This is a genomic window from Ehrlichia ruminantium, assembly GCF_009728835.1.
Classification (GTDB): Bacteria; Pseudomonadota; Alphaproteobacteria; order Rickettsiales; family Anaplasmataceae; genus Ehrlichia; species Ehrlichia ruminantium_B.
In genome coordinates this window covers 930,582-1,045,924 of the sequence record NZ_CP033455.1, presented here as the reverse complement: position 1 = coordinate 1,045,924, position 115,343 = coordinate 930,582, and the positions used below count along the sequence as shown (strand labels likewise).

Below are 115,343 nucleotides of genomic sequence, written 5' to 3'. Positions count from 1 at the left end.
CTGATTAGATATTTATGGTAATGATGTATAATAATAGATTATATTTGGATGCTTGATGTAACAGCAAGTGAAATATTGTAGCTTCTCATATTAAATAAATGTAGGTTGCATTAGATTTAAATTTTGTTTGTGTCTATGACTTAGGTAGTGTGTTTATGGTAATGATATATAAAAATTATTATCATTGAGCTATGTTGTAATATAGTGTTGAAAGTTCTTTGCGTACTTTTATAGTTTTATAACAGAATGTTATGGTTTTCATATTGAATAAGTGTCGTTACATTAGCTTTATTTTTTTATGTTATAACTTGGATTAAGTATTTATAATAATGAATCTAACTATCATTGAGTATTAATGTAGTAGTGAAAGTTTTTTTTACTTAATATAGCTTTATAAGCAAAATGTTATAGCTTCTAATGTTGAATTGTAAGTTTTATTAACTTTAATTTTCTTATGTTGTAATTTAGGTTAAGCGTTTATAGTTTATACAGTATATGGGAAATTAACGTTGATATTATCATATAATGATTAGGGTTTTTTATAAGCTGATAGTACATGTTGGGTTTGTGTTATAAAGGTACAGTATATTATAAATTGTGAGTATCGTATTAGTAGTGGGCACATAAAGCTATAAAGTATATTTTGTTGAGTATTATTGTTATATATGTCAGGTAAAAATAAGCCGGATTCTGTTTATGTAGTTATTCATCTGGGGTAAATATCACTACCTACCTCACGCGACTCACCTAGATACTTGTGAGGGAAAACACATATATCTTTTTTAGTCTTGCTCCTGGTGGTGGTTGCTTAGCTACTGTATGTTGCCATAAGTACGGTGTGCTCTTACCACACCTTTTCACCCTTACCTTATATAAATAAGGCGGTTGTTTTCTGTAGTCCTATACCTAAAGTTTTACCTCCGACAGGGGTTACCTGTCACCATTTTCCCTTGGAGTCCGGACTTTCCTCTGTATTTGTTGTGAAATACAGCAACTACTTTCTTACCTGACGTGCTATTATATGTGATGAATTAGGCATAGTAAATAGATAATTTATTAGTCGAAGAAAACAGCTTGTTTTGTTTTTACTCCGAGCTTTGACAGTAAATTTTTGTCATCATTGCGATCTGCATTAGGAGTTGTAAGCAATTTTTCTCCATGAAATATAGAATTTGCTCCTGCAAATAGACATAGTGCTTGCATCTCATCTGACATACTTGCTCTTCCTGCGGCAAGGCGTACATATGACTCTGGCATTAGAATACGAGCTACAGCAATGGTTCTGATGAAATCAATATTGTCTATTTTGGTATTACTCTCAAAGGGTGTTCCTTTTATTGGAACTAACCTGTTAATAGGTACAGATTTTGGATGTTTTTTTAAATTTGCTAAAGTTAATAACATTTTTGCTCTGTCTTCTATACTTTCTCCAAGTCCTAAAATGCCACCAGAACATATATTAATTTCTGCTTCATTAATGTTGTTTAAACTTGATAATCTGTCGTCATAACTACGTGTGGTAGTGACGTTATGATAAAAATCACGTGAAGTATCAATATTATGGTTATAGAAATCTAAGCCTGCGTCCTTTAATTTTTTTGCTTGTTTTAAAGTGACCATTCCTAGTGAAGCACAACTTTCTAAGTTTTCACTCTTTATTAAATTGATAATACTACAAATATATTCTATATCTCTATCTCTTATTTGACGCCAAGCTGCTGCGAAACAAAATCTGTCAATTCCACTAGCTTTGGCTTTTTTTATTGCTTCCTTTATAGTTTCGATATTGAGTAAATTTTCTTTTTGTAGTGGTGTCTTATAGTGAGCACTTTGTGAACAGTATTTACAATTTTCTGGGCAACCACCGGTCTTAATGTTTAACAAACCAGCAACTTGTAGTTCATTACTACTGAAAAATTGCCTATGTATTAAGTGAGAATTCAGTATTAGATCATTGAATGGAAGGTTAAAAAGCTCCAATACCTCAGGTAATTGCCAGTCATGTCTTATTGAAATACTCATGTTTATTTTTGTGATAATTGTTCTTCGATTTTTTCTTGTTTTAACATTATCTCTTTAATTGAGTTATTCAAAGACTCTAGATCATCATGAGTAACAAAATTGTTGTTTCTTAGATACGTAGATAACCCCTTCTTAAAAGCTTTATTTGTAATACTAAATGTACCTAACGCGATTCCAAGAAGAGATATACTGACTTTTGACATATCATGTAAGAAAAACCTCATAAACAACCTATTGTACTAAAGTAACTTAAGATAAATAGTACCTACCTTGCTCTCATTAGGTAAAGAATGGTATTCAACATTAGCAAAATAGTCAATTAATTTTTTTTTAATATTTATAGTTATCAACTATTGTGTTTTCTAATGTATGGTTGGCAAATTTGTACGAAGGTTTAGTAGTATATTCTTCCTCCTATTACTCCAATGATGTGGGTTATTTTACCATTATTTCCAAGAGGTAGTAGACATTCTCTTATTTTAATATAGTTTCCGTCAGCACCTTCAGTTTCTGATTCATCTATTATTGGTTCTTGATTTTCTAATACTGATTCTAGATAATCAAATAAATTTTCTATAACTTGTGGGAAAAATAGTTTGATATTTTGAGACTCAGCATATACTTTAATGTCTGATTTGTATAGGTCTTTGGCTGCTTCACCTATGTAAGTGCAATGGTATTTTTCTTCACTGTTTTCTCTTACTTCAATAATGAAACAATAAGGCCAAATATCTGTAATCTCTTCAGGATCTATTTCTTCTATGCTAGGAAAAGCTTTATCAGCACGTAGCTCGTTCCAGTAAGAAAATAATATTTTTATTGCTCTTCTTTCTGATACATATTCTGGCATTTGCGACCTTAATCTTGTAATGAATAAGAATTTACAATAAATGTATTGATTTTCTCTTACTTGCTATTAATATTAGTTAGTAATTGATTTGTATATCGATAGTTTAGTTGTGGTATGTTTTTTAATCTTATCAGTTGTGCCATATTAGAATATATACTTGAAGATTATATTGTTTTATGATTTGTTAGGTTATTAATTATATAAATTAATAATCTAATTAGTTTTTTTATTTACATATAAAAAATAAAACTACTATAGTTAAAATTACAAATATCTGTAAATTGTCTGATATTGTTAATATGTATCTTTTAATATAATTGAATATTTACCTTATATATGCAAAGAAACGTGCTAAATTGGCTCATGTGACATTATAGATTTCTAGAGCATATGGTATAGCTGTTAAAGAGTAAACTAACAACTTACTTAAAATACTTAGCTTATAGAAAGATGTTATAGTATTTTAATGGTCTTTTACAGGTAGTCTTAATTTATATAGTTACGCTGTAATAAATATAAGGTAATTGTGTAAATATTGGGATTTAATCAAAGTAGTATAGAAAAATAGTGAAAAAAATGTCGGTAATTAATATTGTGTTACATAATCTTGATATTAAACTGGGTATACGGTAACTGTGATTCTATTTAATAAGTACATATTTATGTTAGAATGTGGGATAATAACTGACAAACTGTAATTTAAGTGTTAGGTACATTATTAAAAATACTTTCTGTGTAATCATTTTATAACAGGCTCAACTTTCAGAATTTATGTCTTCGTAAAATTATTAGGTAAATATCCAAACTAGAGGTTGAGCTGATAAACAGGTATTTTGTATTTATTAACGGTTATAAATAGAGTGACCTATATAGAGGTGGAATACCTATATCCTAATGCGCATTTATAAGTATAATCAATAAAAAATTACTGCAATGGATGGTTCTATATCTTGAAGGGTATAGTAGTCTATACGTCACTTTAATTTGGTTGTTCACTAAGTGAGGGTATTGTATATGGTTATAAAAATGTTCTATATTAGTTTGTTAGGTAATATGTTTAAAACTACTTTATATTTGTGAAAGATAAGCTTTTGTATTTTATGAAGAAACTGTTTAGTAGATATTATGGTTATTTAGTGTGTAATAATTAAATGATGTTTTAACATTAAATGTGAAAAAGTGTGCTTATTTTGCTTTAGTAGTTGTATATATAATTTTAATAGTAATATATTTCAATCAGCTATAATCTATAATGTAAAAATTGCTTGATATAACATACCCTATAATATAGAAGCTAATGTATTAATTAATATATTTTATAGATTGATATGGGTTTTGTGTATTATGGATTATGTTTTGGAAGATAAATAGTAGTTACCATTCTATTGTACATTTTGATTGTATGGCTTGAATTGTTTTACATCTGATGTTGAATTAAGTGTTACTACGTATGTACAGTTACTAATGGTTTTGAGTTAGTTATTTAGGTTAGTATAGATTGTGTATTATGCCTTGGAAAATATGTCATAGTTAAGACTCTATTGTACATTTTGATTGTATGGCTTGAATTGTTTTACATCTGATGTTGAATTAAGTGTTACTACGTATGTACAATTACTAATGGTTTTCAGTTAGTTATTTAGGTTAGTATAGATTGTATATTATGTTTTGGAAAATATGTTATAGTTAAGACTATATTGTACATTTTGATTGTGTGGCTTGAATTGTTTTATATTTAAAGTTGACTGTTTAGTGATACTGAATAGGCAAAATTATTGTAATGACTTACAATTGATATATGATAATGGGTCTACAGATTTGCCATGTTTTCGCATGGAAAAACATAAATAAGCTATGTTATCCTGTGTTATGGTATTGTCGTCTGTTGTGATGGATCCTATAGGTTGTCCTTGTGTGACTCTATCTCCGACTTTGACATGTACAGTACTTAAATAAGAATATATAGTAATTGTGTTTCTATTGTGTTCTATTATTACTACATTACCATGTTGTTTTAATCCATGACCTGTATATAGTATTTTCCCACCAGCTGATGCTTTTACCTGTTGCTCACTGTTTGATTTTATAATTATTCCTTTATTACAATTTTGATCTTGGTTATCTGTGAGAAATTTTGAAGTAATAATTCCTTCGATAGGTGTAATAAAAACACATTCTTGTTTAGTAGATGGTGCTATACTAGTTGTTTTATTAACCTGTGAAGTTTTTTCTGATTTATTAGTTTCCTGGTTTTTGTACTTTACAAGATGATACTCATCAGCTTCTTCTAATTTCCTATTCCCATGAAATTCTTCACCTTTTAGAAAATATGGTGCTGGTTTTTGTGTACAACCAAAACATAATAATATAATTAAAAGTGCTTTCCGTATTGTCACATATACCTACTAAGTTTCAATGTTGATATTTTTTGTAATCTTGTTTACTTAGCAAGTATAGTAGTACACTATCACAGGTTTAGCAATGTAAAATTCTTGTTAACTAATAATTAATAGTTTTGATAAAGTTGGGAATTTCTTTATGCCAATAATAAATAAAAATATATTATAAATTTATGCTGTAGGAGTTGTGTTGTTGTTTATGATGGATTTGTATATCTTATGTCAGCATAGTAATAATTATTTGTTTAATCATCACTAGATATGTCAAATAGTTATTTTTTTAGATTTACGGTTCTTATCATACTACATTGGTACTAATTAACTGATGCTGGAATATGATAATTGTGCTTGATATTAATGGTATAATTATAGTAGTGAAAAATATTATGATAAGTTGCTATAAATGGTATTTATATAATATTATAGTTTTTTTGTTGTTATGCTGTATGAGTTAAATGATGCAAGATTTATGTTTTAAGTTGCTGTCAGTTACTGAAGCTGCTGCTGTAGCTTCTTATAAGTGTTTAGGTATAGGTGATGAGAAAAAAGCAGATGCGGTTGCAGTTGATGCTATGCGTAAATCGTTAAATTCTTTAGATATTAGTGGTACTGTTGTAATAGGAGAGGGTGAGAGAGATAATGCTCCTATGTTGTATATTGGAGAAAAGGTTGGTCTTGGTGGTATTGAACTTGATATTGCACTTGATCCACTTGAAGGAACCACTATATGTGCACATTATAAAGATGGAGCAATGTCTGTTCTTGCAGTGACAGAAAAGGGAGGATTTTTAAATGCTCCTGATGTTTATATGGAAAAAATTGCTGTTGGATCTGATGTCCCTAAGGGAGTAGTGTCATTGCGGTATGATATAAGAACTAATTTATGTAATTTAGCAGAGATAAAAAAATGCAACATTAGTGATTTGGTGGTTGCAGTATTGAATAGAGAAAGACATTTAGAATTAATTAGAAATATTAGGCAATGTGGGGCACGTATAAAACTTATAGATGATGGGGATATTTCAACTGTAGTTTCTTTAGGACAAGGACATCATGATTTATATGTTGGTATTGGTGGTGCTCCGGAGGGTGTGCTTGCAGCGGCTGCATTGTTGTCAACAGGAGGATATATTGAAGGTCGTCTTATTATTAATACAGATCAATTAAAAGCAAGAGCAAAGAAGTTTGGAATTAGTGATATAGATAAAATTTATTGTATAGAGGAGATGGTAAAATCTGATTCAATATTTGTAGCTACAGGTATCACAGATGGTAGTCTAGTTAAAGGAATTAAGTACACCAAAGATTTTTTTGTTATAGAATCTGTTATTATTAAGTCTGCATGTATTATGCGTATCAATAATACTATACCTATTGGTAGTATGATCTAGTATTGATATTTTTTTAATTTGTAAATGTAATATCTGATATAGTGAATTATGTTCTAAGATTTAGGATTAAGGGGGGGTGTATTGTTATAATATTGAGAATGGCATTAAGTATAACGTTTTTATAGTACATTAGTCTGTATATATTATTATATATTCTCAACATTATACATAATTAATTGCATGTGCTAAGTATTAGGGTTTTGATTTTGTGAACATAATATCTAGTGTAGTGAATTATGTTCTAAAATTTAGGATTAGAGGGGGTGTATTGTTATAATATTGAGAGTGGTATTGTGTATAATGTTCTATATATAGTACATGAGTTTGTGTATATCTATTATATATTCTCAACATTATACATAATTAATACATATGTTAAGTATTAGGGTTTTGAGTTTGTGAACATAATATCTAGTGTAGTGAATTATGTTCTAAAATTTAGGATTAAAGGGGGTGTATTGTTATAATATTGAGAGTGGTATTGTGTATAACGTTTTATATATAGTACATTAGTCTGTATATATTATTATATATTCTCAATATTGTACCTAATTAATACATATGTTAAGTATTAGGGTTTTGAGTTTGTGAACATAATATCTAGTGTAGTGAATTATGTTCTAAAATTTAGGATTAGAGGGGGTGTATTGTTATAATATTGAAAGTGGTATTGTGTATAATGTTCTATATATAGTACATTAGTTTGTATATATCTATTATATATTCTCAATATTGTACCTAATTAATACATATGTTAAGTATTAGGGTTTTGAGTTTGTGAACATAATATCTAGTGTAGTGAATTATGTTCTAAGATTTAGGATTAAAGGGGGTGTATTGTTATAATATTGAGAGTGGTATTGTGTATAACGTTTTATATATAGTACATTAGTCTGTATATATTTATTATATATTCTCAACATTGTACCTATTAATATACATGTTACTGAGTATTGATGTTTTTGAATGTGTAAACGTAGTGTCTAGAGATATAGGTGATTTGTGTAGTATGTACTTACATTATACGTATGTGTTAATAGTATATGTGTAGTATACTATAAAAGCTATATTTTTGGTTGCTATAAGTCATATAAATTAGCTGAATCAATAAAATATTTTAGTACTGTAGGAGGTAATTTTACATACACTATATGCATGAATATTTCTAATAACTATACTTAGGAAATCTTTTTATTTTTATAGTAACGTAAATACAAAAGAATATTAGTGATTGCTGCTGGGGTTACACCTGGTATACGTCTTGCAGATCCTATAGAAGGTGGTTTCATATATTGTAGTTTTTCTTGTATTTCTGTTGATAGTCCATGGATTTTTGAAAATTCTATGTCGCAAGGAATATGTGTATTTTCTTCTTCTATAAAAGACTTAATATCTATTTCTTGTTTTATAAAATAAGGAGTATATTTTGCTTCAATTTCTACTTGTTGTGTAATGCTTTTGTCGTAACTTTTTATTGAACTGCATATTCTCGATAAAACTTCCATGTTGATATTTTGATGACTGAGTAGGTCAAAAGCACTCCTTTTGGTACCGTCTTGTGATACATATATGTCGTAATGAATAAGTTGTGTTGGTGAAACGACTGTTTCTTTTAATATATTTGTTAATGTATCTATCTGTTCTTTCTTACGGTTTAGAGTAAGATATCTTTTAGGTGATACAGCTGAGATTTTGTAACCAAGTTCTGTTAATCGTAAGTCTGCATTGTCAGATCGTAACCTCAATCTATATTCTGCTCTTGATGTAAAAAGCCTGTATGGTTCGGATGTTCCTAATGTTACTAAGTCGTCTATCATAACACCAATATATGCATCGCTTCGTTTTAGTATGAATGGTTCATAATTTGAATCAAGAGAAAGCGCTGCGTTAATTCCTGCAATAATGCCTTGACCAGCTGCTTCTTCATATCCAGTAGTGCCGTTTATTTGTCCTGCACAATATAGTCCACTTATTTTTTTTGTTTCTAAAGTATGGAATAATTCTCTTGGATCAATAAAATTGTACTCAACACTGTAGCCACTTCTTACTATCTTTACATTCTCTAAACCTAGTATAGTTTGAAGCATTGCTTGCTGTACATCAAGTGGAGATGAAGTTGTAATACCATTCGGGTATATGAGATCGGAATCTAATCCTTCTGGTTCAAGAAATACTTGATGACTATTGCGTCCCGAGAATCTTCTTACTTTTTCTTCTATAGATGGACAATATCTTGGTGCTTTGATGTCTTTTAATAGGTTATTAGCTGCAGCTTTGTGTAAATTGTTTTTAATAACTTCATGTGTTTTAGTATTAGTTGCAGTTAAGTAACAGGATATTTGTGGTAGATCTATTGATTGTGACATATAAGAAAAAGGTGAGGGTGGTATATCTCCTTTCTGTTCTTGTAATTCTGAGAAATTAATGCTGTTTCTGTCGAGTCGTGGAGGTGTACCAGTACGTAATCTACCTAATTTAAAGTTATATGATGCTAATGTTTTTGCTAATCCAATGGATGACTGTTCATTTAATCTACCTGCTGGAGTATTATAATCTCCTATGTGGATGGTGCCCTGTAAAAATGTACCAGTAGTTAATATTAGTTTCTTAGTATATATAATTTGCTGATCTGCAGTGATAATGGATTCAACAGTAGGACCTCCTTGAGTATTTGTTATGGTAAAATTCTCTACTGATGCTTCTAAAACTGTTAGATTTTTATAATTTAGTATATAACCTTGCATTGCACGTTTATATAGAGCTCTGTCAGCTTGTGCTCTTGGCCCCCATACTGCTGGTCCTTTACTTCTGTTGAGTGTAATAGAATGTATGCTAGCATTATCGATGACTTTGCCCATCAATCCATCTAACGCATCAACTTCTCTTACCACTGTACCTTTTGCAATACCACCGATAGCTGGATTGCAGGACATTTCTCCAATTGTGGATATAGAATGGGTAATAAGTAAAGTTTGTGCCCCAATGCGAGCAGCTGCAGCTGCAGCTTCACATCCAGCATGACCTCCCCCTATTACTACTACATCATACTTCTTCATGAAAAAGATATGTTAAAAAGTGACGAATGGTTAATTATGCTACTACTCTTTTGAAATTGTCAATATAGTTACGTTAATATAAACATTATCTATCTGTGGTTCTGTGTAATTTTCCTTAGTTATATTAGTAGTACAAGATCTACTAAATATGAGTTGTTAATAGTGGCATTTTTATATATAAATCAAATGTTGCACATCTTTATAACGCTAGTATAACTGTTTATGTTAGTAGTGAGGTATGGATTTTTAAAATCAGGATTATGTTAATTTATTGATAAGAATGTTCTTAGTGTGTAGATTAAATTTTATACTATGAATACTAGCAATAACTACGTTGTATTAGTTGAAGATAGGTTTTTTAGATAAATTTGTATTATTAATTAGCCGTAATGTTTTTGTAATAAATGAAGTATTACACATCTTTATAACGCTAGTATAACTGTTTATGTTAGTAGCGAGGTATAGATTTTTAAAATCAGGATTATGTTAATTTATTGATAAGAATGTTCTTAGTGTGTAGATTAAATTTTATACTATGAATATTAGCAATAACTACGTTGTATTAATAGTTGAAGATAAATTTTGGATAAACTTGTTTTATTAGCTGTAATGTTCTTGTATATAAATCAAGTGTTACATCTTTAATGTTTAATAGTGACTGCTTGTTTTAATAGTTGAAGATATAAAGTGAACTTATATTATTATAAATAGGCAATGTGTATACTAAATTAAGATAGTAGTACTGATTCTATAATTTAGCTTAGTGTTATATTGTGTAGTTGTGATAGTACAAAATTATTTGTGTTAATAATAAGTAATATTGGATCAAGGTTTTTTTATCTTAGGGAGTAGATTACTGCCCTTAAAAAGGAGATATGTGAATTTTGTGTATGCATTATGTGACTACTGTGAATGTAATATACATCTTTTATGTTAGATGATGAATAATTTGTGTTTGTTATTTACTAATAGTCATATAATCACAATATAATCTTATGTTATGTTTCAAGTAAAAGATATAAAGTAGGTGTCAAGCCACATAATGGTATTAGGGAACTTACTCAGATAGAGATAGAATTTTTGGTGAAATTGCATGGCAAGATGAATATGAGGCCATACATTTATGAAGTAATGTACTATCTAATCTATGAATGCTAGGGTATTGTTTTAATGAATATTATAGGGTTTCTAATTGAGTGTGCTAGTAAAAAATATTAGTGATTTTGAAGGTATATTTATAGTTCAATACATACTGATTTGTAGTGATATATTCTTAATACAATTATACTGTGCTTGTATATTATCCTATCTTTATTCTATATGTGACTGTTATATCTAATGGTCTAATTTTTTGTATAAAGAAAGTTCAAGAATTTACTTTTTATGTTAATCTAAAGTTTTATATACTTGTTGTAAATTAAGGAATGAATGTAATTGTTTTATCTGGATATGGTTTAAACTGTGAAGAAGAAACCATGTTTGCTTTTTTAAAAGCTGGAGAATTATTGTCATGTAATGTACAAGGCAAGATAGTACATATTAATGAAATTGTGTCAAATCCTAAATTACTGAAAAGTTATAATGTCCTTGTGATTCCTGGTGGTTTTTCTTATGGTGATGATACTGGTGCTGGTAATGCTTTTGCGTTAAGAATATTAAATAATTTGAAAGAAGAAATAGAAGAATTTCTTACTGAAGATAAATTAGTTCTGGGTGTATGTAATGGATGTCAGATATTGATGAGATTAATATCGGATTTTTCATGTGTTACTCTTTTAAATAACTCTATTAAGCAGTATCAATGTAGGTGGGTGAAAGTTAAAATAAATTCGTCAAGTAATTCAATATGGTTGAATGGATTAGATACGTTATACATTCCAATTGCGCATGGAGAGGGAAGATTCTTTTTTGAGGAAAGTGCTGTTAATTTGTCTATTAAAGATAAAATTGCATTACAGTATGTAACAGATAAAGGTGATCTTGCAAATCAAGAATTTCCGGATAATCCAAATGGGTCGATATGTGATATAGCAGCATTATCAGCCAATAATGGAAGAATACTAATAATGATGCCACATCCAGAAAGAGCAGTGTTTTGCTTGCAGCAAGATAATTGGGCTCAAATTAAAGAACAATGCTTACGTGCTAATATACCTTATCCTATTTATGGTGATGGAATGAAAATTTTTTGCAATGCTGTGAAATATTTTCATAGTTTTTAATAAATAGGTTTTTTTGTTACTGTGAGTAATAGCAGTGTTAGTACTGTTTTTATAACCTGTATAGAAGTAAGAGATATGTAATTTTTGGTAGTAGTAAGTTATCTATTTTCTTTAGTAGTATTTCATGTTTCTAATAAATGAAACTTTTGTTACTGTGAGTAATAGCAGTGTTAGTACTGTTTTTATAACCTGTATAGAAGTAAGAGATATGTAATTTTTGGTAGTAGCAAATTATGTATTTTATTTAATAGTATTTCATATTTTCTAATAAATGGAACTTTTTCTGCTGTAAGTAATAACAATGTTAGTACTGTTTTTATAACCTATATAGAAGTAAGAGATATGTAATTTTTGGTAGTAGCAGATTATGTATTTTATTTAATAGTATTTCATGTTTCTAATAAATGAAACTTTTGCTGCTGTAAGTAATAACAGTGTTAGTACTGTTTTTGTAACCTATATAGAAGTGAGAGATATGTAATTTTTGGTAGTAGCAAATTATGTATTTTATTTAATAGTATTTCATGTTTCTAATAAATGGAACTTTTGTTACTGTGAGTAATAACAATGTTAGTACTGTTTTTATAACCTATATAGAAGTAAGAGATATGTAATTTTTGGTAGTAGTAAGTTATCTATTTTCTTTAATAGTATTTCATATTTTCTAATAAATGGAACTTTTGCTGCTGTGAGTAATAACAGTGTTGGTGTTATTTAGTTACCTTAATGTATTAGGGGATATGTAGTTTTTTATATTAATAAGTTATAACTCTTAATTTGTATATTTTATAGTTTCTAGTAAATTAAGCTTTTGTTCCTGTTAAATAATAGTAGTATTAGTCCTACTTATTACTTGTATATAAAAAAAAGGGGGGGGTATATAGTTTTTTTGTTATGATTAAGTAGGTTGTATACTTTGTTTATAATGTTTCATTGGAGATTACAGTTATATAGTCTATTAATGTCATAGTTCTATGTAGAGTTAGTTAGTTATAATTCTAGGGTTTAACATTGTGGTTAGTAAGTGAGCTATGAATGACTATAGTAAGTTATGGGTTTTAAAACTGTAGTGGTTATTTGATGTTACAATTACATGATCTACTAATATGATACCCATATTATTACATGCAGAAGCTAGTTGATTGGTAATTTCAATATCTGCTTTGGAAGGTTTAGCATCACCACTTGGGTGATTGTGTGCAATAATGATAGAAGTTGCACCTAGTAGTAAAGATTTCTTTATTACTTCTCGAATATATATGGGAGTTTGGTTAACAGTACCTACGTCTTGTATTTCATCTGCGATGAGTTTGTATTTTGTATTGAGATATAATATATGAAAGTTTTCTATACTACCATTACCTATTTTTATTCTTAGATATTCTATTAGTTTCTGCCATTGGTTAATAATAATACCATCATTTATCTCTTCACGTAAAATTCTGCCTAATGCTTCTTTAATGCAAAGAATTATAGATGCTGACACTTCTCCTACACCTGGTACTTCTTTTAATTGATTAGGGTCAGCAAAAAATACTTTTCCGAAACTTCCAAAATGTTTAATTAGCCTTTTTGCAAGTGGTTTTACATCTTGTCTTGGATAGGCACAGTATAGAATTACTTCTAATATTTCATAATCTAATAATCCTTTGTTGCCACCAGATAGTATTTTTTTTCTTGTTCTCTTTCTGTGTCCAAGATATTGAGTTTTGTTTTTTGCTTCCGTGCTCATGGACTTTTGTTTAATTCATTGTTTAAATATCAGGATTTTTAGGTTGTGAAGTCAATTAATTTTTTATATATTACCTTAAATAACGTTACCGTGTATAAAAAGCTTACATTCTTAAGTTGTACATGCTTCTCGGTCTTGTAAAAATTTGTATAGTATGTATGATAAAATATATTTGACTGGTACTTGAAATTAGATTTCTTAATATTATATATGGTTTTATTCAGCTAGCATTGCTGATAATTTATTTTTACAGAGGTAGTGTATGAATTTAAGTATGTTACATGATAATGTTTTGATTGAGGCTTTAGAAGAGAGTCTTAGCAATTCTCCTATACAGCTTCCTGATTCTGCAAAAAAGAAACCTACGAAAGGTAAAGTAGTAGCTGTTGGTCCAGGAGCTTGCAATAGTAATGGCAATATTCTTCCTATGACTATAAAAGCAGGTGATGTAGTATTTTACCGTCAGTGGGCTGGTAACGAAATTGAGTTTGCTGATAAGAAATATATAGTCATGAAGGAAAGTGATATAATAGCAAAAGAAGTATAATAAATCGCATTGGATTTAAACCGTAATATACATGTGTTTTTTTGCAATGGCTCAAGTATAAGATGGTTTTAGTTAATTTTTTCATTATAAATGGGGTAAAAACATGGCAAATATGGTTGTAACAGGTGAGCAACTAGATAAATCAATTAGAGAAGTTGTTCGTATTTTAGAAGATGCAGTAGGATGTACGGCTGGTCCTAAGGGATTAACTGTGGCTATTAGTAAACCTTACGGGGCACCAGAAGTCACAAAAGATGGATATAAGGTTATGAAAAGTATAAAGCCAGAAGATCCATTGGCTCTTGCTATTGCTAATATCATTGCTCAAAGTGCTTCTCAATGTAACGATAAAGTTGGTGATGGGACAACTACATGTTCTATTTTAACTGCTAAAGTTATTGAGGAAGTATCTAAGGCTAAAGCTGCTGGTGCGGATATTGTTTGTATTAAAGAAGGTGTACTTAAAGCTAAAGAAGCAGTGTTAGAAGCTTTAATGTCTATGAAGCGTGAAATATTATCTGAAGAAGAAATTGCTCAAGTTGCAACTATCTCTGCTAATGGGGATAAGAATATAGGAACTAAAATTGCACAGTGTGTTCAAGAAGTAGGTAGAGATGGCGTTATTACAGTTGAAGAGAGTAAAGGATTTAAAGAGTTAGATGTTGAGAAAACTGATGGGATGCAATTTGATAGAGGATACCTTTCTCCTTATTTTGTTACTAACTCAGAAAAGATGTTAGTTGAGTTTGAAAATCCTTATATTTTATTAACAGAGAAAAAACTTAATATAATACAGCCTATACTGCCAATCTTAGAAAATATTGCTAGATCAGGTAGACCTCTTTTAATTATTGCAGAGGATGTAGAGGGTGAGGCACTTAGCACACTTGTATTAAATAAATTACGTGGTGGTTTACATGTTGCAGCAGTTAAAGCTCCAGGATTTGGAGATAGAAGAAAAGATATGTTGGGTGATATTGCTATTTTAACTGGAGCTAGACACGTAATAAATGATGAACTTGCTATTAAGATGGAAGATTTGACTTTATGTGACTTAGGAACTGCTAAAAATATACGTATCACAAAAGATACTACAACTATTATTGGTAGCGTAGATAATAGTTCTGCTAATGTTCAAAGTAGAATTTGTCAGATTAAAATGCAAATTGAAAATTCTACTTCAGATTATGATAAAGAAAAACTGAGAGAACGTTTAGCAAAACTTTCTGGTGGTGTTGCTGTATTAAAGGTAGGTGGTTCTAGTGAAGTTGAAGTTAAAGAGCGTAAGGATCGTGTAGAAGATGCTCTTCATGCAACTCGGGCTGCAGTTGAAGAAGGTGTTGTACCAGGTGGTGGTGCTGCATTATTATATACATTGTCGGCTCTTGAAAACTTAAAAAGTAAGAATGATGATGAACAATTAGGTATTAACATTATAAAACGTGCTTTACAAGCTCCTATTAAGCGTATTATTAAAAACTCTGGATCAGAAAATGCACCATGTGTTATTGCTCATTTATTGAAACAAAATGATAAGGAGCTTATCTTTAATGTAGACACAATGAATTTTGCTAATGCATTTACTTCTGGAGTAATTGATCCACTTAAGGTAGTGCGTATAGCATTTGATTTTGCTGTATCTCTTGCTGCAGTATTTATGACTCTTAATGCTATTGTTGTAGATATTCCATCTAAAGATGATGGTAATGCTGGTGGTGCTGGCATGGGAGGCATGGGAGGCATGGGAGGTTTCTAATCTTCATATCTCTTTTATGTTATCATGGAGGAAGTATAAAACTTCCTCCTGTGATTGCATTATATTTGCTCTTTAGAGTTAAGTTCTATATCTTGTTTATGTCTATATTCAATAGGTATTGTTTAGTAGTTATACTGAATATATAGTTATATCAGTATAAGTAGTAGAGGTTTTTGTATTTGACTATTGATAGGTATTTGTAAATATGTGCTTCTTTTAATATTTATAGAGTATGTTTAAATAACATTTATAGGAATACTATCCATACTTTGTAATATCCTTGTTAATATCAAGCTTAATAAGTTTTTTTATTATTATGTGGGTAATCTTAATCTTATAAGCTTATGATTTTGAGGAATGTCATAGTTCTGTATGTATTTAAAATAGTAAAATGTTATGAGTTTTTTATATGCAATATTTCTGTTTATGTAGTGATTGCATAATTTTATATATAGTACTTAGATATTATGTAGAGTACAGTTTCATAAACATATATATGCATGTTTGTTATGATGTAGTAAGTATATATAAATATATTTTTTTGTTAATTGATTGAATTTATTACATATTGTTGTGATATAAATTGCAGGTAAGTTATTTTGTAATTGTAGTTTAATAGAGTTAATTGCACGTACTTATTATGATGTAGTAAGTATATATAAATATATTTTTTTGTTAATTGATTGAATTTATTACATATTGTTGTGATATAAATTGCAGATGAGTTATTTTGTAATTGTAATCTAATAGAGTTAATTGCACGTACTTATTATGATGTGATGAGTATGTGTAAATATATTTCTTTGTTTAATTGGTTGAATTTATTACATATTGTTGTGATATAAATTGCAGATGAGTTATTTTGTAATTGTAGTTTAATAGAGTTAATTGCACGTACTTATTATGATGTGGTAAGTATGTGTAAATATATTTCTTTGTTTAATTGATTGAATTTATTACATATTGTTGTGATATAAATTGCAGGTAAGTTATTTTGTAATTGTAGTCTAATAGAGTTAATTGTGTGTACTTATTGTGATGTGGTGAGTATGTGTAAATATATTTCTTTGTTTAATTGGTTGAATTTATTACATATTGTTGTGATATAAATTGCAGATGAGTTATTTTGTAATTGTAGTTTAATAGAGTTAATTGCACGTACTTATTATGATGTGGTGAGTATGTGTAAATATATTTCTTTGTTTAATTGGTTGAATTTATTACATATTGTTGTGATATAAATTGCAGATGAGTTATTTTGTAATTGTAGTTTAATAGAGTTAATTGCACGTACTTATATGATATAATAAGTATATATGAGTATTATTTCTTTATTAATGGGCCAAATTGTTACATGTTGTTGTCGGTGTAGGTTGTAATTGAATTTATAAGGTATTTCGTATTATTCTTAAGGGTTTTTTGTGATTAGGTAGGCATATACAATTACTTGTAATATCAGAAAGAAACTTTCTATTAAATATGCAAAAGATGTACAACATTCATATATGATATAGGAAATAGCTGTGCCAATTGCAGTTGTTTTAGCTAATATAAAATTATGATAGACTAGGGCCTAATACCAACTGCAGAAGGTAGTTGATAGACCTGTCCTGTTACATTGCATTGACTAGATGATAATTCAACAAATTTATCTGTAAAATCTTCTGGAAGTAGTGATGATGGAGTATCTTTTGTTGGGAAAGCCTTAATATATACTCCACTATCTATCAATGATGGATATACCATATTAATGCATAACTTGCTATGTTTTGTTTCTGTTGCATATATTTTGATCATTGTTTCTAATGCAGCTTTACTTGATGCATATGGACTCCAATATGGATAATTAGAAAGTGATTGTATTACTTCAGAGGTAGTTGCAATTACTCTACCTGCTTGAGAAAGTTTTAATAATGGATCAAAATATTTTATTAAGTACCAATTGGCTGTGAAGTTAATATTCATGATTCTATTCCATGTACTGTATTCATAATCCTGCACTGGACTTAGATTTCCTAATACTGCAGCATTTAATATCAATATATCTATGCTTTTAAACCTGTTTTCTATGGACATAGCAAAATCTTTTATGCCATCAAAATCTTCCAAGTCTACAGGTGCTAATATTGCGTCTCCTCCTTGTTCTTTTATGGAGTCGTATACTGTGTTTAATTTATTAATGTTTTTAGCTACTAAAATAAGTAAAGCACCTTCTTTGGCAAACCTTTGTGCAACAGCTGATCCTATTCTTTCAGATGCACCTGTAATTATTGCTACTTTACCTTCTAATTGTTTCTCCATATGATACCTATATTTTAGTTTATAATATCTTAATCATGAAAACTGTCAATTGACTTCATAAACGATACGTATGCTTGGTTAAGTAGTAATGAATTGTAGTGTAATAGGTATGATTAGAGTGTATGAATTTTTAAGCTTACTATAGTGATCTATAGCAGTGTTGATAATATTTGATGTATTTATTAATAAATTAATATAGATTAGTACAGTACCTTTTATATGTTGTTTATGTAATATGTAGTTACTATTTGTAATTGAGTCTGCCTAGTTATTAATTAGTTTCTAGTTAATGTTATTAATCAAATATTCTTTATTAATATAAAATGATAAACATATCTTTAATTTTTTTTAATAATGCTTATATAATTGGTATAGAGTTGTAAAACGAAGTTAGTTATGGATTTAAATAAATTTACTGATATATCAAAAAATTTCATAGTACAGGCACAAACTTCAGCTGTTGCATTAGGACATCAGTCTTTGTTACCTGAGCATCTACTTAAGGTAATGTTAGATGATAAAGATGAAATTGTTGAAGTGTTACTTACTTCTTGTGGATGTAGTATAGACAAGTTACATAGTGATATTGTGTCAGCCTTAAATAAATTACCTGTTGTGAGTGGTCCTGGTAGTGGTCATATACATTTATCAAAAGAAATGGCTCAAGTTTTACAAGAGGCTGTTAGTCTTGCAAAAAGACATCAAGATTCCTATGTTACTGTAGAGAGATTATTGCAAGCTCTGACAATAGTAAGAGATATTACTGTTTCTAAGATATTAATTGCGCATGGAGTGACTCCTCAAAAGTTAGAATCATTGATAGTGAATATGCGTAATGGTGCGAAAGCTGATACTGTAAATTCTGAGCAAAAATTCAATGCACTTAAAAAATATGCTAAAGATGTTACTGAAGTTGCTAGAGCAGGGAAATTAGACCCGGTTATTGGGAGAGATGAAGAAATTAGACGTACGATACAAGTATTGTTGCGAAGAACAAAAAATAACCCTGTATTAATTGGGGAGCCTGGTGTCGGTAAGACAGCAATTATTGAAGGATTGGCACATAAGATAGTAAAGGGAGATGTTCCAATTGGATTACGAGATATGAAAATAATGTCATTGGATCTTGGAATGCTTGTTGCAGGAACTAAGTATAGAGGGGAATTTGAGGAAAGATTAAAAGCTGTAGTTAATGAAATTATTTCTTCTAATGGTAGTATTATACTGTTTATTGATGAGCTACACACATTAGTTGGTGCTGGAGCAACAGATGGGGCAATGGATGCATCGAATTTATTGAAGCCAGCTTTGGCTAGGGGTGAAATACATTGTATAGGTGCAACAACATTGGATGAGTATAGGAATCATATAGAAAAGGATGTAGCACTTGCTAGGAGGTTTCAACCTATATTTATTGCAGAACCAGGTTGTGATGATACAATTTCTATGTTGCGTGGATTAAAAGAAAGATATGAAGGGCATCATGGTATCCATATTCCTGATAGGTCAATAATTGCTGCTGTAACTTTATCGCAACGTTATATTACAGATAGGTATTTACCAGATAAAGCAATAGACCTTATTGATGAAGCAGCAAGTCGTGCAAGAATGGAGATTGATAGTAAACCTGAGATCATTGATAAATTAGATAGAAAAATCATGCAACTCAAAATTGAAATAGGAGTATTAGAAAAAGAAAGTGATGAATCTTCAAAACAGCGGTTACTGCAATTGAAGGAAGAGCTAGGAAAACTTGATGTTCAGTCAGCAGAGCTAAATAGTAAGTGGCAAGCAGAAAAAATGAAGATGTCAAAGATGAAAGCATGTAAGGAAAGACTTGATACTGCTAGGAGTGATCTAGAAAGAGCACAAAGGTCTGGTGATTTAGCAAAAGCTGGGGAGTTGATGTATGGCGTCATTCCGGAAATTGAAAAGGAGTTGAAGGAGCATGAGAAGTTTACAAGTAGTCTCTTTAAAAAGGAGATTACAGAACATGATATAGCAAGTATTGTATCGAAATGGACAGGTATACCTATTGAAAACATAATGAGTAGCGAACGAGAAAAGTTGCTACGTATGGAGGAAGAAATAGGAAAAACAGTTATTGGGCAAGATAGTGCTGTTAGAGCAGTAAGTAATGCTGTCCGAAGGTCACGTGCAGGAGTACAAGATGCACAAAAACCATTAGGGTCTTTTTTATTCCTTGGGCCAACTGGAGTAGGTAAGACTGAATTAGTTAAGACATTAGCTGAATTTTTATTTTGTGATAAGTCTGCGCTGTTAAGATTTGACATGTCAGAATTTATGGAAAAGCATGCTGTTTCACGGTTAATCGGAGCTCCTCCAGGATATGTAGGATATGATCAAGGAGGTGCGTTGACTGAAGCTGTTAGGAGAAGGCCTTATCAGGTAATATTATTTGATGAAATTGAAAAAGCTCATGGGGATATTTTTAATATTTTATTACAGGTATTGGATGAGGGAAGATTGACTGATAGTCATGGAAAGTTAGTAGATTTTCGTAATACAATACTGGTTTTGACATCAAACTTAGGGCAAGAAATATTAATAGATAATAAGTCTGAGAATATGAGTGAAGAGTCAATGAAACAGTCTATTAACGATGTATTACGTCATCATTTTAGGCCAGAATTTTTAAATAGATTAGATGAGATTATTATATTCCATAGGTTAACTAAGGAACATATTGAGAAGATTATTGATGTCCAGTTTTCTATATTGCAGAAAATTGTTGCTCAAAGGAAATTAGAAATTACTTTATCTTCAAATGCAAAGGTATGGTTAATGAATAATGGATATGATCCTTTATATGGAGCAAGGCCTTTAAAAAGATTAATACAACAGCAAATACAAAATAATTTGGCAAAATTGATTCTTGCTAATCAGGTAACTGAAGGTGATAAATTGATTGTAGATTTATTAGATGATGATCTTGTTATTAATAAGGTTAGTTAATCATATAAGCAGTTTAAAATAGGTTTCATCGTCAATATTGTGCTGGTATTGCCTTATGGTGAATCTTTGTTATTTGTCTTAGGATAAGTATGGCTAATAGTTTTGGGTAATTTTATTTAGAAAGTATATTGTTAATGATAGAGTATGAAAATATTCATATTCTCTCTCAAAAAAAAGTAAAGTTAAATTTTAGAAGCTAGTGTTATTAGTCAATATTATTTTGGAATAAGTGGGCCTTATTTATTTGTGTTCAAATAAGTATGGTTTATGGTCTTAGTCGGGTTTATTTGAACAAAAATATTCCTGGTATTAAGTACAGGAGTAGTGTTATTTTATTCAAGAAAGGAATTAGGATAGGCTTTAGATATCAATGTTATGATCAATATTGTTTTTAGAATAGGTGGATCTTAATTTATTTGTGTTAAAAATAAGTATGGTTTATGGTCTTAGTCGGGTTTATTTGAACAAAAATATTCTTGGTTTGAAATACAGGAGTAGTGTTGTTCTATTCAAGAAAGGGATTAGGATAGGCTTTAGATATCAATGTTATAATCAATATTGTTTTTAGAATAGGTAGACTTTAATTTATTTGTGTTCAAATAAGTATGGTTTATGGTCTTAGTCGGGTTTATTTGAACAAAAATATTCCTGGTTATTAAGTACAGGAGTAGTGTTATTCTATTCAAGAAAGGGATTAGGATAGGTTTTAGATATTAATGTTATGATCAATATTGTTTTTAGAATAGGTGGATCTTATTATTTGTGTTAAAATAGGTATAGCTTTATAATCTTGAGCGGCTTAATTTTGAGATATGGAAACAGTATTATTCTATGTTAGAAAGAGGTGAAAGTAAGTTTTATAGATCAGTATTATTATGTTGATGCTACTAATAATTGAGTCTTATTTTATTTATCTTGGGATCAATCTAACTTATAGTTTTAATCGATTTTAGTTAGAAAAATATTCTTAATTATAGGGGTATGAAGATAGTATTATCCTATGTCAAAAAGGGTGAAATTAAGTTCTAAAAATCAGTGTTATTATTTATGTTCTTAATGTAACGGAATCTTCTTTTATTTATCTTGCGATCAATGTGACTTATAATTTTGATCAATTTTAGTTAGAAAAATATTCTTAATTACAGGGTATGAAAATAGTATTATCCTATGTCAAAAAGGGTGAAATTAAGTTCTAGAGATCAGTGTTATTATTTATGTTCTTAATGTAACGGAATCTTCTTTTATTTATCTTGGGATCAATGTGACTTATAATTTTGATCAATTTTAGTTAGAAAAATATTCTTAATTACAGGGTATGAAAATAGTATTATCCTATGTCAAAAAGAAAAAAATGAATTTTATAGATTAGTCTTACTTTCAAGTAATCTTATCCTAAAATGCATATTTAAAATAGATAGCCTTATGTTATATTTGTACATAGCACTATAACTTATTGCTGTGATAAGGCCTATTATTATAGATACTTTTTAATTAAAATTGACCAAGATCATAAGCTAACACCTATTCCAATACACACAAAAAGCTTTACATATACTACAGTAACATCAACTACAATAACTAATCTATACAACTATACTCTAACTCTTCTTCGAGATAGAATAACATTGTTTTCATATCTTATAATTAAGAACACTCTTTCAATCAAAACCAACTACGATAATAAGTACCATACTTACTCTAATACAAATAAAGAAAAGCTACTCAGCCTAGAATAATATTAACTATAAAACGTGTCTATAATAATAGGCCTTATCACAGCAATAAGTTATAGTGCTATGTACAAATATAACATAAGGCTATCTATTTTAAATATGCATTTTAGGATAAGATTACTTGAAAGATTTATAAGGACTCTTGCCTTCAATTGTGATATTAAAGTGATATGTTTTTATCCCAAGATGATTTGTAGTATATTGAGCTGTTAATAGATCTTGTAATTTTGTATCATTGATTTCTTTAAATTTTGTATATTGATTGTTATCATATTCTGGGAAAAACATTGTTGTATTAAATTCAGGAAATTCTGAATGCTGTAACATAAAGTGTACATGTGGAACTTTATTTTTATTGTTAGTTCCAGGCATAATGGTGATGAAACCATAATTTCCTAAATTATCAGTAACTGATTTTCCAGAACCAATAAACTGGTAATCATACATATCCAATTCTTCTGGAATTAATTCTAACATATTACCATTATCATAGGGATTATGTTGATATATTCCATATGCATTGGTATGCCATATAAAAACATTAGCTCCTCTAATAGGCATACAATTTGTATCAGTAACTTTGCCAACAATATATATAAGCTCTCCTTCAGCTGATATCGGACTGCTTATTTTACGTCTTAGGTTATTTGATAATGAAAATTTACTTGGTTTATTACTAAGGTCATAGATTTCTGGGGTTTTTTTATTACAATTGACTAATACAGGATCGTTTGCTACTGCAATATCTGTGTACATAGTACTTATAAATACGCATAATAATAACTTTGCTAAGTAATTCATTTTATTACCGTAATAAAACTTTTAAGTGATAACAAATTAGTATTCCATGCTGCATTATATAATTCAACTTAATTTGATGCAATGTTGTATTCTATAAATATCTAAAGTGTATTGCTATATTTTTATTATATCAATTATGTAGATATTTGTACTATGGTTAATAAAAAAGATGTTTATAGTTGTTTAATAAACATTTATTTCAATAATAATCTGATAGATTAGTATTAGACTGAGAAATCACTATCAGTCTAATATGTTTTGAGTGGATTTCTAATATTGATTGTTATGAATTTATAAAACAAAAGGCTATTAATTTATAAATTAAACGGTTCTTAATGTATTTATTATGAATGTATTTTGATAGTGATTTTATTAACACAATGAATTTTGTGCATCTGTAGAAAATTTGCATGGATTAAACTAAGGATAAATTATTCACTATAATTAGTAATTGTGAAAATTAGGATTATTTGTACCTAGTATGTAATACTACGAAAGTAATGTTTAATGTAAAGTAGACTGAAAGTGTTAAGAAGAAAACTGATGAGAAATATAAATGTATTGTATTATTATTTTTCAAAATTTAGTAAACACAGGATGTACTGTATATCGGAAAAAATGAGCTTGAGAGGAAAAAGGATCTTCTAGTATGTTACTAATGCAGGAGCTCAGATACAATGTTTATTGATCGTTTTAGAATTAGTATAAACTATGTAGTATTTTATGTGTTGTGTCATAAATTAGACTTAACTTGCTTGATTTTGCTGTTAGCATTATTGGATATAGAGCTATAGAGTGCCAATGTTATGTAGGATATTTTATATATTCAGTACTAGATATTATTGTATGAATCAATGATAATGTAATATTTTCTAATGTATTAGAGTAGGGAAAAATAAACATATATCTTGTGTTAAGTGATTATGATTGATGGTGTAATTTAAAACAATGTTCATTATAGTATTATTGTTAAGTCTATAATTAAGTAATGTATTTTACTACTGTTATTTTGAAATTAAGGGTGTGGTTTTTTTTAATATATATTGTCAGTTTATTAACAATATAACTATTCTATGTTAATAAAAATAACATTAGGGGTTATATATATGATATCTTGTCAAGCAATTTTGTTAACTAATATTAAAACTTTTATTGAATAACTTAAAAAAGAGAATATAGTAATTTCAATTTATATGTTTGAGGGGTATTAAAATGATAGATATAACATTTCTAGATGTATACAGTGGTTTTGCTCAATTGGTAAATACACAAGTAATAGTATTAGGTATTTTTGAAGGAAGTAATCACTTAGAAGATTATGGGTATTTTAGTGATGATAACACACTTCTTGAAAAGATTAGAAATTGTAAGTCTTTTGAGAATGGTAAATTTGGGAGAGTCATCACAATTCCTATACAATTAGGTGATCCAGTTTTTCCTACAGTGATAGTAGTAGGGCTTGGTTTATCTCAAGATTTTGATAACGAAAAGGCTTTAAAGCTTGGTAGTATAATATATTCTGAAATTAGTAAAGCTAAGGCATTAGATAAAAGTATTGTTCCTGACCAAGATTTCAATGAAGATGCATCAGTTATTACTATTAATGATAGTAATATAGCTGCACATATTGCTTACGGTGCATTTTTACGTAGTATGGAAATGAATAAAGACGGTATAGAAAAAGAAGATGATGGCTATGTACATGTGAAGAAGTTGGTTTGCTTTTTAGGACCACGTCAAGTTTCAAAGGCTACTGATTTTTTTAATACTCTAAAAAATGCGGGATAAAATGCTTTATTAAATATTGAGATTTTGCTTGAAAAGCTTTAAAAAAAGACTAGATTATGTATCTGAGTTATACCAATAAAGAGTAGTCATGATAAATATATCATTTTTAAGTTTAATGTCTGGAATATCTGCGTTATTGAAGACAACGGTAATAGTTGTGGGTATTTTTGAAGGGAGTCATCACTTAGAGGATAATGGCGCGTTGGAAGGTTATCATGATAAGATTATGGAAATAATAAATGGATATCAATCTTTTGATGGTAAGTTTGCAGAGGTATTACCAATTATTGGTTTAGAAAAAAATTTTCCTGTTGTAATAGTAGTGGGGTTAGGTAAAGCTGAAGATTTTAATGACAATAAATCCTTAAAAATTGGTGGTGTAATATATTCTGAACTTAATAAGATGAAAGTATCAGAGGCATCGATTATTAGTAGTAATGATAGTAACCTAAGTGCTAATATTGCTTACGGAGCACTTTTGCGTAGTTTTAAATTTGATAAGTATTTTGTGGAGAAAAAAGATAAAAACTCAAGTTATTTGAATAAATTGGTTTTCTTTTTAAAGAGTAACCCGCAAGAATCTACAGCTTTATTTGATGCTTTAAAAGCTGAGGGTGAATCAGTATTCTTGGCTCGTTCTTTTGTTTCAGAACCTCCTAATATTTTATATCCAGAGACATATGCTCAAATGATATATGAAGAGTTAAGTAAAGTTGGTGTTGAAGTTGAAGTATTTGATGAAGATTACATGAAGGCAAATCAGATGATGGCACTTCTTGGAGTAGGTCAGGGTAGCGCTAAAAGGTCTAGGCTTGTAGTAATGAAGTGGAATGGCACTGGAAACTCAGACAGTCCTATAGCATTTGTTGGAAAGGGTGTGACTTTTGATACTGGTGGTGTATCATTAAAGCCTTCTAAAGGTATGTGGGATATGAAGTATGATATGGCAGGATCTGCTTCTGTTGTTGGAATTATGCGCACTCTTGCTGCAAGGAAAGCAAAGGTTAATGCTGTTGGGGTAGTAGGGCTAGTTGAGAATTCAGTAGATGGAAATGCACAAAGACCAAGTGATGTTGTAATTTCGATGTCTGGGCAAACAATTGAGGTTTTAAATACTGATGCAGAGGGAAGGTTGGTTCTGGCTGATGCTTTATGGTATACTCAGGAAATGTTTTCTCCTAAGCTGATGATAGATTTAGCAACATTGACTGGTGCAGTAGTTGTTGCTTTGGGAAATAATCAATATGCTGGACTTTTTTCAAATGATGATAATATTGCAAATCAGTTGATTGTAGCTGGCAATGAATCTGGTGAAAAGTTATGGCGCTTACCTTTAGATGAAGCTTACGATAAGCTTATAGACTCGTCAATTGCTGATATGCAAAATATTTCAACAAAAGGATATGGTGCAGATAGTATTACTGCAGCACAATTTTTACAAAGGTTTGTAAATGGTGTTCCTTGGGTGCATTTGGATATTGCAGGTATGGCGTGGGATTCTGAAGGCACTGAGATATGTCCAAAAGGTGCAACTGGTTTTGGAATAAGGCTACTAAATAGATTTGTGTCTAAATATTATGAAACTCATTAGGATGTCCTTATTAGTATTTGATATTTTATTGAAATAGGCTGTGTTTAACATTTTAGGCATACTTAAGTAAATAAGTAAAAATAATAAATATTAGTTTATGTTTATTATTTTGGTTTTTTATTTGATAGTTTACTATTTTTTTGCAGTATTGTTATTGAGATAAGAGTATGCTCTTGTGGGATTAAAAGTTTACGTTTATAATGCTATTTTGTATGGGTTAATTGATGACTATGAAGCCACTTAGGTTAGGTATTTTAATTTCAGGTAGAGGTTCTAATATGCAAGCACTAATTAATGCTTGCCAGCGGGATGATTTTCCTGCGAATGTGTCCTGTGTTATATCAAATAAACCCAATGCAAATGGTCTAATACTTGCGCAGCAGAGTAATGTTAAAACTTTTGTAGTGCAAGGTCGTCCTGTAGATTTTGATGCTATTGATGCTATACTTGAAGAACATGAAGTAGATTTGATCTGTCTTGCAGGTTTTATGAGTATTGTGCCTGAAAAGTTTATCAATAAGTGGCTGTATAAAGTTATTAATATACATCCTTCTCTTTTACCGTCATTTAAAGGGTTAAGTGCACAAGCTCAAGCGTTAAAGGCTGGGGTAAAGATTGCTGGATGTACAGTTCATTATGTATACCCGGAAGTTGATGGTGGTCCTATTATTGTACAAGCAGCAGTGCCAGTATTTTCATCTGATGATGTGCAAGAACTTGCTAATAGAATATTAAAGATGGAGCATATTTGTTATCCTAAAGCTGTAGAGTTAATTGCTCGCAGCAAGCTACAACTTAATGATAGTTTGGCTTTGTCATCGGAAACACTACATCTATTTTATAATGAAACTTTTGTCTAAATTGCTTTTTGGTTGAGATGATGATGAAAAAGGTATTAATATGACAAAGTACCATGGTGGTATGTTTTTCAAAGTTGTTATGATTACTTTTTTGTCTTTAGTTTTATGTTTTAGTAAACTTTCTATTGGTTTATTATAGTATTATCTCAAAGTGTTGTTAATTGTATGGAGTGGAAGATTGAATCTTTGCCTGTACCTTATGAGCAGGCTGTAAGTTTGATGCAACAAAGAGTAGAGGGTATAGCTAGTAAGTTGCAGGATGAGCTAGTGTGGTTGCTTGAACATTTTCCATTGTATACAGCTGGTACTAGTGCAAAAGGTGAAGAGTTATTAACTGATAGTTTATTTCCTGTATATACTACAGGTAGGGGTGGTAAATATACTTATCATGGTCCTGGTCAAAGAATTGCTTATGTAATGATGGATTTAAAAGTAAGAAATATATGTAATGTTAAATTATATATTGAGAGTTTGGGGAAATGGATTGTTGAAACATTGAAGCATTTTTCAATACAATCATATTTTAATCCTAACTTAATAGGGGTGTGGATAGACCATAATGGAGTTAAAGAAAAAATTGCTGCATTTGGTATTAGAATAAGAAAATGGGTAACATACCATGGAATGTCTATTAACATTTTTACAGATCTTTCTCATTATTCAGGTATAGTGCCATGTGGTATAAAAGAATATGGAGTAACTTCACTTGAAAAATTGGGAGTAAATGTTTCGTATGAAGAGTTTGATGTTATATTAAAGAAAGAGTTTTATAAAATTTTTCCTTGTGATTGTTGATTTAGTTTAGTGATTAATCGACTACTCATTATTAAATGGTAATATTTGTATTAGTATAGAGCATGTGAAAATTCTGAAAGTCAATGTTTTTATAAGCTTCTAATTAAGTTTATAGATAATTTTTTCTAAGAATTATAGGACCATTATTTTGTTATTCATATGTAATGATGTATTTAACTTATGTAGATTACAATGATTTTAATTGGTAATTATTGTGTATAAATAAACAATGTTAGGTATTTTGATATTAAGTAATAGAAAGAGTGTGGTTGCTTAAGAGTTGTATTAGTTTATTATGCCCTTGTAGTAATTTTTTTTTCTTTCTTTCATATTGTTGTAGTACTATTTTATCAGGGAGTTATGGATTAATACATAAATATTTATAAGTAATATAAAATTACTTACTTACACAATAACAACTACAGTAAAGAGATAGTACTCAAACATTATATAGAAGACTATAGAGAAACAACTGTTACATAATTAAAAAAACATTCCCTTAATTATATACACTCCCTATATCATTTAGGAAATTATAAAGCTTGCCAGAAATTCATGTTTTATAATTCATGTGCTTCTAGAGTAAGCCATATTGACGTTAATTAACATAATTGATATTTCTACTTCTTTTTAATGTTATCAGTAAGTTATATTTACACAATTTAGCAGATTTGATTATTAAACACAACTATTCCCAATACATATCTACTAAAAATCTTTTACATAATTCCCTGATAAAATAGTACTACAACAATATGAAAGAAAGAAAAAAAAATTACTACAAGGGCATAATAAATTAATACAACATATAGATTGATATTTATACATTATGTTGATTAAATAACATTGACGTTAAGTAATTTACTAGAATTAGCATAAGAAGTAATAGTAAGTGTAGGTATTATTTCGTAGGTAATGTTTAATGTATTTTTGAAATTGCTAGTTCATTGTAATGATGTCAAGAAAAGTCCTAATAGTTTTAGTGAACGCTTTGTCTAATATAACTTTACTATATGTATATTTAGTATGTATATAGTTTTGTATAAAGGGAAGTACTAATAATGTGATTGATGTTTTATCTCATGTAATTTTGCTGTGTATGTGTTTGGTGGCATCATAGGTCTATGAGGTAATGTAAGTAGATACAGTTTTGTTTTATAAGTAATGTTTTAATGTATGGTTTTGAATGTTGATTAGCTTTATATAAAGGGAAGTACTAATAATTTGATTGATATTTTGTTTAATGTAACTTTGCTGTGTATGTGTTTGGTGGCATCTAGATCTATAAGGTAATGTAAGTAGATACAGTTTTGTTTTATAAGTAATGTTTTAATGTATGGTTTTGAATGTTGATTAGCTTTATATAAAGGGAAGTACTAATAATTTGATTGATATTTTGTTTAATGTAATTTTGCTGTGTATGTGTTTGGTGGCATCTAGATCTATAAGGTAATGTAAGTAGATACAGTTATTGTTTTATAAGTAATGTTTTAATGTATGGTTTTGAATGTTGATTAGCTTTATATAAAGGAAAGTACTAATAATTTGATTGATATTTTGTTTAATGTAACTTTGCTGTGTATGTGTTTGGTGGCATCTAGATCTATAAGGTAATGTAAGTAGATACAGTTTTGTTTTATAAGTAATGTTTTAATGTATGGTTTTGAATGTTGATTAGCTTTATATAAAGGGAAGTACTAATAATGTGATTGATGTTTTATCTCATGTAATTTTGCTATATGTGTGTTTAGTAACATTTTAATCTATAAAGTTTGCCTTTCAAATTTATATGTAGTTTTTCCAGAAACTACTGTTCTTAATACTTTACCTTTTACTTTGCGATTGTGAAAAGGAGAATTTTTTGATTTGCTTGCAAATTTTGATATATCAATAGTCCATTCATGATCAAGATCTAATATAATAAGGTCTGCAGTAAACCCTTTTCTTATGCGTCCTCTTGGTACCTTAATAATATCTGCTGGCTTATATGTCAGCGTTGCAAGTAAATCTATTAAAGGTATAGTGCCATTGTGATACAATTCTAAAGAAATTGGAAGCATTGTTTCTAGTCCAACTATTCCAAAAGCAGCTGTGTCCAAAGGTAATTCTTTAGAACCTGTGTCGTGTGGGGCATGATCTGTTGCTATGCAATCTATAATCCCACTTTTTAATCCTTCGATCATACTAATACGGTCACTTTCAGTACGTAAAGGAGGATTCATTTTTGCAAAAGTACCATGTTGTATGACATCTTGTTCTGTTAAAGTAAGATGGTGAGGAGTTACTTCACAAGTAACTCTTAATCCTTGATTCTTTGCTTGTTTGATTATGTCTAGAGAGTTTTTAGAAGAAATATGTAGAACATGGTAATGTACATTTCTTAGGTTATTCATTAAAGTTATGTCACGATTGACAATGATGGATTCTGAAATATCAGGTATTCCTTTTACTCCTAATTCGTATGACACTTCTCCTTCATTGATACATCCATTGCTTGATAGATTTAAGTCTTCTGCATGTTGGGCAATAACTGTGTCTAACATACTTGAGTAATTTAATGCTTGTCTCATTATAAGGGAATTCATTACTGGCATACCATCATCAGTAAAGCCAACTGCTCCTGCATCTTTCAATAAGGCCATATCGGATAGTGAGTTATCAGATTTTGTTATAGAAGCATAAAACTCTATGTTTACATAAGCAGTTTCTAACGCTCTCATTTTTATGTATTTTGCAATGATGACATTGCTAATAGTAGGTATAGTGTTAGGTTGACAAACTACAGTAGTTATACCACCTGCAGCAGCTGATTTGCTTCCTGTTTCAATAGTTTCTTTGTGTTCCTGACCTGGTTCACGAAAATGTACATGAATATCAATTAGTCCTGGCATTAATATATTATTCTTGCAATCTACTACTTCATTGATTCCAGTGGGTATACCGTTAGCAAATAAGTTACTTCCAAAGTCTACTATTTTATCTCCTTTAGTAAGAAGTGACCCTGTGATGTCTAGCTTGGATTCTGGATCGATAATTCGTGCATTAATGTATGCAACACTATAATCTTTATGTTGTCGATTTCCTAACAACTCCCAAAATTGCTGATACACCTTGAATGCCTAAAAAACTTAAAATTGAGTAATTTGTATAACGCTTATCTACAGTACCTATAAAGGGTTAAATAGTCAATTAATTTGTATGTACGAATTTCTTTTTAATGTATAGATATCTACTTATGATAATGTTTATGTTATAAGTCATACTGTGTTAATGTATGCATATAATTTTTGCTATTTTACTTTATGTGATACTAATGTGATATTAATGTAATAAAAATGGTGCTGTAAAATATATCAAATTTACATGTAAATTTGATATAGATAGGACTATATAGTTATTTATATATTTTATAATTTTTTGTTTTGGATAATTAAAAGCCTTTAATATAGGTTTGTAAGATTTATTATCTTACTGATAGTGTTTATGGAATCAATAATTTTATTATAGTTTATTGTAAATTATACTCTACATGATTCAGTGGTTTATAAGGGTATTAAATTATTTTGATATACTGACCCTACAAGTAATATATCAATAATAAATTTGTTATCAATTTCTTCTTAATTTTAGCAATTTGCATTGTATTGAAAGTATTTAGTAATTGATATTATATGAAAAAGTGATGGTTATATGTTTTCTATGTTTTAATTGGAATAAATTATTTAATATGGTTTCATATATTTGATAGTTAAGTATAATTATTTATTAGGTAGATAATTTTAGATCTTTCAGTAAACTGTTATTGTAATTTCAAAAAAATTTTCTTAGTTTACTAAATTATTATCCAAAAAATCTATGATCTTTTCTGTGATTAATCTAGCAATTTCTTTTTTTGACATTATTGGAAATTCATAATGTTTATCTTGTGTGATAATAGTAATTTGATTATTATCATTTCCCATAACTTCTTTGTTATTAATGTGTAGGGTGTTTGCGATAATCCAGTCGCATTTTTTATTAAGCAATTTTATTTGTGAGTTTTCTATTATATTTTCTGATTCTAATGAGAATCCAATTACTAGTTTAGGTCTTTTTTTATGAGTACTTATTTGATATATAATGTCTGGGTTTGGTGTAACTTGAATGTTTGTAATTTTTTCTTTCTTTATTTTTATGGAGGAATATACAGGACACCAGTCAGTTACTGCTGCTGCAAATATTGCTATGTCTACTGGTAATAGCTTTATACAAGTTTGTAGCATTTCATGTGCAGTGTTTATGTATATAATATTTTCTATATTATCGCATTTAATCTCTACTGGCCCGGATACTAGGTTTACTTTCCATCCAATCTTACTCATGTATTCTGCTATTGCATAACCTTGTTTACCAGAAGAATTGTTACTTATATATCTTATAGGATCTATTTTTTCACGTGTTGGCCCAGCTGTGATTAGCACATTGATCATAAAAACTAATATTATATTTTATTTTGCGCTTTTATTGTAGTACAAAAACTGTAGAATATATAGTATAAAAAATGAATAGTACATGTGAAGAATTAAAGTGTACATGATGTTTTAATTTATGGTATACATGTTTTGTTAGATATATTAATGCAACGAGCTATCAGTGGACATGTATGAGAAACTGGATTATATAGGTTCTGTTGTTGCGAATTAGGGATTAAATAAGTTATGAGAAAAGAAAAAGATAGTTTAGGGGAGGTAGATGTACCAGCATGTCACTATTGGGGAGCTCAGACACAACGTTCTATTGATAATTTTAAAATTGGTTCAGAGAAAATGCCTAAGTCTTTAATAAGGGCGCTTGGACTTGTAAAATTAGCTGCAGCTCGTGTTAATATGAGAAATGGTGACATAGATGAAGTTATAGGTAATGCAATTTGTGAAGCTGCTGCTGAAGTTGTAGATGGCAAATTAGATGATGAATTTCCTTTAGTAATATGGCAGACTGGTTCTGGCACTCAAACTAATATGAATGTTAATGAGGTTATAGCAAACCGTGCTATTGAGATTTTGGGTGGGGAGAAAGGTAGTAAATTTCCAGTTCATCCGAATGATCATGTAAATTATTCGCAATCTTCAAATGATACTTTTCCGACAGCAATGCATATTGCTGCTGTTACTGAAACCGAAAATTTCTTATTGCCAAGTTTGAAGAATTTATATGATGCTTTGCATAGTAAATCTATAGCATTTCAAAATATTGTGAAAGTAGGGCGTACTCATCTCCAAGATGCAACTCCATTAACTTTAGGGCAGGAATTTTCTGGGTATGCATATCAAATTTTACAAGGTATTGGCCGGGTCAAAGTAGCGTTGAGTAACTTGCTTGAATTAGCACAAGGTGGTACTGCAGTGGGTACAGGTATTAATTCTAGAAAACAGTTTGATGTTCATTTTGCAAATGAGATAAAGAAAATGACAGGTTTTAATTTTGTTTCTTCTGTAAATAAGTTTGAAGCTTTGGCTACACATGATGCATTAGTTGAATTTAGTGGTGCTTTAAATGTTATTGCTGTCAGTTTAATGAAAATTGCTAATGATATTAGATTGCTAGGTTCAGGTCCAAGATGTGGTATAGGAGAAATTGTTTTACCTACAAATGAGCCAGGATCATCTATAATGCCAGGTAAGGTTAATCCTACTCAATGTGAGGCGGTAACTATGGTATGTGCTCAAGTTATGGGTAATAATGTAACTGTTAGTATTGCTGGGTCGAATGGTCATTTTGAATTAAATACATTTAAGCCTGTGATAATTTATAATATTTTACAGTCTATTAGGTTATTATCTGATGCTAGCATTAGTTTTGTGCAAAAGTGTGTATATGGAATAAGGGCTAATACAAAACGTATTTCATTTTTACTAGATCAATCTTTAATGTTAGTCACAGCATTAAATAAATATATAGGTTATGATAATGCAGCAAAGATATCAAAAACTGCTTTTGAGCAAGGTATAACATTAAAAGATGCTGCTATGAAGTTAAAGTTGATAAGTGAAGAAGAATTCGATAAAATTATAAAGCCAGAAAATATGGTATATCCTACTAGCTAGCATATTACTAGTGTATTATTGATATTATTAATCTTACATCTAATAATATTGACAACTTGCGTTATGTAGTTATAATAGTTCTAAATGTAGTATTTTATGTAGTAGTTTTATGGCGGATGAAAATTATAAGGATGTAATAAAGCAGTATATAGATACAGTAAAAGAAATTGTGGGCGATAGTAAAACTTTTGAACAAATGTTTGAATCTGTTGTAAAGATTCAAGAAAAGGTTATGACGGCTAGTGCTCAAAGTAATGAAAATGGAGCTTTAACTGAAGGAGAGTCAAAAGTGAAACGTATAGGAGCTAATAGTGATAGTGTAGCTCATACTCAAATTAATGAGGTTTTAGAAGAACTAAAAATGCTCAGGAAACGTGTTGCAAGGCTAGAGCGTCACGTTCTTAAATCTAATAAAAATGATAGTTAAGTATTTTTTTCTAGTATTCTATCGAATTATTTATAAATAGCTGTGTAGGTTTTCAATTATTTTACCTTTACTCATGTAAGATGTTAGCATGTGATTTTAGTGCTTTATAGATGTTTCTGATATAGTTGTTTTATGTGTTTCATATATCTAGAGTAGTGGGGGTTATGTAGTATATGTCTTATTAGGTATATAGAGTCTTTGTTTTGGTTATTGTTAAAAGAGTTGCTTTTGCTACTTGTGGTTATGTAGGCTTTTATTAAATTTAGGTTAGAAGCTAATAAGATTTAAAGTTCCTTTTGATTATCATAATATGTTATTTTGTATGTAATTAGTATTTCTTAGGGCTTATCCTTTATTAGGTGATGATTAAGTTGTTAGTAGGTACTATATATATTTTGAAGAATCATTTGAGAGATATTAATTGCTGTAAGTACTTGAAAATTTGCTCTTTTTATGTATATGTGTTCTTTTCTTTAGATAACATTGTTATTGTATAATATGATTCGTGATGTATTTTTTATAACTATTGTAAAGAATACATATTTGTGTATCTGTTTTTTTATATTACATTTAATGTTAACTTTAATCAGCTTAAGTTATGTAATTATTATATTGCTCATGTTACTAGTAATGTTTATTTATGAAGTTGTTAATTTAATATTATACTATTTGTTAAAAATGGTTATTATCAGTAATAATGATGTCGAAGTATTATAATTAGTGTTCTTTATGATAAAAGGACTGTATATATGTTTTGATCTTGTGTAAGTAATCAAATCTTATTTATGTATCATAATAAAAACTGTATTTATGCATGTATTTTGAAGTTCTGATTTTATCATGATTTACTATATACTATATAATATATGTTTTTTTAATGTTAGTGTTAGTTTTTTTATTTAAAAATCTGGTGTTGAACATGTTTTTAGACCTCAATAAACATTTTTTTCTATATGTGTAATTAAGTCTATGGTTTTCAGTATTGTTATCTACAATATTCTAATTTGTTTCTTAGAATATATTATTATAGTACATCACGTTAACTTGTTTTTATTGTATTTTTAAGTATCTAGTTATTTGTACTGATAAATTATATGTTGTATTTGTTAGTACAACTGTGATGATTAATAAAAAAGATAGCTTTTTGATTATTGTATGATTAATTCTGAATCTTATACAACTATATAATACGTATTAATTTTTTGATAATTACTTGAGATTAGTTGTTTGAGTATTTAGTTATAAGAATTTTATAATATTACAGGTAATGCTGCTTATATTGTTATTTATTACTCATGTATTTTGTTTTTTTATAATGAGTAATAGTTAAATTTATTACTTATTTAATGAATTTAATATAAACCATTGTGTTATTATTGTACTGTATATTCCTGCATAGACATTACTTGGATTCCTTGTTTTCTTGAAGTTCTGATTGCTAGTACTATAGCTTTTGCTCCAGGTATTGTTGTACTATATGGGATTTTTTTTACCAGTGCAGTTTTTCTTATGCTGCTGCTTTCTGAAAATGATTTTATCCCTTCGGATGTGTTAATCACTAAGTTTATTTTTCCATCTTGTAATAAATCTAGTATGTGTGGTCTTCCTTCTCTAACTTTGTTGACGTGTTGTGTCATTACTCCAGCTTTGTTCAAATATGTAGATGTGCCCGTAGTAGAAAAAATAGTAAAACCAATTTCTTTTAATATTTTTGCTGTTTCAAGAATTAGTGGTTTGTCTGAATCTTTAACAGATATAAAGGCTGCTCCTTCTGTTGGAAGTTCATATCCTGCAGCCATTTGTGCTTTTGCAAAAGCGATTTCAAATGACTGATCAATTCCCATAACTTCCCCGGTGGATTTCATTTCGGGTCCTAGTAATACATCTATATTAGGAAATCTTGAAAAAGAGAAGACTGCTTCCTTGACAGCAACATACTTAAACTTATGCTCAAGATTTTTAGGAAGTTTTTTACCTAATACTACTTCAGTTGCAATTTTAGCAATAGGAACACCTGTTGCCTTTGCAATAAAGGGTACAGTTCTACTGGCTCTGGGGTTAACTTCCAGTATGTAAATTTCACTATTATATATTGCGTATTGTATGTTGATAAAACCTTGTACTTTTAATGTTAATGCGATTTTCTTGGTATAATCAGCTATAGTTTCTATTATGTCTTTTGTTAAGGTATATGCAGGTAAAGAACATGCTGAATCACCTGAGTGTACACCAGCTTCTTCTATGTGTTCCATTATACCAGCTATATATACATCTTCTCTATCACAAATAGCGTCTACATCAACTTCAACTGCATTGGTTAAAAATTGATCTAGTAACAGTGAACCATGATCAAATATGTTTTTATGTGTTGAAAGATAGTTAAGCAGGGCATTTTTATCTCGTATAATTGACATTGACTGTCCGCCTAGTACATAGGATGGTCTTGCTAGTATGGGAAAATCTAAGGTTTGTATGTGCTTGAGTAATTCGTTTTCAGAATTACATGTAATATTAGATGGCTGTTTTAGATTTAATTGTGTCAGTAACTGTTGAAATTTCATTCTATCTTCAGCTAAGTCTATAGAATCAAAAGATGTGCCAAGTATATTGATATTTTTTTCTTGTAGTACTTTTGCGAGTTTTAAAGGGGTTTGACCTCCAAATTGTACAATAACTCCTAATAAAGAGGATGTTTCCTGTTCTTTATATATGATATCTAATACATTCTCTCTCGTTAAGGGAGAAAAGTATAATTTATTTGAAATATCATAATCGGTAGAGACGGTTTCTGGATTACAGTTTATCATTATAGATTCATATCCCATTTTTTTTATGGTATGTGCTGCATGTACACATGTATAATCAAATTCTATACCTTGACCAATACGATTAGGACCACTTCCTAAAATTATAACTTTTTTGTTATTTGTTATCACAGATTCACATTCGGGTTTAGTAAGTGTATTACCTTCATAGCAGCTATACATGTATGATGTATTAGCTTCAAATTCTCCAGCACAGGTATCTATATGTTTATATACAGGTTTTACAGATAGTGAGTATCTTAGATCTTCTACGTACTCTACAGTATTATTACTTAAGTATGCTAATCTTGCATCTGAAAATCCCATTTTTTTTAACAATAGTAGTTTTTCTGCGTCTTCCGGTAGTCCATGGTCCTTTATATATTGTTCATGATATATAATGTTTTGGATTTGCATTAAGAACCACTTATCATATCCTGTGATTTTATTTATTTCTTCTATGCTGATATTATGTCTTAAGGCATCTGCTATGATAAAAATTCTTTCAGGGGACAGTTTCACAAGAGAATTATAGATTTGATCTATATCTACGTTACTATCAAAAAATTCATCTAGTCCACAGCATCCAGTTTCGAGTGAACATAATGCTTTTTGTAGTGATTCAGGGAATGATCTACCAAGTGCCATTACTTCTCCTACGGACTTCATACAAGTTGATAATTCTTTGTCTGTTCCTCGGAATTTATCGAAATTAAATCTTGGGATTTTTGTTACTATATAATCGATACTTGGTTCAAAAGATGCAGGAATAGCGTTTGTACAGTCATTTTGTATTTCATTTAAAAAGTATCCTACAGCAAGTTTAGCAGCTATTTTAGCTATAGGATATCCTGTTGCTTTTGATGCTAATGCAGATGATCTTGAAACCCTTGGGTTCATCTCTATTACGAGTATATCATTGTCATTTTTTGGATTAATTGCAAACTGTACATTAGATCCACCAGTATCTACTCCAATTTCTCTAAGGATAGAAAAAGATATATCACGCATCTTTTGGTATTCTATGTCTCGTAGAGTTAATGCTGGTGCTACTGTTATGCTATCTCCTGTATGAACTCCCATCGGATCAAGATTTTCTATCGAACATACCACTATGCAATTATCTCTACGATCTCTTATTACTTCCATTTCGAATTCTTTCCATCCGATGATGGATTCATCTACTTGAACTTCAGATATTGGTGAGATACTTAATCCGTATTCTACATTTTTTTGAAATTCTTCTTTATTATATGATATACCTCCTCCTATACCACCTAGTGTAAAGGATGGTCTAATTATTGCTGGTAATCCTATGTATTCTAAAGCATGATTTATTTCATCTGCATTTCTTATAATGATGCTTTTTGGGTATTTTACACCGATTTTATCCATTGCTTGACGGAACAAATTTCTATCTTCAGCTTTTTTTATTGCTTCTTTTGTAGCACCTATTAATTCTACATTATATTTTTCTAATACTCCTGCATCACAGAGACTTATTGCAGCATTTAAAGCAGTTTGTCCTCCGACTGTTGGAAGTATAGCATCTGGTTTTTCCTTGATGATTATTTTTTCTAAGATGTGCTGTGTTATTGGCTCAATATATGTGGCATCAGCTATTTCTGGATCAGTCATTATTGTTGCAGGGTTAGAGTTAATCAAGATAATTCTGTAACCTTCTTTTTTTAATGTTTTGCAAGCTTGTGTTCCTGAATAATCAAACTCACACCCTTGTCCTATGACTATTGGACCAGCTCCAATTACTAGTATTGATTCTATATCTGTACGTTTTGGCATGATGTAATAAGAATTAAGTTCCTAATAATATAAACTACTAAGACTGAATCTTCAAAATAAAAAAAGTGAAAAATTCATCTATTTATTTATTCAAAAGTTTTTGTCAGATCTTTTTAATAAATGTTGGTGTTTTAGGAATGTGTTGTGAGTCTGTCTTACATTAATAAAAAATATTGTATGTAAATGTTTGGTATAAACTTTCTGTTATTAATAAATTTAGCACAGTAGCTAATAAATTATTATTAAGTGTCTCAGATAAGTAAAAATTTATTCACTTTTATTCTAAAAAAAACATATTACTTTACAATTTTAAGTTGTATGGTATAAAATTTGTTATATTATTCTAGTTTAGTAATAAATAATGGAGAAACCAAAGTGCATGCAGTGAAAGTAGGATTAAGTAATTTGATTGAAAGTACTATGGAAATAATTTCACATTTTTTTGCTAGACAGAAGAATGAGGAAATAAAGAAAGAGTTGCAGAGTTTTGTAGATCAAATAAATGAACTAAAGTCAGAAATACCAAGATATCGTGCTAAAGAAGCTAACGGGCATTTTGTGAATTGTGCTCAATCTGTTCTTATGGAAGAACTGATTAGAAATGTACTATTTAAGATATTTGATTTTGATATAGTACATAAGAAACAATATATGTCTCAGATTACTATAGAAGAATATAGAAGATCTGTGAGTACATTATTGGATAAAGTGACGAGATGTGAATCTAAGTATATAGAAAAAGGAACTGTGATACCAAGTTTTAAAGGTAATGATAGAATTAAGCGTACGGTATGTAGATGTGTCAGAATGTCCTATATTTTGGATAGGAGTAAGTCATTGTCTGTTGAGGAATTTCGCACAGTTTGTTCTGATCTAGGGTTAGATTCTTGTTCTTTAGACGTATTAATGAAATTTTGTCATATTGATCTTATATTAGGCATAATAAATCTTGGCTTTGTACGATTTCTTGCGTCTTGTGAATTTTTCCCTCATGAAGATAGAAGTATAGTTGTAAAAGTGTCAAGTAATTATGATAAATTAGTAAATCATATAGTACTTTACCGCTCCTCTCAATCTATCCATAAGTATTATGCTGATAAGATGATACAGGAATTACCTTATTTATCTATTACAAGTAAGCTCAAAATTAATACGATGATGCCACTTGCTTTGGTATTTTTTCTTATGCAAGTAGTATTTAGTGTTCTTGGATCAGTATTTATTGTATTGCATATTCATAACATGATGAATGTAGTTGATATAAAAGATCTATCCATTGGTATGTGTGTTGGAAGTGTACTTTTAGGTATTTTATCTGTCACTTTGGTTTCTATAGGTTATAAAAGATTGAAACAAGATAATATATATTCTTTGCAAAGAAGTGAGTTAAATTTAGAAAATTTTTATGTGCCTGGTGAGAACATTGATTTTCTTTAGCTATCTTTGTAATTAAAAAATATTTTCATCACAACTGTAATGACGAAAAACTAACAGATACAAATGTGGTATGAAAAATAGTGTTATTCTTAATTTATAAACAATAGTTTTATGAATACGTTTCTAATTAATCCATATACAAACACTTGGAGTATTAGTACCTTCTATATTGACTGATAGACATAAATATTATCTGACAATTCATTATCGTGTACAGACTTCATATCATTATATACCATAACATTCATAAAAATTTAATATATCATAATTCATAGTTACCCCTATATTATAAAAAGTGTTGTTATTAAAATCTTAGGAAGAATGAAAAACAAAAATTGGATATAGCATAGTAATTGCTATTCTTTGAAAAAAAATTATGGGTCACTTAAAACATCTAATAATTTATTAAATAATCTTTATTGTGTATGACATTAGTGGTAATCATTTTTAATTTCTAATATTGTTTGTTTTTCTTTCTAAAATCTTAGTGTCATAGCGTGTGCTTGTATAACCTGATTTAGTGATAATTATAGTTACAGAATATTACTAAAATTCATGTATGACTTGTATTTTGAGTATTAAAATAATTAGATAGGATTATAAAAACTACAATTTCTATATTTATGTTGTAGCTATTAATCAAGACTATTAGCTTAGAGCACTAAATATAGCACCTTATAATATTAAAGCTAGTTTTACTATGTAATAATTGTAAAAAACAAGACATCATCTTGATGACTTAATATATTGTCTAATTTTACAATAGGAGTACTATAATAGTGCTCTATCTAATAAGTATTATATGATTCAAAAATGAATTATAACATAGCCTGAACATTACCTATATAAATTTGTTATTAAGAATTAACATATTATATGTTTGTAATATAGACCTTTAGTTATTATTTATAAAGAATCGTATACATCTTTTAGGGTAGTTTCAAACATTGTTTTTATAATCTTAAATGCTTTACTGTGTATTTGAGCATTATGTACTCTAAAAAAGTCTATGTTTTTGTAAAACAGAGCAGAAGATGCTATTACTGTAGGATTGTCACGTATTTTGTCTTCTGAATCAAATTGTATGAAACAAGACTTGCGAGAATGACCAAGACATATTGGATATTTTAGCTCTTTTAATTTATCTATGTTTTTCATAATGTATAGTGATTGTGTTGCATTTTTACCGCAACCTATACCTGGATCGACAATAATTCTGTCTCTATTTATTCCGGCATCTGTTAACATTGTAGTTTTATCTTGTAACCATTTCTTGATTTCTTTTATTGGATTAACTCCTTTTGGTATATAATTACCCAATATTAATGGTACGCCTAGATTATGTGAGATTATAATTTTGGCAGAACTATTTAGTAATACTGGTATCATATTACTGTCTGATATTCCAGTAGCGTCATTAATAAAATCGACATTTAAGGCTAATCCTTTTTCTGCTGTTTTTGCATTTCTGGTATCTAAGCTAACTTTAACATTGCGACTATGAGCAACTTCTACAATTTGTGGTAATATTGTTTTTAATCTATTCCATTCTTCTTCTTGTGTAACTAGAGTTTCGTCTCCTTGGTATATATACCTAGGTTTTCCTGATTCTGCTCCAACATCTATAATGTCTGCACCGCTGTCAATTAAATGTTCTGTTTGTTTTATTGCTTTTTCTACAGTAAAAAACTGTCCTCCATCTGAGAATGAATCGGGGGTAAAGTTAAAGCAACCTAGTATTTGTGTTTTAAATTTCATTGTAAAACTCCTATGTTGATAAAGAATTAAAACTTAGTATTAGATTAATAGTAAGTGTGACACTACCTTAACAATGCTGTTATATAATGAACTTATTATCCTAACAAATAAAATATGTATAACCTATATTACGTACTGTTCACAAGTACTGTGATGATGTTAAAGAACCAAACATGTAACCCTTAATATCAATCTAATATTATTTTTAGGACATTAAATATTTCACTAGTAATGTTGTTATATAATGAACTTGTTATTCTAACAAGTAAAAAGTGTAATATATGTTTTAAGATGGTATGGCTCTTATAAATACTGTGGTCATATAACAACTTAAACACATAATTTTTAAGATTAACTTGGTGTATTTTGTGAACATGAAATGTTTTACTGGTGATATTTATGTAATGTTATTGTTTTAGTTAGATAAGATGTGAGATATGTATTTTTAACAAATACCAGATTAATAAACTCTGTGATCAAGTAAAAGACTTGAGTGCGTAATCCTTAAGATTAACTTGGTGTATTTTGGGACATTGAATGTTTTACTAGTGATATTTATGTAATGTTATTGTTTTAGTTAGATAAGATGTGAGATATGTATTTTTAACAAATATCACATTAATAAACTCTGTGGTCAAGTAAAAGACTTGAGTGCGTTTAGGATTAACTTGGTGTATTTTGTGAACATGAAATGTTTTTACTGGTGATATTTATGTAATGTTATTGTTTTAGTTAGATAAGATGTGAGATGTGTATTTTTAACAAATACCACATTAATAAACTCTGTGGTCAAGTAAAAGACTTGAGTGCATAATCTTTAAGATTAACTTCGTGTATTTTGTGAACATGAAATGTTTTACTGGTGATGTTTATGTAATGTTATTGTTTTAGTTAGCCGGAATATATAATGTGTATTGTCAGTAGGTACTATGATAACGTTAAAGACTTAAAAGCATAATTTTTTGAAAACGATCTAATATATTTGCTTTAATATATTGAATATTTCGCTATGTAAATGTACATTATGTACCCTAATAAAATCTATACCTTTTTGGAATAAAGATATTGATACTCCTAGTGTAGCGTTATCAAGCGTTTGATCCTTTGATTTATATAGAGATAAACAAAACTTTCGTGAATGACCAACGTATATTGGATAATTTAAAGCTTTCAGTTTTTCAATGTTCTTGAGTATGTATAGTGATTGATGAGCAATCTTACTAAATCCTATTCCTGGGTCTATAATTATTTTATCTTTACTAATGTTTGCATTTGTTAATTTTCTTATACATTCTTCTGCCCATAGGATGATTTCATTTATAGGATCACAGCCTTCAGGGAGTGTTTTTCCTTTTATTAAAGGTATACCTAGGTTATGAGTAATAATGATACCAGTTAGATTGTTTTGTTGAAGTACTTTAATCATGTCATTGTCTGATAATGCACTTACATCATTTATATAGTCTATATTTAATTCTAGAGCTTTTTCCGCAGTTTTTGCGTGTCTCGTGTCTATACTAACTTTTACGTTATTACTATGAGCAAGTTCTATGACTTGGGGAAGTATTTGTTGTAATCTATACCATTCTTCAGCTTGAGATATTGTGTTATTACAATGTTGAGTATATAGATATGTTGGTCTTGTTGATTCTGCCCCTACATCTATTATATCTGCTCCACTGTTAATTAAGTGTTCAGCTTGTTTTAGTGCTTTGTCTACGGTGAAAAATTTTCCCATATCGGAAAATGAATCGGGGGTATAGTTTAAAATTCCAACTAATTTTGTATTAAAATTCATGTTACAGGTTTTGTTATCTAAAAAATAATGCTATTAAGACGAGTGATATAAATTGTAGTAATACTCTTGCCATCATAATTTTGTTTCTGTGTTTTATGTAGAACTCATTACCAATAGCCATTAGTACTACTCCAGATATTAACGATATCAATGTTAACGATGTAAAAACTAAAATTATTATTAATAATACTGAATGACTAAACATTTTAATATCTATATAAGGATACAATATACTATATCATATTGTATAACTTTGTCTTGATTAAAATTATTTATATGAAAATTAAAAAAATGTTTGTATTGTTTACTTGGGATAATAGTTATGTGTGTAGTGGATTAATTGTTTAGAGGGATGTGTGGAAGATGTAAATTTTAACTTTCGGACAATGAGAGAACTAAAAAAAAGTGTTCTATATACTAGTCTCGAAAAGTGTAAAAGTGTATTTTGGTTTATTTTTTGGTTTAGTTCTGCGATTAATTTATTAATGTTGTTTTTACCACTGTATACTTCTCAAGTTTTAGATCGAGTACTTACAAGTGGTAGTGTTTCAACTCTTATTATGTTGAGTGCTATTACGATTATAGCTTTTGCCTGTTCTGCTATATTAGAAATATGTAGATCTTTAGTTATGGCTAAAGTTGGAGATTGGATAGATAAAGTTGTAACTCCTGATCTTATTGTAAAATCGATTAGTCTTACTTCTGTTAAGTCATCTACTTCAAGTGGTGAAGTAATTCGTGACTTGGGTGTTGTTAAAAGTTTTATTACTGGATTTGGTATATTTTCGTTATTTGATACGCCTTGGGCAATCTTGTATTTGGTTACTATTTTTATGATACATACTGTTACAGGTTATATTGCTATAGTGGGTATAATATTATTGACTAGTATGGGTGTATGGAATGAACTAGCAACGAAAAAAATATTACAAGAAGCCAGTGAAGAGGGAATACGTAATATTAATTCAATAGATGTTGCTACCCGTAATGCTGAGGTGGTTGAAGCTATGGGTATGGTTAACTATATTGTAAATGATTGGGCTCAGAAAAATGATAAAAATAGAGCTATGCAAATTAAAGCACAGAATCGTTCCAATTTGATTTCTGGTATAACTAAATTTATTAGATCGGTATTGCAGATAGCTGTAATAGGGATTGGTGCATTTCTTGCAGTACTTGGTCATAAAACTGCAGGTGGGATTATTGCTTCATCAATTTTAATGGGTAGAGCATTAGCACCATTTGAGACATCAATTAATACTTGGAAGATGTTGATATCAGCTCGTATATCTTATAAAAGGTTACAAATGTTACTTGTTGCATCTCCTAAAAGGGAACAAACTATGTCCCTGCCTGTTCCTAGTGGTAAAGTAGTTTTTGATCGTGTGTTTTTTACTCCTTATGGTACTCACAAACCAACTATTAAAGGTGTATCTTTTTCAGTGGAAGTTGGTGATATTGTTGGTGTGATAGGGCCTAGTGCATCTGGAAAGTCTACAATAGCAAAACTGTTGGTGGGTGTGTGGAAGCCAATATCAGGGGTTGTAAGGCTTGATGGAGCTGATGTTTATACATGGAATAGAGAAGATTTTGGACGTTATATTGGTTATCTTCCCCAGGATGTTGAATTATTTAATGCTCCAGTAAATGTTAATATTGCAAGGATGATGCCGAATCCTGATCCAGATAAAGTAATAAGAGCTGCACAAATTGCTGGTGTGCATGAGTTAATATTAAGTTTGCCTAATGGATATGATACTCTAATTGGTAGTAGTGGTCTTGTTCTATCTGGAGGACAAAAACAAATGGTAGGTTTGGCTAGGGCATTTTATGGAGATATCAAACTTTTAGTGCTTGATGAGCCAAATGCTAATCTAGATGGAAATTCAGAAGCAAGTTTGATAAATGCGTTACTTTATGCAAAGAAAAATGGTATTACTACTTTTATTATGACTCATAAAGTACAATTATTAAATGCTGTTGATAAAGTATTAGTTATGACTGATGGTATGATTAGTGGTATTGGTTCTAGAGATGAGATTTTAAGCAAGATTGTTCCTAAGTACAGTCCAGCAAATTCTCAAACAAAAAATGAAGCTAAACCGTTGCCTGATAATGTGGAAAAACAAAAAAGTGAATAGTTTTATAGATTTGTAATACATCGATCAAATATTCAGCAGTGTTTACAATACTACTACTGTAAACACTTGGTTTAAAACTTGAAATGTATGCAGTACGAAAGTAACATTGGCAGGTTAATGAAGTGTACTGTCTTTATTTTTAGTATGGTTATTAAAATTTTATGAATATGTATTAATATAATTTTGTAAACTTACTAAGTTTAAACTAGGGTTGAGCTTTTAAGTAAAGTCTCAAATAATTTCGATAGTTGTATTTGCAGTATAAACTTGTTATGACCAAGAGAATATTATTTTTTGTGTAATAACTAAAGTTAAAAATCTAATAATTATGAGTCATTGTATAAACTTGCAGATTTGAAAATAGGACTATTATTAGTTGTGTTGTTCAATGGCATATTCAAAACGATTGAAATACTTACTGACTATAGGTACTTGGTGTAATATTTGAAAAGTATGTAGGATGGAAATAACATTGGTAGGTTAGAAAAGTGTGCTGTGTTTATGAATTTTAGTATGGCTATTAAAATTTTATGAATATGTATTAATATAATTTTGTAAACTTACTAAGTTTAAACTAGGGTTGAGCTTTTAAGTAAAGTCTCAAATAATTTCAGTAGTTGTATTTGTAGTATAAACTTGTTATAACCAAGAGAATATTATTTTTTGTGTAATAACTAAAGTTAAAAATCTAATAATTATGAGTCATTGTATAAACTTGCAGATTTGAAAATAGGACTATTATTAGTTGTGTTGTTCAATGACATATTCAAAATAATTGAAATACTTACTGGTTATAGATACTTGTATTAGTGAGTGGTAGTGTTTGTATATTATTTTTAAGTTAATGTGTATTGTGATTTTATACTTTGTAGTCATATCAATTTCAGTAGGTAGAGTGTGTTTACAGTGTGTAAATTGTAAGTTTGATATTCTATAAAGACTGTTTTTGGTGATAAATAAAATAAGTTAAAAATTATTTTTTAATGAATATACTATTACAATTATAAGAATATTACTTGTTAATGGATCCATATGTTAAAATGAAATATATGTCTTAGTTAGTACATATTTGGCCAAAATATAGCTTATATAATAAATGTTGTTAAGTAACATGACGATTAAACATCTTAATAATTAGTATGGAAAATTTACTATTTTTTGATAGTTAGGGTAAATATTGCTGTGTGTGTTAATGTTCGTATTATAAGTTCTAGTGTTGTTATGCATAATTCGTATTATAAGAACTTTTCGAATAAATATAGTTGAATTTAATTATTTTTTTTCGGATATAAGTAGGTTAGTTTGTTTTTATCTGATATATATTTTGATTTTTTAAAAATATATGGAAGTTAATGTTGTATCCTGTTATCTTATGAGTGTTTACTTATGAGTTATGATTATGTGATGTTACTTATTATTTGGTAGAAGTTAGTATCTTAAATTTAAAGAATATGTTGTAATTTTAGGATAACTTATTGCTGATAAATAAGTAAGGTATTTTTTTATAAATTAATTATGATATTATGGTAAAAGCTGTTGTTATTGATAAAACTGGTGGTTTTGAAGTTTTAAAATATGTTGATTGTAATGTTGGTGAACCCAAAGATGATGAGGTATTAATAAAGCATACAGCTATTGGGTTAAATCGTTATGATCTTGAATGTTGTAATGGTACACGTAAAACTAAAAAGCTACCTACTGTATTGGGAATTGAGGCAGTAGGAGTAATAGAAAAAATAGGGAAGGATGTTGAGGTTTTTAATGTTGGAGATAGAGTAGGTTATTGCACTGTGTCTGGGGGTGCATATTCTGAAAAGAGAAATATAAATCAAAAATATCTAGTAAAAATACCTGATGACGTGACTGATCAAATTGCAGCTGCAGTTCTATTCAAAGGTATGACAGCACATTATTTGACGCATATAGTTTATAGTACACGACCTAAAAGTTTTGCATTAGTGCATGGTGCTACAGGTGGTGTAGGACAAATATTATGTCAGTGGGCAAGTTATAAAGGATCTAAAGTCATAGGTGTGACCAGTTCTGATGATAAGGCAAATATTGCTCTACGTGCTGGATGTTCATATATTATAAATTCTAATAGTGAAAATTTTGTCAAACAAGTAATGGAAATTACAGATGGTGCTGGTGTTAATGTAGTTTATGATCCTGTAGGAGCATCAGTAAGTAAAGTATCTTTTGAATCACTCGGTCTTTTTGGTATTTATGTTTCTTATAGTCAGATATCTGGCCCTATTTCAAACGTTAGTGCTTCTATGATGAGTTCTAGATCGTTGTTCTTTACTGCTCCTCTGGTATTTCATTATAAACGTTCAAGCTTTGATTTATCTATGACTGCTATGGAGCTTTTTGAAGTAATGAGAAAGGGCCATATAAAAGTTAACATAAATAAAACATATAAATTTAATGATATAATAACTGCACATCAAGATTTGGGTAAAAGGCATCTTACTGGTTCTAATGTAATTTTATTATAGTTATTAGCTTGATATTTTAGTGTGATTTTTAATCTAACATATCAGCACGGTAGTATAGATCCATGATACTATTGTCTATGTGTAAAAATTACGACATTTTTGTTTCTCTAATGTAAGGTAATTTGTATTTTAATGTGCTTGGTAAAATATATATGTTAGTTTTCAAATCTGTTGTGTTTGTACTAGTAATGGCACATATTAAGGCATAGTTAATTTTATGCCATATCAATAACATCAGGTGAAAATAGAACTGTAGATTTGAATAACAACAGATAATGCTACATATGATATGAGTTTAAAAAATTACTTTTAGGCGCAGATACTTTTTCGAAATGGTTAGATTAGGGATAATGTTCATGATTTCTTTAGAATTATGTAACAATAGTACTATACTTTTTATAGATTCACTGTAATATTCACAATAAATCTTTATACATTATTAGAGCACATAAAGGACTGATGAAGAAGGATTTACTGTAAATCTTATTATGTCTTAATCGTGAGTAGGGTATTGGTGTATAAAAATTCGCTGTTTTCACAATTGTAGAGTAATTTAATTACTGCATGGATTAATACAAGAGTTATTTGCTAAATATACCACTTCTGCTTTTTCTTGTGTTAAGGGTTATAGCGGAATATTTTTTATATGTATAATTCGATTCTATGAACTAATATTGTGATTTACTACTATATTGATAATATACTGAACATACGATTTACCTTTTGTCATAGTTGTGGCTTAATATTTATACAAATAGCGTAAGGTAATTTGTTGATGCATAGTGTTGACATTTAAAGGTTGTTTATCTATATGAATTCTATTTTTTTAAATGTTAGTATTAGATGTTATAGTACTGTGCAATTATGCTATTGTAGTAGTTTATTTTGTATTGGTTATATACTGTAAATATATGATTCATCTTCTGTCATAGTTATTGTTTGGTGTTTATACAAATAGCGTAAGGTAATTTGTTGATGCATAGTGTTGACATTTAAAGGTTGTTTATCTATATGAATTCTATTTTTTTAAATGTTAGTATTGGATGTTCTAGTACTGTGCAATTATGCTATTGTAGTAGTTTATTTTGTATTGGTTATATACTGTAAATATGTGATTCATCTTCTGTCATAGTTATTGTTTGATGTTTATACAAATAGCGTAAGGTAATTTGTTGATGCATAGTGTTGACATTTAAAGGTTGTTTATCTATATGACATACTGTTTTTTTAAATGTTAGTATTGGATGTTCTAGTACTGTGCAATTATGCTATTGTAGTGCTTTATTTTGTATTGGTTGTATACTAAACTGTAATTCATCTTCTGTCATAGTTATTGTTTGATGTTTATACAAATAGCATAAGGTAGTCGATTACTGTACAGTATTTTGATGTTGAAAAGTTATTCATCTAGATATAACACTTCTGCTTTTTCTTGTGTTAAGGGTTGTAAATCAATGTATTTTGTTTTGTATGTATCCTTAATGCTGTGGATTATATTATACCATGATTTATTTTGTATTGGTGGTGTACCAGTGATATATAATTCATCTTCTGCTCTCGTCATCGCTACGTATAGTAATCTTAAATATTCATTATATTCATTTATTTTTTGTTGGGCTTTTAATTTTTCACAGAAGTCATGTGTATCATTACGGCACCAGAATGGTGTATGTTCAGCATCGAATATTAATTGAAGATCACTTTTTGGAATTGCTGTGGTATCAGCAAGGAATACTATAGGTGATTGCATGCCTTTCGCGTTATGTATTGTCATAATTTTTACATAGTTTTTTGCGTGATTGATATCACTTTTTATTTCTGGGTTGGTATTTTTGATCCAATGTATGAATGATTGTAATGAATTTAAATGATTTAGTTCAAATTGTATTAACAGATTTATAAATTCCCCTATAATTTCTGTGCCAGATTGACCTAAACATCTTATAAATTTGTGTTTATGTTGTGATATGATATAGTTGTATACGTCTAAAGGGTTGTGAGTTCGTGATATATTAATTAGTTTTTTTAAGTAATCTGATACCTGACAGAATTTTAATTGTAATGTTTCCCATAGATGTAGGTTATTCCTGTTATATGCTAGGTTAAATATTTGTTCTTCGGTAAATTCAAAAATTGGAGATTTTAGTAATCCTGCTAGTGCTAAATCATTTTCTGGTAGTAAAAGGAATTCTCCTAAGTTTACAAGGTCTTGAATTATCATACTATCCATAATTTTAAATTTGTCTCGTTCTAATGTTGGAATATTAAGTTTTTTTAATTCGGTGATCATATGATCTATAAAAGATGTTCTATGTCTTACCAGTATTAAAATATCTCCTGCAGTTATGACCCGTTGTTTTGCTAATAGAATTCTTCGATTTTTTATCCATGTGTAAATCTTATTAGCAATAGTTGATGCAAGTAGTAAATTAATATCAGGAGTGATTTTATAGTCTATATTTTCTAAAAGGTTATGCTTATTATTTTCAGTATGAAATATAGGCCATATTTCTAGGTATCCTTGATCATATTTTCGAAAGATTTCATGATGTATTTCTGCTGTATTAAAAGATATTTCTTGTCGAAAATTATTAAATATTTTATCCACTAATTTTAAAATAGGTGCTGTAGATCTAAATGATTGTTTCAGATGTAGTATTTTATATTTGCTACTTTTTTGTGAAAAATAGTGACACATGGGTTCAAAGTAGTCTGGTCTAGCATTTTGAAAGCTGTATATTGATTGTTTTATATCTCCTACAATAAACAATGTTCTTATCTCGTCTGTTGTTCCAATACCAGCAAAAAATTCTTGGCATAATTCAGATATAATTTGCCATTGTTTTATGCTATTATCTTGTGATTCATCAACTAATAAGTGATTTATTTTGTTATCTAGATGGAAGAGTATCCAATCTTTATGGTCTGGATTTGTAAGTAATTTTAATGCTAAATTGATTATGTCATCATGATCTAAGTAATTTAATCTTTGTTTATCTTGTTGATATAATTTGATAAAACATTTTGCAATTTCAGTTAAATGTATAGTGCGTTCTGCTATTTTATTAGCGTTAAAAATGTTAATGAATTCTAATATTTCTTCTTGTATATCTATAATTATTTTTTCTGTTTCAGGAAAATCTTTTAGGATTTTTTTTGTAGCTATTGATGATATTGATTTTTTTTCTAAAGATGTTGGGTTGATGAATATTTTTGTGTATTCATTTAATTTTAGTATTTTGTACTTGTCTGGTAAGTTCACCCATTCAGTTAGTTTATCACTGAGTTTTTTATCTCTTATGCTTCCTTGACTTAAAGTGTTTATTACAAATGTTAAGTTGTTTGTATTGATATTTAGTGATTTATTTATCTGTGTTTTATCATAGTTTAACTTTTTGTATATTAGGTTTTGATTAGGATTGTAATCTTGGTTACTTAGTAATTTGTATAATAAATCATAAAGTGTCTTTTCTGTAATTTCAGATGAGATAACTGATATATTATGTTTTATTGTTGAATCATTTAATGTTTTGTAAAAAATTTTTGAAAAAGATTCTGATAAATCTTTAATGGTACAGTTTGGGGATATACCTGCTTCTATAGGAAATGCAGATATGAGTTGATAACAAAAGCTATGTATGGTTTTTATTGAAAGTGATAAATTATGTATACTATTAAATAGTTTTCTGGCTTGATGTAGTTCTTGAGTTGTTATGTTATTGTGAGTAATTTCCTGTAATTCTCTTTTTAGTTCTGTATCTGTCAGTGTTGTCCAAATACTTAAAGTTGAATATATACGTTCTGTCATTTCATGTGCAGCTGCGTTTGTAAATGTTAGACAAAGTATATTTTTATGATCTGTAAGTAATAGTCGTAGTACTCTATTTACTAATATTCTGGTTTTTCCAGTTCCGGCTGATGCTGATATCCATATCAAGTGATGAAGTGTGTCAGTTGCAATATTTTCTATCATAAAGTATAATTAGTATAGTTTTGGAATCTATGTAATTGTTAATCATAAGTTATACTTATGGTAGTACATTAATTATACTTATGGTAGTACATTCTTTTAGTGATGAAGTTCTTTATGAAAAAAATATTTTTATTTATAGTATTAATGGGCTTTATTAGTAGTAGTACAGCCAGTATTTCATGTAGTACACATTCTGATAGCAAACAAGATAATGATGATAAAACTGTTGCAGGGAAAATTAAAAGTGATTTTGAAAAAGGGAATGAATACCTTGACGAATGTGAGAAGTATGTAGATTGTGGTTATGACACTATATGGTAAGACATGTAAATTTAGATATATCTTTTTGAAAATATAAGTTAGATAATGTACAAAAAGTACTTTTTTAGGTCAATATGTAGATAAAGCTGGTAATTTTACATAATCTTTTTGTTTGGTTAGTTTTTAACCTATTGTATATAACTTAATTATATACCTAAGTTTTTATATTAATATTTTAATGCTAAGTATATAGGAGAAAGTGGTTTTTTAATAATTAATTTGCTATTTGTTGGTATCCATATTGAAGAGTAAAGCAGTTTAGTTGCAATATTCTGTATATGATATATGATTACTAATATTTTTAAATTTATGAATGTTAATGAAAAATTATATTTATAACAGTATATTTTGTAACATGGGTAGTTTGGTGGGTAGTTTTCTATGAAAAAATTATTTTTAAATATGGTTTTAATAGGTTTTGTTAGTGCTACAGTTGGTATTGCACATGCTTTTCATGCTGATGATAATTCTTTAGATGTGAAAGTTAAGGGTAAAGAAGGCCATGTATTTCAAGGCAAGCAAGACAATCAAGATGATAAGGAAGATGATGAGTTATATTCTGAGGATGAGGGTTATTTAGATGGAGAATATAATTATGATGAAGAAGATGAAATAGATGATGAAGATAATGATGTTGTTGATCAACAAGGAGATGTACAGGATGGACAAGTTGAAGATGATGATCATGATGAGGAAGTATATGATGACAACGATCTATTGAAAAAATCTGCTAATACAGACACTAATGCTGATCCTAGTACAAATGAAATAGTAAAGAAAAAGGAAGGTAAAAAACCACAACAAAAAAAAGATAGTACAAAAAAAGATGACGATAAAAAAAAACTGATACTGAAACAGTAAATAAGGTACAAACAGCAAATTTTTCTTATAAATGGCCATTTATTAGAAGTATTATTCCAGAAATTGAAAAAAGTAAATATGATAACCTGAATGATCATTTACCCAGGTTATATACTATTAAAGATTATAGTACGCAGCTTTTTTATTGTATCATAAATAATGATGTTTCTGGGTTGCGTGCTTTAATTAATAAACTTGAAGAACTAGATGTTAGTTTATCTGCTATGTCATCTCAAGTACGTACTGTAGGTTTTGGTGATACTTTATTAACTTATGCTGTAAAACATGGGAAATTGGATATAGTACGGTTTCTTTTGTCAACGGGTATTGATTCAAATGTTGCTAACTATAATAATGATACTCCGATAAGTATAGCTGTTAAAAATGGTAGGGATGATATAGCGCGTGCTATTATTACAATGCAATATTAGTGTTACTATGTGACAAAATTATGTAATGTGTTTTTTGGTTCATAAAGCATAATATTAGTGTAGATTTTTACTAATATGTGATTTATTAATTGTGATGCTAGGTATTTTATAACATTTGATAAAGGTGTTGAGAACTTTATTTAATGGGTAGTTGTGGTTTGGCAGTGAATTATGGTTACAGAAGTTGTGGGATGATCTCTTATACATCTGTGGGATGATTTATGAATTGTAGGTTTGATATTAAGTTATAATTTTGGATTGTGTTGTATCTAAAATGTATGGGTAAGCACTTTAAGTTATTGAGTTATACTAAATAATCATGAATTTTGTTACTATGAAGTAATGTAGTTAAACTTAATATATAAGTGTTATTAATTATAAGAAAATTGCTATTTGTATAAGTAGAATGCATAATGTTACATATTCATATTGAATAATGTGTTGTTATAATTAGATCATAATCTGAAATACTTGTTGATTATATAAGTCTATTTTTTATAGTATAATCATAGATAAGTATATCGTCTGTTTACAAACTTAGTTATGTATTGCATATGTGAAATGTCATTATGACTTTGCTAATTTAATAATCTGAATAGAATAATAGATTACTTTATAATTCTGCTCTAATGTCCTGATGATTCATCATATATTTGTGGTACATGTTTTTACTGGTTTATTTTGTCATGTATGCAGTATTATTAGGGGGTTAGTTCTGTATTTTAATTTATGGGTAATGGTTAGTTTATTATTTTATCTATAAGATTTTCGAATGTATGGTTAATATATGGAGTTATTGTGAATGCTAAAGAGTTCAGTGATAAGAATCTAGCTTATGTTAGTGGTCTGTCAGTAATATTTTCTACTATTGTTTATGTTTTATTGTTAGTTTCTGGGATATATTATGGAAATTTTGTAGTAGTATTACCAATGTCTTTATTTGCATTAGTTTCTACAGTGATTATTCCAAGTGGGTTTTTTGTAAATAATCCAAATGAAGCTAAAGTTGTTGAATTTTTTGGGAATTATATTGGTACTATATTTCAATCAGGGTTTTTCTGGACTGTTCCGTTTGTGCGCATGAGAACCATATCATTGAAAGTAAGAAATATTAATACAAGTAAAATAAAAGTAAATGACTTTAATGGAAATCCAATAGAAATAGCAGCTGTAGTCGTATGGAAAGTTGTTAGTCCTGCAAAAGCATGTTTGAATGTAGGTGATTATCAGGAATTTATTAATATTCAAAGTGAAACAGCAGTAAGAGAATTAGCTGGTAGTTATCCATATGATGCTGAAGATGATAGTGAGTCACTACGTAATAATTCTGTACAAATATCATCTAAATTACGTGATATATTACAAAGTAGATTAGGTGTTGTGGGAATTGTTGTAGAAGATGCTCGAATTGCTCATTTAGCTTATTCTTCTGAGATAGCACAGATTATGTTAAGGAGGCAGCAAGCAAAGGCTATAACTAATGCTAGGGGATATATAGTGCGAAATGCTATTACTATGGTAGATGAGATACTAAAGCATTTTGAACTAAAATATAAAATTAATTTATCTGATGAGCAGAAAATTAAATTAATAAATAACTTGTTAGTGTCTCTTATCTCAGAACAAGGTGCTCAGCCTACTCTTAGTATAGAATAGGATATGGTGATATCATGGCACTCAGCAATCGGTTTTTTTAGAGTTGTGAGTGTAATGTAGAGATAATTAGATTGATATCGTGCTGTATTTGTATTCTGTAAAATTGAACATTTAACCTTGATGTAGATGTTAAACATTTGGTGGTAAATGTAAAATTTTTAATAATGAGTAGTTAATTTATATAGTGGACTGTTATTTTGATAACAATAGAAAGAGCTAATACATGATTGTATTGAAGCTCTATAGAATATGAATTCTATGTTTTCTTTAAGTGTAGGTTGTAAGTGTTGTTAGTGCTGTGTATTTAAGAGTAGGTTTGGAAGTTGTTTAGTGATAAAATTAATTTCTAAATATCCAAGTTGAAATATACTTTATGGTGTCATAGTATTCAAATTTTGCATGATATTGAACACATAGAAAATATGAATTCGATGTTCTTTGTTATAGTTTATGGCGTATATATAAAGAATAAGAATGGAAGTTGTTAGTGTTATGGATGATTTCTGAATATCAATAATTTAAATATATTTTATAGTTACTCAAATTTTGTATATGTTGAACTAGTAAAAGCTAGGAATAGAAAATTCTTTTGTTATATATTCAAAAAAATAGCATCAAACTTATGTAACAATGTTCTGTACATAGAAAAAATTGTATTTTATATCATAAAATGTGATCAGCCTAATGACATGTGTATTGTATAATAGTTTTATTATAGCAAAGTTGGTATATTTATTATAGTTGCATTTATTTACTACATAAATTAATTAGAGATATGTTTATAAAACTATTATTTATAAATTAAAATAATATTATTTTTTCTTACTATATTCGTAATTTTTTATAATTACAGTTGTGATGAATATATTTTAAATATTTTAAGTCACCAATAATTTTTTCCAAAGAATAGCAATTGTAGTGCTATATCCAATTCTTGCTTTTTATTTTTCCTAAGATTTGAATAACAATATTTTTTATAATATAGGTTAATTATGAATTATGATATATTAAATCTTTATGAATATTATGGTATATATAATGATGTGGATTCTGTACACGATAATGAATTATCGGAAGAATATATGTCTTACCAGTCAATATGGAAGGCAGTAATACTTCAAGCAATTATTGATTCAACGTCTAATTATAAAAGAATGGAGAATAAGATTGAAAAGATTAAAGCTAATAATTGGTTTAATGATTATTCACAAGATTTTGTTAACGTTTGTCATTTTGCTGGATATAGTTCTCTAAGTGTACAAAATAAGGCAAAAAAGATTATATCAGATAGTAAGTTTAAAATAGAAACTAAATAAGAGGAGAAGATCTCAACCTGTATAACTTCAATTTTGCTGTTTTAAATATAATCTGCGAGTTGAGATTTTGTGATATTTTTTACGTGTGATTGTTTACTCATTTATAAATAGAATATAGTATCTGTGCAATTTAGTAATGTTATTAGTTATTAAAAATTTCCTTTGTTATTAGCTGATAGAATAATAATCTTATATGGTTATGTAATTTGTCATAAATTGTAATGTAAATTAAAATCTTGAAGTTTTGTAATAGTAAAATTGTAATTTTGTTTACTAAGTGTTATTGTAATAGGTATTGATAGTTATATGTATTTGTATAATAAAATAATTTCGATCTATACAGAATTACAGAATCGTAAAATAGTAACAACTAATTTTAAAAAGTTATAAAGTATCTAATATGTTTGTATAGTAGTGATGTAGATTTGTTTTAGGATAATATGTGTTACTATATTTGTAAAGGTATCTATGTTGCTTGATATACTACAGACTATTTTGTATATAGGTTTTCTTACTCAGGATATATAAGATGATGAGAAATAAATGATCTAACATATTTGTTTGTATAGTAGTGATGTAGGTTTGTTTTGGGATAATATGTGTTACTATATTTGTAAAGGTATCTATGTTACTTGATATACTACAGGTTATTTTCTATGTAGATTCTTCTATTTGGGGTGTGTTGAGATCAAGAAAGATGAAATTAAGAATATTAAGTTTATGACAAAAAGGAACTTCTGTGAATAGGTGATATTGTTGATAATATAATTTGTCATGTTTCAAATTGAGTATAAGAAAAAAGTACTTAGTTATGTTATTTGTAAAGATTCTTATAGTACTTTATTAGATATAAGTACGGTTTGAGAAATTCATTTTTGGTAACTCATAGTCATACTGACGTAAATTTATTATGAATATGACAAAAAGTATGATGTGTTTAGTTTTATAACCTGTATCAACAATGACAGTGTCTATAAACCTTGTAACTAATTTCTTTTAGTAATAATAATGTAAATCAACGTTTGTAGTATGAAGTAGTCAAAAGGGATATATAAGTTAAGGTTGATCAAAGTAATATTTTGTAACATTTTATAACTGTAGGCAATGCATTTTGATTAGAACTATTTATGTTAATATTGTGTTTGTATGTTTATGGTGTTGATTATTTATATTTCTGGTAAGGAAATCAAAGTAATAAATTTGAGATATCATAATATCAGTTGTGTTAAGAAATACAGCTGTTTATTAATTTCTCTATAGATAATTAGGAATCTGACCTTATATGTTTTTGATTGGATGAAATGTTTTATACAGTCATGAAGGTTAGTAAATTTAAAATATTTTAACATCAATATTATTTGAATAGAGTGTAATTATTTGCTTGTTTCCATATCAGGTTACTAGAAATCTCAACTTGTATAACTTTCAATTTTGCTGTTTAATAATCTGCAAGTTGAGATTTTACTTATTCTAAATATAGAATAAAACATTGGGAATATAAAAATAATTTGTATAGTAAATTGTCTTGAAAAAATGTTTATTTTATGAACAGAAAGATAGGTGAGGTTTTTGCTACTTATTATTCTATGGTAGATAGTGGTAAAATTACTTACGATGAACAACAAGTGAAATTATTAGAACAGTTTTTACCTTATTTGACTATTCAAAATATTTGCTCTGTTCTGCCAATAAAAAAGAAACTAAAAAAAGTTGGTATATACATATATGGCAAAGTTGGCAGAGGAAAGTCAATGGTTACAGACCTATATTATAGTACTTGTAAGATAGAGAATAAAAAAAGACAGCATTTTAATCAATTTATGAAAGAAATACATTGTTTGCTACATGAATTTAGATCTTCTTGTATTAAGGATCCACTTTATAAAGTTGCAAAAACAATGTGTCATAATATAGATTTATTGTTTTTAGATGAGATTCAAGTGTATGACATCTGTGATGCTATGATATTATATAGGTTGTTTTCTATTATTTTCGATCAGAAAATTATTGTTATGATGACTTCAAACTATGCTCCTGTAGAGCTTTATCAAGATGGTATACAGAGAAAATCTTTTGAACCAGCCATATCGTTAATTATGGATAGAATGCATGTTATACATTTGTCTGGGAAGCAAGATTATCGTACTATAAAAGGTTTAGGAATAAAAGATGTATATTTTATAGGTGATCATTCTTATCATAGGTTATCTAACCTATTTGTTAGTATGGTAGATAATCGAGAAGTGAGGCCTATGACATTATGTGTTTTAGGCAGGAATATTAAAGTGAATAGGGTATGCGGTAATATAGCGTGGTTTGATTTTCATGAACTATGTGGTCAGCCTTTATGGGTTTCTGATTATCAAGAAATAGTACGTAATTTTTCGGTAATATTTATTGCAGGAATTCCTATTTTTGATTTCTATAATCGTAATGAAATGAGTAGATTTACTATTTTAGTTGATGAATTATATGAAAATAAAACAAAGATATTCTGTTCTCTAGCTGCTGAGCCTCAATCATTGTATTATTCATGTGATATTCCTGTAGATTTTCAACGTACAATTTCACGTTTAATAGAAATGCGATCTAAGTCTTATTCTGATAATGCGGGGTAGTGATTCCTATAAATGTAGATTTTAAGTCTGTGTATTCTTATCATTATTAATTGATGATAAAAATAACGTAATATTTTTATTTTAATTTTTTTGTTATGTAGGGTATGTTTTGTGTGTTAATTGTTATGTAATAGAATGTTTTAAAAGATTGTTGAGTGTACGGGTCTACTAATGGTAAAGTTTTTACTATTTCTTCTCAAATTTTTAACTCATCAAAAGATAAAATATTAGTATTAAAAAATTGCGTTTGTGGGGGAAAAATTAATGACTGTGAACTTAATGATGTATTGTCAAATTGTATAGAAAAACACGATTTATAAAACCTAGAGCTAAAAGGCCAAGACTAGATCTTGTTGCTTTTTAAAGTATTAGATCCATAAAACAAACATAGAATAAATATAAATCTATTCTGTATTGAGAATTAGAGATTATCATTATTGGTAAATGGTTTTATGAACTTAGCATATGGAATATTAATCAATGTTGTGAGAAAAATTGATAATAAAGTATTGTTTTACTATATAATTTTGTCTTGTTATAGTAATAGTAATAGGCTTTTTACTGTATGTTCAGTAAAATTGGCTATTTTTGTAATGTTTTTATATGCACATTTCTTCTAGACATTTTATATAATCCTTACTGTCACTTAATGTTGGTACCCTAAAAAACATATTTTTTGGTATTGTTGATTGATATTCAATATCTAATTCTACAAGAGTTTCGGAGTTTTCTGATACAAATGATATAGGTACTAATACTATTGGCTTATTATCTGTGACTGCTCTGTTGATTTCTGATAGTGTACTAGGTTCTAGCCATTTAACAGGTCCAACTTTGCTTTGGTAACAGATTACATAGTCTAATGATGGTATATTTAGAGATTTTACAATTAAAGATATACTATGTTCTATTTGATATTGATAGGGATCACCACGTTGTATTATACTTAGTGGTAAACTATGTGCTGAAAATAGAACTCTTGGTAGTCCATGATTACGTGCTTCTTGGTATTTTTCTGTAATGAGTTTGCACTGTGCTTTTATGTAGTGTTCATTGTTATAGTAAGAGCAAATGGTAGTTGTTGGAATTATGAGATTATTTATCCTAATATGTTTGTTCCAGTATTGAATAGCTGAAAATGTAGTTGTTAGTGAGTAGTGTGGATATAGGGGGAGTAAAATTATCCTATCTGGATTATACTTATGGATGTGCTGTATAGTATCTTTAGCTGAGGGTTGAGAGTACCTCATAAATATAAAGACTTTATATTGGTTATTGTTATGCTGATTTAATGCATTTTCAAGTAAGGAAGCTTGTATTTTTGTTGCTTCTAATATGGGAGATTTACCATTGAGATGTTCATATATTTTTGTTGCTGTTTTGTATCTAAAGTGTGAAATGAGTGTAGCTATAATGAGGCGTAAGGGATTTGGTAGATTTATAATATTTTTATCGTAAAATAGATTAAATAAAAATGGTTTTACTTCAGATAATGACTGTGGTCCGCCTAAGTTGAATAATACTACTGCTATTCTTGACACGTAATGTTTTGTTGCTTTATATAATGCTTGAGGGTAACATGTGATATGTTAGCTATCAAGTGGAATATAATAAAAAGTTCAGTTTGAATTGTATATTTTGCTTAAACCTGTATTAAAAGCTAATTTATAAATCCTACTTTTTTTGTTAGAAGTATTGTGTATATGATGCTCTGAAATTTTATTATATCAATTATAGTACTAAGTGTATTTGTGTAGCATATAATATAAGAATTATTATATAGTTATATAAAATAAGAATAGTGTATGGCTGAAAAAGATTTTGAATGTTAAAGATACTAATAGGCTTAAGATGTCTGGTTTAATTATATGTATATTAAACTGAGTGTATAATTGATTATAAGTATTGTTACTATTGTGCGTAGTGTTTTTATTTTTTTAAGCCTATCATGAAATAACATAAGTGGAACTTTTTATATACAAGTAAAAAAATTTTTGGATTCTATAATTCATCAACAAAACAAACAATTTACAATGTAATATTTTATTACAAATAGCAAATAAATTTCTCGTTTTTATACATTTTATGTTGTGCATGAATATCAAGTTTATGTTGTACTGCGTATCCTTAAATATTCACCTTTTTAATGTAGGGCCTAGAGAACTGTTGTATTGATATTAAAAGTTCGTAGTTTGTTGTCAAAATTGTAATATGGTACACTTTATGTGTTACTGATAATGTTATTAAGTGTATATTATTTTAACAAATTGCTGTTTATAATGTTGAAAAGGATATGAGAGTTCACATAGCTATTTGTATTAAGTGTATAATTAATGATATTACCTGAATTAAAAAGAGAAAACATAAACATTATCAATAACACAAGAGTTGTTTTTAAGAAGTAGCAAATCATTAGTTTATTAATAATTTGCATTGATGTAAGAAATACTCCTCTATGAAAACGACAACAATAGTTAAATTATATTTAAGCACACTTACTGCTGCAATAGCTATTACCTTCTGTTACTTCAATATCTGACATACAAGAACAACCTTCTTCTGAGAGGTTTGTGTTAGTTGATGTTTGTGTTGTTTTTGTAAATAACATTGAAATTTTGTTATCAATTAATTGTATTACAGATTGAGGATAGTTAGCATTCTTCGTGATGATAAATTCTAGATCAAGTAATCCTCCGCTGGCTACAATACATACATCGTGCACTATAGCATAAAATAAACTACACATATACTGTAAGTTTTGCTTTGAATGATGAAATTTTGTGTTACTATGTTGTTTTTGTGATTGTTGATTTTTTTCTGCATTATATATTATATTTACTACATCAACTAAGAGAGACAATGGAAGCTCTAGTAATGTTATACAAAATAACATAGCTTCAAGTAATGCTAATATTATCTTTATTGGCAAAGTAATTATGCAGAAAAGCAGATTAGTGAAGAAATATTTTATACCATTAATATTTTTTTTATCTGTTTTATCATGCATGCTAATAGAATTATTACCTTTAAATTGTATAAATTTATATGATGTATTGCTTTGTGTATTTATGTATATTGGATGATCTATACCACGAGAACAACAGTCTTTTCTAAGTTTTAGTATTCTTAGACTTAGACAAATTAGTAGCATGACCATCATACAAGTAGCTAAGCACACTAGGTACATGCTTGATGGATTTATACTAATTATATTAGATTTATGCATATAATAACAAGCTATAAATATTGTAGGCATAACAAGTAATGTTTCAAGAGATGGTATAACATTTTCTGTAATATTTTGCTTTGCATATATTATATTTAAGGTATGAGAATATGCTACATTAGGTGTTATATATCTTTTATGAAGGTCTAAATATGTTTTTTGTTGTAGTGCGGTCAATAGTGCAATATTACACGTTACGAACCCTTTTAGCCCACAAAGAGCTGAATTTTTGAATTTAAGATGCAAGTTTGAGAAATCAAATTTTTCTTTTACTCCTGGAGATAACATAAATAGTACCAATCTTAGTTAATGAGTCACAACATTATAGTTTATTTCTTTAGAAATATACAAGTATTAATCGTATATTTTTGAATATATGGAATATTTTATAAATCTGAATACTCAATGAAATTCTAAGTATTGAAGTAATTTTTCTATTCTTAGTAAAGTATGAGAGAGTAGGTTATTTACATCATTTTTTATTTTTAAATAATCATCGAAGTACTTCTTGTACATTAACATTTCGTCTTTTACTTTTTTTAATTGTGCTTTTAATTCATTTTTTTCGTCTGTGAGTGTTAATCCTGCTAATAAGAATATTAGGGCATCAGATCCTTTACCTTTTTCTGCAGCTGAAATTGAGGTAACTAATGAATTAAATTGCTCAGCTAATTTAAGTAAATGTGGTTCTTCTGTTTTATTACAAGCTACTCTGTAGGTATTATTTCTGATGATAATTTCAATAACTTGTGTATTATGATTATTCACCTATATGCTCCTTGTTTAAGATAGACCGTATACCTTCTATTGCCATGTTTAATCTATTGATTACTTCATGGCATGTTGTTTTCCAGTTGTTACATTCATTTATTTTTTCTAAGAGTTGTTTATTTAACTGATGGTTTTCTGCATTAAGTGATACTATTGTTTCATTATTTTTTGATGTGTAATTATTAGTATTTAGTTTTTCTTTTAGTAAATTTTCCAGCTTATCAAATGCTTGATCTAAATTTTGTTGAACTTCTGAATTAGAAAAATTGTTCACCTGATCCATAATAAACCATATAATTATTAAAATGTCACACAACTTATTGGTTGATAAGTTTGATAAACTTATTACTTGGTCTAAAGTAAACTTTTTGATATTTGTTTTTTGTTAACCTTGTGTTAGCAGTTTTAATATTGTATGTTCTTACAGTAAAAGCTCCAAATCCTCTGAGCTCAACTCTATTGTTACCTTTTAAATATTCTACGATTAGTGAAAAAAAGGTATGTAATATCCTAGATACCATCTCTTCACTAAGAGATGGGTTTTTCTTTGATATGTGCTGAATTAAATGTGACTTTAACATAACTATCTGCTAATGTAATGATAAACTAATTGAGATATAAGAGAACTTATATTGCCAAACACAGACTTGTACTCTCTACTAGAGAGAGTATTAATCTTTTGTGTTTTAACATTCTGGGAACTGAACCACTGAAGTGCTTCATCTTCACCACCAATTTGATCTACTAACCCTATTACCAATGCTTCTGATCCTGTATATATACGGCCATCTGCTATTGATAGTACCTGTTCTTTTGTCATTTTTCTACGTTCTGCTACTATGTCGACGAAGTAATTATATGATTCGCTAATTATATTACGTACAGAATCTTCTTTTTCTTGTGTCAACTCTTCAAAAGGTGACGTTGCTGCTTTTAAATCGGAAGATTTAATTGATTTTAAGGTAATGCCTAATTTTTTTGCTAATTGTTCTACACCAAAATACTGCATCAGTACTCCAATTGAGCCTGTAATAGTGGTATGGCGTGCTATTATGTAATCTGCTGCAATTGCAGTCATATATCCACCTGATGCTGCAAAATCATTTAATAATGCTACTACCGGTTTATGTTTTGCAACATTACGTATATTTTGATACAAAATTTCACTTCCAGTAACTGCACCACCAGGACTATTAATATTAAGTATTAGTCCTTTAATATGATTATCTTTAGCAATTTTTTTGAGTAGCTTAGTCATCTCCTCGTTAGTTTCAATTTTACCTTCTATATTTACTTTTGCAATGTACTCGTTATCTAAAAAATTACTAATACTTGATGTATCAACGTAGTTACTTAATATCAAGATTACAAAAACCAACAAAAATGCTAAAGTGCGCCATAGTTTTACCTTGGAACTTAACATTTCTATTTTAAGGAGCTGATGATCAGACATAAATCAATCCTATTTTAAAGATAATATCATATTATATGTTTCAATCAGTAATACTTCAGCCTCTAGTTTATCTCCCGGAAAGAACTTTTTGTTATCAGGCAAATATTCTTGCTCAATTAAGAGATTAAAACTATTTGAACCATTAAATACGTCAACTAATATACCAGTGTCTTCAACCACTTTGGTGACAGTAACTGGTATCCTATCTCCTAAGTTAGTTCTTTTTAGCAAATCAAGGAAAGGATCATATTCTAGTTGTTTTACTCCTAGATCAATTTTACTTTTATTTGTATTAATCATTAATATTTTTGCTTCTACGGAATCACCTATACTGTATTTTTTTACTGCTGCTTCTGGTGGTAAAGACCAACTTAATTCTGTAACACGAATTAAACCTTCAATCCCATTATTTAATGTTTCATCCTGAAATGAAACAAATATGCCAAGATTTGTTATATTTTTAACCTTTGTAAGTACAATAGACCCTAAAGGATATTTTAATGTAAATGCTTCCCATGGATTATCTTGACATCTTTTCATACTGAGGCTCATACGACTTTTTGCTGTATCAATACTTAGTACTTTTACTTGTATCTCTTCACCTCTCATGAATAGCTGATTTATTGGGAGAGAACTTTTTGTCCAGCTGACTTCGGATACATGTACTAAACCTTCTATGCCTACTTCCAGTTCAACGAATATGCCATATTCTTCTATGCTTGTGACTATACCCTTATGAATACTATCGACAGGGTATTTCTTCTCAATGTTTGACCATGGACTTTCTTCTAATTGTTTTACACCAAGAGAGATTTTTTTGTTTTCGCGATCAATCTTTATTATTTTAGTTTTTACTGTTTGACCACATGAAAATACAGCTGATGGATGGTTTACACGACTCCATGAGATGTCTGTTATATGTAATAACCCATCTACTACACCTACTGAAGGTGACTCATGTATTTCTATGAATACACCATATTTGGTGATGCTCTTCACTTTCCCTTCAATAATATCTCCTTCATTTAATTGACTTAGATATAAACTCTTAGCATCTGCAAGAGACTCTTCAAGTATAGCCTTTCTTGATACAACAATGTTGCCTTGTTTTTTATCCATTTTAAGTATGCGAAACTTCTGTTTCTTGCCTAATAATGGAGTGATATCTTTGACTTGTCTTAATGCTACATGACTTGCTGGTAAAAATGCTACTACACCTTTAATGTCAACTGTATATCCGCATTTTATTGAACTAAATATTACTCCTTCAACATCTTCCTTCTTTTCTGCTGCTTCTTCAAGTTTTTGCCACAGCTCGCTTCTAATAGCTTTTTCCCTGCTTAGTACTACACTGCCATTACGGCCTTCCATTTTTTCTAAGTATAACTTTACTTTTGATCCTACACCAATGTCTTGGTAATCATCGCCAAGCTCAAATTCTTTAAGTGAGACAATACTTTCAGATTTCAATCCAGAATCTATTGTTACATACCCTTTATCTATACAAATAATAGTACCTTCTATTATTTGTCCTTCTTTAACGCTACTGTCCATAAACTCTTTTAGTGCATTTTGGAATTCTGTATCTTCAGTGTTATCACAATTTTCTGCCTCAGGATTGTGGCTAATAAACTTGTTAGATTTTATTTTTTTTATGTTCTGTAAATGATTTCCTGATTCTAAATTTGTTTGAAGATTTTCCATAAAACACAGCCTATAAAAAAGTTAGTAAAGCACTATGAACTCATATTATTATTATTTCCTACACTTTACAAGTAGGTTTTTATTTTTTCTTTAACGTATGATAACACCTCTTCTTTACTCAAATAAGAACTATCGATATATAAGGCATCTTCTACTTTTACTAATGGGGACAATTCCCTATAAGTATCTCTTATGTCCCTGTGAACTATGTGCCTATATACTTGTTTGTACATTTCTTTGTTTTGTTGTTGTAATTCTTTAAATCTTCTTTGTGCCCTGATGGATGTTTGTGCTGTTATAAATATTTTAAGGTCTGCATCAGGGAATATTATAGAGGAGGTATCTCTTCCATCAAGTACGATACCTGGCTTTGATAAATAAATGAGCTTCTTTTGTATTGGTAATAATGCTGTTCTAATGTGTTGATGTCTTGCTAAAATTGATGCAATTTTACCTGTATTTTCATCACTGTATAGTATATTGTTATCTTCTAATAATGATAATATTTTATTTTCTAGCGTATTATCAATTTTAAGATTGTGTTCTGCTGTTCTGCCAAATAATATAGCTATTATCCTATATAGTTTTCCTGTATTTAGATACTTAAAGTTAAGGGATTTAGCTAATTGTTTTGCTAGACTTCCTTTACCTGAAGCAGATGGTCCATCGATTGTTATTACAAAATTATTGTGATATCTAGTCATGGTTTTGTATGAAAATAGAATATAGAGCTATGGCTGCGGCATTTGATACATTTAGACTATCAATTTTTTCTGATGTTGCAATTTTCAGCAGGAAATCGCAATTTTCTTTTGTTAGTTTGCGTAATCCTTTATTTTCTGAGCCAAAAATTACTAACCTTTTATTGTCTAATTTTACTTTGTGTAAAAACTCTCCTTCTTTTGCATCGAATCCATAACACCAGTAGCCTGCTTTTTTTAATATATTTATAGTATTTGATATATTGACTGCGTATACTATTGGAATCATATCTATGGCACCACTTGAAGTTTTTGACATGCCACAATTTTCTGATGGTGAATTATAATATGGTAATATAATAGCATGTGCATTAAAGCATACAGCTGATCTAATTATAGAGCCTACGTTATGAACATCTGTTACCTGATCTAAAAGTATTATTGTGGAGCTCTCTGTAGCAATATTAGATAGAACATCTTCTATAGTTACTGTATCAATTGTTGCAACTTGTAATGCAATACCTTGGTGGTTGCTATTGGGTGGTAATACTGAGTTAATAGTGTTCAAATTTACTTGTTTTGGATAAATGTTTTGTTGTTTGCTGAGTTCTCTAATTTTTTGTATCTCGTGATTATGTTTTATAAAATTTTCTGTTACTAAAAGTTCATAACATTTCCTATTTGTATTTTGTAGTGCAGCGATGCAAGTATGTTTACCATAAATCCATATTTTTTTTTTGCTCATAAAATATTAGCTATTAATCATGATTTTTTTAATTAAGTATTGACATATTCTAATCTTTAATTTAGTTAAATCAATTCTAATCTAAATTTTTTGGTATCATTTTTTATTTTTTTATGCTAATTAAAAGTGTTTAGATTAGCGTTAGTGTGTTTAGGAGGAGTGGCCGAGCGGTCAAAGGCAGCAGACTGTAAATCTGCCCACTAGCGTGTACGTAGGTTCAAATCCTACCTCCTCCACGTTATAAATGCGGGTATAACTCAATGGTAGAGTGCCAGCCTTCCAAGCTGGTTATGTGGGTTCGATTCCCACTATCCGCTCTTTATTTTTGAGATGGTTTTATGGTGTTAAAGGTATATTGTTTATGGTAGATGGAAGGAAGCCGCATATAAATGTTGGAACGATCGGGCATGTTGATCATGGTAAGACAACATTAACTGCTGCATTAACAACAGTGTTAGCAAAGAGGTTAAGTGGTGAAGGGAATAAAAGTGTCAAATATGATGAAATAGATAAAGCACCGGAGGAGAAGGCAAGAGGGATTACCATTTCAACAGCACATGTAGAATATGAGACAGAGAATAGACATTACGCACATGTAGATTGTCCAGGGCATGCTGATTATATAAAGAATATGATAACAGGTGCAGCACAGATGGATGCAGCGATATTAGTAGTTTCTGCTACTGATGGTGCTATGCCACAGACAAGGGAACATATCTTATTAGCAAAGCAGGTAGGAGTAAAAGATATAGTAGTATGGATGAATAAATGTGATGTAGTAGATGATGAAGAGATGTTATCACTAGTTGAGATGGAGATAAGGGAGTTATTAACAAAATATGGATATCCTGGTGATGATATAGATGTAGTAAAAGGATCTGCGGTCAAGGCATTAGAAGAGGAGTCAGCGGATGGTGAATGGAGTGAGAAGATAATGGAATTAATGAATGCCTTAGAGAAGATAGATTTACCAGTAAGAGAGAAAGACAAGCCATTTTTAATGTCGATAGAGGATGTATTTTCAATACCTGGGAGAGGTACAGTAGTAACAGGAAGGATAGAGAGAGGAGTAATCAAGGTAGGGGACAAGATAGATATAGTAGGTTTAAGAGATATACAAAGTACGGTATGTACTGGTGTTGAAATGTTCCATAAGGCTTTAGAGGCTGGGGAAGCAGGTGATAATGCAGGGATATTGCTAAGAGGTATAAAGAAGGAAGATGTAGAGAGAGGACAGGTATTAAGTGCACCTGGACAAATACATTCTTATAAGAAGTTCAAGGCGGAAGTATATATATTAAAGAAGGAAGAAGGTGGGAGGCACACTCCATTTTTTTCAAATTATCAACCACAATTTTATGTCAGGACCACTGATGTAACAGGTAGTATTAAGTTACCTGAAGGAGTTGAGATGGTAATGCCTGGTGATAATATAAGTATTGAAGTGAGTTTAGATAAACCAGTTGCGATTGATAAAGGATTAAGATTTGCAATTCGTGAAGGTGGTAGAACTGTTGGTTCTGGTATTATTACTGAGATTTTGGAGTAGGTGTTTATGGTAACGCAAAAGATATATATTGAGCTTAAGGCCTTTGATAGCTATTTGTTAGATAGGTCTGCCCGTAGCATTATTTTAACTGCTAAAAGGAGTGGTGCTCGTGTAAATGGCCCAATCTTTTTCCCTCGTCGAGTTATGAAGTTTATTGTTAATAGGTCAACTCATGTTGATAAAAAATCGAGGGAGCAGTTTGAAATTAGGACACATAAACGTTTAATTAGTTTGCCCAAAGCTAATTCAACAATTATTCAGGCACTTATGAGCTTACAATTACCTGCTGGGGTAGATGTTAAGGTTAAGGTAATTGGAGGCAGTAATGGCTAAGAGAATAGGTTTATTATTTGAAAAAGTGGGGCATACAGCGATTTTTGATAATGAAGGTAGGAGGATACCAGTTACATTATTACATTTAAGAGATTCTTTTATTGTTTCGATAAAAAGCAAGGAGTCTCATGGTTATAATGCAGTAGTGCTTGGAGTAAAAACTTCTGTTGATATAAATAAGCCTCAATTAAAAGTTTTACAGAAAAGTAATATTAGTGTTAACTGTAAAATTTTTGAGTCTAGAGTTGATAATTTAGATAATTTGACAATAGGTGCTAGAATTTCGATTACTCATTTTGTTGAAAGTCAGTATGTTGATATTACTGGATGTTCTTTAGGTAAGGGTTTTGCTGGTGTTATGAAGAGGCATAATTTTAAGGGGTTAAAGGCATCACATGGTGTGTCTATTTCTCATAGGTCTCAAGGTTCGACAGGTCAGTGTCAAGATCCTGGTAGGGTATATAAAGGTAAGAAAATGGCTGGTCATTTAGGAAATAGTAGGGTGACTGTGCAGAATATTCAGGTTATCTTAATAGATCAAGAGAAGTCTTTATTAATTGTGAAAGGTAATAATATCCCTGGAGCTCAAGGTTCTTATCTTTTTGTTAGGGATGCTATTAAGAAGCCTATTCCTAAAAATTCTTTTCCTGTATGTACTGAAGATTTAAAGTTAGATAATGTTGGATGAGATCAATATGGAAGTTAATGTAATAAATGTCGAGAGTCAAAAGACTGGTACAATTGACTTGAATCCTTTGATATTTTCTGTGGATTACAGGCCAGATATATTAAAAATGGTTGTAGATTGGCAGTTATCTAAGAGACGTGCTGGCACTCATAAGACAAAAACTATAGGTGGTGTTTCTGGTACAACAGCTAAGCCATATAGGCAGAAACATACTGGTAGGGCAAGACAAGGTAGTTTACGTAGTCCACAATTTAGAGGTGGTGCTGTTATTTTTGGTCCGGTAGTTAGGAGTCATGCTTACTCATTAAATAAGAAAGTTCGTAGTTTAGGATTAAAAGTTGCTTTATCGTTGAAGAATTCTTGTAATAAATTGTTGATTTTAGATAGTATTGATGTTAATTTTGTGAAGACAGCACAGGTGTTACGTTTTATTAAGAACTTTGAACATCAATCTTTTTTGATTATTGATAAGGATTATAATAAAGGGGTAATGTGTTCTTGTAGGAATTTGCATAATGTTACATTATTAAAGCAAATTGGGACAAATGTTTTTGATATTTTAAGGCATGATTGTGTAATTTTAACCGTTGACACTGTTAAGTATTTAGAAGATAGGTTATTATGATTAATTATTTTAATATTATACATTCCTCTATTATTACAGAGAAAGCAGTATTGTTGAATGAGAAGTTTAATAAGTATGCTGTTTATGTATCGAGTGATGCAAACAAGCAAAAGATCAAAAAGGCTTTAAAAGTAGTTTTTGGTTTAGATGTTGTACGTATTAATGTTTTAAATCAAAAAGGTAAGAGAAAGTATTTTAAAGGTATAATTGGTCGTAGGAAGGGTAGAAAAAAGGTTTATTTTTCTTTGTTAAAGGATCAAAATTTTAAGTATATGGGAATAAAATAGTAAGATGGGTATTAAAAATTTAAATTCAGTAACGCCATCACTACGTGGTACTGTATTATTAGATAGGTCTACATTATGGAAAGGTAGACCGGAAAAATCTTTAGTTACATATAAGATTTCTTGTGGAGGGAGGAATTCTCGTGGTGTAATTACTGTTCGTCACCGTGGTAAAGGGCATAAGCGTTTATATAGGATTATTGATTTTAAAAGAACTAAGGTTGGGGTTCCTGCAACTGTTGAAAGATTAGAATATGACCCAAATAGGACGGCGTTTATTGCGTTAGTGTCTTATGACGATGGAGAGAAGTCTTATATAATTGCACCAAATGGGTTAAAAAAAGGTGATGTTATCATGTCTGGTAAGGGAGCTGATATATTACCTGGAAATTGTCTTATGTTGAAGTTGATTCCTGTAGGAACGTTTGTTCATAATATTGAGCTAAGACCTGGTGGTGGTGGAGTTATTGCAAGATCTGCTGGTACTTATGCTCAGTTGATGAGTAAAGATGGTATGTATGTTTTACTTAGGTTGAGTTCTGGTGAAATAAGAAAGGTATTAGCTGATTGTTGTGCAACTATAGGTATAGTTTCTAATTTGGATAATCAAAATGTAAAGTTAGGTAAAGCTGGGAGGAGTAGGTGGTTAGGTGTAAGACCTACTGTGCGTGGTGTTGCTATGAATCCTATAGATCATCCGCATGGTGGAGGTGAAGGTAAGACTTCCGGTGGTAGAAATCCTGTAACGCCATGGGGTGTATCGACAAAAGGTAAGAAGACTAGAAAGGAGAATAAATCTAGTAATAAGTATATTAAGCGTGTATCTAATAAAGGGTAAAGTATGTCTAGATCTATAAAGAAACCTCCTTTTTGTGCACCACATGTTTTGCGGTTAGTAAATAAGGCTATGGCTCAAAATAAATTAAATTCTATTATTAATATCCACTCTAGATCTTCTGTAATCTTAAATAAGTTTATTGGCTTAACTTTTGGGGTTTACAATGGGAAAACTTATGTTCCTGTAAAAGTAAATGATAACATGATTGGTCGTAAATTTGGTGAATTTTCTCCGACTCGTCGTTACACTGGTCATGTTGGTGATAAGAAGGTATCTAGGAAGTAAATTGGTTTTATGTTATGAGTCAAACGTTAATTGAAGCTAAAGGTATGGGGTTAAGATCTACTCCTTATAAGTTGAACTTAGTTGCTGAATTAATTAGAGGTAAGCCTGTATCTGTAGCTGTTATGTATCTAAAATTTTGTAAAAAAAAATCTGCTAGATATGTAAGTAAGGTTTTGAAATCAGCAATTGCAAATGCACAAGCTAATTATAGTGTTGATGTTGATAATCTTTATGTTAAAGAGGTTTTAGTTGGGAAATCTTTTTCCTTACGTAGAGTTCATGCACGTGCCAGAGGGAAAGCATGTAAGGTATATAAGCATTATGGTAACGTTATCATAAAATTGTTTGAGAGGGTGTAGTTTATGGGTCAAAAATCTAATCCTATTGGTTTAAGGTTGAAAATAATTAATACATGGGATTCCTTGTGGTATGCTAATAAGGATTATACCACTAAGCTTCATGAAGATTTTTTATTGCGTAAATTTATTAAAAAGGCCTTCTATCATGCTTCTATTAGTAAAGTTGTGATTGCTAGAAAAGTAGATGTAATTATGGTGAATGTATATTCTGCTAAACCTGGTGTTATTATAGGTAAAAAAGGTGCTGATATTGATAAAGTAAAGCAGAAAATTGTCAAGATGATCAACAATAATATTGAATTAAATATCATAGAGGTTAAGAAACCCGAACTAAAAGCAGTTTTAATAGCAGAAAACATAGCTCAACAATTAGAGAGGCGTGTGTCTTTTAGAAGGGCTATGAAAAGAAGTGTGCAAAATTGTTTAAAGATAGGTGCAAAGGGAATCAAAGTTAGTTGTGCTGGCAGGTTAGGTGGCGCTGAAATTGCTAGAACAGAATGGTATAAAGAAGGAAGTGTTCCATTGCATACTTTTAGGGCTAACATAGATTATGGATTTTCTGAAGCTAAGACTATTTATGGTATAATAGGTGTTAAAGTTTGGGTATATCTTGGTGATACAAAGTCAAGTAATGAGTAGTGAGTAAATTTTATGTTTATACCTAAGAAAACTAAGTATAAGAAAGATTTTAAGGGACGTATTAGTGGCAATGCAAAAGGTGGTTATACTTTAGCTTTTGGTACTTATGGTTTAAAGTCTTTAGAACCTGGTAGATTAACTTCTAAGCAGGTTGAGTCAGCTAGAAGGAGCATTTCTAGAACTCTAAGGCGTGTAGGTAAAGTTTGGATAAGAGTGTTTTGTCATACTCCCGTTAGTAAAAAACCTATGGATGTCCGTATGGGGAAAGGTAAGGGTAGTATTGAAATGTGGGTATGCAAAGTAAAGCCAGGTAAAATATTATTTGAAATAAGTGGGGTTCCATTGAGTTTAGCAAGGGAAGCACTACTGAAGTCTCAGGCTAAGCTTCCAGTGAAGTGTAAGTTTGTTAGTGATGAGTTATAAAAGGTATTAAGCATGGATATTATTGATATCAGATCTAAGACTACTGATGAGTTGCATGAGCTATTGTTAAATTTACGTAAGGAACTAGTTGATGTTATTTTAACTAAGAAAGTTGATAAATCGCATAATCATTTTTATGGTGCAAATATAAAGAAGGATATAGCTAGGATATTAACAGTATTAAATGAAAGAAGGAATGAGGGGAAGCATGTCTAAACAAGTTTTGAGTGGGGTTGTTATTGGAGCAAAGTGTGATAAGACTATCAAAGTAATGGTTTCCCGTATGGTTAGTCATAAGATGTATAAAAAAATAGTTAAGAAGCGTAAAAACTATGTAGTACATGATGAATATAATCGGTATAAATGTGGTGACGTTGTAAAGATACGTGAACATATACCTATATCTGCTACTAAAAGGTGGATTGTAATATAAGGGTGATATATGATACAAAAAAATACTTTATTAGATGTTGCAGATAATTCTGGTGCCCGCAAGGTATTATGTATTGGGTTATTAAATGGAAAGAAATCTGCATCAGTTGGTGATGTTATTGTAGTTTCGACAAAAATTGTCATTCCGCGAGGGAAAGTTAGTAAGGGAAAAGTTTATAAAGCGGTTATTGTAAGAGTAAAGAAGGCAGTACGTAGATTAGATGGTAGCATTATTAAATTTTCAAGTAATGCTGTTGTGTTAATTAATGATCAGGGTGATCCTTTAGGAACTCGTGTATTCGGTCCAGTTAAAAAATTACCTTTTGGTCTTTTTTCTAAAGTTATGTCTTTAGCTGTAGAGGTGTTATAAGATGGGTATGAAAATTATTGCTGGTGATGATGTCTTAGTAATTAGTGGCAAAGATAAAGGAAAGATGGGTAAGGTAATCAAAGTTTTAAAAAAGAAATCTTCTGGTAAAGACTTAACCTTGGCAGTAGTTTCTGGTATTAATATATGTAAGAAAAGTGTTAAGGCTACTCAAAACAGCGATGGAGGAATTATTTCTGTTGAGAAGCCAATTAATATTTCAAATATTGCATTAGCTGATTCAGTACTTGGAATTCGTACAAGAGTAGGGTATAAATTTATTGATGATAAAAAAGTACGCTTTATGAAGTCTTCTGGTAAAGTTATAGAGTAGGTTATTTGTATGTTAAAAAATTTATATAAGACTCAAATTGTACCATCTTTACAAAGTAAGCTTGGGTATAGTAATGTAATGCAAGTACCTAAGATTGTTAAAGTATGTTTAAACATGGGGCTAGGAGTTAGAGGTTCTGATAGTAAGGTAATGAATTGTTGTGTTCGAGATCTAGCATTAATAGCTGGTCAGAAACCTGTAGCAACTTCTGTAAAGAAATCTATTGCTGGGTTTAAAATACGTAAAGGGTTTCCTATAGGGTGTAAGGTAACCTTACGGAATAATAAAATGTATGAATTTTTAGAAAGATTGATACATGTTGTTCTTCCTAGGGAACAAGATTTTAAAGGTTTATCTGTTCATCAGTTTGATGGATGTGGAAATATATCTATTGGTATTAAGGAGCATATTTCTTTTTTGGAAATAGATTATGATAAAATAGATAAAATATTAGGGTTAGATGTTAATATTGTAACAAGTGCAGTTAACGATAAGGATGCTAAATTATTGTTAATGGAATTTGGTTTGCCATTTATTAATTAGAGGGATTTGATGTCAAGAAAGTCTGTTATACAGAGAAATTTGAAGCGTATGTCTATTTGTGATAGATTAAAAGATAAAAGAGAAAAGTTAAGGGCTATGGTTAAGGATCAATCTATTTCTATGAATGATAGATTTTTGGCTCAAGTAAAATTGTCTAAGCTTCCTAGGGATTCTTCCTATATTAGAGTTAGGAATAGATGTTTAATTACTGGAAGGCCTAGAGGTTGTTATAGAAAGTTCAAGGTTTCTCGTATTGTTTTACGTCAATTAGGTTCAATTGGGCAGATACCTGGATTGACTAAATCAAGTTGGTAATATTAAAAAAAAAGGAGGTTCAGTAGTGTCATTGTCAGATCCTATTGCTAATTTTTTAACAAGTATACGTAATGGACAGTTAAGTATGAATAAGGTTGTAGTAGTGTCTTATTCTTATGTTATTCATGCTATATTACAGATTTTACTGTCAGAAGGGTATATAGATGGTTTCACTGAGAAGTTGAAAAGTTCTAATATCAAATTTTTTGAAGTGAGGCTGAAATATTATAATGGTGGTCCTGTAATTAATCAAATATGTAGGGTATCAAAGCCTGGTAAGAGATGCTATTGTTCAGCTAAAGATATGCCGAAATTCTATAATGGTTTAGGCTTATATATAATATCTACGTCAAAAGGAATTATGTCAGATTATAATGCTCGTAAATCTGGTGTTGGTGGGGAAATTTTATGCGGTGTTTTTTAGGAGAAAAATAAAATGTCAAGAGTTGGCTCTATGCCTATACTAGTTCCTAGTAATGTTCAGGTAGATTTAGTTGGTAATCAGCTTACTTTAAAGAATAGTGAAAATTCATTAAAATTGACTTTAAATTATGGGGTATCTTGTAATATTGATGGTAATACTATTACATTATATGTTAATGAGAATTCTACCAATTCAAGAATGATGTGGGGAACTTATAGAAGTATGATTAATAGTTATGCTATAGGATTATCTCAGGGATTAGTAGTTGAGCTTGAAATCACTGGGGTTGGATATAAGGCAGAAGTTAATGATGAATATTTATCATTATCATTAGGTTTTAGCCATGGGATAAAGTATAAAATACCTAGGGGTATTGTTATTCAGTGTATTAAACCTACTCAAATATTAGTAAAAGGGTTTGATAAGCAAAAAGTATATATGGTTGCATCTGACATATGTTCAATTAGGAAGTATAATCCATATAAAGGTAAGGGAATTGCTATTAAGGGTAAGTATATTTATAGAAAAGAAGTTAATAAGAAAAAGTAAGGTGTAAATTGATATGTTATCTACTTGTAATAGGCTTGAAAAACGGAAAAGACGTGTAAGATTAAAATTGAAAAAAAATCTTTCCTTATTGAGGTTGTCGATTTTTAAATCAAATAGGCATTTTTATGCTCAATTGATAGATGATAGCTGTGGTAGAACTTATGCTGCTGCTTCTACTTTAGAAGGTGAAGTTATTGCCTTAACTCAAAGAAGAGTCAATAGTAATGCTGTGAAGATTGTTGCAAAACTAATGTCTGAAAGATTAAATAAGTTGGATAATTGTAAGAAATTTGTCTTTGATCGAGGGCCTTATAAATATATAGGAATAGTTGCTGAGTTTGCAAATGAATTACGGAATTATGGTTTTGAGTTTTAATAGGTAGGTTGTATAGTATGGATGTTGTTAAGAAGTCAAGAAATGCACATGGGTCTAATGATTTTTCTGAATTAATAGTTTCTGTCAGAAGAGTTGCAAAAGTAGTTAAAGGTGGTCGTAGATTTTCATTTTCAGTTCTAGTAGTTATAGGAGATGAAAAAGGTAAGGTTGGTTGTGGAATAGGTAAGCATCTTGAAGTTTCTGAAGCTAAAATAAAAGCTGTGAATGCTGCTAGGAAAAATATGATAAGAGTGCATTTACGTGAGTCTCGAACTTTACATCATGATGTACAAGCTAAATTTTGTTCAAGTAAAGTTATGTTAAGGTCAGCTAAGGTAGGAACAGGTATTATAGCTGGTGGTTCTATACGTTTGATTTTTGAAGTATTAGGTGTACAAGATGTTGTTGCAAAATCTATAGGTTCCTCAAATCCACATAATGTTGTATATGCTGTTTTTACTGCTTTTAAAAAAATGCTATCACCAAAACAGGTTGCTAGTAAGAGAAGTAGGAAAATAGGTGAAATTATTGAGAATAGGTAATTTATGGGTATAGAAGTAAAATTGAATAATATGTTTAGTGGGTTACCTAAGAGAAAAAAGTCTAAGGTTTTAGGTAGAGGTATAGGGTGTGGTAAAGGTAAGACTTCTGGTCGTGGACATAAAGGTCAAAAAGCGAGATCTGGGGTTTCTATAAATGGTTTTGAAGGTGGTCAGCAATCTATATTTACCCGTTTGCCTAAAAGGGGATTTAATTCTTTACCTAAGGATAAGTATTTAATAATTAATTTGTCTTTAATTCAGAGGCTGATTGACAGTGGAAAAATTAGTGATGTTTCTGCTATTACAAAAGAGGTTTTGTATAATTTGGGTGTTATTTCTTCGGTTAAAAAGAAGATTAAGATTCTTGGAGATGGTAAATTAAATACTACTGTAGGGGTTGAGTATGATTTTATTTCAAATTCAGCAAAATCGCAAGTTACTTTGTTAAGTAATGTTTCGGGTAGTGAATCAGAATAGCATTTTTATATAAATTTAGATAATCTTAGGTTATAAACATGGCTCTGCTGTCTTGGAATAAGGATAATTTATTAGGTAAAATTTGGTTTACGTTATTAGCTCTTATTGTGTACCGGTTGGGTACGTATATACCTATTCCTGGTATTAATCCAGATGTAATAGATGCAGTTATCTCAAAACATTCAGTGGGTATTTTAGGTATTTTTAATGTATTTTCTGGTGGTGCTTTAGGGAGAATGACAATTTTTGCTCTAAATGTTATGCCATATATAGTATCTTCTATAATTATGCAGTTGTTATCAGTGACAATTCCAAAATTGAATGAAATGAGGCAAAGTGGTGAGCTAGGTAGGGTAAAAATTAATACTTATGTACGGTATATAACTATTCTGTTTTGTTTAATTCAAGGTTCTATTATCTTACTTGGATTAGAAAAAATGAATACAGAAGCTAGTATTGTAGTGATTGATCCTGGTTTATTATTTAGAGTAGTAGGTATTAGTAGCTTACTAGGTGGGACAATGTTTCTACTTTGGTTAGGTGATAGTATAAATAAAAAGGGGATTGGTAATGGAGTCTCCATGATTATATTTACAGGAATAATTGCAGAGTTACCAGGTTCTTTCTCTTCTATGTTTTTATTAGGTAAAAATGGTAATGTACCAATCTTTGTTATCTTATTAATGATATTGGTATTTTTTGCGTTATTGTTACTAATTATTTTTATTGAAAAATCTTATCGTAAGATTTTAGTACAGTACCCAAAAAGGCAGGTTAAAAATAAATTATATAATACTGCATCTACTTATGTTCCATTGAAAATTAATATTTCTGGGGTAATACCTCCTATTTTTGCAAATGCTTTATTATTGTCTCCAATTACGTTAGCAAATTTTCATCAAGGTTCCCCGTGGTCTAATTTTATACTTATGTATTTTTCATCTGGGAAGTTGTTGTATATAGTATGTTATGCATTATTAATAATATTTTTTGCATTCTTTTATATGACATTTGTTTTTGATGCAAAAGAAACATCAGAATTATTAAAGAAAAATGGTGGTTTTGTTCCTGGTAAAAGACCAGGTAATAGTACTTGTGAATATTTTAATTATGTAATGAAACGATTAACTGTCTTAGGTTCGGTATATTTGACAGTAATTTGTATAGTTCCTGAACTTATTAGATATTATTATTCTATCTCTTTTACTTTAGGGGGGACTAGTTTTCTGATAATAGTGAATGTGATAATTGATACATTTTCTCAAATTCAAACACATTTGTATTCAAGTCGCTATAGTACATTAATTAAAAAGTCTGAACTATGGAAAATAAGATAAATATGTTGATATTTGGTCCACCTGGATCTGGTAAAGGTACTCAATGTTGTATTTTGTCAAAGATTTATCCTGGTATTTCTGTTATTTCAACTGGTGATTTGTTAAGGAATGAAGCAAGTCTTGATACTGAAGATGGGCGTAAGATTAGACATATTATGGAATCTGGTGATTTAGTAGATGATGATTTAGTATGTAAGATGTTTTCAGCGTCTATCAATAATATAGGGAATGGGTTTTTACTAGATGGTTTTCCGAGAAATTTAAATCAGGCAAAATTTCTAACTAAAATCTTGGAAGCACGTAATAGCCGTATTGATATAGTTATACAATTGCAATTAGATTTAGAGACTATAAAAAGCAGGCTTTGTGGACGTGTTATATGTAAAAACTGTGGACAAGTTTCTAACTTGCATTTCTTTAATAAGGAAATAGATGAAATTATTTGTAAGTTTTGTAAAGGTCAGTTAGAGTATAGGTATGACGATAAGACTGAAGTAATAGTAAAAAGAGTTGATCAATACTATGAGGAGATGAAAGATTTAGAGTTATATTATCATGATAAGGTTGTAAGAATTGATGCAAGTAAGTCAATTGATGAAGTGACTCAGGATATAACAGAGCAAATAGAATCTTTAATTATTGATTGACGTTAATTTACAAATTTGCTATATTACAAGACATTTATTATCTTGTGGAGGAAAGTTAGTGGCACGTATAGCTGGAGTTAATATTCCTACAAATAAGCGTGTAGTTATTGCTTTGACTTATATATATGGCATTGGTATATCTTTAGCTAATAAGATTTGTGAGGGTTGTAATATTGATCATAATGTTAGAGTTGTAAATTTAAGTGATGATGAAATTATTAAAATTAGGAATTTTATTAGAGAAAATTATATAGTAGAAGGAGATTTAAGAAAAGAAGTTAGTATGAATATTAAGTTCTTGACTGATATCGGGTGTTATAGAGGGTTAAGGCATAGAAGGGGGTTACCTGTCCGTGGACAGAGGACTCATACTAATGCTAAAACTCGTAAAGGTAGGTCAAGGTTGCCAGTTGCTGCTAAGAAAAAATAACAAGGTATATTATGAGTGTAACATATAATAAGAAGAAAAAAAGGAATGTTGTAGTTGGGGTTGTCCATATTCATGCTACTTATAATAATATAATTGTGACTATTACTGACCAACAAGGACATTCATTAGTATCTACTTCTGCTGGAGCATATGGTTTTAAGGGATCTAAAAAAGCAACTCCTTATGCAGCACAAGAAACAGCAGGTCATGCTGTTAGGACAGTTGTTGAACAGAACGGAATGAAAACCGTATCTATTAAAGTTTCAGGTCCTGGTGCAGGTAGAGAAGCGGCTATTAGGGCTGTCCAAGCTTGTAATTTAAATGTTACTTCTATTAAAGATACTACGAAGCTTCCACATAATGGATGTAAGCTTCCAGGAAGACGCAGAGTTTAATTATATTTATAGTAATGTGTGAGGTTCTATTGTGATTTTTGATGAGGATTCTAGTTCTGTTGCTCAAGAATCGGGTTATATGGCAGTAGGTAGTCCGTACTCTAATGATGTAGGGCGTATATCAATGAGTGACCATTGGAGTAAGCTAACTAAGCCTTCTTCTATCAAGGTGATTAACCATGGTAATTCTTTAAATAAAGCAGATTTAATTATTGAGCCCCTTGAAAGTGGTTTTGCATTAACTTTAGGTAATGCTTTGAGAAGAGTTATGATGTCTTCTTTACGTGGTTTTGCAGTTTATGGTGTTGAAATAGAAAATGTTCTTCATGAATTTACTTCGATTTCTGGGGTTAGGGAGGATGTTACAGATATCCTACTAAATATCAGTATGATGCGTTTGAAGCTTTCTGGTATGGATAATAAGGTGTTATCTCTTAAGGTAAAAGGACCATGTGAGGTAAGATCTGGAATGATAGCTGATACTCCTGATTGTACTATTTTAAATAAGGATTTATTGATTTGTACATTGGACCAGGATGTTGATTTTAATATAAAGATGTATGTTAATTCTGGGAAGGGTTATGTTCCTGCTGTAAAACGTAAGTCAATTAATAAATTTGGATTAAATGATGTTCCTGTGAATTTTATTGCTACTAATGCTCTTTATAGTCCAATAAAGAAAGCATCTTTTAAAGTTGAAAGTAGTCGTATTGGTCAATTCACAGATTATGACAGATTGATTATGTCTGTAGAAACAGATCATTCTATTTTACCTGATGAAGCTGTTGCTTTAGCTGCAAGAATCTTACAAGATCAGTTTCAACAGTTTATTAATTTTGATGAAACTGATGAACCTCGTCAGAAAGTTGATACTAAGGATGTATTACCTTATGATTCTAATTTATTACGTAAGGTTGATGAGTTAGAGCTTTCGGTTAGATCATATAATTGCTTGAAGAATGATAATATTACCTATATAGGGGATTTAGTACAAAAAACTGAATCTGATATGTTAAGAACTCCAAATTTTGGTAGGAAATCACTTAATGAGATTAATGAGCTTTTGGCAAGTATGAATTTGCATTTAGGGATGAAAATTGCGAATTGGCCTCCTGAATCCATTGAGAGTTTAAGTAAACAATATAGTGAAGAATAAAAGTGAGGTTATATTATGAGGCATCGTGTTGCTCATAGGAAGTTCTCTCGTACTAGTGCTCATAGAATGTCTATGCTGTTAAATTTGTCTATATCTTTAATTAAGCATGAGAGAATTACTACTACTTTACCTAAAGCTAAGGAGCTACGTCCTTATGTAGAAAAATTGATTACTATTGGTAAAGTATATAAAGAGAAGAACTTAGTGTATGGGAAAAGATTGTTAATATCTAAGCTCAGAAACATTGATGCTTCCGATAAGTTGATGAATGTGTTGTCAGTCCGTTACAAAAGCAGAAATGGTGGCTATACTAGAATTATGAAAAATGGTTTCCGTAAAGGTGACTGTGCTCCTATAGCAATTATAGAACTTGTTGATAGGCAAATAGTATCTCAATCTTAGGTGTAGTTAAAAAATGATTAAGCATATTTTATTTTAATATGTGTGCTTAGTTTGGCTCAAGTTTATAGTTGTTAAGTATTAGTTTTTTTATGAGGTTTACACTTTCCTGGTTAATGCAGTACTTAGATACTGATGCTTCTTTAGATGTTATCGTTTCCAAATTGAGTGATATTGGTTTAGAGGTAGATAGTGTAGATTATAGAGAGCATTTACAACCTTTTATAGTTGTGCAGATTGTAGATGTAGTACCGCATCATGCTGCTGATAGGTTAAGTATTTGTCAAGTATATGATGGAAATCAAGTTTATCAAATAGTTTGTGGTGCTTCTAATGTTAAGGTTGGTATGAAATCTGTACTAGCTTGTATTGGTGCTGTTATACCGAAAAATCAAGTTGTTATTAAGGTAGCTAAGCTACGTGGAGTTGATAGTTATGGTATGTTGTGCTCTAAAGATGAGTTGGGAATTACAGAAAATATTGATGCTGATAGTGGAATAATAGAGCTACCTGAGACATATAATGTGGGGGATAATTTTTTCTTTTGTGAGCCTGTAGTAGAATTGAACATTACGCCAAATCGTGGAGACTGTTTAGGAGTATATGGTATAGCGCGTGATTTAGCTGCTTCTGGTATAGGAAAATTAAAATCTGTTGATTTTTGTAATATTACTTTTGCTAATACTTGTATTTCTCCGGTTGAAATCTGTCTAGAAGTGCAAGGGATAGTTAAAGGGATATATATTAAAGGTATAAGAAACTGTGAAAGCCCTAAGTGGTTAAAAGAATGGTTATTTTCATGTGGTATCAAATCTGTTTCATGTGTTGTTGATATCCTAAATTATATTATGTTGTCTTTTAATAGGCCTCTTCACGTGTATGATGCAGATAAAATAGTGGGTAAGTTGATTTTCAAGAAAGCTGATGATGAGATAGAATTTTCTGCACTTAATGATAAGAAATATCTATTAGGCAAAGAAAATATTATAGCTGTTGATTTAGGATATAATGTTCATAGTGTTGCTGGAGTAATTGGTTCAGAATACAGTAAGTGCTTTTTTGATACAGAAAATATTTTCTTGGAATGTGCATGGTTTAATCCTGTAGATGTTGCTTTATCTTCTAGGAAAATAAAACTATCTACAGATTCTAGTTATCGGTTTGAGAGATTTGTTGATCCTGGATTTATTCAAAATGGATTAAAACTGGCTACGAAAATGATCTTAGAGTATTGTGGGGGTAGTCCTTCTGATATTGTTGGTGTACAAAATTATGTAAATGATAGTATTCATTTGAACTTTTCTCCGGATGCTGTACAAAAGGTTGGAAATGTTGATATTTCACGAGAAAAGATTCTTAAGTTTTTAGATGATCTTGGTTTTGTTATTGGAAATAATGGTAATAATATTTTGACCATGATTCCTCCATCATGGAGGTCAGATATCAAGCATTCTTCTGATATTGTGGAAGAAGTGCTTAGGTTATATGGATATGATAAAATTTGTGAGACTCCGATACCTGTTTCTAATATTGATTCTTTTGATAATCTACATGATAGATTAAGGTCAGTGCTATTAGCGGAGGGTATGACAGAAGTAGTGACATGGTCCTTTACAAGTATGGAGTTTGCCAAAAAGTTGGGGTATGAGTCGGATGTTATGTTGATAGATAACCCTGTTAATAGTAACATGAATTTAATGCGTCCTAGTGTTTTGTTGAATTTATTACAAGTTATATCTGAGAATCAAGCATATGGAAGTAGTGAAATAGCGATTTTTGAGATAGGTCAAATATATAATGTTAGTAATGTATGTAGTAGTAATAGCTATGTAGTAGGTGGCGTGAGGTATGGGAATAACTTACCTCGTAATTTTTATAAAACTGATAGAGTAGTTGATATATTTGATGTAAAGTCTGATTTCTTGAGAATTTTACAAGAAATGAATATTGATTGTGATTCTATTGATTTAGTAAGGTCTACTAGATCATGTCTTCATCCTATGAAATCTGCAGATGTATATTTTAATAATATTCTGATAGGGTATTTTGGAGAACTACATCCTAGTATTGTTCACTTGTATGAAATAAAACGTCCTATAGTTTGTTTTGAAGTATTCTTATATCAAATCACAAAAGTTGATTTAATATGCAGAGAATTTGTAGAATCGCGTTATCAGTCTGTAAAACGTGATTTTGCCTTCTTAATTAGCAAAAACATAAACATTCAGCGTGTAATAGAGGTTGCTAAAAATACTAATGTGCAATTGATAGAAAGTATTTCGATTTTTGATATATATGAAGGAGATAATATAGGTGATGGTATGTTGTCTGTTGCACTATCTGTTACTTTTAGATCACTTGACCATACATTAAATGATCAAGAAATAAAAAGTGCTTCTGATCTTATAATTGATGCAATTAGTCGAGAGCTAAAGGGTGTTCTCAGATCTTGTTAAGTTTATTTTTAGTAGAAGTTGCATAAGTTTCTTATATTTTTCATATAGTTTATTTCTAAGGTGTATTTTTATCACTGTTAGTTTTTTGAAGACGTAGCTATTTTTAGAAATTATAGATATGGATATGGTGTGATATTTTTTGCCTTGATATTGGTATAGTATTAATAAAATCAGTCTGAAATTGTAATATATTGAGTAACCACCCTATTAATTCAGGAATCTTTGTAGAAAAATAGAGATATTATTTGAGTTTTTTATATAACAGACTTTTTAACATAAAATAATGTGAATATTATGTTGTTTCTGTAAATTATGTAGCTAAAAAAATTTTCTCTGATCTTTAATATGTGTTTTATTCGTGTAGGAAATGTAAGGGTTATTTGTAAATATTGTTAGCAAAATAGTATATAAATTAATATTATTTAATTTATATACTATCTGTAAATACGATGATTTCAAATTTTATATCATTTTTGTATAGGCAACTAGAAAGTAATAGGAATACTTTAGTGTTATGGATTCCTGTGCTGCAAGGGGTTGGTATAATAATATATTTTTCTCTAGCAAAAGAACCGCAAATCTATATTGTAGTAAGCATCATTTTTGTATTGTTAATAAGTTTAGTTTCGATAGTTTTTAAAAAGAGTCATTTTTTATTTTTGCCGATTTTCTATGTATTGTTAGGTTTTATCACTGTTTATATAAAAGCTCATTGTTTTTCTTATAATGTATTAAGTACAAAAATATATGGAAAGGATATTGTAGGGATAGTAAAAGAAATAAGTAGTAAGCAATCACATAAAAAAGTGGTTATTTGCAATGTTGAAAATATTAAATATCATATAAAGTGTATTCGGTTGATATCTCGTACTCAATGGGATAGTAATATTGAAGTAGGTGATCGGGTTTTATTTTCTGCAGTTATTTATCCTCCGCAAACCGCAGTCTCACCATTTTCTTATGACTTTTCTCGCATTTCGTATTTTAAGAAGATAAATGGGGTAGGGTTTACTGTAAGTGATGTAGAATTATTTGAAAAAAGAAAAAATAAAAACATCTTGGAGTATGTCGAATTAATTAGGTTACGTATCTATGACCTTTTACTAAAAAATTTAACAGGAGAAAGTGCTAATATAGTAAGTGCGTTATTAATTGGGAAGAAAGATGGAATTAGTAATGATGTAATGGATAATATTAGAAATGCAGGGATAGCTCATCTGTTTGCTATTTCTGGATTACACTTGTCGTTTATTGCTGGTTTGTTTTTTTCTTTATCGAGGAACCTATTGGTTTTGTCTAGAAGTATAGCTGAAAGTTATGATATAAAAAAAATATCTGCTGTAATAGCTATTGTAGTAAGTTTAATATATTTGTTAATTGCTGGAATGCCAGTTTCTGCTCAGCGTGCGTTTATTATGACAAGTTATGTTTTTGTGAGTATTCTAATTGATCGACGTCATAATAACTTTCGTTCTATAACACTTGCAGCATTTGTTATATTGTTGTTTTATCCTGAAGCAGTGCTTAATCCAAGTTTTCAAATGTCTTTTGCTGCTGTGTTAGCGCTTATAGCAAGTTGTGATATTTTTACGAAGCTTATTGTTATGGGTAGTGTGTTCCAGTATTTTTCATCAATAGTTTTTAGTTCATTTATTGCAGGGTTAGCTACTTTACCGTATGTTATATATCACTTTAACAGTTTTTCTGTTGTTGGAATTTTTGCTAATGTATTAGCAATTCCAATTACCACATTTTTTATTATACCTTTGAGCTTATTATATGTTGTATTGAGTCTTTTTGGTCTGGAGTCTTATGTTTCGTATATATTAGAAAGTCCGATAAAATTGCTTTTATATATATCCAATTGTGCATCTAAAATGAATAGTTTAATATTGTCATTTCATGCATTTTCACCAGCTTCTATACTGGTAATTACATTAGGATTTTTGTTTTTATGTTTATGGCATGGAAATGTAAGATTCTTAGGGTTTATAGTTATTGGATGCGGTTTTTTTCTTGGTTTTCAGTATGTTACACCTGATATATTGGTCAATGTTAACAATATTGTAGTTAAAGAGTCTGATAGGCAATTATATTTGGTTAACAAAAAAGCACATGTTACAAGTTTTATAAATTTGGTGTGGGCTAAGCAAAACGGTCAACAAAAACTGTTAAAACATAATTTACAAGGTAACCAGTGGTTATTTTGTGAGAGCAATAAAAAGGGATGTATATATAATAATCGAAAAGGAAAAGTTTTGATTGCTTATAAGCCTGAATATGTAATACAAAATTGTCTAGATGTAGATTTGGTTATACAATTTGGGAAATTTATTTATCCACAGGTATGTAATACGCGGCATCTTAGTTATAATGATATTATAAGCTATGGACCATATTTTATTAGTGTGGTCCATGGTAGAATAAGAATTGATAAACTGGATCGTAATAGGATATGGAATACATAATATAGTGTAGTAGGTTTTGTGTATTTCTAGGATGAATTGTAAGTTGTATTTTGAATATATGATAAATGATATGTATAGTAGTTAGTGAGCTGACTTGTAATAATGCATTAGTATAATGGACCTTAGTATAGACAGTAAAATTATTATAAATTGAAACCTAATCACGTAAAATTAAGTATAAAAGCTTGGTAATTACATATTATGTGATATTTAATATTTTGAATGCAAATAAGTTACTTATTAGTTGTTTTTCTACTATTCTAATAATATTTTTGCCATTAAGTGCGGAAATTTGTAGAATATATGTTACATGATACTTTGTATTTTCGGTACAAAGAAGTTGCTGATTAGTTATTTTTTCTGCTATCCTAATAATATTTTTGTCATTAAGTGCGGAAATTTGTGGAATATATGTTACATGATACTTTGTGTTTTCGGTACAAAGAAGTTGCTGATTAGTTGTTTTTTCTGCTATTCTAATAATATTTTTTGCCATTAAGTGCGGAAATTTGTGGAATATATGTTACATGGTACTTTGTGTTTTCGGTACAAAGAAGTTACTGATTAGTTATTTTTTCTGCTATCCTAATAATATTTTTGCCATTAAGTGCGGAAATTTGTGGAATATATGTTACATGATACTTTGTGTTTTCGGTACAAAGAAGTTATTGATTAGTTGTTTTGTCTAATATTGTGATAATGTTTTTTCTCAATATGCTTTATTTTTTTATATATTTTTGAGAAGTAATGGGTCTTTAGATAAGTGGTAATAAAACCTAATAATGTAGAAACAGGTGAAAGGTAATTATTTCTATAGAGCTGTCAGCTGGACTTATCAGTTAACAAAATATACTAACTGCATTATTATATGGCTTTGTGATCCTGTATTTAGGAGAAGAATATATTTTTATGATCTACTTGAAAGTATTGTTGTACTAGATGTAATAGGTTGGTTTTATAGGAATGTGAATATAATTAACTTATTTTGTTTTTGTAGATTGTAATGAATACTTACTAAAACAGTATTTATGGTTATTTACTAAAAGCTTTTTCTTAAGTATTAGGAAAAAGCTTTTAGTAATTTAAGCTATCGAAATTATGAGATGCTTACCTACTTAAATGCTGTTTAAAAATACTATCTTTGTATTGTGGAAATAGCACTAACATTGCAATAGTATTGACAATCAACATAAGTGACATAGAAACATCAGCTACATTCCATAAAAACTGAACTTCCCATAATGCACCTATTGGAAGTATTATTACAAATAAAATGTACCAGAGCTTAATAAGTAGATTATTTTTTCCATTTGTGAAGTAGTATAAGCTACTTTTAGCACAAGTAAACCAAGTGAAAATAGTGGTAAATGAAAAGCAAAACATAATCATCATAATTATGTAATCTACATATTGTGAGTTAAATGCGGCTTTAAAGGCTGCAATACACATGTTGGTACTTTCTAGTGGTCCATGCCATGCATCGGTGACAAGTATTACTAGTGTTGTAAATATTGCAACGATCACTACTATAAACGGAGAAATTATAGATATTAAACTTTGAGTTAGTTTAAAGTCTTTACCATCACTGTTTATGGCAGAATGTACAATTCCTTCTAATCCTAACCCAATATCTGTTGCAAATATACCTCTAAAAGTTCCAACTTGAATTAAATGTAGTGTTTCTAGTATAAATGCTGCAAACATTCCATTTTTGAAACTATCAAAATTGAGGAAGCTAGATAACATTAATTTTACAGAAGGAATTATGTTATCATGGAACTTATACAGTACACTAAATGATAGCATTAAATAGGCTATAGCCATTATTGGTACAATTCTTGAAATCAACATAGCAACATTCTCTAATTTTAATCCTGTAATAAAGAAAAATGCTGCCATCATAAATAACCCTCCTATTATTGGAGGCTGATTTATTAATTTCATAGGTATTACTATAGAATTAACCTGTACAAAATTACCTGCAGTAATAGCACATAATGAGATAAGTACTGCAAATACAATACTCATCTTATTTGTCTTAAATGCACGTTTGAAATACATAGCGTGTCCGCCAAAATATCCATGATCGACTTTAGCACGTGTGTCTATGCTTATGTAACAATTTACGTATTTTATTATTGAACAAATTATTACAATAATTACCATCCAAAGTGCAAATCCAGGGCCTCCTGATTTCAGTGCAACTGCTGTACCTGAAATATTTCCAACTCCTAAATTTCCTCCAATTATTGTACATAGTGCTGCAATGGAGAATGATTTATCCCGATACTTGGATTTTGTAATTAATGATATTGCATCTGGTAATTTTCTAATTTGTAAAAAATTTGATTTTATTGATAGATAAACACCTGTCGATAATACCAGAAGTGCTGATATTAACAGTAAAATATTGAATATACCCATATTGTTCCCCCACACATAGTTAAAAAAAACTGAAAAACTATAAGCACTATTTGGTGATATTATATTGGTTACAGTGTTTTAGAGTATAAATGGGACGTATTAAGATACTGAACTAATCTAGATAACATGTCTTTGAATTTTATTTTCGGTGTATCTTTACTAGCTATTAGTATATAACAGTACCCCCTCCTAGCATGCTTTGCTATAATGTTTTCTGCTAATACACGAAAACGCCTCTTAACCTTATTACGTACAACAGCCTTACCAACCTTTTTACTGACTGTAAAACCAACTCTAATAACGTCACATCCTAAAGGTTCAGAGCACTCTTGAACAACTTGCAGAAATAAGCCAAAACTCCCTATAAAACAACCATTATGCTTTGCAAATAAAAAATCCTCTCTTCTTTTTATTGTTACTACGCCTCTTAAGCGCATAAAACACGACGACCTTGAGAGCGCCTGCGGTTTAAAATCTTTCTACCCATACGCGTTGACATTCTCGTCCTGAAGCCATGTCTACGCTTACGTATTATCCTACTGGGCTGAAAGGTTTGCCTCATATCAAAATCCTCTTTACAGAAAGTTAAAAGCATATGTAAATACTTACATGTTGTCTGATATTTGTCAAGACTAGTAAATACATTTTTTATTGATAAAAACTAGTATTTATTTAGTTGTCTCATTAATGTTTTAATGATCGTGTAAATATTCTATAATTAAGTATTTATTTTTTATATTAATACAAAAGACTACTAGTAATGAGCTAAGTGTAGGTATATTCATAGTTTAATAATGCATTAAGTATGGAATTACTAGTGATTTTGTAACTTTCTTTGTAATAAGAGATAATTTTATGTATAGTTTCTTTTCTTACTAAGGTGCACTCAGTATTATTAATATTTATAATGTAAGTTTCTTCTTATTTTGATAGATTGTTGTTGTATGGTTAAAGCTACTAATCCTATAAGTTAGGTACTTTTTAGTAAATTTATCAATATAATTTTTATATACCATAATTATAATATTAAGTTTATTAATGCTTGGAATTTTATCTATAAATTTTTTAATGTAAAGCATTATATATTATCAAATATTTGGATGCCGCTGACATATTATAAAATTTTGTTTAAAATAATATAGTTTTATGTGCGTTTGTTGTACTTTGAAAAATTTATATGATCAAAAAAGTTGTATTATATTTCTGTTGTGAAAAATGTGATAAATAATCTTGAATTTCATGCTGTCTATTAAAAAGTCATGTAAAAACTATTATAGAGTGAGATAATGTTCTAAATTCTTTGTTGTAATTATTGTATATTATAATTTTTTTCTGGTAATGCCTTGGTTATCATTCTAAATATCGATCCTTTTAGGATTAGGCGTTAGTAATCTTCCAACGTGGAATAAGTTTTCTTTATGTGCTTTGTTGGTAGTTATGAGTATTTTTAACATCAAATTAAGAATGATATATAATTTAATTGTAGTTAAAATATCTAATTAGTGTTGTATCTCTTATTAAGAAATTTGCTATTTATTGAAGCAGGGTACTTGAACATGAACTTAATTTGTAAGTTTTTCTATGCTAGAGACTAGAGTACTTAGTGTATTGTGAAATATTGAGATGGCAAACTGTTAAAAAAATCAACTTATGCTGTGGTTATATAAATATTATTTTGCTATAGGTAATTTATTAGCAGATTCACTATTATTGTTAGGCAAAGCTTGAAAAATTTATGAATATTACATCAGGTTTCTTTTCTAAAAAAACAAAAGATTGATATTAGTGAATTTGACACTTTAATAATATTAAGAAAGATAAGTATTATTCTGTATGAATTTTATAATTGTAAAATAATAATGTTACTAAAAGTGTTTATTTTTTATTCCTAAAGTAGGTTTTATACTGAATTTTGTTCGGATGTATCCCTAAAAAGAGTACAATTTAACTTATAGGACTAGTGATATGTTTTTTAGTGTGATATACAAATTACAGTTATTCTCTATAGAAATGTTATAACTATTTATGTTATATACATATGTTTCTGTTTTTGATAAATATATATGTATAGTGTTAGGGGATGTATATGTTGTCTAAACTTAGAAGTATTGTTTCAAATTTTGAAGGATATTATTTCTTATTAAGATTACATAGTGCATGGGTAATATGTTTATTGGCTTTTCCTAGTTGTACAAGTATACTTTTAGTGTCTAATAATCTATTGCGTGATACTTTATATATGTTTTTGTGTACTGTAGGCTCATTTCTTGTGAGATCTGCTGGCTGTATAATTAATGATATTTGTGATAGAAAAATAGATATAGCTGTGGAACGAACTAAAGCTAGACCACTTGCTAATGGAACTTTGACTGTTTTTCAAGCATTAAAAATATTAGTAGTATTGTTGTTATGTGCAAGTATACTGCTTGTATTTACTAATATGTATACAGTTAAAATAAGTATTGTATCTATGGTTCTAGTAATTTTATATCCGCTAGCCAAGAGGTATTTTTCTTGGCCGCAGTTGTTATTAGGGATAGTGTTTAATACTGGAGTGTTGATTGGATGTACTATGGTTGTTGGGCATCTGACATTGAGTAGTGTGTTGCTTTATATTGGATGTGTTTTTTGGACATTAGGTTATGATACTATATATGCTGCACAAGATAAAGAATATGATATGCAACTGGGTTTAAAATCTACTGCAGTAAAATTTGGTAATGATATAAGACTGTGGATTAAAAGATTATACACAATCGCTATAACAATGTGGATATCAGCTGGTATTATAACTGTATTGCATCCTATATTTTATCTTGCTATGTTTATAATAGCTGGGGTTTTCTACTACCAATATAAAAAATCAGATTTTGACAATCCTGCAAAATGTATGTATATGTTTAAAATCAATACATATGTAGGACTAATCTTATTCTTGGGTACTTTGCTTGGTAGGATTATGAGGTAAGGTTTATAAAAATTGCTTGAGTTTCTTTGTTATTAAGGTATATAAGTAAATGCAGGTAGGTGATTTTTCTAAAGCTTATCTTAAGTCTTGTTTAAGTGAATTTGTTACTGGCGTAACTGTTGTTACTACAGTTAGTGATAGTGGTACTATGCATGGTATTACTGTTAACTCTTTTAATTCTGTCTCATTAGTTCCACCAATGGTATTGTTTTCAATTGAAAAATCTGCTTCAAGATTTAAAGTGTTTGCTAAATGTACTAGATTTATTGTTAATGTGTTAAGCCATAAGCAAAAGGAGATATCTAGAAGCTTTGCAGCGTGTGATCTTCAGAATTGGGAAGATTTTCAATATAATGTTATAGATGGTATTCCAGTGATTAGTGGTTGTATGTCTTATATATACTGTATGAAGAAATGTATGTATGATGGTGGGGATCATAAAATAATAATTGGTCAAGTTATAAATTGTTCTAAATTAAATACTCAAGATAGTCCATTAGTATATTATAGAGGACGATATATGATTTTAGGAGACGTGTTATGAACAAAGTAAAGGTAGGAATAGTTGGTTGTTTAGGTAGGCAGGGTAGGCATTTAGTAAATGAGATATCGGCAAGTGATCTTGCTCAGGTAAGTGCAGGTCTTGTGCGTACTGGTAATGAGTATGTTGGGAGAGTATTAGGTTCAATTGTTGGATGTAATTGTGATGCAAAAATTACTGATTCGTTAGAGTATCTCTTTGACGTGTCAGATGTTGTGATAGAATTTACTAATCCTAATACTATGATAGAATGTATGAAAATGGCTGAACTGAAGAAGAAGCCTATGGTCAGTGGTACTACTGGGATGTCTGAAAATATGGTTTTTCAAAATTATATTAAAAGTGTGCCTTTATTGTGGAGCGCTAACTTAAGTTTTAGTATGAATATAATGTTGAAATTGGTTGAAAACGCTGCCAAAATGTTATCCGGTTATGATATAGAGATATGGGAAATACATCATAGGTACAAAAAAGATGCTCCGTCTGGTACGTCTTTAATGTTGGGAAAAGCTGCAGCAAAAGGTATGGGAGCCCAATTTAAAATGAATCAGTATATAAAAGGTGGTCAAGAAAGTAGACAGGACAGCACTAGTATTGGATATGCTGTATCTAGGGGTGGTTTAGGTCTTAGTGATCATAAAATTATATTTGCTGGTGATGAAGATGTTCTAGAATTTAGTCATAGAACAACAAATAAAAATGTTTACGCAAAGGGTGCTCTAAAAGCAGCTTTGTGGCTAATAAAGCAGCCTGCTGGTATATATACTGTGTCAGATATAATGATGACGCAATAATTATTTCGGTAAAAAATATGTCTCTAAAGGTTCATGCATCTGCTAAAAACTTAAATTTGTGGTATGATAATAACCAAATTTTACATGATATCAGTTTAGACATATACAAGAAAGAAGTTACTGCATTTATAGGGCCTTCAGGATGTGGTAAGTCTACTTTTCTCCGATGTTTTAATCGTATGAATGATTTTGTATCGAATTGTAGAATTAAAGGTAATTTAACAATTGAAGATATAGATGTTTGTTCTGTGAATACAAATGTAGTTCTTTTACGTGCTAAAGTTGGTATGGTATTTCAAAAGCCTAATCCTTTCCCTAAGTCTATATATGATAATGTTGCATATGGGCCAAAGTTACATGGATTGGCTAAGAATAAGAAGAAACTAGATGAAATAGTTGAAAAGAGTTTAACTAGTGTTGGTTTATGGGAAGAATTGTCTGATAGGTTAAAGGATAATGCTTTTGAATTATCGGGTGGGCAACAGCAACGTTTATGTATAGCACGTGCTATTGCTGTGAGGCCGACAATGCTACTAATGGATGAACCATGTTCTGCTCTTGATCCTTTTGCTACTAATGTTATTGAAAATTTGATACAAAACTTAAAAAAGAATTTTACTATTATTGTAGTCACTCATTCTATGAAACAAGCTCGTAAAGTATCTGATAAAGTGGCATTTTTTGAATCTGGTAAGTTAGTTGAATATAATACTACTGATGAAATATTTAACAATCCACAATCTAGCAAAACAAAAAGATATATAGTAGATCACTTATAACAGTTTTTGTTCAACAAAGAAACGTAATTGAGTTGCTTTAATACTTAGTATGTTGTGCTTTATACACGATATGTTATAAAACTAATAGTGTTAAACATATGTGTTTTAATGGTAATAAAGTAAGCTGTAGTATTAATTTCTATTATGTAAGTTCATTTGTATAATGAATTTAATGTAATTTACAAAAGTTGAATTGTTTTAGGTATTAATGGTGTGTTTATTTGTATATTGAACTCTAGTGTCTGGAGAGTACTATGTTGTTGCAGTAGGAGTTACCTGATAGGTATATAGGAATAGTATAATTGTAGAGTGTGCAAATGAAAATTTTTCTGTTGAAACTGTAATGGTATGAGTTTATTTGATGTGTTGTATATACTTAAAAATAGCAATCAGTTTTTTTATAAGAGTAAGAACAGCTGATATTCAGTAATAAAGTTGTTGTCGTTATTAAAAATGTGAGTTTAATCTTTTATACAAAAGTTCTGTGATCTTGAAACCTTCTGTTATTATATTACTGAGTGAGTGTCCATTTTTTTTGTTCTGTATTTAGTGTATTATTCAATATAGATTCTCTAATAGCACGCATTAGGTTGTTCATGAAATATATATTGTGTATTGTAAGTAAGCTATATGCGAGTATTTCTTTTGCTTTTAAAAGGTGATGTATATATCCTCGTGAGTGATTGGAACATGTAAAACATTTACAATCCTGTTCTATCGGGTTTGTATCTATTTTAAATCTTTCATTTCGTAAATTGATGTGTTCTCTATTAGGGGTTTCTTCATTTCTGTATTGTACTTTTACTAATGCTCCTCCATGCCTAGCTAATCTTGTGGGATATACACAGTCAAAAGTGTCTATACCTGCCTTAACTCCTTGAAAAATATCGTCAATATTACCTATGCCTAAAAGATGTATGGGACGATCTTTATTTAAGTTGTCTGAGGTAAAAGAAACTATATCATACATTTGTTGTTTACAGTTTCCTAGTGAGCCACCTATTGCATGTCCAAAAAATGGAGTATTGTTGATAAAGTCACAACTTTCTCTTCTTAAGTCTTGATAAACTCCTCCTTGAATTATTCCGTATAATGCTTGGGAGTTATCATTAATTTTGTTAAATTCATTAATACATCTAATGGCCCATCGATTACTCATAAGCATTGAATTTTTAGTATAATTGTAACTTACGTGGAATGGAGTGCACTCATCTAACACTACAACTAAATCTGCTCCTAGCTTATGTTGAATTTGTATAGATTTCTCAGGAGTTAAGTGATATATATTACCGTTTATATAAGATTTAAAAGTTGCACCATCTTCATTAATTGATATTAGGGTTTTGGATTTATTTGATCGTCCTGTGCTTTTTATCTCTTGTGATACTGACCCGTAACCTAGGCTAAAAATTTGATATCCTCCTGAATCTGTAAGTATCGGTTTATTCCATCCAGTGATTTTATGTAGTCCACCTAATTTTTTTATAATATCTGCACCTGGTTGTAGCATTAAATGATATGTGTTAGACAGTATTATTTGTGTATTAGATTCTTTAACTTTTGAAATATCAAGAGATTTAATAGCTGCTTTTGTAGCACAAAATATAAAAGCTGGCGTGTTAATTGTACCATGAGGTGTATTTATAGTACATAACCTTGCTTTGTTATGTTGATATTCAACTTTAAATTGGAAGCTTTTGTACATGAACAATATAAAGATTCAATATTTTTCAATAATGTTTAAGTTATTTTATAAATTTTTGCTAGATTTTAGTTGAAAAAAGTTTGCTAATTCTTGTTTTTTCGTTAATAATATACCCTGGTATTTTGAATTGTGGAGTTTATATTAATGGCTGTACCCAAAAGAAAAAAGTCAAAGTCACGTCGTAATATGCACCGTTCACATTGTAGATTAAGAGTTCCTAATATTGGAATTGACAGAACAACTGGGGAATATAAGTTATCTCATCATATATGTTTAGGTGGGTACTATAATGGTAAGCAAATAGTAGAAGTCGATAATAATGTATAATTGTTTTGATACTGATGAATATTGGGAAATATATAGATGAGCACAATATCAATTGCAGTAGATGCTATGGGGGGGGATTTTGCTCCAGAGGCAGTAGTAGGTGGTTTGAATTTTGCTTTAACAAATTTATTAGTTGATAAAAACGTCTCTTTTAATATATATGGTCAAGAGGATTATGTATTACCTATACTAGATAGGTATAAAATAGTACGTGATAATAGTATTTTTATTAATACATCAGATGTTGTCTTGGCAAATGATAAGCCTTCTTTTGCTCTAAGAAAGCGTAAATCTTCTAGTATGTGGTGTGCAATTGATAGTATAAAAACTGGTATTTCATCTGGAGCAGTATCTTGCGGTAATACTGGAGCTTTAATGGCTATATCACGTTTTGTATTAGGTACTCTCTCTAATGTTGATCGTCCAGCTATTTGTACTAAAGTTCCTTCTAGGTCTAAGGATTTTGTAATATTAGATTTAGGTGCTAATGTTGAATGTAGTGCAAATTCTTTATTTCAGTTTGCTATTATGGGTTGTGCTTTTGCAAAAGCTGTATTAGATATATCTAACCCTAAAGTTGCATTACTTAATGTTGGTCAGGAAGAAGTTAAGGGTACTGGTGTAATTAGGGAAGCATTTTCCTTATTAAAAGAAGCTAAGGGTAATATAGATTTTTGTGGTTATGTTGAACCTAGAGATATGGTAGATGGTAAAGTTGATGTTGTAGTTACTGATGGTTTTTCTGGTAACGTTGTGTTAAAGGTATCTGAGGCTATGGCAACTAGTATTACTTCAATTTTTAAAGCATCAGTTTATGAATCTATAGTAACAAAAATTGCAGGGTTATTACTCAAGCCAAAATTGGTAAAGAATTTTAGTAGATTTAATCCTAAACTGCATAATGGAGCTATGTTTTTAGGGGTAAATGGTGTAGTAGTAAAAAGTCATGGGGATGCTGATGAATTGGCTTTTGCTCATGCTGTAAAAGTAGTTGTTAATGCTGTAGTTCATGATATTAATGCTAAGATTGTTCATGAATTAAGTTAAAAAAGTAGTATTATTAAATGAGAAAATCTAGCATATTAGGGATAGGTTTTTATTTACCTAAAAACTTAGTAACAAATAATCAGCTTGCTTTGACTGTTGAGACCAGTGATGAATGGATAGTTAAGAGAACTGGTATTAAACAAAGGTATATTGCTGCAGATAATGAAATGACGTCAGATATGGCTCTAGAGGCAGCGAGTCTTGCTTTGAGTGATGCAAATGTTGATCAAAAGGATGTTGGTTTAATTATTGTTGCCACTACTACCCCGGATAGGACATTTCCTAGTTGTGCTACTATAGTTCAGTCTAAATTGGGGTGTAAGAATGCTTTTGCTTTTGATGTTCAGGCTGTTTGTTCTGGGTTTATATATGCTATGGCTATAGCTGATAATTTTATAAAAGCTGGTCAAGTTAATGTATCACTGGTTATAGGTGCTGAGGTAATGTCTAGGATTATAGACTGGCAGGATAGATCTACATGTGTATTATTTGGTGATGGTGCAGGTGCTGTTGTTTTAAGTAATAATTCTATACGAGATAGTGGTATTATCTCTACTGACTTATATTCTGATGGTACTCTAAATCATTTATTGTATACGAATGGTGGTGTAGCATATAATGGTATTGCAGGTACAATATGTATGAATGGGACAGTTGTATTCGAACATGCGATTGAAAAATTAACTGCTTCGATAGCTAGTATGCTAAATAAAAATCATTTGAGTTTAGATGACATTAACTGGTTTGTATTACATCAAGCTAATATTCGTATTATTGAGTTAGTAGCGAGGAGGTTAAATATACCTTATGAGAAAATGGTAATTAGTATAGATCAGCATGCTAATACGTCTGCAGCTTCAATACCATTAGCGTTGTCTTATGCGAAAAATGCAGGAAAGTTAAAACAAGATGATCTTGTAGTTTTAGCGGCAATAGGTGGCGGTATTACCTGGGGAGTATGTTTAGTTAAATTATAATTTTGTAAAATTTTTGTTTATTCTAACTATCAGATAGTTAAGCGAGTATATATCTTAGTATTTGTGTAAGGCTTATAATATTGTTTTTATATTTTTAATATTTTGGTTTTTATAAAAGTTTTGAAATTATAAGATAGGTATTAGTCTGGTGAATTAGTTAGAGTGTATGTTGAGATAAATTAAGGTACATTGTTTATTATTATATATAGTAAGGCATGTAAGTATTATAATATTAAAGTAATATTTTTATGGTCAGTATATAATAAAATCTAATTTTTCTAGTTCATATTAGTAATGTGGGTAGTTTATTATATGTATGCAAGATAAATGTTATGAAAAATTTTATATAAAGAAAAGCTATAGAGAAACATGCTAAATATTATGAATAATAGTAATATTTTTAGTAGATCATATTATTTTAGCCGTACTATCATGTGTGTAAATAGTCAAAATATAAAATTTATAGCCATAGCAAGTTACTTACCAAAGTTGTATTTTCAATATAATTCTTAATTTATATTCTATATATATCACAAGATTGACAGATTTCTTCTGCTATTGTGTTGTTATAAGATTGAAAGATTATGTTTAGTACTTGAAGTTGTTTTATATCTGGTTGTAAAAAATTGCAATTCAAGAAATTACATATTGAAAGTTTATAATATATAATTCTTAATTTATATTCTATATATATCACAAGGTTGGCAGATTTCTTCTGCTATTGTGTTGTTGTAAGATTGAAAGATTATGTTTAGTACTTGAAGTTGTTTTGTATCTGATTGTAAAAAATTGTAATTCAAGAAATTACATATTGAAAGTTTGTAATGTAATTCTTGATTTATATTTTTCTATATAGGGAAATTATCTATATCACTTTCCCACTATTACGTTACTATAGAAGTAAGATATATGCAGTTTTAGTAGTTAGATTTATTTTTTACCCAATTAGAGAAATTATTGTAAAGAAATTACATATTAAAATCTGCAGGGTTATATTTTGCTGTGTAATCCTTAAATCTACCTTTTTCTGCTTCAAAAAATAGTTTAACGTTTCCTATTGGACCATTACGCTGTTTTGAGATTAATACATCTGCTACATTGCTTATTGAGTTCATCTTTTCTTGCCATGCTATATGCTTATTTGTTCCTTCAGCAGGTTGTTTTCTAAGTTCGTAATATTCTTCTCGGTATAAAAACATTACAATATCTGCATCTTGTTCTATACTACCAGAGTCTCTTAGATCTGAAAGTTGGGGTTTTTTGTCATCGCGTTGTTCTACTAGCCTAGATAATTGAGATAGTGCCACTACTGGTATATTTAATTCTTTTGCAATAGCTTTAAGTCCCTGTGTTACTTCAGAAACTTCTTGGACTCTATTTTCTCCACTACGTTTAGTTGTCCCTTTTACTAATTGTAGGTAATCTATAAAAACTGCTCCCAAATTATATAGTTGATGCATTCTTCTAATTCTTGTTCTTAAACTACTTATTGAAAGGCTGGATGTATCATCAATAATTAGTGGTAAATTGCATACTTTAGTACTGGCATCGATAACCTTATTGAGTTCTTCTCCACTAATTTTACCAGATAATGCTTTATATGAACTGACTTCTGACTCAATAGCTATTACTCTAGATGCTAGTTGTTCAGCTGACATTTCTAATGAAAAAAAACCTATGTGCATTCCAGTATATTGATCTTTACTATGTAGAAGTTTGCAAGCATTTAGGGCCATATTTAATGCTAAAGCTGTTTTACCCATAGATGGACGTGCTGCTAGAATAATTAGGTCAGATTTCTGCAACCCATTTAATAACTGATCTAAATCGCGAAATCCTACAGATATTCCCTGTAAAGTACCTTCATTACTTCTTGCAAATTCAATTCTTTTAGTAATATTTTCTACTAAAAATGCAAGTTTGCTATAAGTGCTATCTGATTTTCCTTGATTACTAAGTAAAAAGAGTTTTTGAGCAGCATTTTCTATCTGATATACAGCAGGATTATCAATGTCATAGTTGTAAGCATTGGTAATCATATCTTGTCCAAATGAGATAAGACATCTTCTTAAATATGCATCAACGACTATGTTTGCTATGTTTTTAATATCAAAAATGATACTTGCTTTTGTTGCTATTTTTGCTAAGTATTCAACACCTCCAGATTCAATTAATGCTTCATCATGGTCAAAAAACATTTTCAAACTCAACTCATTAGCAACTAGTCCGCGTTTATTGATTTTGAAAATTTGTTCGAAAATACGACGGTGTAACGGATCAAAAAAAACTTCACTTGTTATTAAATCTCCAACTGCATCGCAAACTCTATTATCACGCAACATTGCGCCCAGCAATATTTGTTCAGCTTCAATATTACATGGAAGTTCAGATATTAATTTCTCTAAATTTTTATTAGTGCTTGATTTCAAATCCAAGGTACCCTCTCACTATTTATATCATTATAACCTAAGATAAAAATCTAATACTATAATTTAGCCATACATTATTTATAGCTTCTCTGTGTCTATCATTAATGTTAAAGTTTGACTAATATTTATATTAGATAGCGTCATTTTACTCAAAATTACCTATAGATGACAAATTTTTTGCTAAGAATTCTATAAGTATAGTGATTCATGTATTGTTGTTATGGTTACTCAATATATGTATATTGTAAACTATTAATGCATGAAAAAATTGTACTGTGGTTTATAGAAGGGAGAAAGTTAGTAGTGTCATAGTTGAAATTAGGTCCTTTTATTGTAGTACTAGATTGCTGATTATGTTGTTGTATCAGATTTGTGTGTGTATAGATTAGTGATGATTAGGATTTTTGTAAAATATATATAATAAATTATGAATTATTTGAGTGAGTTTGGTAGCAACCTTGGTGTTTAATTATTATGAATCTTATGCTGTTACCATAGTTTTGCATTGCACGTTAAAAATAGTAGTGTATTACAAAGTGTTTCCTTTGAGTGTAATGTAAATATTTACTTAGATCTTCCTCTATGTTTTCCTTGAGATAATGATTTCATACTTACAAACATTTGCCAAAATCCAGTTTGATTTTCATCAAATTTTAAGCCAGCAAACCTTTGTAGCTTTTCTGACATTACGAGTTTAGTCCATTGGCCTATAGGTTCCATAATTGCTACAATTTTCATATTGCTTTGATATTTTGGCATGTGGTCTTCTGCTATATACTTGTGTAGCATTTGGTGTTTAATGATTTCTTTCTGTTTCTTTTCTATATATAGCTTATATTTTTCTTCATCTGTTAACTTGTCTTCATAGTCATCATCAGTGAGTATTTTTAAAATAAACTGGTGTAAACAAGTCTTATATAAAGTAAATAACGCTATACAGATGCCTAAAGCACCTGAAGTTATGACTAACCATGTAAGAATATCAGAATACATAGGTCAACTTATAAAAATGCTAATATATTATATCATAATATAATGGTAATAGTAAACTCTATTGACAAATAAAATACATATATTAATAAATAACTTTTATTGTATAATAATATTTTGCTTAAAGATAAAGCAGTGTTTAATTACACCTATATGAGGCTAGCTATTAGTAAAGCACAAGAGGATTTACTAGAAGTACCAGTTGGAGCTGTGATAGTATATAATAATCAAGTAATATCTTGCAATAACAATTCAAATGTCAGAAATTGTGATCCGACTGCACATGCGGAGATTTTATCTATAAGAAATGCTTGTATTGTATTATCTACGCATATATTAAACCAATGTGATATGTACGTAACCTTAGAACCATGTACAATGTGTGCTCAAGCAATATCTTTTGCTAGAATACGTAGATTATATTTTGGAGCATATAATAAGAAGTATGGAGGTGTTGAAAATGGAGCTAGAGTTTTTCAATTCTGTCATAGTGTTCCAGAAGTATATGGAGGAATATTAGAAGAAGAAAATGTACAACTAATGACTAATTTTTTTAAAAAGTTAAGATAATAGTATATAGAATATTTTGCAAAACATTACTCTATAAAATATATAACATAATTTGCTTTTGATTGATTTTTTATAAATGTATATTGTGATTAGTATGTATGTTCTTAAAATAAAGGACTATTGTTTAGTTGTAGGTAATCTAATCTATAAATCATTGTTTGGGTTGAATATTGTCAAATTTATGTAATGTTAGTACTAATAATTTTATTATGGTTAAAAATGCCGTAGAGATATCATGTTAGATGTAAAACATTAAACGTAGTGTTGTTGTGTAATAAAACATAATTATAGTGGTAACAATGAGTAATCTCAAATGCTTTTTAATCTTTGTATGAAAGCTGTTATAAATTGGTTATAATGAAGGGTATTGTACCGACATGTTTGCTCTTGTTAGTCATAATATGGTGGGGTTTTGAGATAATATCTCTAGTATTATGTAAATATTGCGTTATAGAATAGGTTTAAATTGGTCATTATAGTTATAGGTAGTAAAAGGTAATATTAAAACTTCTCGTGGTAGACCATTTGTATGGCTACTAATAATTATATGCTGAACTTAAGATGTTATTTATACTGTCTAAATGTAGGTAAGTACACTAATAATAATTATCTATTATATTACTAATAGTGTAGTAGTTTTTTTATAATACTTTATAACAAGTAGTGATGTGTTTGTAGGTAATTTTCAACAAGATTATATAAATGATTTTTTCTGGATAGATTAATTGTTTATAGGATAAAGGATATTTGTAGAGATATCAGATAATGGTCTGTATTTTGTGTAATAAGTTGTGGTATATTTATGATATCTAGTGAGATAGTAAGTTTGAAATAATAGTTATAAGTAGATATATAAAGTGTTGTTTATATAATATTTGATGTTATCAGTGTGTATTTTATATGGTGTATATTATGTGTGAAAATAGTGATAAGCCTATATGATAAGTAGGGTTAGTATATTGTGATATATATTTTGATAATTTGGGAATCGTATAACAGGGTAAATTTCTGAATAATATGGTGTTTTGATAAAATGATAATTGTTAATATAATGTATAAGAAATTTTATGTTATCAATTTATATTTAAGGATACCGATTGGATAACTTATGTATGTTAATGATAGTTACATGTGAGATAATATTAATATCGTGTATCTGCTATTGTTGTGATATTTTTTATAAAATTACATTTATATCAATTAAGGTAAATATATTAAAAGTTATTATCATTGAAATTATATATTTGTTATTTTTGGTGTTTCTCTATTGGTACTTAAAATTATTCTTATAAGGTTTTCTTTGATAATAATTGACTGTACATATTGTTTATAATTAAATGAGTGTTTTATTAATTAGTGAGTAATTTTTGTTAGGATTTATTTTTATATTTAAATTTATATGACTAGAAAAGCTGGTATTGTAGGTGCGGGGTTAGTAGGTAGATTATTAGCATTGAGGTTATTACAAGATGGTTGGCAAGTTACCTTATTTGATAAATTTGGTAAGAATGATAGACAAAGTTGTGGTGCTATTGCTGCAGGTATGTTGGCGTTGTATTCAGAATTAGAAAAAATGGAAGAAGTGATTTTTGAACTAGGTATGAAATCATTGAATTTGTGGCCTTCTATTATTAAAGGTTTAGTAGGGAATACTTTTTTTACAATGTCTGGCAGTGTGATTGTAGCTCATAGAAATGATGTGTCAGAACTTGACAGATTTGTGATGTTTATTAAAAGAAAGTTGAAATTTAATCATTTGAGAATAATAGATGAGCAAGAATTAAAATTACTGGAACCTGAACTTTTATTTCCTTATGGTATATATTTACCATGGGAAGGTCATATTGATACTTCAGGGTTATTTCAGAATATCATGAGTACTTTAGAGCAATATAATGTTATATGGTATGAACATGTTTGTGTCAGCAAAATTGGTGACGGGTATATAGTTTTAGAAAATGGTATAGAATATAAATTTGATTTTGTATTTGATTGTAGAGGAATAGGTGCAAGAAATGATTTACCTGGTTTAAGGGCAGTTAGAGGTGAAATAATATTATTATATGCTCCACAAGTAAGTTTTAATAGGCCTATAAGAATGGTGCATCCTAAATATAGTATATATATAGTGCCTAGGCCTGGTTCTTACTTTGTTGTTGGGGCTACTGAGATAGAAAGTGATGATATGTCTGAGGTGTCTGTACAATCTGTATTAGAATTATTGTCTTCAGCTTATTCGGTACATAAAGGATTTGCTGAGGCTAGAATTATAGAAATGTCAAAAAATTGTAGAGCAGCATTTCTTGATAATTTGCCGAGAATATATGTTGAGGGTAATATAATTAGAATTAATGGGTTATATAGGCATGGTTATTTATTAGCTCCATCCTTAATAGAAGAAGTTATGCTTTTATTGAATGGATCTTCGGATATCAATTCTTCGATTGTTAATATATTGAATTGATACTATTATTGATATATAAATCGCTTTTTTGGATATTTAGATCAGATAGGAATGGTAGTAATCATTTGCTATTTATAGAAGGAATAGCCTTAGTTATGTGCTGCTTTCAGTAGTAGTGCTTCAATTGTTAGTGTATAGGGTAGTAATAGTATAATGCCGGTTCTTTGGATACTTAAAATAGATAAGAATGGTAATAATTAATATATCTAATAGAAGAAGTAGTACTGTGACTATGTATTTTCAAGTAGTAATTCTTTAATTATTAGTGTACTGAATTGATAATGGTATTGAGTAATCGTGAAATTTTGATATGTGTTTTAATTCGTTATAGTACTTTTAGTAATTAAGCGTTATGTTACTATAAATATGTTAGTATGAATCTGAAATTGACGGATTATTTATGTAAGCTTGGTAATATGTTATTTGAAATGTTGGATAATTAAGCACTTTTAGTATGACTTCGATAGTTATTTGAATAAGTTGATTTGTAAAAAATTTATAGATGAATTATGTTACTGATTATTTTTTAAGTTTTGTGTTGTCTTCATCAAATATTCAGTTTGTAAAACTTATAGAAGGCCAGATGGTTATTACATATACTTTAATTATTAGTTTAATATATGTGTAATATTTTATTGTGCTGGTATACTAAGTGTTTTAAATATAGTTTATGTTAATGTTATACTGAATTCTAATATATACTCTTAGTTTTTCTATGTAATTCATACAATATAAAAGAGCTTACTAATTATCTGGGTTTTTCTTCTCTTGTGGATGTTGTAATGTTTTAATTGCAGTAATATCAACTAATTTTATGTTAGTTTCATTGAAATTTTCAGGTTTATCAAAATTAGTGAAAAGTTCTAATGGCGCAATAATAGATCTTACCATGTCTTGTCTCATATTAATGGTACCCAACTCTATTGCTAGAGGGGCTTGATTTTGTCCAATAGTGAACTGCAATCTTTGGTCTTGTAGTATTGTCTTACCATCTAATTCTCGTATATTGTATTTTATACTTACAGTATCTCCACAACGAAACTTGTTAACAGTACCTTCGTAATCTTCAATAATATTGTTAAAGGTTAGTAAATTATTAACTGATGCAGGATATGTTGAATCAACAGATACTAATTTTACATAATACTGTTCTTTTGGTATGCCTTTTTGATCCATTAATATAATAATACGTTCGCCCCCTTCTTGCATACCATCTATTGCATAATTGAGTTCTTTGATAATGCTTTCTCCTAATTTGAATTTTATTTCTTGTAATGTATTTTTTAGCATTTCACTAATAATCTGCTTACTATCGTCAGTATATGAAAATTTATATATTATTGCTGAAATGTTTTGTCCGCATAATGCTGTCTTCCCTGACCCTTTAAGAGAGTCATGTTGTGTAAATGAATCTGGGATTATAGTTTTGCGTTTTATTTGTGATAAGTATTCTGCTAGTCCATTTTCTTTTATATAGTAATCGATTCGAGATTCAATCATTGGTCTAAGTAGGTGATATCCTATGTTATATGTAAGACTGTCAGGAAAGTTTATTTTATATGGTTTGTCGCTGTCAGTATGTTCTTTATTAGACATCATTTTTATAAATAATGGCTCACATATTTTCCCTATAATGGTTAAAACTATTATGATCAGGCAAACATATAACAATTTATATAGTATTTTCTTCATCGCTTATTGTAAGTTTCTTATAAACTCAGCTAAGTTGTTTAAAATATCTGTTTTATTTGGAAAAATAGCTAAGTATTCTATTGATCTATCTATTAAAGAATTCATATAATTTTCACTGTCTTCTTTGGTTAGTATGTTAAGTATGTTATTCTTAGATTTATCATCGCATATATCTTCTATATCATCTTTAATTTGAAAGGCAAGCCCTAGGTTTAATCCATAATTTCTTAGAGCATTAAGTTCAGTATCTGAGGCACCTCCAAGAATTCCTCCTAGTTCACATGCTACAGAAAATAACCGGGCAGTCTTTAACATGTGCATAGTTTTTATGTCATCAATATCTTTAGCAATTGTTTCAGTATCAAGTACTTGTCCTTTTATCATACCTTGATATCCTATAGCTTGTGATAGGAGTTGTATGATACGACAGCGTATGTATGGAGATTCATTAATTGTGGATAGTGTTTCAAATGCTAAAGTTAATAGTGCATCGCCAGTTAATATTGCGATTGCTTCAGTGAACTTTTTATGTGAACTTAATTGTCCTCTACGCATATCTTCGTTATCCATGCCTGGTAGATCATCATGTATTAAGGAGTAAACATGTATAAGTTCGACAGCTACACTAATGGACAATGTTCTATTTACGTTCACATTGAATATTTGAGCAGAAGCATTAACAAGGAAAGGACGTATATGTTTACCTGGAGTGAAAAGGGAATATTTCATTGATGTTAATAATATATCATCATGATCAGTTTTTGGTAAGGTATTGTGCAACTCTTGCGTAAATAACTTACTGTAATTCTCCATCAAATATGATATGCTATAAGACAACACCACTCCTAAAGTTGCTTTATCAAGATTTTAGAATTATAGAAATTTCATAAGTAATATGCAATGTTATTTATATAATATTTCAATCAAAAAATTTGTAGACGTGTATTGTCATATATATTTGCAATATAATGATAACTATAAATATATAGGTGTTTGTTATTTCTTTCATTATTATTCAATATTATTTATAATAAACTATAGGTATAGTATTAGTGTGTTTATTTCGCTTTATTAGGTATGTATTTGAAAATATATATGCTGTTACTCAACAATGATCACATTATGGTAGATTGTAAAATTCATTATAAGTTATATCGTGTATAATATATAATTTTGCTACATGGATTATCTAAAATTGTCTATTTGTTTGTTGTATATTGTTTAAGATATGTGTTTGTTAGTAGTTGTTTTTCATGTTGGTCTTATTACTTAGCTTGGTATTTTAAATTATATTAACATACTGAAACATGTAGTAATTCTATATATAACTGTATTTTGTATTGGTTTTTTTCACTGTAAATAATAAACATAAAATATTTTTGTTAATGCACTTCTTTTATGTACTACATCACTTTTATCTAATGTTGTTTAAATTTTGTTGATTTGATAGTTTACTGATGTGTAGCCTGAATCTTAGTAGAATTGCTGATATATGTTGTATTGTTTATTATTAAATTGATATTTATCTTAAAAAAATTATTATTCGTTTTGCATTATTATACTTGTTATTCCATATAATGGAATATCTTGATTAAGTATTTGAACACAATGTGCGAGAATTATGATGATTGTTAGTTGTTTGAGTGTGTAAACTAGATTTTATGAGTTAAATTCTTATAATTTTATTATGTAAAAGGTATTTATTTAAAGATTTATAGATTTAGATGAGAGGTTTTTTGGTTTTCATGTTGTTAGTAGTACTTAATGTTCGTTTATCATATTTTAATTGTTGAATTTAATTAAGCATAAGTAACTGACAGTATATACTTAGTAGTCAGGTGTTTGATAATTATTTATTGCTATAGATAATATTAATATTAGTGATAATTTGTATAATGTATGGTTGGTTGAACTATATAAAAGTGAGCTATATATTGCCGTATGTCAATGTTTGCCTAATAGTTTACTGTTTTATTGTTATTGATAATCTATATGTAATGTATGGTTGGTTGAACTATATAAAAGTGAGTTATATATTGCCGTGTGTCAATGTTTGCCTAATAGTTTACTGTTTTATTGCTGTTGATAATCTATAACATTTGGTAATAATTGTAATATATGAAATATTGTATTGATGCAAGATAAATTGCATACTTCATACTTAATTTTACTGTGTGAAGAGGGTGCTATAATGGTTATGTTTAGTATGGGTAAGTATTACATGTTAAAATAAATCGTTAACAATAATATTTGACTATAGTAATGTTCACTTTTATAATCTGCTGGTATGACTCCTTCGTCTAGTGGTCCAGGACACCACCCTTTCACGGTGGTAACGCGGGTTCGACTCCCGTGGGAGTCACTTTCATGTTCTTTAAATTTCCTTAATAAAATATAGTTTTTTCTTTTTTGTTTAGGGAAATATTTTCTCGTAATATATGGGTTTACTGTGTAAAATGTGTGCCTGTTTATTGTTATGTTAATTGTTTAATATATTTATACTTCTATATATTGTGTTTTATATAATAGATAAATACAAGATATATTATCTGGACAATATTTTTGATAATATGTATAAGATTTGTGGGTAAAAAATAAGGTAAAAAATTATGGGATCAGTGATTGTTGATTACGAGAGGGATAATAACCTAACTGTTTTTGGTAAGGCTGTGTTATCTGATAGATACTTGCTTGAAAATGAAGATTATCAACAATTATTTCTGAGAATTTCTGAATATTATGCAGATAATTCAGAGCATGCACAAAGGCTGTATGATTACATGAGTAAATTGTGGTTCATGCCTGCTACTCCGATATTAAGTAATGGTGGCACAAATAGAGGATTGCCAGTTTCATGTTTTTTAAATGAAACAGAAGATAGTTTAAAAGGCATTGTCGATTTATGGAATGAGAATGTATGGTTAGCATCAAAAGGTGGAGGGATAGGTAGTTACTGGGGTAACTTACGCTCTATAGGTGAGAAGGTTCGTGGTAGTGGAAAAACTTCTGGAATTATCCCATTTATTGTAGTACAAAATGCTTTAACTTTAGCTATTAGTCAAGGATCTTTGCGACGTGGTAGCTCTGCTGTGTATTTGCCGGTTTGGCATCCAGAAATTGAAGAATTTTTAGATTTAAGAAAGCCTACAGGTGGTGATCCTAACAGGAAAGCGTTAAATATACACCATGGTGTTGTATTATCGGATCATTTTATGAAATGTGTAGAAAATGATACAACGTGGGACTTAATTAGTCCTAAAGATCAATCTGTAATTTTTACTGTAAAAGCACGTGATATATGGATAAAGATTTTAACTGCTAGGGTTGAAACTGGTGAACCATATATATTGTTTATTGATCATGTTAATCGGAATAAACCTGAGATTTATAAAAAGTTAAATCTTGATATAAAGATGTCTAATTTATGTACCGAAATTACTCTTACTACTGGATATGATCACTTAAATAAATCTCGTACAGCTATATGTTGTCTTTCGTCGTTGAATCTTGAATATTATGAACAGTGGCAAGGTAATGAATTATTTATAGAAGATGTAATGAGGTTTCTTGATAATGTGCTGACTGATTTTATAGAAAAAGCTCCTAGTGAGATGGAAAGAGCCAAATATTCAGCTATGCGTGAACGTAGTATAGGTGTTGGAGTGATGGGATTTCATTCATTTTTGCAGAGTAAAATGATCCCTTTTGAGTCGGTGGCAGCAACCATATGGAATAAAAAGATATTTTCTCATATAAAGAAGCATGCTGATGCTGCATCTTATCGAATTGCTGTAGAAAAAGGTCCTTGTCCTGATGCTCAAGATGCTGGTTTTATGGAGAGATTTGTTAATAAATTATCTATTGCTCCTACTGCATCTATTTCAATTATTGCTGGGAATACATCTCCTGGTATAGAACCTTACGCAGCTAATGTTTTTACGCATAAAACTTTGACTGGTTCTTTTATTGTACGAAATAAATTTTTACAAAAGCTATTAATATTAAAGGGTGAAAATAATGATCAAGTGTGGTCTACTATTTCAACTAATGAAGGTTCTGTTCAGCATTTGGATTTTTTAACTGATACGGAGAAATTGGTGTTTAAAACTGCATATGAGCTTGATCAGAGATGGATAATAGAACACAGTAGTGACAGATCAAAGTACATATGTCAGGCACAATCTGTTAATATTTTTTTACCTGCTAATGTACATAAGAGATATTTGCATAAAATACATTTTCTTGCTTGGAAGAAAGGCTTAAAGAGTTTATATTACTCGAGGTCAAAATCAATCCAACGTGCAGATAAAGTATCTCGTGGAGCACTTGAAAAATCGATTGAACAGTGTAAACAAATAACAAATTTTGATTATGATGAGTGTCTATCATGTCAATAACATTGGTATAGTAGTTTTAACTTATTAATAAGTTGTAGATCATTAGTCATAGCAATTAAAAATAGATGATATATTGGAAGATGTTAATAATAAAAAACAATGTATATGTGCTGGTAATACTACATTATTTATGTAGGTTGAGGTTTATTGATGTATTTATGTGAGTAAGCTGCTTTTAGCTAGAGTATTTGTGTGCTAGTAATGCTAAATACTAGCGCAGCTATTAAGATTATATAACATATTGATAAAAGCAGTATGATTGAGTGGTATACTGGAAGATTGCCATAAGCACAAAATAACAAATATATGTATCTTTCTGTAAGAATATTATTTTGTGATAAACGTACTACATGTACATTTTTTTGTTAGTTTTATAGACCAATCATATGAAGTATTAGTATATAAGTACTGGCTGTAGTTTTTTTTATAGTGTAATACAGTATTAATAGTACAAAATATTAAATCCTTAAATTCAGCAATTGAGAGAGTTTGGTATTGTGTTCAATAGAAAAATGTTTAATATACTACAAAAATTTTGACTCATTAGCATAAGATAAATAATGCATTTTTGTGATACTAGAAAATGTCATATTAATATAAGCAGCGAAGGCATTTATGAATTAATAAGATGCATTGATGGTAGCTGTAATTAAATAAGGAAGTTGATATAATTTAGATAATGTACTAGGAAGCTCATAACATAATTAAGTAAATTGTAAATATATTTTGTTCTGTAGTAGTGAGGTTGTTAATTTGAGATATGGGTATAGATTTAGATATAATATGAGCATTATATACTAAATCAATTAATTAGCTTGAAAGGAGAACAACAAATTTTGGCGATTATAGGTAACAAATCTTTGTGTAATTGGTAGCAAGTATTTTTTATATAGATTTAGTAATTATAAAATTGTGGTAGGTAGATTATCTAATATTAGTAATCTAAAAATTATTAGAGGTTATTCTTGAGTGATTATAGATATGTATTATTAGTGATCTGATAATTAGCCTGAAAGGGAAACAACAAATTTTGGTGATTATAATTCACAAGCCCTGATGTAATTAGTAGAAAGTGTCTTATAGTGAGTATAGATATTAATGGTTATAAAATCATACTTAAATTACCCAATGTAATGATTGTAAGAAATTGTAGAATACTATTATTACATAATGATATACATACATTATAGGTAATCTAGGTCATAATTATGTAGCAGTAGGTATGATGTTTGTTTTTGCTAATTGTATTATTTCTTAGCATGTGTAAGATAGATGTGAGAATTATTGATTATTTGTATTATTTTTATATGGGTAGTTAGTGTGTTGTATGGTAGGTTATGTATATTGTGCTGTTAGTATTGTATTTTGTTATAAATTTTCAAAAAGTGTGCTTGGTAGTGAAATATAATGTTGTATAAAAATATTAATGAATTTGAAAAAGTTATAGATAGAACAAAAAGAATTATGTGTCTAGATTTTGGGGAGAGAAAAATCGGGGTTGCTTTAAGTGATAAGACAAATTTGATAGCAATACCGCACAGTGTATATGTTAGAAGAAATACTAGGAAAGATTTGGGTAGTTTATATAGTGTATTTATCGAAAATAATGCAGGATCAATAGTTATTGGATTCCCAATTGATTTGTCAGGTATAGATAATGAGTTATGCACTAAAGTAATATTATTTGCGGATCGTATAATTAAGAAGTATGCAATTAATATTTATTTGCATGATGAAAGGTATAGTACTGCAATGGCTACTAGAATAGCAAAGTTGGCTAATATTAAGAGAAAAGAATCTCAGAAAATAGATGATAAGATTGCTGCAGTGTTAATTTTACAACAGGTATTAGACATAGTAAAGATTTCTCAGATGTAGAAATATGGTCATTTATTTTGAGATTATGTGTGGATATACAAGGTCTTATAGAAAATTTAATATTATTGATACTCAGTAAATGTATAATAATCTTATATAAAAGAGTTAGTGTTCTGTAACAAGTTACTATTGAAGTATCCATAAAATTAGCTGTTAGATTAGAGAAATTTATAACTCAGTGTAAGAGATAATTTTATTTATATTTATGGTTAAGTTGTATACTGTGTATTATTTATGTCTGTAGCATTGGTTATGCTTGTAATATTAATGTGTTTATCATAACATTTTTATATTATAATTAGAATGTAACAAATGTTATACTGCAATTAATTTATCTAAGTGTATTTAC

The 115,343-nt window shown here is 29.4% G+C and carries 93 protein-coding genes, 3 tRNA genes and 1 other RNA gene; 64 read left to right on the top strand and 33 right to left on the bottom strand.

The genetic code is table 11. The features are described 5' to 3' along the window. Window positions 1–664: 664 nt before the first annotated feature. The 5 genes from rnpB to EDL80_RS03600 form a co-directional block, all read right to left on the bottom strand. Window positions 665–1,010, bottom strand: an RNA gene (gene rnpB / locus EDL80_RS03620) — RNase P RNA component class A. A gap of 46 nt (window positions 1,011–1,056) precedes the next feature. Further along, entirely contained in the window at window positions 1,057–2,022 is a 966-nt protein-coding gene (gene bioB / locus EDL80_RS03615; protein ID WP_158406819.1) for a biotin synthase BioB, read from the bottom strand. Between the two features lie 2 nt (window positions 2,023–2,024). Beyond that, entirely contained in the window at window positions 2,025–2,246 is a 222-nt protein-coding gene (locus tag EDL80_RS03610; protein WP_158406818.1) for a hypothetical protein, read from the bottom strand. Window positions 2,247–2,416: 170 nt separating this feature from the next. Further along, complete coding sequence (locus tag EDL80_RS03605) at window positions 2,417–2,872, bottom strand: PAS domain-containing protein (RefSeq protein WP_158406817.1); 456 nt, start codon at window positions 2,870–2,872, stop codon at window positions 2,417–2,419. 1,772 nt (window positions 2,873–4,644) lie between these two features. Then, window positions 4,645–5,268: a murein hydrolase activator EnvC family protein gene (locus EDL80_RS03600; protein ID WP_158406816.1), complete on the bottom strand. Its 624-nt coding sequence runs from the start codon at window positions 5,266–5,268 to the stop codon at window positions 4,645–4,647. Between the two features lie 461 nt (window positions 5,269–5,729). Between EDL80_RS03600 and glpX the strand changes: the two genes are divergently transcribed. Continuing rightward, on the top strand, window positions 5,730–6,662 hold the full coding sequence (gene glpX, locus EDL80_RS03595) for a class II fructose-bisphosphatase (protein ID WP_158406815.1): 933 nt from the start codon (window positions 5,730–5,732) through the stop codon (window positions 6,660–6,662). 1,178 nt (window positions 6,663–7,840) lie between these two features. Here glpX and mnmG read toward each other — a convergent pair. Next, window positions 7,841–9,718 (bottom strand): tRNA uridine-5-carboxymethylaminomethyl(34) synthesis enzyme MnmG, encoded by a 1,878-nt coding sequence (mnmG, locus tag EDL80_RS03590; RefSeq protein ID WP_158406814.1) that lies wholly within the window; start codon window positions 9,716–9,718, stop codon window positions 7,841–7,843. Between the two features lie 1,424 nt (window positions 9,719–11,142). Between mnmG and EDL80_RS03585 the strand changes: the two genes are divergently transcribed. Beyond that, the gene (locus EDL80_RS03585; protein ID WP_158406813.1) at window positions 11,143–11,940 is read left to right on the top strand and encodes a phosphoribosylformylglycinamidine synthase subunit PurQ; all 798 of its coding nucleotides are present in this window, start codon (window positions 11,143–11,145) and stop codon (window positions 11,938–11,940) included. 1,039 nt (window positions 11,941–12,979) lie between these two features. Here the strand turns inward: EDL80_RS03585 and radC are convergent. Then, on the bottom strand, window positions 12,980–13,672 hold the full coding sequence (radC, locus tag EDL80_RS03580) for a RadC family protein (RefSeq protein ID WP_158406812.1): 693 nt from the start codon (window positions 13,670–13,672) through the stop codon (window positions 12,980–12,982). A gap of 262 nt (window positions 13,673–13,934) precedes the next feature. Here radC and EDL80_RS03575 point away from each other — a divergent pair, with 262 nt between their 5' ends. Both EDL80_RS03575 and groL read left to right on the top strand, forming a co-directional pair. Then, on the top strand, window positions 13,935–14,219 hold the full coding sequence (locus EDL80_RS03575) for a co-chaperone GroES (protein ID WP_158406811.1): 285 nt from the start codon (window positions 13,935–13,937) through the stop codon (window positions 14,217–14,219). Between the two features lie 103 nt (window positions 14,220–14,322). Then, the gene (gene groL, locus EDL80_RS03570; protein WP_158406810.1) at window positions 14,323–15,975 is read left to right on the top strand and encodes a chaperonin GroEL; all 1,653 of its coding nucleotides are present in this window, start codon (window positions 14,323–14,325) and stop codon (window positions 15,973–15,975) included. 1,566 nt (window positions 15,976–17,541) lie between these two features. Here groL and EDL80_RS03565 read toward each other — a convergent pair. After that, window positions 17,542–18,276 carry an SDR family NAD(P)-dependent oxidoreductase gene (locus EDL80_RS03565; RefSeq protein ID WP_158406809.1) on the bottom strand — a complete coding sequence of 245 codons (735 nt, stop codon included), beginning with the start codon at window positions 18,274–18,276 and terminating at the stop codon, window positions 17,542–17,544. A 396-nt stretch (window positions 18,277–18,672) separates the two neighbouring features. Here EDL80_RS03565 and clpB point away from each other — a divergent pair, with 396 nt between their 5' ends. Continuing rightward, window positions 18,673–21,252 carry an ATP-dependent chaperone ClpB gene (clpB, locus tag EDL80_RS03560; protein WP_158406808.1) on the top strand — a complete coding sequence of 860 codons (2,580 nt, stop codon included), beginning with the start codon at window positions 18,673–18,675 and terminating at the stop codon, window positions 21,250–21,252. A gap of 1,850 nt (window positions 21,253–23,102) precedes the next feature. On the opposite strand, the gene EDL80_RS03555 is transcribed toward clpB, so the two are convergent. Continuing rightward, window positions 23,103–23,786: a protocatechuate 3,4-dioxygenase gene (locus EDL80_RS03555; protein WP_158406807.1), complete on the bottom strand. Its 684-nt coding sequence runs from the start codon at window positions 23,784–23,786 to the stop codon at window positions 23,103–23,105. A 1,212-nt stretch (window positions 23,787–24,998) separates the two neighbouring features. Between EDL80_RS03555 and EDL80_RS03550 the strand changes: the two genes are divergently transcribed. The 4 genes from EDL80_RS03550 to lipB all read left to right on the top strand — a co-directional run bounded on the left by EDL80_RS03550 (window position 24,999) and on the right by lipB (window position 28,820). Further along, window positions 24,999–25,574, top strand: a complete 576-nt coding sequence (locus EDL80_RS03550; RefSeq protein WP_158406806.1) for a hypothetical protein — start codon at window positions 24,999–25,001, stop codon at window positions 25,572–25,574. 88 nt (window positions 25,575–25,662) lie between these two features. Beyond that, window positions 25,663–27,165, top strand: coding sequence for a leucyl aminopeptidase (locus tag EDL80_RS03545; protein WP_158406805.1), 1,503 nt, complete (start codon window positions 25,663–25,665; stop codon window positions 27,163–27,165). Between the two features lie 230 nt (window positions 27,166–27,395). Then, entirely contained in the window at window positions 27,396–28,025 is a 630-nt protein-coding gene (gene purN / locus EDL80_RS03540; protein WP_196492751.1) for a phosphoribosylglycinamide formyltransferase, read from the top strand. A 135-nt stretch (window positions 28,026–28,160) separates the two neighbouring features. Further along, on the top strand, window positions 28,161–28,820 hold the full coding sequence (gene lipB / locus EDL80_RS03535; protein ID WP_269144136.1) for a lipoyl(octanoyl) transferase LipB: 660 nt from the start codon (window positions 28,161–28,163) through the stop codon (window positions 28,818–28,820). A 1,763-nt stretch (window positions 28,821–30,583) separates the two neighbouring features. Here lipB and EDL80_RS03530 read toward each other — a convergent pair. Both EDL80_RS03530 and EDL80_RS03525 read right to left on the bottom strand, forming a co-directional pair. Next, the gene (locus tag EDL80_RS03530; protein ID WP_158406802.1) at window positions 30,584–31,930 is read right to left on the bottom strand and encodes a dihydroorotase; all 1,347 of its coding nucleotides are present in this window, start codon (window positions 31,928–31,930) and stop codon (window positions 30,584–30,586) included. Window positions 31,931–32,644: 714 nt separating this feature from the next. Continuing rightward, on the bottom strand, window positions 32,645–33,289 hold the full coding sequence (locus EDL80_RS03525) for a phosphopantothenoylcysteine decarboxylase (protein ID WP_158406801.1): 645 nt from the start codon (window positions 33,287–33,289) through the stop codon (window positions 32,645–32,647). 228 nt (window positions 33,290–33,517) lie between these two features. On the opposite strand from EDL80_RS03525, the gene fumC reads away from it, so the two are divergent. Together fumC and EDL80_RS03515 are read left to right on the top strand one after the other, a co-directional pair. After that, window positions 33,518–34,903: a class II fumarate hydratase gene (gene fumC, locus EDL80_RS03520; RefSeq protein ID WP_158406800.1), complete on the top strand. Its 1,386-nt coding sequence runs from the start codon at window positions 33,518–33,520 to the stop codon at window positions 34,901–34,903. A gap of 109 nt (window positions 34,904–35,012) precedes the next feature. Next, window positions 35,013–35,330, top strand: a complete 318-nt coding sequence (locus tag EDL80_RS03515) for a hypothetical protein (protein WP_158406799.1) — start codon at window positions 35,013–35,015, stop codon at window positions 35,328–35,330. A gap of 1,373 nt (window positions 35,331–36,703) precedes the next feature. Here the strand turns inward: EDL80_RS03515 and carB are convergent. Continuing rightward, a complete protein-coding gene (gene carB, locus EDL80_RS03510; protein WP_158406798.1) occupies window positions 36,704–39,934 on the bottom strand; it encodes a carbamoyl-phosphate synthase large subunit in 3,231 nt (1,076 codons plus the stop codon). A 330-nt stretch (window positions 39,935–40,264) separates the two neighbouring features. On the opposite strand from carB, the gene EDL80_RS03505 reads away from it, so the two are divergent. Beyond that, the gene (locus EDL80_RS03505; protein ID WP_230957190.1) at window positions 40,265–41,371 is read left to right on the top strand and encodes a hypothetical protein; all 1,107 of its coding nucleotides are present in this window, start codon (window positions 40,265–40,267) and stop codon (window positions 41,369–41,371) included. A gap of 906 nt (window positions 41,372–42,277) precedes the next feature. Here EDL80_RS03505 and folP (EDL80_RS03500) read toward each other — a convergent pair. Beyond that, a complete protein-coding gene (gene folP, locus EDL80_RS03500) occupies window positions 42,278–43,129 on the bottom strand; it encodes a dihydropteroate synthase (RefSeq protein WP_158406797.1) in 852 nt (283 codons plus the stop codon). 973 nt (window positions 43,130–44,102) lie between these two features. Continuing rightward, on the bottom strand, window positions 44,103–44,927 hold the full coding sequence (gene folP, locus EDL80_RS03495; RefSeq protein WP_158406796.1) for a dihydropteroate synthase: 825 nt from the start codon (window positions 44,925–44,927) through the stop codon (window positions 44,103–44,105). Window positions 44,928–45,313: 386 nt separating this feature from the next. On the opposite strand from folP (EDL80_RS03495), the gene EDL80_RS03490 reads away from it, so the two are divergent. Together EDL80_RS03490 and EDL80_RS03485 are read left to right on the top strand one after the other, a co-directional pair. Next, complete coding sequence (locus tag EDL80_RS03490; RefSeq protein ID WP_196492750.1) at window positions 45,314–47,068, top strand: type I secretion system permease/ATPase; 1,755 nt, start codon at window positions 45,314–45,316, stop codon at window positions 47,066–47,068. Window positions 47,069–48,591: 1,523 nt separating this feature from the next. Then, window positions 48,592–49,566, top strand: a complete 975-nt coding sequence (locus EDL80_RS03485) for a quinone oxidoreductase family protein (protein ID WP_158406794.1) — start codon at window positions 48,592–48,594, stop codon at window positions 49,564–49,566. Window positions 49,567–50,965: 1,399 nt separating this feature from the next. On the opposite strand, the gene EDL80_RS03480 is transcribed toward EDL80_RS03485, so the two are convergent. Next, entirely contained in the window at window positions 50,966–53,536 is a 2,571-nt protein-coding gene (locus EDL80_RS03480) for a UvrD-helicase domain-containing protein (protein WP_158407096.1), read from the bottom strand. Between the two features lie 117 nt (window positions 53,537–53,653). On the opposite strand from EDL80_RS03480, the gene EDL80_RS03475 reads away from it, so the two are divergent. The 7 genes from EDL80_RS03475 (at window position 53,654) to EDL80_RS03445 (ending at window position 61,062) form a co-directional block, all read left to right on the top strand. Continuing rightward, the gene (locus EDL80_RS03475) at window positions 53,654–53,860 is read left to right on the top strand and encodes a hypothetical protein (protein ID WP_158406793.1); all 207 of its coding nucleotides are present in this window, start codon (window positions 53,654–53,656) and stop codon (window positions 53,858–53,860) included. 381 nt (window positions 53,861–54,241) lie between these two features. After that, a complete protein-coding gene (locus tag EDL80_RS03470) occupies window positions 54,242–54,721 on the top strand; it encodes a hypothetical protein (protein WP_158406792.1) in 480 nt (159 codons plus the stop codon). A gap of 41 nt (window positions 54,722–54,762) precedes the next feature. Next, a complete protein-coding gene (locus EDL80_RS03465; RefSeq protein WP_330998039.1) occupies window positions 54,763–55,152 on the top strand; it encodes an ankyrin repeat domain-containing protein in 390 nt (129 codons plus the stop codon). A 798-nt stretch (window positions 55,153–55,950) separates the two neighbouring features. Next, on the top strand, window positions 55,951–56,808 hold the full coding sequence (locus EDL80_RS03460) for an SPFH domain-containing protein (RefSeq protein WP_158406790.1): 858 nt from the start codon (window positions 55,951–55,953) through the stop codon (window positions 56,806–56,808). Between the two features lie 992 nt (window positions 56,809–57,800). Further along, a complete protein-coding gene (locus EDL80_RS03455) occupies window positions 57,801–58,124 on the top strand; it encodes a hypothetical protein (RefSeq protein ID WP_158406789.1) in 324 nt (107 codons plus the stop codon). Window positions 58,125–59,668: 1,544 nt separating this feature from the next. Beyond that, window positions 59,669–60,742 (top strand): cell division protein ZapE, encoded by a 1,074-nt coding sequence (gene zapE / locus EDL80_RS03450; RefSeq protein WP_158406788.1) that lies wholly within the window; start codon window positions 59,669–59,671, stop codon window positions 60,740–60,742. Between the two features lie 155 nt (window positions 60,743–60,897). Then, on the top strand, window positions 60,898–61,062 hold the full coding sequence (locus EDL80_RS03445; RefSeq protein ID WP_158406787.1) for a hypothetical protein: 165 nt from the start codon (window positions 60,898–60,900) through the stop codon (window positions 61,060–61,062). Window positions 61,063–61,341: 279 nt separating this feature from the next. Here EDL80_RS03445 and hemH read toward each other — a convergent pair whose 3' ends face one another. The 9 genes from hemH to rlmB form a co-directional block, all read right to left on the bottom strand. Next, window positions 61,342–62,283, bottom strand: a complete 942-nt coding sequence (hemH, locus tag EDL80_RS03440) for a ferrochelatase (RefSeq protein ID WP_158406786.1) — start codon at window positions 62,281–62,283, stop codon at window positions 61,342–61,344. A 944-nt stretch (window positions 62,284–63,227) separates the two neighbouring features. Further along, window positions 63,228–64,256, bottom strand: coding sequence for a hypothetical protein (locus EDL80_RS03435; protein ID WP_158406785.1), 1,029 nt, complete (start codon window positions 64,254–64,256; stop codon window positions 63,228–63,230). Window positions 64,257–64,370: 114 nt separating this feature from the next. Further along, complete coding sequence (locus EDL80_RS03430; RefSeq protein ID WP_158406784.1) at window positions 64,371–64,736, bottom strand: cell division protein ZapA; 366 nt, start codon at window positions 64,734–64,736, stop codon at window positions 64,371–64,373. Further along, complete coding sequence (locus tag EDL80_RS03425) at window positions 64,729–65,022, bottom strand: DUF4164 domain-containing protein (RefSeq protein WP_230957187.1); 294 nt, start codon at window positions 65,020–65,022, stop codon at window positions 64,729–64,731. The genes EDL80_RS03430 and EDL80_RS03425 overlap by 8 nt, the downstream gene beginning before the upstream one ends. 34 nt (window positions 65,023–65,056) lie before the next feature. Further along, on the bottom strand, window positions 65,057–65,320 hold the full coding sequence (locus tag EDL80_RS03420; protein WP_158406782.1) for an HU family DNA-binding protein: 264 nt from the start codon (window positions 65,318–65,320) through the stop codon (window positions 65,057–65,059). Window positions 65,321–65,322: 2 nt separating this feature from the next. Then, window positions 65,323–66,192 carry a signal peptide peptidase SppA gene (gene sppA / locus EDL80_RS03415; protein WP_158406781.1) on the bottom strand — a complete coding sequence of 290 codons (870 nt, stop codon included), beginning with the start codon at window positions 66,190–66,192 and terminating at the stop codon, window positions 65,323–65,325. 9 nt (window positions 66,193–66,201) lie between these two features. Next, on the bottom strand, window positions 66,202–67,896 hold the full coding sequence (locus tag EDL80_RS03410) for a 30S ribosomal protein S1 (RefSeq protein ID WP_158406780.1): 1,695 nt from the start codon (window positions 67,894–67,896) through the stop codon (window positions 66,202–66,204). A gap of 65 nt (window positions 67,897–67,961) precedes the next feature. Next, window positions 67,962–68,600, bottom strand: a complete 639-nt coding sequence (gene cmk, locus EDL80_RS03405; protein WP_158406779.1) for a (d)CMP kinase — start codon at window positions 68,598–68,600, stop codon at window positions 67,962–67,964. Next, entirely contained in the window at window positions 68,593–69,342 is a 750-nt protein-coding gene (gene rlmB / locus EDL80_RS03400) for a 23S rRNA (guanosine(2251)-2'-O)-methyltransferase RlmB (RefSeq protein ID WP_158406778.1), read from the bottom strand. Before rlmB ends, cmk begins: the two co-directional genes overlap by 8 nt. Window positions 69,343–69,495: 153 nt before the next feature. Here rlmB and EDL80_RS03395 point away from each other — a divergent pair. The 31 genes from EDL80_RS03395 (at window position 69,496) to EDL80_RS03245 (ending at window position 89,012) form a co-directional block, all read left to right on the top strand. Continuing rightward, window positions 69,496–69,578 (top strand) — tRNA-Tyr (locus EDL80_RS03395). Between the two features lie 10 nt (window positions 69,579–69,588). After that, window positions 69,589–69,659 (top strand) — tRNA-Gly (locus EDL80_RS03390). Window positions 69,660–69,703: 44 nt separating this feature from the next. Then, window positions 69,704–70,891 carry an elongation factor Tu gene (tuf, locus tag EDL80_RS03385; RefSeq protein WP_158406336.1) on the top strand — a complete coding sequence of 396 codons (1,188 nt, stop codon included), beginning with the start codon at window positions 69,704–69,706 and terminating at the stop codon, window positions 70,889–70,891. A 6-nt stretch (window positions 70,892–70,897) separates the two neighbouring features. Further along, window positions 70,898–71,224: a 30S ribosomal protein S10 gene (rpsJ, locus tag EDL80_RS03380; RefSeq protein ID WP_158406777.1), complete on the top strand. Its 327-nt coding sequence runs from the start codon at window positions 70,898–70,900 to the stop codon at window positions 71,222–71,224. Beyond that, window positions 71,217–71,912, top strand: coding sequence for a 50S ribosomal protein L3 (gene rplC / locus EDL80_RS03375; RefSeq protein ID WP_158406776.1), 696 nt, complete (start codon window positions 71,217–71,219; stop codon window positions 71,910–71,912). The genes rpsJ and rplC overlap by 8 nt, the downstream gene beginning before the upstream one ends. A gap of 7 nt (window positions 71,913–71,919) precedes the next feature. Then, window positions 71,920–72,537 carry a 50S ribosomal protein L4 gene (gene rplD, locus EDL80_RS03370; RefSeq protein WP_158407095.1) on the top strand — a complete coding sequence of 206 codons (618 nt, stop codon included), beginning with the start codon at window positions 71,920–71,922 and terminating at the stop codon, window positions 72,535–72,537. Next, entirely contained in the window at window positions 72,534–72,824 is a 291-nt protein-coding gene (locus EDL80_RS03365) for a 50S ribosomal protein L23 (protein ID WP_158406775.1), read from the top strand. Before rplD ends, EDL80_RS03365 begins: the two co-directional genes overlap by 4 nt. Before the next feature lie 4 nt (window positions 72,825–72,828). After that, complete coding sequence (gene rplB / locus EDL80_RS03360; protein WP_158406774.1) at window positions 72,829–73,659, top strand: 50S ribosomal protein L2; 831 nt, start codon at window positions 72,829–72,831, stop codon at window positions 73,657–73,659. 3 nt (window positions 73,660–73,662) lie between these two features. After that, the gene (gene rpsS / locus EDL80_RS03355; protein WP_158406773.1) at window positions 73,663–73,944 is read left to right on the top strand and encodes a 30S ribosomal protein S19; all 282 of its coding nucleotides are present in this window, start codon (window positions 73,663–73,665) and stop codon (window positions 73,942–73,944) included. Between the two features lie 14 nt (window positions 73,945–73,958). Continuing rightward, entirely contained in the window at window positions 73,959–74,303 is a 345-nt protein-coding gene (rplV, locus tag EDL80_RS03350; RefSeq protein WP_158406772.1) for a 50S ribosomal protein L22, read from the top strand. A gap of 3 nt (window positions 74,304–74,306) precedes the next feature. Then, window positions 74,307–74,942 (top strand): 30S ribosomal protein S3, encoded by a 636-nt coding sequence (rpsC, locus tag EDL80_RS03345; RefSeq protein WP_158406771.1) that lies wholly within the window; start codon window positions 74,307–74,309, stop codon window positions 74,940–74,942. A gap of 12 nt (window positions 74,943–74,954) precedes the next feature. Beyond that, window positions 74,955–75,365 carry a 50S ribosomal protein L16 gene (gene rplP, locus EDL80_RS03340; protein ID WP_158406770.1) on the top strand — a complete coding sequence of 137 codons (411 nt, stop codon included), beginning with the start codon at window positions 74,955–74,957 and terminating at the stop codon, window positions 75,363–75,365. Between the two features lie 12 nt (window positions 75,366–75,377). Further along, window positions 75,378–75,581: a 50S ribosomal protein L29 gene (gene rpmC / locus EDL80_RS03335; protein WP_158406769.1), complete on the top strand. Its 204-nt coding sequence runs from the start codon at window positions 75,378–75,380 to the stop codon at window positions 75,579–75,581. Continuing rightward, window positions 75,550–75,798 carry a 30S ribosomal protein S17 gene (gene rpsQ / locus EDL80_RS03330; RefSeq protein WP_158406768.1) on the top strand — a complete coding sequence of 83 codons (249 nt, stop codon included), beginning with the start codon at window positions 75,550–75,552 and terminating at the stop codon, window positions 75,796–75,798. Before rpmC ends, rpsQ begins: the two co-directional genes overlap by 32 nt. Window positions 75,799–75,807: 9 nt before the next feature. Beyond that, window positions 75,808–76,167 (top strand): 50S ribosomal protein L14, encoded by a 360-nt coding sequence (gene rplN, locus EDL80_RS03325; RefSeq protein WP_158406767.1) that lies wholly within the window; start codon window positions 75,808–75,810, stop codon window positions 76,165–76,167. A 1-nt stretch (window position 76,168) separates the two neighbouring features. Beyond that, a complete protein-coding gene (gene rplX, locus EDL80_RS03320) occupies window positions 76,169–76,498 on the top strand; it encodes a 50S ribosomal protein L24 (protein WP_158406766.1) in 330 nt (109 codons plus the stop codon). Between the two features lie 9 nt (window positions 76,499–76,507). Beyond that, window positions 76,508–77,041: a 50S ribosomal protein L5 gene (gene rplE / locus EDL80_RS03315; RefSeq protein WP_158406765.1), complete on the top strand. Its 534-nt coding sequence runs from the start codon at window positions 76,508–76,510 to the stop codon at window positions 77,039–77,041. Window positions 77,042–77,050: 9 nt separating this feature from the next. Beyond that, window positions 77,051–77,356 carry a 30S ribosomal protein S14 gene (gene rpsN, locus EDL80_RS03310; protein WP_158406764.1) on the top strand — a complete coding sequence of 102 codons (306 nt, stop codon included), beginning with the start codon at window positions 77,051–77,053 and terminating at the stop codon, window positions 77,354–77,356. A gap of 25 nt (window positions 77,357–77,381) precedes the next feature. Then, window positions 77,382–77,780 carry a 30S ribosomal protein S8 gene (gene rpsH / locus EDL80_RS03305; RefSeq protein WP_158406763.1) on the top strand — a complete coding sequence of 133 codons (399 nt, stop codon included), beginning with the start codon at window positions 77,382–77,384 and terminating at the stop codon, window positions 77,778–77,780. A 12-nt stretch (window positions 77,781–77,792) separates the two neighbouring features. Further along, window positions 77,793–78,329, top strand: coding sequence for a 50S ribosomal protein L6 (gene rplF / locus EDL80_RS03300; protein ID WP_158406762.1), 537 nt, complete (start codon window positions 77,793–77,795; stop codon window positions 78,327–78,329). Between the two features lie 13 nt (window positions 78,330–78,342). Further along, the gene (locus EDL80_RS03295; RefSeq protein ID WP_158406761.1) at window positions 78,343–78,705 is read left to right on the top strand and encodes a 50S ribosomal protein L18; all 363 of its coding nucleotides are present in this window, start codon (window positions 78,343–78,345) and stop codon (window positions 78,703–78,705) included. A gap of 17 nt (window positions 78,706–78,722) precedes the next feature. Then, window positions 78,723–79,247 carry a 30S ribosomal protein S5 gene (gene rpsE, locus EDL80_RS03290; RefSeq protein WP_158406760.1) on the top strand — a complete coding sequence of 175 codons (525 nt, stop codon included), beginning with the start codon at window positions 78,723–78,725 and terminating at the stop codon, window positions 79,245–79,247. Window positions 79,248–79,250: 3 nt separating this feature from the next. After that, window positions 79,251–79,724 (top strand): 50S ribosomal protein L15, encoded by a 474-nt coding sequence (rplO, locus tag EDL80_RS03285; protein WP_158406759.1) that lies wholly within the window; start codon window positions 79,251–79,253, stop codon window positions 79,722–79,724. A gap of 38 nt (window positions 79,725–79,762) precedes the next feature. After that, window positions 79,763–81,061 carry a preprotein translocase subunit SecY gene (secY, locus tag EDL80_RS03280; protein WP_158406758.1) on the top strand — a complete coding sequence of 433 codons (1,299 nt, stop codon included), beginning with the start codon at window positions 79,763–79,765 and terminating at the stop codon, window positions 81,059–81,061. Beyond that, entirely contained in the window at window positions 81,046–81,708 is a 663-nt protein-coding gene (locus EDL80_RS03275) for an adenylate kinase family protein (RefSeq protein ID WP_158406757.1), read from the top strand. Before secY ends, EDL80_RS03275 begins: the two co-directional genes overlap by 16 nt. A 58-nt stretch (window positions 81,709–81,766) precedes the next feature. Then, the gene (gene rpsM, locus EDL80_RS03270) at window positions 81,767–82,138 is read left to right on the top strand and encodes a 30S ribosomal protein S13 (protein WP_158406756.1); all 372 of its coding nucleotides are present in this window, start codon (window positions 81,767–81,769) and stop codon (window positions 82,136–82,138) included. Between the two features lie 11 nt (window positions 82,139–82,149). Next, window positions 82,150–82,533, top strand: coding sequence for a 30S ribosomal protein S11 (rpsK, locus tag EDL80_RS03265; RefSeq protein WP_158406755.1), 384 nt, complete (start codon window positions 82,150–82,152; stop codon window positions 82,531–82,533). A gap of 31 nt (window positions 82,534–82,564) precedes the next feature. Next, a complete protein-coding gene (locus EDL80_RS03260; protein ID WP_158406754.1) occupies window positions 82,565–83,689 on the top strand; it encodes a DNA-directed RNA polymerase subunit alpha in 1,125 nt (374 codons plus the stop codon). 15 nt (window positions 83,690–83,704) lie between these two features. Then, window positions 83,705–84,091, top strand: a complete 387-nt coding sequence (gene rplQ, locus EDL80_RS03255) for a 50S ribosomal protein L17 (RefSeq protein WP_158406753.1) — start codon at window positions 83,705–83,707, stop codon at window positions 84,089–84,091. 89 nt (window positions 84,092–84,180) lie between these two features. Next, window positions 84,181–86,544: a phenylalanine--tRNA ligase subunit beta gene (gene pheT, locus EDL80_RS03250; protein ID WP_158406752.1), complete on the top strand. Its 2,364-nt coding sequence runs from the start codon at window positions 84,181–84,183 to the stop codon at window positions 86,542–86,544. Between the two features lie 449 nt (window positions 86,545–86,993). Beyond that, a complete protein-coding gene (locus tag EDL80_RS03245; RefSeq protein ID WP_158406751.1) occupies window positions 86,994–89,012 on the top strand; it encodes a ComEC/Rec2 family competence protein in 2,019 nt (672 codons plus the stop codon). 199 nt (window positions 89,013–89,211) lie between these two features. On the opposite strand, the gene EDL80_RS03240 is transcribed toward EDL80_RS03245, so the two are convergent. The 4 genes from EDL80_RS03240 to rpmH form a co-directional block, all read right to left on the bottom strand. Then, on the bottom strand, window positions 89,212–89,508 hold the full coding sequence (locus tag EDL80_RS03240; RefSeq protein WP_158406750.1) for a hypothetical protein: 297 nt from the start codon (window positions 89,506–89,508) through the stop codon (window positions 89,212–89,214). A 611-nt stretch (window positions 89,509–90,119) separates the two neighbouring features. Beyond that, window positions 90,120–91,436 carry an alanine:cation symporter family protein gene (locus EDL80_RS03235; RefSeq protein ID WP_158406749.1) on the bottom strand — a complete coding sequence of 439 codons (1,317 nt, stop codon included), beginning with the start codon at window positions 91,434–91,436 and terminating at the stop codon, window positions 90,120–90,122. A 68-nt stretch (window positions 91,437–91,504) separates the two neighbouring features. Further along, entirely contained in the window at window positions 91,505–91,873 is a 369-nt protein-coding gene (rnpA, locus tag EDL80_RS03230) for a ribonuclease P protein component (protein ID WP_158406748.1), read from the bottom strand. Then, the gene (gene rpmH, locus EDL80_RS03225) at window positions 91,864–91,998 is read right to left on the bottom strand and encodes a 50S ribosomal protein L34 (RefSeq protein ID WP_158406747.1); all 135 of its coding nucleotides are present in this window, start codon (window positions 91,996–91,998) and stop codon (window positions 91,864–91,866) included. Before rpmH ends, rnpA begins: the two co-directional genes overlap by 10 nt. A gap of 1,518 nt (window positions 91,999–93,516) precedes the next feature. On the opposite strand from rpmH, the gene EDL80_RS03220 reads away from it, so the two are divergent. Genes EDL80_RS03220 through pstB form a run of 4 tightly spaced genes read left to right on the top strand, consistent with a single transcriptional unit; the run spans window position 93,517 to window position 96,518 of the window. Further along, window positions 93,517–94,404: a 4-hydroxybenzoate octaprenyltransferase gene (locus tag EDL80_RS03220; protein ID WP_158406746.1), complete on the top strand. Its 888-nt coding sequence runs from the start codon at window positions 93,517–93,519 to the stop codon at window positions 94,402–94,404. A 49-nt stretch (window positions 94,405–94,453) separates the two neighbouring features. After that, a complete protein-coding gene (locus EDL80_RS03215) occupies window positions 94,454–94,948 on the top strand; it encodes a flavin reductase family protein (RefSeq protein WP_158406745.1) in 495 nt (164 codons plus the stop codon). Further along, entirely contained in the window at window positions 94,945–95,739 is a 795-nt protein-coding gene (gene dapB, locus EDL80_RS03210; protein ID WP_158406744.1) for a 4-hydroxy-tetrahydrodipicolinate reductase, read from the top strand. The genes EDL80_RS03215 and dapB overlap by 4 nt, the downstream gene beginning before the upstream one ends. Window positions 95,740–95,756: 17 nt before the next feature. Then, window positions 95,757–96,518 carry a phosphate ABC transporter ATP-binding protein PstB gene (gene pstB, locus EDL80_RS03205; RefSeq protein WP_158406743.1) on the top strand — a complete coding sequence of 254 codons (762 nt, stop codon included), beginning with the start codon at window positions 95,757–95,759 and terminating at the stop codon, window positions 96,516–96,518. A 511-nt stretch (window positions 96,519–97,029) separates the two neighbouring features. Here pstB and tgt read toward each other — a convergent pair. After that, on the bottom strand, window positions 97,030–98,223 hold the full coding sequence (gene tgt / locus EDL80_RS03200; protein WP_158406742.1) for a tRNA guanosine(34) transglycosylase Tgt: 1,194 nt from the start codon (window positions 98,221–98,223) through the stop codon (window positions 97,030–97,032). Between the two features lie 144 nt (window positions 98,224–98,367). On the opposite strand from tgt, the gene rpmF reads away from it, so the two are divergent. From rpmF to EDL80_RS03185, 3 genes are read left to right on the top strand one after another with little or no spacing between them, the layout of a single operon-like run. Further along, window positions 98,368–98,550: a 50S ribosomal protein L32 gene (rpmF, locus tag EDL80_RS03195; RefSeq protein WP_158406741.1), complete on the top strand. Its 183-nt coding sequence runs from the start codon at window positions 98,368–98,370 to the stop codon at window positions 98,548–98,550. A 36-nt stretch (window positions 98,551–98,586) separates the two neighbouring features. Next, window positions 98,587–99,597 (top strand): phosphate acyltransferase PlsX, encoded by a 1,011-nt coding sequence (gene plsX, locus EDL80_RS03190; protein ID WP_158406740.1) that lies wholly within the window; start codon window positions 98,587–98,589, stop codon window positions 99,595–99,597. A 17-nt stretch (window positions 99,598–99,614) separates the two neighbouring features. After that, window positions 99,615–100,574, top strand: a complete 960-nt coding sequence (locus EDL80_RS03185; protein ID WP_158406739.1) for a beta-ketoacyl-ACP synthase III — start codon at window positions 99,615–99,617, stop codon at window positions 100,572–100,574. Between the two features lie 968 nt (window positions 100,575–101,542). On the opposite strand, the gene EDL80_RS03180 is transcribed toward EDL80_RS03185, so the two are convergent. Both EDL80_RS03180 and EDL80_RS03175 read right to left on the bottom strand, forming a co-directional pair. Beyond that, window positions 101,543–103,003 (bottom strand): replicative DNA helicase, encoded by a 1,461-nt coding sequence (locus tag EDL80_RS03180; protein WP_158407094.1) that lies wholly within the window; start codon window positions 103,001–103,003, stop codon window positions 101,543–101,545. A gap of 564 nt (window positions 103,004–103,567) precedes the next feature. Then, window positions 103,568–103,996, bottom strand: coding sequence for a hypothetical protein (locus tag EDL80_RS03175; protein ID WP_158406738.1), 429 nt, complete (start codon window positions 103,994–103,996; stop codon window positions 103,568–103,570). Between the two features lie 150 nt (window positions 103,997–104,146). On the opposite strand from EDL80_RS03175, the gene EDL80_RS03170 reads away from it, so the two are divergent. Together EDL80_RS03170 and EDL80_RS03165 are read left to right on the top strand one after the other, a co-directional pair. Beyond that, window positions 104,147–104,563, top strand: a complete 417-nt coding sequence (locus EDL80_RS03170) for a nucleoside deaminase (protein WP_158406737.1) — start codon at window positions 104,147–104,149, stop codon at window positions 104,561–104,563. Window positions 104,564–105,962: 1,399 nt separating this feature from the next. Further along, window positions 105,963–107,027 (top strand): FAD-dependent oxidoreductase, encoded by a 1,065-nt coding sequence (locus EDL80_RS03165; protein ID WP_158406736.1) that lies wholly within the window; start codon window positions 105,963–105,965, stop codon window positions 107,025–107,027. A gap of 744 nt (window positions 107,028–107,771) precedes the next feature. Here EDL80_RS03165 and EDL80_RS03160 read toward each other — a convergent pair. Both EDL80_RS03160 and EDL80_RS03155 read right to left on the bottom strand, forming a co-directional pair. Then, entirely contained in the window at window positions 107,772–108,623 is an 852-nt protein-coding gene (locus EDL80_RS03160; protein ID WP_230957601.1) for a hypothetical protein, read from the bottom strand. Window positions 108,624–108,722: 99 nt separating this feature from the next. Continuing rightward, complete coding sequence (locus EDL80_RS03155; protein ID WP_230957185.1) at window positions 108,723–109,532, bottom strand: polyprenyl synthetase family protein; 810 nt, start codon at window positions 109,530–109,532, stop codon at window positions 108,723–108,725. Between the two features lie 1,476 nt (window positions 109,533–111,008). Between EDL80_RS03155 and EDL80_RS03150 the strand changes: the two genes are divergently transcribed. The 3 genes from EDL80_RS03150 (at window position 111,009) to ruvX (ending at window position 114,994) form a co-directional block, all read left to right on the top strand. Beyond that, window positions 111,009–111,081 (top strand) — tRNA-Glu (locus EDL80_RS03150). A 247-nt stretch (window positions 111,082–111,328) separates the two neighbouring features. Then, the gene (locus EDL80_RS03145; RefSeq protein WP_158406734.1) at window positions 111,329–113,116 is read left to right on the top strand and encodes a ribonucleoside-diphosphate reductase subunit alpha; all 1,788 of its coding nucleotides are present in this window, start codon (window positions 111,329–111,331) and stop codon (window positions 113,114–113,116) included. A gap of 1,407 nt (window positions 113,117–114,523) precedes the next feature. After that, a complete protein-coding gene (ruvX, locus tag EDL80_RS03140; protein ID WP_158406733.1) occupies window positions 114,524–114,994 on the top strand; it encodes a Holliday junction resolvase RuvX in 471 nt (156 codons plus the stop codon). The last annotated feature ends 349 nt before the right edge of the window (window positions 114,995–115,343 follow it).

Bases quoted from the DNA above. Each gene is read 5' to 3' on its own strand.
- bioB (WP_158406819.1), bottom strand. From the start codon at position 2,022: ATGAGTATTTCAATAAGACATGACTGGCAATTACCTGAGGTATTGGAG.
- EDL80_RS03610 (WP_158406818.1), bottom strand. From the start codon at position 2,246: ATGAGGTTTTTCTTACATGATATGTCAAAAGTCAGTATATCTCTTCTT.
- EDL80_RS03605 (WP_158406817.1), bottom strand. From the start codon at position 2,872: ATGCCAGAATATGTATCAGAAAGAAGAGCAATAAAAATATTATTTTCT.
- glpX (WP_158406815.1), top strand. From the start codon at position 5,730: ATGCAAGATTTATGTTTTAAGTTGCTGTCAGTTACTGAAGCTGCTGCT.
- mnmG (WP_158406814.1), bottom strand. From the start codon at position 9,718: ATGAAGAAGTATGATGTAGTAGTAATAGGGGGAGGTCATGCTGGATGT.
- EDL80_RS03585 (WP_158406813.1), top strand. From the start codon at position 11,143: ATGAATGTAATTGTTTTATCTGGATATGGTTTAAACTGTGAAGAAGAA.
- radC (WP_158406812.1), bottom strand. From the start codon at position 13,672: ATGAGCACGGAAGCAAAAAACAAAACTCAATATCTTGGACACAGAAAG.
- EDL80_RS03575 (WP_158406811.1), top strand. From the start codon at position 13,935: ATGAATTTAAGTATGTTACATGATAATGTTTTGATTGAGGCTTTAGAA.
- groL (WP_158406810.1), top strand. From the start codon at position 14,323: ATGGCAAATATGGTTGTAACAGGTGAGCAACTAGATAAATCAATTAGA.
- EDL80_RS03565 (WP_158406809.1), bottom strand. From the start codon at position 18,276: ATGGAGAAACAATTAGAAGGTAAAGTAGCAATAATTACAGGTGCATCT.
- clpB (WP_158406808.1), top strand. From the start codon at position 18,673: ATGGATTTAAATAAATTTACTGATATATCAAAAAATTTCATAGTACAG.
- EDL80_RS03555 (WP_158406807.1), bottom strand. From the start codon at position 23,786: ATGAATTACTTAGCAAAGTTATTATTATGCGTATTTATAAGTACTATG.
- EDL80_RS03550 (WP_158406806.1), top strand. From the start codon at position 24,999: ATGATAGATATAACATTTCTAGATGTATACAGTGGTTTTGCTCAATTG.
- EDL80_RS03545 (WP_158406805.1), top strand. From the start codon at position 25,663: ATGATAAATATATCATTTTTAAGTTTAATGTCTGGAATATCTGCGTTA.
- purN (WP_196492751.1), top strand. From the start codon at position 27,396: ATGAAGCCACTTAGGTTAGGTATTTTAATTTCAGGTAGAGGTTCTAAT.
- EDL80_RS03525 (WP_158406801.1), bottom strand. From the start codon at position 33,289: ATGATCAATGTGCTAATCACAGCTGGGCCAACACGTGAAAAAATAGAT.
- fumC (WP_158406800.1), top strand. From the start codon at position 33,518: ATGAGAAAAGAAAAAGATAGTTTAGGGGAGGTAGATGTACCAGCATGT.
- EDL80_RS03515 (WP_158406799.1), top strand. From the start codon at position 35,013: ATGGCGGATGAAAATTATAAGGATGTAATAAAGCAGTATATAGATACA.
- carB (WP_158406798.1), bottom strand. From the start codon at position 39,934: ATGCCAAAACGTACAGATATAGAATCAATACTAGTAATTGGAGCTGGT.
- folP (WP_158406797.1), bottom strand. From the start codon at position 43,129: ATGAAATTTAAAACACAAATACTAGGTTGCTTTAACTTTACCCCCGAT.
- folP (WP_158406796.1), bottom strand. From the start codon at position 44,927: ATGAATTTTAATACAAAATTAGTTGGAATTTTAAACTATACCCCCGAT.
- EDL80_RS03490 (WP_196492750.1), top strand. From the start codon at position 45,314: ATGAGAGAACTAAAAAAAAGTGTTCTATATACTAGTCTCGAAAAGTGT.
- EDL80_RS03485 (WP_158406794.1), top strand. From the start codon at position 48,592: ATGGTAAAAGCTGTTGTTATTGATAAAACTGGTGGTTTTGAAGTTTTA.
- EDL80_RS03475 (WP_158406793.1), top strand. From the start codon at position 53,654: ATGAAAAAAATATTTTTATTTATAGTATTAATGGGCTTTATTAGTAGT.
- EDL80_RS03470 (WP_158406792.1), top strand. From the start codon at position 54,242: ATGAAAAAATTATTTTTAAATATGGTTTTAATAGGTTTTGTTAGTGCT.
- EDL80_RS03455 (WP_158406789.1), top strand. From the start codon at position 57,801: ATGAATTATGATATATTAAATCTTTATGAATATTATGGTATATATAAT.
- zapE (WP_158406788.1), top strand. From the start codon at position 59,669: ATGAACAGAAAGATAGGTGAGGTTTTTGCTACTTATTATTCTATGGTA.
- EDL80_RS03435 (WP_158406785.1), bottom strand. From the start codon at position 64,256: ATGTTATCTCCAGGAGTAAAAGAAAAATTTGATTTCTCAAACTTGCAT.
- EDL80_RS03425 (WP_230957187.1), bottom strand. From the start codon at position 65,022: ATGGATCAGGTGAACAATTTTTCTAATTCAGAAGTTCAACAAAATTTA.
- EDL80_RS03420 (WP_158406782.1), bottom strand. From the start codon at position 65,320: ATGTTAAAGTCACATTTAATTCAGCACATATCAAAGAAAAACCCATCT.
- sppA (WP_158406781.1), bottom strand. From the start codon at position 66,192: ATGTCTGATCATCAGCTCCTTAAAATAGAAATGTTAAGTTCCAAGGTA.
- EDL80_RS03410 (WP_158406780.1), bottom strand. From the start codon at position 67,896: ATGGAAAATCTTCAAACAAATTTAGAATCAGGAAATCATTTACAGAAC.
- cmk (WP_158406779.1), bottom strand. From the start codon at position 68,600: ATGACTAGATATCACAATAATTTTGTAATAACAATCGATGGACCATCT.
- rlmB (WP_158406778.1), bottom strand. From the start codon at position 69,342: ATGAGCAAAAAAAAAATATGGATTTATGGTAAACATACTTGCATCGCT.
- tuf (WP_158406336.1), top strand. From the start codon at position 69,704: ATGGTAGATGGAAGGAAGCCGCATATAAATGTTGGAACGATCGGGCAT.
- rpsJ (WP_158406777.1), top strand. From the start codon at position 70,898: ATGGTAACGCAAAAGATATATATTGAGCTTAAGGCCTTTGATAGCTAT.
- rplC (WP_158406776.1), top strand. From the start codon at position 71,217: ATGGCTAAGAGAATAGGTTTATTATTTGAAAAAGTGGGGCATACAGCG.
- rplD (WP_158407095.1), top strand. From the start codon at position 71,920: ATGGAAGTTAATGTAATAAATGTCGAGAGTCAAAAGACTGGTACAATT.
- EDL80_RS03365 (WP_158406775.1), top strand. From the start codon at position 72,534: ATGATTAATTATTTTAATATTATACATTCCTCTATTATTACAGAGAAA.
- rplB (WP_158406774.1), top strand. From the start codon at position 72,829: ATGGGTATTAAAAATTTAAATTCAGTAACGCCATCACTACGTGGTACT.
- rpsS (WP_158406773.1), top strand. From the start codon at position 73,663: ATGTCTAGATCTATAAAGAAACCTCCTTTTTGTGCACCACATGTTTTG.
- rplV (WP_158406772.1), top strand. From the start codon at position 73,959: ATGAGTCAAACGTTAATTGAAGCTAAAGGTATGGGGTTAAGATCTACT.
- rpsC (WP_158406771.1), top strand. From the start codon at position 74,307: ATGGGTCAAAAATCTAATCCTATTGGTTTAAGGTTGAAAATAATTAAT.
- rplP (WP_158406770.1), top strand. From the start codon at position 74,955: ATGTTTATACCTAAGAAAACTAAGTATAAGAAAGATTTTAAGGGACGT.
- rpmC (WP_158406769.1), top strand. From the start codon at position 75,378: ATGGATATTATTGATATCAGATCTAAGACTACTGATGAGTTGCATGAG.
- rpsQ (WP_158406768.1), top strand. From the start codon at position 75,550: ATGAAAGAAGGAATGAGGGGAAGCATGTCTAAACAAGTTTTGAGTGGG.
- rplN (WP_158406767.1), top strand. From the start codon at position 75,808: ATGATACAAAAAAATACTTTATTAGATGTTGCAGATAATTCTGGTGCC.
- rplX (WP_158406766.1), top strand. From the start codon at position 76,169: ATGGGTATGAAAATTATTGCTGGTGATGATGTCTTAGTAATTAGTGGC.
- rplE (WP_158406765.1), top strand. From the start codon at position 76,508: ATGTTAAAAAATTTATATAAGACTCAAATTGTACCATCTTTACAAAGT.
- rpsN (WP_158406764.1), top strand. From the start codon at position 77,051: ATGTCAAGAAAGTCTGTTATACAGAGAAATTTGAAGCGTATGTCTATT.
- rplF (WP_158406762.1), top strand. From the start codon at position 77,793: ATGTCAAGAGTTGGCTCTATGCCTATACTAGTTCCTAGTAATGTTCAG.
- EDL80_RS03295 (WP_158406761.1), top strand. From the start codon at position 78,343: ATGTTATCTACTTGTAATAGGCTTGAAAAACGGAAAAGACGTGTAAGA.
- rpsE (WP_158406760.1), top strand. From the start codon at position 78,723: ATGGATGTTGTTAAGAAGTCAAGAAATGCACATGGGTCTAATGATTTT.
- rplO (WP_158406759.1), top strand. From the start codon at position 79,251: ATGGGTATAGAAGTAAAATTGAATAATATGTTTAGTGGGTTACCTAAG.
- secY (WP_158406758.1), top strand. From the start codon at position 79,763: ATGGCTCTGCTGTCTTGGAATAAGGATAATTTATTAGGTAAAATTTGG.
- EDL80_RS03275 (WP_158406757.1), top strand. From the start codon at position 81,046: ATGGAAAATAAGATAAATATGTTGATATTTGGTCCACCTGGATCTGGT.
- rpsK (WP_158406755.1), top strand. From the start codon at position 82,150: ATGAGTGTAACATATAATAAGAAGAAAAAAAGGAATGTTGTAGTTGGG.
- rplQ (WP_158406753.1), top strand. From the start codon at position 83,705: ATGAGGCATCGTGTTGCTCATAGGAAGTTCTCTCGTACTAGTGCTCAT.
- pheT (WP_158406752.1), top strand. From the start codon at position 84,181: ATGAGGTTTACACTTTCCTGGTTAATGCAGTACTTAGATACTGATGCT.
- EDL80_RS03245 (WP_158406751.1), top strand. From the start codon at position 86,994: ATGATTTCAAATTTTATATCATTTTTGTATAGGCAACTAGAAAGTAAT.
- EDL80_RS03240 (WP_158406750.1), bottom strand. From the start codon at position 89,508: ATGGCAAAAAATATTATTAGAATAGCAGAAAAAACAACTAATCAGCAA.
- EDL80_RS03235 (WP_158406749.1), bottom strand. From the start codon at position 91,436: ATGGGTATATTCAATATTTTACTGTTAATATCAGCACTTCTGGTATTA.
- rnpA (WP_158406748.1), bottom strand. From the start codon at position 91,873: ATGCGCTTAAGAGGCGTAGTAACAATAAAAAGAAGAGAGGATTTTTTA.
- rpmH (WP_158406747.1), bottom strand. From the start codon at position 91,998: ATGAGGCAAACCTTTCAGCCCAGTAGGATAATACGTAAGCGTAGACAT.
- EDL80_RS03220 (WP_158406746.1), top strand. From the start codon at position 93,517: ATGTATATGTTGTCTAAACTTAGAAGTATTGTTTCAAATTTTGAAGGA.
- EDL80_RS03215 (WP_158406745.1), top strand. From the start codon at position 94,454: ATGCAGGTAGGTGATTTTTCTAAAGCTTATCTTAAGTCTTGTTTAAGT.
- dapB (WP_158406744.1), top strand. From the start codon at position 94,945: ATGAACAAAGTAAAGGTAGGAATAGTTGGTTGTTTAGGTAGGCAGGGT.
- pstB (WP_158406743.1), top strand. From the start codon at position 95,757: ATGTCTCTAAAGGTTCATGCATCTGCTAAAAACTTAAATTTGTGGTAT.
- tgt (WP_158406742.1), bottom strand. From the start codon at position 98,223: ATGTACAAAAGCTTCCAATTTAAAGTTGAATATCAACATAACAAAGCA.
- rpmF (WP_158406741.1), top strand. From the start codon at position 98,368: ATGGCTGTACCCAAAAGAAAAAAGTCAAAGTCACGTCGTAATATGCAC.
- plsX (WP_158406740.1), top strand. From the start codon at position 98,587: ATGAGCACAATATCAATTGCAGTAGATGCTATGGGGGGGGATTTTGCT.
- EDL80_RS03185 (WP_158406739.1), top strand. From the start codon at position 99,615: ATGAGAAAATCTAGCATATTAGGGATAGGTTTTTATTTACCTAAAAAC.
- EDL80_RS03175 (WP_158406738.1), bottom strand. From the start codon at position 103,996: ATGTATTCTGATATTCTTACATGGTTAGTCATAACTTCAGGTGCTTTA.
- EDL80_RS03170 (WP_158406737.1), top strand. From the start codon at position 104,147: ATGAGGCTAGCTATTAGTAAAGCACAAGAGGATTTACTAGAAGTACCA.
- EDL80_RS03165 (WP_158406736.1), top strand. From the start codon at position 105,963: ATGACTAGAAAAGCTGGTATTGTAGGTGCGGGGTTAGTAGGTAGATTA.
- EDL80_RS03160 (WP_230957601.1), bottom strand. From the start codon at position 108,623: ATGTCTAATAAAGAACATACTGACAGCGACAAACCATATAAAATAAAC.
- EDL80_RS03155 (WP_230957185.1), bottom strand. From the start codon at position 109,532: ATGGAGAATTACAGTAAGTTATTTACGCAAGAGTTGCACAATACCTTA.
- EDL80_RS03145 (WP_158406734.1), top strand. From the start codon at position 111,329: ATGGGATCAGTGATTGTTGATTACGAGAGGGATAATAACCTAACTGTT.
- ruvX (WP_158406733.1), top strand. From the start codon at position 114,524: ATGTTGTATAAAAATATTAATGAATTTGAAAAAGTTATAGATAGAACA.